This window comes from Streptosporangium sp. NPDC053982, assembly GCF_055585205.1.
Genome location: NZ_JBVJKQ010000013.1, coordinates 1 through 113,314, shown reverse-complemented (window position 1 = coordinate 113,314; position 113,314 = coordinate 1). Strand labels below are relative to the sequence as shown.

The following is a 113,314-nucleotide window of genomic DNA, read 5'->3' as shown; positions in this document are numbered from 1 at the left end:
CTCTTCTCCAACTCCCTCGCCCCGGTGATCACCGCCACCTCGCTGCGCATCCTCGACATGATCAGCGGTGACAGCGACGCCCGGGACCGGCTGCGCGCCAACACGACGCGGTTCCGCACGAAGATGACCGAGGCGGGCTTCGACATCCTGCCCGGCGACCACCCCATCGTCCCGGTGATGATCGGCGACGCCTCCGAGGCCGCGGCGATGGCCGAACGGCTGCTGGAGCGGGGCATCTACGTGATCGGGTTCTCCTATCCGGTGGTGCCGCAGGGCCAGGCCCGCATCAGGGTCCAGCTCTCGGCGTCCCACTCGGCCGAGGACGTGGACCGCGCGGTCGAGGCGTTCGTCGCCGCCCGCGGCTGACCTGCGGCCGGCCCGTTTCCGCGCCCCGGCCCGTTTCCGCGCCCCGGTTCGGGAACGGGCTTCAGGCCGGAGCCGTGGGCAGGCCGTGACCGGCGTTCCGGAACGGCGAAGGACGGCCGGCCAGGGGAAACGGCCGATCACGTGCCGAGATAGGCCAGGACCGCCGCGACCCGCCGGTGGATGTCGGGGCTGTTCTCCAGCCCCAGCTTCATGAAGATCGAGTTGACGTTCTTCTCGACGGCGGAGACCGACAGGTGGAGCGCGCGGGCGATGCCGCCGTTGGACCTGCCGTGGGCCATCCCGCGCAGCACGTCGCGCTCGCGCGGGGTCAGCTCCTCCCCCCGGTCGCCCCGCACGGCGCGGCGGGCCATCAGGGCCTCCACGACCTTGGGGTCGATGACCGAACCGCCGCCGGACACCGCCCGTACCGCGCCGAGCAGCTCCTCCAGGTCTCCGACGCGGTCCTTCAGCAGGTAGGCGAAGCCCTCAGCCCCGTGCTTGAACACTTCGAAGGCGTAGAGCGCGTCGGAGAACTGGGAGAGCACCACGACGCCGGTCGCCGGGTGGTCGGCGCGGATCCGATGGGCCGCGTCGATGCCCTCGAAACCCGGCCGGAACGGGCCGCCCGGCATGCGGATGTCGGTGATGACCACGTCCGGCCGGAGCCTGCGCACGGCGTCCAGCAGCTCCCCGGCGCTGCCCACGGCCCCGGCGACGGCCGCCTCCCCGGACGTCTCCAGCAGCCTCCGGACGCCCTCGCGGACCAGGTAGTGGTCGTCGGCGATGACGACGCGCGGCCGCTTCGGCGTTCCCGGCATCGTCGGCGGAGACTCAGTCATGGACCGGCACCCAGGCTCTCACCGTCGTCCCCTCCCCCTTCGCGCTCGCCACGTCGAGACCGCCGCCGAGCGCGGCCAGCCGGTCGGCGAGGGCCATCAGCCCGCGCCGGGCGACCGCCCCGGGGTCGAAACCCGCTCCGTCGTCGGAGACCGTGACTCCCAGCCGTCCGCCGGACAGCGTCAACCGTACGTCCACGGAGGAGGCCCGCGCGTGCTTGAGCGCGTTGGCGAGCGCCTCGCTCACGGTGAAGTACAGCGCGCCCTCGACCTCGTCGGGAAAGCGTCTCGCCCGCGACTCCGGGTCGGCACGCACTTTCGAGGCCACCGGCAGGCGCGAGCAGCGCTCCTCCAGCGCCTCGGCCAGCCCGCCCTGGCTGAGCACCGACGGGTGGATGCCCGCCGCCAGCTCCCGCAGGTCGTCGAGGGTCTGCCTGGCCTGGTCACGCAGGAGCGTCATCGTCTCGGTGTCCGCCCCGGTGGCCCTGGCCAGCTCCAGTCCGGCGATGAGCGCGACGATCTCCTGCTGCACGCCGTCGTGGATGTTGCGCTCGATCCGCCGCCGCTCGGCCTCCTGCGCGTTGACCAGCCGGGCGGCCAGCCCCGCGCTCTGGATCGCCAGCCCGACCGGTACGGCCAGCGCACGCAGCAGCCGCCGGTCGTCGCGGGTGAGACCGCCGTCCCGGGGCCCGCAGGCGATGCACCCCTGCCCGGCGGGGACGGTCAGCTCCGGCTCGCCCTTCTCCTCACCCGCCACGACCCGGGTGCCGTCGGCGAGCGTGACGGCCGCCCACCGGACGTCCAGGCCGGCCCGCACCGCCTCGGCCAGCCGCCCGAGCAGCTCGCCCGGCTCCGCCTCCTCCAGATCGGGAGCCAGCTCGGAGAGCAGCTCGTCCACCGTGGGCCGCAGGTCGAAGACGAGGAAGAAGCGCGATCCGCGGACGCCCACCCGGATGTCGAGCAGGTTGTGCCGGAAGACGGCCACCCCGATCGCGGCGGGCAGCGCGCTCAGCATGGGCATGAAGGGGATCCAGGCCGCCGCCGGTGACCCCGTGAGGAGGAAGAACGCCGCTATCGGGAACCCGCCGAGGGTGACGGCGAGCGCGGCGGTCATCCAGCCGAGCCGGCGGCGCTCGGGTCCGGAGGCGCGGCGGGTGCGCGCCACGAGCGAGCCCAGCACCACCAGCGCCGTGCCGAAGACGACGAGCTGTCCCAGCCCGGCCAGGCCCGCCATGACCAGCGCGGCGGGCCCGGTGAGGGCGAGCGGGTTGTCGTGTGGCAGGAGGGGGGAGGCGTCGTCGGGGAACAGCAGTACCCCCAGCCAGTGCACGGTGATCGCCGCTCCGGCGATCCAGCCCCCCACGCGCCAGCGTCGCGAGGGAAGCCTTCCGTCCGGGTAGAACAGCGGGACGAAAACCCAGGAGAGCCCATAGAAAGGGGCGAAGACCGAAGCCATCAGGGCGGCGAGAACGAGCAGCGGCACAGGCCATCCCGCGTCCGCGGTGACGAGGAGCCCGGCCCCCAGATTGCCCACGCCCAGGCAGTCCGCGGTGGCCAGGAGCAGCCAGCCGTAGAGGTTGCCCGGCCGCCGGTGGGCGACGAGCCAGCCCAGCGCGGGCAGCGGCAGCGCCAGCACGTTGAACGTCAGCTGGTTGAACGGTGCTCCGCCCGCCAGCACCGTGCCGACCGCGCTGCCGAGGATCGCCACCGCCGCCATGGACGCGGCGAGGACTCGGGACGAGGTCGGGGGAAGCACAGAAGGCAGTGTGGTCCCCCCGGGCGACCTGCGTCTATGAGGTTGACCGCACATCCGCCGGGGGACGGCCGCACCCCGGAAGGCGGCGGCTCGCCGGATACCCCGCCCGCCGCGCTCTTCCTAGCGTGGAGAACCCGGCCGCCACCGCCGAAGTGGCGGTGGACCACGGCCTTTGAAGCAGCCCGTCAAGGAGACCCCGCCGAACAGGCACAAGCCGAGAAGGCCCCGCCGAGCAGACACAGGACGACGAAGGAGATATCCATGAACCTCCGCCCCCGAACGACCGGCGCACCGGCCCTGGCCGCCATCGCCGTGGCCGTTCCCCTGGCCCTCGGCGGAACGCTCCCGGCCGCCGCGGACATCATGAACCCCACCGCGGACACCGCACGGCCCGCCGCCGCACCGGTACGGCAGGCCACCACGGCCGTCGCACCGGTACGGCAGACCGCCGTGGAGGCCGCCCCCACCGCCTCCACGGAGGCCGCTCCCACCCCCACCGCCACCACCGCCCCCGAGATCCCCGATACTCCGGCCGGGCGGCAGCTCCGCTGGTTCCTGGACGCCACCGGGCGAGTGCCGCTCAGCGCAGACGAGATCGGGCAGCACCTGAGCGCCGACTTCCTCAAGCAGGTGACCGCCGACGGCTTCAACCAGTTCCTCAAGGGCCTGGCCGGCATCCGGCTCGACGAACTGACCCGGACCGACCCGGGCTTCCTGGCCGGCACGGCCACCGTCGCCGGGCAGAAGACCGACGTCCAGCTCACCGTGGACGCCTCAGGGAAGATCGACGGCCTGCTGGTGAAGCCGTCGCTCCCGCCCGCCCCCAAGAGCTGGTCCGAGCTCGACGCCAGGCTCCGCGAGCTCGCCCCCCGGACCGGTTTCCTCGCCGCCGAGATCGACCGGCGGGGCCGGTGCGAGACCGTCCACGGCGTCGGCGCGGACACCGCCCGCCCGCTGGGGTCGGTCTTCAAGCTCTACGTGCTGGGAGCGGTGGCGGACCGGATCCACGCGGGCGGGCTCAGCTGGGAGACGAAGCTCACCGTCACGCCCGGGGTGAAGATCCCCGCCGCGGACGGTCTCGGGGCCCGGCCGGACGGCAGCACCGTCACGGTCCACGAGGCGGCCAAGCTGATGATCTCGATCAGCGACAACACCGCCGCCGATCTGCTGCTCAAGACGGTCGGCCGCAAGGCCGTGGAGAAGAAGGTCCGCCAGTGGTCCGGCCACGCCGAGCGGAACCTCCCCCTCATCACCACGCGCGAGCTGTTCCTGTTGAAGGGCGTCGACTACCCCCGGCACGCCCGCGCCTATCTCGCGCGTGACACGCAGGGGCGCCGTGCCTACCTCCGCGACGTCGTCGCCGGCCTGTCCCTGTCGCAGATCAAGGTCTGGGAGAAGCCCCGCGAGCTCGACACCATCGAGTGGTTCGGCTCCCCCCGCGACGTCTGCCGCGCCTACGCCGGGCTGCTCAAGCGGAGCGACAAGCGCCTCAGCGAGGTGCTCTCGGCCAACGACGCCGGGCTCGGCCTCGACCGCGCCACGTGGCCCGAGGTCTGGTACAAGGGCGGCTCCGAGGTCGGGGTCTTCGACATGACGTTCCTCGGGCGCACCGCCAAGGGGAAGGCGTACGTCGTCGCCACGCTGGCGAGCGACACCCGCGCCCCCCTCGACCAGGGCACCGTCGGCCCCGAGACCATCTCCCTCAGCAGAGGCGGCTTCAGCCTGGTCCGCTGATCGATCTGGTCCACTGGCCGGGCCGATCCACTGATCGGGCTGACCCGCTGATCGGGCTGACCCGCTGATCGGGCTGACCCGCTGATCGGGCCGGTCCACTGATCGGGCCGGTCCACTGATCGGGCCGGTCCGCCGAGCCCGCGCACCGGATGCCGCCCGGCCCGGCCGGCCGTACGGCGCCCCGCCGGTATGACCGGCGGGGCGCCGTTGTCCCGGCCGGGACATCACTGGCAGGATCTTCGCCATGCCGACGTTCTCCGCACATGACGGGACCGAACTCGCCTACCACGTGTTCGGGGAAGGCGTGCCGCTGATCTGCCTGCCGGGCGGCCCGATGCAGGACTCCGCCTACCTCGGTGAGCTCGGCGGCCTGTCGGCGCGCCGGCGGTTGATCATGGCGGATCCCCGGGGGACGGGCCGGTCCGCGGTGCCCGCGGACTCCGCCTCCTACCGTTGCGACCGGCTCGTCGACGACGTCGAAGCCCTGCGTGAGCACCTCGGCCTGGACCGGATCGACCTGCTCGGGCACTCGGCCGGCACGAACCTCGCGGTGCTGTACGCGGCCCGGCATCCGGAACGCGTCGGCAGGCTCGTTCTGGTCACCCCGAGCCTCCACGCCGTCGGCATCACGGTCACCGGGGAGTCCAGGCTCAAGGCCGCACGGCTCCATGAGGGCGAATCATGGTTCCCGGCGGCCTACGCCGCCTTCGAGTCGATCGTGGCGGGCAACGCCGCCGACGACGACTGGAAGGCCATCGACCCCTTCTTCTACGGCCGGTGGGACGCGGCGGCGCGGGCCCACCAGGCCGCTCAGGACGACCGCCGGAACGGAGAGGCAGCGGCCGTCTTCGCCTCCGAGGGCGCTTTCGATCCGCCCGCCACCCGCGCGGCACTCGGGGCGTTCGGCGCGCCGGTGCTGCTGCTCGCCGGAGAGGCCGACCCGAACACGCCCCCGGACATCGTGACGGAGTACGCCGGGCTGTTCCCGGACGCCGAGCTCGTCGTCCAGCCGGACGCGGGCCACTTCCCGTGGCTCGACGACGCCGGCCGGTTCGTGGCGACGGTCGCGTCGTTCCTGGCGTGACCTTCCCTCCACCCAGGGCCTCCCGCCCCGAACCTCTCACTCCCGGCCCTCTCGCCCCTCGCCCCGACCCCTTCGTCCCTTGCTCCTCGCCCCGGAGCTCCTCGCCCCGAAGGGCCCCGGCCCGGGTTCCTCGCACGCGGACGACCTTGGAGAACGGACGGCGCCCCGGCCGCCTGGAGCACGTCCCGGCCACGGGGCGGCCTCGGTGAGAATGGGCGGGTGATAGACACCCGGCGGCTCCGGACCCTGCGCGCCGTGGCCGACCACCGTACGGTCACCGCCGCCGCGGCGGCCCTGCACCTGACGCCGTCCGCGGTCTCCCAGCAGCTCGTCGCCCTGGAGCACGAGGTGGGGCACCGGTTGCTGGAGCGCGACGGCCGGGGCGTGCGGCTGACCGCCGTCGGCCGCATCCTGCTCGGCCACACCAACGAGGTGCTCGCCCAGCTGGAGCGCGCCGAGGCCGACATCGCCGCCTACACCACCGGTACGGCGGGCGAGGTGAAGGCGGCCTCCTTCGCCACCGCGATCGGTCTCGTCGTGGCTCCGGCGGTGGGCGCGCTGCGGAGCAAGGAGCCGGGCATCCAGGTCCGCGTCCTCGACGCCGAGGGCGACCAGAGCCTCACCATGGTCCTGGACGGCGCGGTGGACGTCGCCGTGGCCGTCGAGTACCGCGGGGCCCCGGCCGAGGACGACCGCCGGCTGTCGCGCATCCCGCTCTACTCGGAGCCGTTCGACGTGGTGCTGCCCGGCGACCACCGTCTCGCCCACGGATCCGGGGAGTGGGGGGATCCCGGCGAGGCCGGTGCGGCGGGGCGGGAGGTGGCCATGGCCGACCTGGCCGGGGAGACGTGGATCGGCCCCTATCCCGGCAACCCCTGCCACGACGTGATCGCGCTGGCCTGCGAGCACGCCGGGTTCACCCCGGAGTTCGCCCACTCCTCCGACGACTTCGACGCGGTGATCGCCCTGGCGGCGGCCGGGGCGGGCGTGGCGATGGTGCCGCGCCTGGCGTTGCGCACGGCCGACCTGTCCGGCGTGGTGGTCCGCCCGGTCGCGGGCCCGGAGCGCCGGGTCTTCGCCGCGGTACGGCGCGGCGCCGAGCGGCACCCCCTGCTGGTCCCCCTGCTGGACGCCCTCACCGACGCCGCGACGGCCCTGCGCCGGATCCCGCACCGGTGAAAGGACCGGGTCCGGAAGAGCAGGATCCCGCACCGGCGAAAGGGCCGGCTCTGGGAGAGCCGGATCCGGGAGGCCGGGTCCCGTCCGGCCGTTCCCCGGGGGATCGCCCTCGTCTCCCATGGGACCCGTCCGCGCTCCGGCTCAGGAGAGCGAAGTGAGACCGCCGGTTCCGGTCAGGCGGGCAGGGCGCGAAGGAAGTCGCCGAGGATCTCGTTGAAGGCGTCCGGGCGTTCCATGTTGGGGTAGTGCGCGGTGCCGTCGACGGTGGCCTCGCGGCCGTCGGCGACGGTGCGCGCGAGACGGCCGGCCATGCCGATGTGGTCGCTCGAATCGAGGTCGCCGCTGACGGCCAGCACCGGGACGGCGATCTTCGCCGTCCGCGCCCAGGTGTCGGTCACGGGCACCTGCCAGTCGGGCTCGGCGCCGGTGTGCTTGGCGACGGTCCGCATGGTCATCTCCCGCAGCCGTCGTACGACGTCCGGGTCGACGTCGTCGAGGGTGCGGTGCGGACCGGCCGCGAACAGCGTGAATGCCTCGACCCAGCCGCGGACGTCACCGGCGGTCATGGCGCGGGCCTGCTCGGCCTGGACGCTCTCGATCCAGGGGTCGCGGAACTCCGGTTCGCTGGTCCCGGCGCCGCTGACGACCAGGGCGCGCACCAGTTCGGGGTGTTCCAGCGCGGTGTCGACCGCGACGGCCCCGCCCATCGACACCCCGACGAGGACGGCGGGACCGGTGTCGAGACGGCGCAGCAGCGCGGCTAGGTCGTCGGTGTGGCGGAACGGCCCGGCCGCGTTCGAGGACCCGCCGTGGCCGCGGGCGTCCGGTGCGATCACCCGGTGGTTCTTCGCGAGAACCGGAAGCTGGTCATCCCACATGTCGCTGTTCAGGAAGCCGCCGTGCAGCAGCACCACCGGCCGCCCCGCTCCGGCCTCGCGGTAGGAGAGACGGCCCTCGCCGTCCGCGAACGAGAATGTGTCGGAAGTAACGGTCATGACAACCAAGGTGCCATCTTTGCAGTGATATGACAACTAAGGTGTCATCATGGTGTGGTGACCGATACCGAACGCCCTCTCGGGCCCGACGACCTCGCCCACCGGCTCACCGAGGTGTTCGACCTCGTCGGACCCCTGTACCGGCGCGCGCAGCGCAAGGTGGAGGAGGGCGTGCCGATCGAAGGGCTGTCCGTCGGGGTGCGCGCCGTACTGAACCTGCTCCACCGGAACGGGCCCATGACCGTTCCGCAGATGGGCCGCGCGCAGGCGCTGAGCCGGCAGTTCGTACAGCGCATGGTCAACGACGCCGCGGCGCTGCGACTGGTCGAGAGCATCCCGAACCCCGCCCACCAGCGGTCCTCGCTGATCCGGCTGACGGACGACGGCGGGGCCGTCATCACCGCGGTGATGACGCGCGAGTACGCCCTGCTGGGCCAGGTCGGCGGGGGCCTGACCGACGCCGACGTGACGGGCTGCGTGCGGGTCCTCACGGCGATGCTCGCCTACCTCGACAACGTCGACGTGGACTGACCCGCGCGTCACCGCGACCGTACGGGATCGTCCGGGGACGGCGGGACGGGGGCACCGCGGCCGGGGAGACCCTCCGGGCGAGCCGTACGTCCGTACATGCGTACGGCCCGGCCGTGCGTACACACGGCCGGGCCGTACACGGCGCGGAAACATGATGATCCCGCAGGGACGGCGTATACCTCAATACCCGAAACCCACAAAAAGTGAAGTCCCCTAACGGACGGCCAGGGCGACCTCCATCCCCACGCTCTCCCCCTGCTCCATCAGCCCGATCTGGCGCAGGCGGGTCAGCCCCGCGAATTCGCCGATGCTCATCATGCGACCAGTGTGGAACCTCCCCCAGGGGCGGGTTCCAGCCGCACTCGACGGTCTTCTCCCGCGGCCCGGATGGCGACCCGGGCAGGTGTGGCGATGACTCGGCGACCCGCCCATCCCCCGAAAGCGTGGAGCATGATCGCCTGTACGATCATGAATCGTAACAATCTCCCCATCCTTCACAGGCGTTACGGGGTTCTGTGGGGACGGTGTTGCTCAGTGAAAGGAAGGGCATGAACATTCGGACCAAGTTCGCGGCAGTGGCGGGGGCCGCGATGGTTTCCACCTGCCTGGTGGCCGGCGCCACGCCGGCGAGCGCGGCCGGCCCCTGCGGTGGCGGCTACTACCAGATCGACGTGTATAGCATCAGTAACCTCGCGGGCAAGACGGTCGGCCGCACTCATCTCTACTACTCCAGGTCCACCAAGAAGAACTGCGCCGTCACCTACGCCACGCCCGCCAAGCGCGGCTACAAGGCCGTGAAACTCCGCCGCTCGGGCACCTTGAAGTGGACCGTCGACGCGGGGACCTTCAACGAGTACGCGGGCCCGGTCTACGTCTCCGCTCCGGGCAAGTGCATCGACATCGAAGGAAAGATCGGCGGCAACGGCGCCACGTACTACCGCAGGCACTGCGGCTGAGCCGTTCCAGGGCCGGTAAGGAGTACGGATCCTCACCTGACCTGAAGGTTCCGGATCCACAGGACGGCTCCGCGTAGACGGAGGCCGGCGAGGTGGCCGTCGGGGTCTTTTGCCGAAGCACCCCGGCGGCCAGGAGCTCAGGCGCTCTGGCGGGCCTCGGCGTTGCTGGTGCGGATCTGCTGGATGCGCTGCTTGGTCAGGCCGAGCAGCTCGCCGATGTCGGCGTCGGACAACCCGAGGCTCGACAGGTGCTCGACGCGCGCCCTGGCGGTCCGGCTGTAGTCCTCGGCGATCGCGGCGGCCCGGCGCTGCAGCTCGGCGAAGGCGCTGAGATCCTCCCCGGTCAGGCCGGGCAGCGTGTAGTGGAAGACGGGCGCCGGCGGCTCGGCGCGGTCGCCGAACAGGAACGGCAGCCCCTCGGCGACGTCGGCGTGCAGCTCCTTCAGCGAGCGGGCGGACATGCCGCCGGCGACGCCGTCCACGGCGGCGAGCCACAGCGTGCCGTTCTTGGTGACGTGAACGTCAACGCTGTCGTCGGCCATCAGTCCTCCAGCCAGTCGTCACCGAACAGGGCGGCGAGCCCGCGTTCGAGGGCTGCCACGAGTTCGGGTGTCTCACCCGGGTAGAGCGGGACGATCGCGCGCGCCACGACGCGCCCGGCCGGGTCCCACAACAGCAGGAAGCGCTGCCGCCTGCTCGTCTCGGCCCAGTCGCAGCGCAGCCCGTGGATACGCGCGAGGACCACGAGCCGGTCACGGATGGCCGCGTAGTCGTCTCGTTCTACCACACGCGACAGACTATATCCCTTGTTTCACACCGACAATGCCCCTTGTCGCCGCCTTCAGGCATGGCGTGTCGCGTTTCTCGCCGTGCCTCCGTACGGAAGTACGGCGAAGCCCCCGGCGGGGCGCTCCCACGGGGGACGGAGAGCACGGGGCGGCACGGGTGCCGGGGTTCGCGGGGGACGAACCGGGCACCGCGGCGTTCCCGCCGGGGGCGGTCGAAGGGTCCCCGGGCCGCACCGGGAACGGCGCGTCATCTCACCCGGGCGAGCGGGGTGAGGCGGACGCCTTGGAGAACACGTCGTCCTCCGGGGAGGGATCGGCCGGGATCTCGCACCACACCGTCCGGCCGGGTCGTCCGGGATGAGAGTGGAAGCCCCAGCACCCGCCCGAGATCAGATTCACGATCGCCAGTCCCCGGCCGCCCTCCACGAGGGCGGAGATCGGGTCGGCGCGGACGCGGGGATCGCCGACGGCCAGGCCCGCGTCCGCCACCTCGACGCGGAGCCGGTCACCGCGCACCGACAGCCGGAGCAGCAGCGGCGGCTCGGCGGCGTCCCCACCGTGACATCCGCACCGTCCGGGACAGGTGCGGCATCCGGCGACGCCGTGGCGGGCGTGCCGGACGGCGTTGGTCACCAGCTCCGAGACGGCCAGCCGTACGGGTTCGTAGGCGGGGTGGCCGTCCCCGAGCCAGGCGCGCACCTCGGCGCGGGCGCGTGAGGCGGACTCGGGGCCGCCCGGCAGACGTGACTCCCGTAACGTGTCCGGCTTCATTGGCCCGCCTTTCCCGATCCGATCCGGCTGGATTCCCGTTTCCTTCTCGACGTTTCGCGCGAGGTGCCGTCGCGAAATCCGCGCCACGACGGCGCGGCCCTCATACGGTCGCAAAGAAACGCGCGCCGGGAACGACGAACGGCCTCCACCCTTTGTCCACAGACCTGTGAACCCCCTGGCAGGACCGGGAAAGAATGGCGACAATCAGGCCCATCCATCGCCGTTCACCGGGAGGAGCCGGAAATGATTCCCCCTCTGGAGCCCGACCCGTCCATATCCTCGCGCATACAATTCGGGACGGAATTACGCAAATTCCGGCTTACTGCAGGGTTCACCCAGAAGAAGCTCGGCGAAGCGGTCCACCTGTCGGACAGTCAGGTCAGCATGATCGAGAACGGCCACCGGGCGCCGACCCTGGACCTGGCGCAGCGGGTGGACGAGGTCCTGGGGCTCGGGACCGCCCTCACCGGCCTGCTCGATCGGCTGAACCGCGCGGCGGCCCAGTTGCCTCGCTGGTTCCGCCCATGGCTCGACTTCGAACGCGAGGCAGAGGCCCTGCGAATGTGGGAGCCGCTGATGGTCCCCGGCCTTCTCCAGACCGAGGGCTACGCGCGAGCCATCCTCAGCCGCAGCCCCGGCGTCGGCCCCGAGCAGGCAGAGGAAAACGTCACAGCCCGGATGGATCGACAGGCCATTCTTCGACGGCCAACGCCTCCGATGCTCTGGATCGTCTTGGAGGAGAGCGTCCTCCATCGACCTATCGCAGGATCGGAGATCATGAGGGCGCAGTTCGAGCACCTTCTCCACTCGGCGGATAATCCCCATATTTCTCTTCAGATACTTCCCTACCGAGCATGCAGCGTCCTCGGTCTCATGGGTGGTTTCGTCATCGCCGAAATGCCACGGAATGCTCCCTCTGTTGCCTACATCGACTCGCAGAGCACTGAAGACCGAGTAACCGATCGATCAGAAGAGGTGAAAGGTCTAGCATTTAGGTACGAAATGATCCGAACGGACGCCCTGCCACGACACGAGTCACTCTCAATGATCAAGGAGACGGTGCAGAGATGGACCACGTGACCTGCGAACCCTCCAACGTCCGGTGGCGCAAGTCCTCCCTCTCGGGCGACGACGGCAGCAACTGCGTCGAGATCGCCACCCTGGCCGGCGGACGCCGCGCCGTACGCGACAGCAAGGACCGCACCGGCCCCACCCTCACCCTCACCCCAGCCCAGTGGACCGCCTTCGCCGACGCCCTCAGAACCGACGCCCTGGGCTGAACGACGGCCGCGCGGACTCCCCGAATGCGGGGACTGAAAAGCCGGTGGGCCCCGGAAAGCGCGAGGGCCCAGGCCGAGGGCCCTCGCGGTGGGAAGGTCAGGCGGTCACGGGCAGCGCGGTCAGCCGCCAGGTGCCCGGGTCGGGGGCTCGCAGCCCGGCCGGCGGCGCGGCCGACGTCAGGCCGGGGAAGCGGCGCAGCAGGGCGGTGAGCGCGGCCTCGGTCTGCACGCGGGCCAGCGACGCCCCGACGCAGAAGTGCGGCCCGTGGGAGAAGCCCAGGTGGCTCGCCGTACCGGGGGTGCCGGGGACCCGGGTGACGTCGAGCCGGTCCGGGTCGGCGAACACGCGCGGGTCGCGGTTGGCGGCGGCGACCGCGACGGTGACGGGCTCCCCCTTGCCGATCGGCACGCCGTACAGCTCGGTGTCCTCCCGGGCGTGGCGGGGGATCGTCAGCAGCGTCGGGCCGCACCAGCGGATCAGCTCCTCGACGGCGCGCGGCGTGAGCGCCGGGTCCTCGCGCAGCGCGGCGAGCTGCTCCGGATGGTCCAGGAGGGCCGCCACGGCGTTGGTGATGAGGTTGGTCGGCGTCTGACCGGACAGCACGAGCTGCCAGACCAGCATGACCAGCTCGATCTCGCTGAGCCGGTCGCCGTCCTCGTCCCGGACGCGGACGAGGTCGGAGAGCAGGTCGTCGCCGGGCTCCTCGCGCCGCCGCGCCACCGCCGCCTCGGCGCCCCGCATGATGGCCGGGATCGCCGCGGCGAACGCCTGTCCCGCGCCGGAGGCGATGGTCGCGCCGTACTCGCGCCAGCTCGGGCGGTCGGCCTCGGGAATGCCGACCAGCTCGCAGATGACGTCCATCGGCAGCGGGCGGGCGAAGTGCCACAGCAGGTCCACCGAGCCGTCCTCGGCGTGGGCGGGAAGCTCGTCGAGCAGGCCCTCGACGATCCGCTCGATCCGGGGCCGGAACGCGGCGGCGCGGCGCGCGGTGAACGCGGGCGCCACCAGCCGCCGCAGCCGCACGTGCTCCCGCCCCTCCGTCTCACTCATCGTCCGCATGTACGGCAGGCAGTCGGCGGGCACGTCGGGCCGCATGAAGCTGCTCTCGGTGATCTCGAACCGCGGGTCGGCGAGCAGCGCGCGGGCGTCCTCGTGCCGGGTGACGGCCCACATCGGCATGCCGGGGATGAGCAGCCGCGCCAGCGGTGAGCGCTCCCGGGCGTCGCCGTACGCGGTGAAGGGATCGCGGATCACCTCGGGATCGGTGAGATCGATCTCGGGGACGCCGTTCATGTCGGGGCCGGAGTCGGCCATCGCACTCTCCAGTTCAGATTTCTTCAACATTCAGATGATGAAGGTATCCGGATTCGACGCGCACGGCAAGGACGGAGGGGGACGGGGCATGAGGGACGGCTCGCCGGAGCCGGATCCTACGAATCAGCGGTGAAGGGACCGCCGGGGCCGCGGTAGGGCAGGGTGCGGCTGTAGACGATGTTGGTGGTGGTGCTGCCGAACGCCGTCAGCTCGTTGACGACCTGCTCCAGGTGGGGCATGGACGTCGCGGCGACCTTCAGCACGTAGCAGTCCTCGCCCGTGGTGCGCAGGCACTCCAGGATCTCCGGGCGCTCCCCGAACAACCGGCGCAGCGGCTCGTGCCGGTTGCCGGGATACTTCAGGCGCACCACGGCGAGCACCGGGAAGCCCGCCTTCTCCAGATCGACCTCGGCCCGGTAGCCGGTGATGACGCCCATCGACTCCAGCCGCCTGACCCGCTCGGTCGTCGCCGAGGCGCTGAGGCTCACCCGCCGCGCCAGCTCGGTGAGCGGAACCCGGCCGTCCCGCTGGAGCTCGGCGAGGATCGCCCAGTCGGTCTGGTCAAGATTCTCGGCCATTCGCCAAAAATACCGTCACATCCCCGGCGAATCCCCCGTCATGCCGGGAGGACTCCCTTCCGGACGAACCGCCTGGACAACTAGCCTCGAACAGGTGGAAATAGGAGTCAATGTCCCGAATTTCGGGCCGGGCACCGACCCGGACACGCTGCGCCGCTGGGCACGGACGGTGGAAGGGCTGGGCTTCGACCTGCTGATGGTCTCCGACCATGTCGCGGTGACCCCGGATGTCGCCGAGCAGTACCCGGCCCCCTTCTACGAGCCGTTCACCACGCTCTCCTGGCTGGCCGGCGTCACCGACGGGATCCGGCTCGGCACCACGGTGCTGATCGTTCCCTACCGGCACCCGCTGCTCGTCGCCCGGATGGCCGCCAACCTCAACCGGCTCAGCGGGGGACGGCTGGTCCTCGGGGTGGCGGCCGGCTGGGCGCGCCAGGAGTTCGAGGCGCTCGGCGTGCCGTTCGAGCGGCGCGGGAAGCTCACCGACGACCATCTGCGGGCGATCCGCGCCGCCTGGGAGGACGACGACGACTACCGCGCCGGGCACATACCGTTCTGGGTCGGCGGGCACAGCGCCGCCGCGATGCGCCGCGCCGTACGGCTCGGCGACGCCTGGCACCCGCTGCGGTTCACCCTTCCCTGGCTGACCGAGGCGGTGCACCGGCTGAAGGCCGTCGCCGCCGAGGAGGGACGGCCCGCGCCCGCGTTGGTCCCCCGCATGGTCCTCCGGCTCACCGAGGCGCCGGTCACCGGGCCGGACCGGCTCGCCGGCGAGGGGACGATCGACCAGATCACCGAGGACCTGGAGCGGCTGCGCCTGCTCGGCGCCGGGACCGTCGTACTGGACCCGTTCGGCGGCGACCCCGCCGAGACCCTCCACCCCGAGGTGGCATGGCGGGCGCTCGCGGCCGTCGCCGACCTGCGGCGGACGCTCACGACGGAGAACACCATCACACACACGGGAACGGAGTGATCATGACGGGTGACGACGAGCGGCTGCTCCGCAGGGCCGTCGAGCTGGCCGCCGAGGCCAGGGCGGGCGGGAACCCGCCGTTCGGATCGCTGCTGGCGGGGCCGGGCGGCGAGATCCTCGTGGAGGAGCGCAACACGAGCCTCACCGACGCCGACATCACCGCCCACCCCGAGCTGAAGCTGGCCAGGTGGGCGGCCCGGGAGCTGGACCGGGCCGTCGCGGCCGCCACCACCATGTACACCAGCTGCCGGCCGTGCGGCATGTGCGCGGGCGCCATCGAGCGGTCCGGCCTGGGCCGCGTCGTCTACGCGCTCTCCCCCGAGCAGCTCGCGAGCCTCAAGTCACCCGACGCCGTGCCGGTCGTCTTCTCCTTCTCCGAGGAGGGCTCGGCCCTGTTCGACGAGGCCCGCGTCCCGGTGGAGGGCTACTACTGAGGGCTGGGCCTGACCGTCCGGGTCGTCCCCCGGGGAGGTCGACGCCGTGACGGCTTCCGAGCTCCACTGACCGCCGCCGAGCCGGAGCGCCCGGCCGGCGCGCGATCAGAGCAGCCGGCCCGCGGCCTTCAGGTCGTCGAAGATGAGCTGGTCCACCGGGGAGACGCGGTCGCGGTCGGCGTATGACAGCCAGGCGACCTCCTCGATCTCGGCCGCCGCGGCGAGGGTGCCGCGGTAGTCACCGGTGTAGCAGGTCATGCGGACCACCGTCCCCTCCGGGTGGCCATGCGCCTGGGCCTCGTAGACGCCGAGGAGTGCGACGGTCCCGGGGAGGACCGCCACGGTGAGCTCCTCGGTGACCTCGCGGGCCAGGGTCTGCGCGTCGCTCTCCCCGGCCTCACGCTTGCCGCCGGGGAAGTAGTAGGCGTCCTTGCCCCGGGAGCGCGTGCTGAGGACCCTGCCGCCCTCCAGCCTGATCCAGGCCACCTTGTCGATGAGCACCGGCATCGCGGCGTCCCCGTTCCTCGTGGTTTCCGACCTTCGCCAGAGCCTATCCGGAGCGCCTCGCCGTCGACTCCCGAGCAGGCTCCTCACCCCCGACGGGGAAGGCTCCGTTTCCGGACCCCGTCAGACCCACGATCCGATCAGCCGCCGTCGACGATGCGGTGACCCGCCCCCACCGTAACCACGAATGCGGCACCCCCCTCTTGCCCATTTCATCATTTCTCGCTTTTCATCATGGGCAGTAGCAACCATCGGAGAAAGGAGCGCGTCAGGCGACTCGGGCAATGGAGGGCGGGAAACCCATATTTTCTCAGGGATCCCCTATTCAGGCCGCACCGAGCCCATAAGATCCGGGCGTGCCCTCGACATCCCCCCAGAATCAGGATTTCACCGGAGCCGCTCGCCGCCACTACGCGGACGCCGTATATCTGCACGACGACGGCCGGTTGCCCAACGCCGACCATCACTACGGCTTCGCGGTGGAATGCGCACTGAAGAGCGTTCTGCTGACGTTCCTGAACGCGACGCTGGCAGGCAACGGCAAGCCGTCGACGTCCGGGCCTGAAGGCACGAACCAGTACGGGCACCTCCCGGGGTTGTGGGCCGACGTCAGGATCCTCCTTCGAGGACGGTCCGGAAGCGCCCTGATGACCGCGCTCAATGCGGCCGAACCCTTCGGAACCTGGGATGTCACCCACCGTTACCATGGAAACCCGCCACTGAGCGCCACCATAATGAGCGAACGTAAAACAGCGGCCCATCTCATCCTCGCTCTCCATGAGCAGGCGCTCATCAACGGAGTCCTTCAGTGAGTGTTTCTTCCAATATCGTCCGTTTTGATGATGCGCGCCCACCAGCTCTCGAAATCGCCCAGGAGGTGGCGGAAGAGGGCGTCGACTGCGTGGTGGTGCGAGACATTCTCGGACGGCTGTCCCTGGTTCTCGACGACCGGCAGCGGGAATTACCGGCCGACACCGTCACCCGGTGGCGGGAGGAGCTGGCCGGACGCCTCGGGCGATACGCCGCCCCGGAGCCGGTGCTGCTGGCCCGCGAGCTCTTCGCGGCGGAAGCCGTCTTCGGCTCCCCCCATGCGGTCGACGAACCCGGATGGGAGAGCGCTCCGGGTCGAGGGCGCATCCTCGCACTCGACAACACCGTGGTGGGCGAGGACTGGGCCCATGTCACCGTCTCACCGGCCAGGACGTCCGCCACCGGAGCCACGCGCACCGTGCTCTACGGGTTCAAAGGTGGCGTCGGCCGGTCCACGGCCACGTTCATGCTCGGAAAACACCTGGCGGACCGGGGACACTGCGTCCTCGTCGTCGACCTCGACCTGGAATCACCGGGCTCGGGTCCCCTTCTCCTGGGCGAGGACGCCACGCCGCAGTACGGCCTGATCGACCATCTCGTCGAATCCGCCCTGGACAACGCCGAAGGGCTGGACCTGGTGGCACGGGCGTCCGTCCCCAGCCTCGGCAACGGCGAGCTGTGGGTCGCCCCGGCACGGGGGCGGGGGCGGGAAGGCGTCCCGTACGCATACGTCGGCAAGCTCAACCGTGTCTACGCCGACGTTCCGGGTATCGCGCCCTCCACCTTCGCCGACCGACTGGAGGCGGCGGTCGCCGCCTGCGAGTCGGCCGTCGCCGAACGGAGCCGCCGACCCGACATCGTCCTGCTCGACAGCCGGGCCGGCATCCACGACATCGCCGCCATCGCCATCTCGCGGCTGTGCGACCTCGCCCTGCTCTTCGGTTCCGACAGCGGTCAGACGTGGCACGGCTACCGCGACCTGTTCACCGCGTGGCGCGCCTCCGGTCAGGGGGCCGCGATCCGCGAGAAACTACGGATGGTCGCCTCGATGGTTCCGGACGAGCATCGTTCCGACTACCTGGCATCGTTCCGCGAGCATTCCTGGACCTGTTTCTCCGTGCTCTACGACGACCTGACGGCCGACGACCTGACGGGTTTCAATCCGAGCCCCGACGACGTCTCCGCTCCGCACTCTCCCATTCCCATACTCTTCACCCAGGAGCTCGTCGGCCTCGACGGGGCGACGAGCCCGGGGTGGAGCGACCGGAGGTTTGTACAGGCCGCATACGGAGAGTTCCTGGACACCGCCGCCCGTCTCATCGTCGAAGGGGTGTGATGACGATCGCCCTCGATGTGGAGGATCTCCGTACCCTGCTCCATGACGCGCTGCCCGGCGCGCAGGACGCCGACACCATCGAGCCGACGGTGAACACGCTCTTCACTCCGGACAGTCATCGTCTCGCGCTGGATGTGGACGCCACGGTCGTCAAGGGCGGGCGCGGGGTGGGCAAGACGTTCTGGTTCCGCTCGTTGCTCGACGACCGGCTGCGGACGGTGGCGGCCAACGAATACCGCATCGGCCGGCTCACCCGTATGACCGTCCGTTCCGGTTACGGCGCTGACAACGCCCCCCGAAGCTATCCAGGCTCAGCGGAGCTGCGCAGCCTCGTGGACGGTGGTGCGACTCCCCTGGATCTGTGGAACACGGTTCTGCTCGTCGCACTGGGAACACCGGAGATCAGCGAAATGCCCACCTGGAAGGACCGTATCCAATGGGTACGCGACCATCCCGGTGAGCGGGACAGGGCCATCGCCGAAGCCGACCGGCGAGGCAGGGACGCGGGCACAGCGCAGCTGATCCTCTTCGACGCTCTTGAGCACCTCCACCGCGATCGCCGTCAGGCCGACCAACTCGTCGCCGGAATCCTGCAACTCGCCCTGGAAACCCGGCTCAGCACCCGCACCGTCCGCTTCAAGATATTCATTCGGCCGGACATGCTGGACGGGGCGCTGCTCTCCTTCCCCGACGCATCGAAACTCGTCTCCAACGCGGCGAGTCTCAGGTGGTCGCCTCCCAACCTGTACGGGTTGCTCTTCCACCATCTCGGCAATCACCCGTCGCCGCCGGCCGAACGATTCCGCGAAGCTGTACCGGGGTGGACCGAGCCCACGCCCGGCCGCCATCTTCCTCCACCGTCCCTTCTCGGTGACGAGACGCGGCAGGCGGAGCTGTTCGCGGAGATCGCCGGACCGTACATGGGCGCCAACTTCCGCAAGGGGCACACCTACACCTGGCTGCCCAACCATCTGATGGACGGGGCCGAGCAGGTCAGTCCACGCAGTTTTCTCAGTGCCCTGGCCAAGGCGGCGGAGGAGACGACCGCGCAGTACGCCACGCACCGGTACCCCATCCACTACGAGGGCATCCGACGGGGCGTGCAGGCGGCCTCCACCACCCGGGTGGGGGAGATCAGGGAAGACCTGCCCTGGGTGCAGGCCGTCATCGCCCCCCTCGCCGGTCAGCAGGTACCGATCGACGAGAGCACCGTGATCGACCTGTGGACCGAGCACCGTCTCACCGAGGTGTTGCAGCGGCAGGTCACCCGTTTCGTCGAGGACGAGAAGGTCCGGACCGGCCCGCGTTCTCCCGACCGTTATCCGGAGCTCGTTCAGGAGCTCATCGAGTTGGGCGTGATGCGACGCCGCAAGGATGGCCGCATCGACCTCCCGGACGTCTATCGCGTCGCGTTCTCCATCGGCCGCCGGGGCGGGGTGCCACGGGTCAGATCATGACTGCCGGTACTGCCCGGCGGCACCTGAAACGGCGGTGGACTCCGGGCGGCCGTTGACGGGCGGGCGTACGGCGGGTCAGTCGCGGGTGGGTTTGCGCTGCTCCCAGCGGTCCATCATGAGCAGGATCTCGTCGTGGCAGAAGGCGAAGAAGTCGCGCATCTCGGCCATGCCGTGCCCCGGACGGCTGTCGGTGCCGCCGACCGCGGCTATGCCCTCGTCGACGGTGTCGGCGATGAGCTGAAGCCGGTTCATCTTGCTCATCGTCGCCTCCCACCAGCTCTTGCCGCTCAGGAGGTACAGGTCGCGCCGGGAGCCCGGGACCGGCTCCCGGCGGAGGAGATCCATGTCCACGAGGTAGCGCACGGCGCCCGAGATGGCGCCGGAGCTGGCGCCGAGCCGTTCGGCGAGGTCGGCGGCGCTGAGCGCGTCCTCCTCGGCGGTCATCACGGTGAGCAGCACGCGGGCCGCCATCGGCGGGACGCCCATGGCGGCCAGCATCCGGCCCATCCGCTCCACGAACCGGCGTACGGCCTCCTCGTCGCGCATCTCTCCCCCTCCGGTTCTCTCCGGCATTCTCCAGCGTCAAGGACCCGGGCAGGTACTTTCATTTTTCTCTGAAGGCTCTGTACATTCTAAAGTATGAGTAACGTCATCTCGGTGTCCGGCGTCACGAAGCGATTCGGCCGGACCCGCGCGCTGGACGGCCTGGACCTGGAGGTCCGGGCCGGTGAGGTGCACGGCTTCCTCGGCCCGAACGGCGCCGGGAAGTCGACCACGATCCGCGTCCTGCTCGGCCTGCTGCGCGCCGACTCGGGCACGGTCCGCCTGCTGGGCGGCGACCCCTGGAAGGACGCCGTCGAGCTCCACCGCCGTCTGGCCTACGTACCCGGCGACGTCACGCTGTGGCCCAACCTGTCCGGCGGCGAGGTCATCGACCTGCTCGGCCGGCTGCGCGGCGGTCTCGACCGGGCCCGTAAGAAGGAGCTGATCGAGCGGTTCGACCTCGACCCGCGCAAGAAGGGACGGGCCTACTCCAAGGGCAACCGGCAGAAGGTCGCCCTCGTCGCCGCGCTCGCCTCCGACGCGGAGCTGCTGCTGCTGGACGAGCCGACCTCCGGGCTCGACCCGCTGATGGAGGCGGTCTTCACCGACTGCGTCACCGAGGCGCGGGAGCGGGGCCGTACGGTGCTGCTGTCCAGCCACATCCTCGCCGAGGTCGAGAAGCTGTGCGACCGGGTGAGCATCATCCGCGACGGCCGCACCGTCGAGACCGGCACACTGGCCGAGCTGCGCCACTTGACCCGCACGTCGATCACCGCCGAGCTGGCCGCCCCGCCCGACGGGCTGCGCGACGCGCCCGGCGTCCACGACCTGCGGGCCGACGGCGACCGGGTGGCCTTCGAGGTCGACAACGACCGGCTGGACGACGCGCTGCGGCGGCTGTCGGCCGTCGGCGTGCGCTCGCTCACCAGCCGGCCCCCGACCCTGGAGGAGCTGTTCCTGCGCCACTACCGGGACGAGCGCGCCGGTACGGCGAGCGGGGACGCCCGTACGGCCGACGGCGGCGCCCGGCGGGCGGACGGGGACGCCCAGGCGGGCGGAGACTCCCGGCAGCCGGACGGAGACGCCCGGACGATGAGCGGAGACGCGCGATGACCGGCGCCGGCTCGCTCGCCCGGCTCGTGCTGCGCCGGGACCGGCTGATCATGCCGCTGTGGGTGCTGGTGCTCGCCGTGCTGCCGATCACCCAGACCACCGGCATCGCCGAGCTCTACCCCACCGAGCAGGGGCTGCGGCGGTTCGCCGCCTCCTTCGGAGCCAACCCGGCGCTGGAGGCGCTCTACGGCCCGGTCACGCACTGGAACGCCGCTGCGATGGGCGTGTGGCGGGCGGGGTTCACCCCCGTGTTGCTGGCCCTGGCGAGCCTGCTCACCGTGATCCGGCACACCCGGGTGGAGGAGGAGACCGGCCGCCGCGAGCTGATCGGCTCGACCGTGGTCGGCAGGAACGCGGGGCTCACCGCGGCCCTGGCCGTGACCGTGGCGGCGAACCTGGCGGTGGCGCTGATCCTCGTGGTCTCCTTCGCCGGGCAGGGGTACGGCCTGGCCGGCGCGTCGGCCCTCGGCCTGGGCTACGCCGTGGTGGGCACGGTGGTCGCCGCCGTGGGCGCGGTCGCCGCACAGCTCACCGAGAGCGCGGGCGGGGCCAGGGCGATCGCGCTCTCGGCACTCGGCGGCGCGTACCTGCTGCGGATGGCGGGCGACTCGACCGGCGCCTCGTGGCTGTCCTGGCTGTCGCCGATCGCCTGGGGGCAGCGGATGCGTCCCTTCGCCGGCGAGGTCTGGTGGCCGGCGGTCCTGGCGGTCGCGGTGGCCGCGCTGCTGTCGGCCGTCGCCTACGCCCTGGCCGGGCGCAGGGACGTCGCGGTGGGCGTACTGCCGCCGCGCCTCGGCCCGGCGGAGGCCGCCCCCGGATTCGGGTCGCCGCTCGCGCTGGCCTGGCGGCTGCACCGGGGGGCGCTGCTCGGCTGGAGCGTGGGCTTCGCCCTCTTCGGCGCGGTGGTCGGCGGGGCGGCGGAGGGCGCCGCCGACGCGATGGCCGGGAACGCGCAGCTGATGGAGATGATGGCCAGGCTGGGCGGCGGGTCGAACGTCTCAGACGTCTTCATCGCGAGCGTGGTGAGCATCTTCGGCATCGCGGTGTCGGGCTACGCCGTGCAGGCGGCGCTGCGGTCACGCGGGGAGGAGACCCTCGGCCGCGCCGAGCCGGTACTGAGCGGCGCGGTGAGCAGGATCGGCTGGATGGCGAGCCACCTGGTGTTCGCGCTGCTCGGCCCGGCCGTGGTGCTGGCGGTCATGGGGCTCGCGGTCGGCGCCGCCTACGGGGCGAGCAGCGGCGACCTCGCCGGGCAGCTGCCCAGGGTGACGGGCGCTGCGCTCTCCCAGCTCCCGGCGGTGTGGGCGCTGGCCGCGCTCGCGGCGGCGCTGTCCGGCCTGCTGCCGCGCCTGACCGCGCTGGCATGGGCGGCCCTCGCGCTGTTCCTGCTGCTCGGCCAGGTCGGCGCGCTGCTGAACCTGCCGCCCGCGGCGCTGGACCTCTCGCCGTTCAGCCACCTGCCCAAGCTCCCCGGCGGGGAGGTGACGGCGACGCCGCTGCTCGCGCTGACCGCGATCGCCGCCGCACTCGTGGCCGCCGGCCTCTACGGCTTCCGTCACCGCGACGTCGGCTGACGCCGTCCGGGGCCGGGCGGGTCCCGCCGTACGGTCCGCGAGGCGTACCGCGGGGCACGCGGGCCGCGCGGAAGGGGTTCACCGGCGGGCGGAAAGGATCCACCGGCAGGCGGAAGGGGCTCGCCGGCGGGCGGAAGGGGTTTCGGCAGGTGGGAGGCGGTGAGGAACGAGGGAGGAGCCGTCCGTCCCCGGTGGGGGCCCGCGAGGGGGCGGACCGGCTCCGCCGGGGATGAGCGCCGCGCACGGGGGCAGGGTCCTTCCAGGCATCCGCCCGCACCGCAGAAGTCCGGGCACCCGCCCGCACCGCCGAGGTCCGGGCGGCCGGTCCGCACCGCCGGGGTACGGGCGCCCGTCCGCACCAGCGAGGTCCGGACGGCCGTCCGCACCGCCGGAGTACGGGCACCCGCCCGCACCGCCGTGGTACGGGCGCCCGTCCGCACCGCCGAAGGAGGACCGCATGGCCGACACCGCCATCATCGACGTCGACGGCACCCTGGTCGACACCAACTACCAGCACGCGCTCGCGTGGTACCGGGCCTTCATCCGCTATGACGTGGTGTTGCCGGTGTGGCGCATCCACCGGCACATCGGCATGGGAGGCGACCAGATCGTGGCCGCCCTCGCCGGGGACGAGGTCGAGCGGGAGCACGGCGACGCGCTGCGGGAGGCGTGGACCGAGGAGTTCGACAAGATGATCGACGAGGTGCGGCCCTTCGAGGGCGCGACCGAGCTGCTGGCCGAGCTGGGCCGGCGCGGGTTCGCCGTGGTCCTGGCCTCCTCCGGCAAGCCGCAGCACGTGGAGCGCTTCCTCGACCTCATCGACGGCCGCGAGCACTGCAAGGCGTGGACCACTTCCGAGGACGTCGAGAAGACCAAGCCCGCGCCCGACCTGATGAAGGTGGCGCTCGCCAAGGCCGAGGGCGCGTCCGGTGTGGCGGTCGGCGACTCCACCTGGGACTTCCTCGCCGCGGGCAAGCTGGACCTGCCCGGCGTCGCGGTCCGCACCGGCGGGTTCTCACCCGAGGAGCTGCGCGAGGCCGGCGCCGCCCACGTCTTCGAGTCGATCCCCGACCTGATCGAGGGGCTCGACCGGACGCCGTTCCGGAAGGCCACCTGACGACTCCGGCCCCCGCCCGGAGGCGGGGGCTTCCCGGAGGTTTCCGATGAACTGGTATCCACTGCGTCTCAGCAGCCCGATCCGCGACCACGTCTTCGGTGGCCGGGCCATCGCCGAGCGGCTGGGCCGTACCGGCCTTCCCGACGGGCCCGTCGCAGAGACGTGGGAGGTGAGCGACCTGGAGGGTGACAGCGCGGTGGTGAGCAACGGCCCCCTGGCCGGCTGCACGCTGCGGGAGCTCGTCGAGGACCGACCGGGCGAGCTGGTGTGCCGCGGCTGGAGCGGGCCGCACTTCCCGGTGCTCACGAAGTTCGTCGACGCCACCGGCATGCTGCCGGTGCACCTGCACGCCGACGACGCGACCGCGCGGCGGCTGCAGGCCCAGCCACACGGCAGGACCGAGGCGTGGCACGTCCTGGACGCCGTCCCCGGCGCCACCGCCCTGGTCGGCGTCAAGGAGGGCGTGGGCCGGGACGAGCTGCGCGCGGCCCTCCTGGAGCAGGACTTCGACGCGGTGATGCGGCGGCTCCCGGTGCGGCCGGGCGAGACGGTGTACGTGCCCGGCGGGACGCTGCACGGCTTCGGTCCCGGCACCCTCGTCTACGAGATCGAGCAGACCTCCGACATCCAGCAGCACGCCATGCCCTGGCGCATGGAGGACGGCTCCGCCCTGGAGACCGACGAATGGCACGCCGGCATCGAACGGCTGCTGGAGGAGTGGCGGCCGGAGCCGCGGCCCGACTTCCAGCCGGGTCTGCGCGTCCCCGCGGGCGAGGACGTCGAGCGGGTGATCTGCTGCGCCGGGCCGTACTTCGCCCTGGAACGCTGGCGGGTGGCGGCCGGCGTGACACCGGCGTGCCGGTTCGACACCGCGCTCGTGGTGAGCAACGTCGGCGCCCCGGTGGCGGTCGAGGCCGGCGGATGGTGCGAGGTCCTCGGACCGGCGCGGACGCTGCTGCTGCCCGCCGCCCTCGGCCTGGTACGGGTCACCGGGCCGGCCGACCTGCTGGTCGGCTACCTGCCGAACCTGGAGCGCGACATCCGCGCCCCACTGACCGCGAGCGGCTACGGGCCGCAGGTCATCGCCTCACTCGGGGAGGGCCTGGCGGCCTGAGCCGGTCCGGCGGTCCTGCTCCACCTGGTCCTGCACCACCTGGTCCTGCTCCGTAGCGCCCTGCTCCGTCGCGCCCTGTTCCCCCTGGTCCTGCTCCGGACCGTCCGTCAGGGTCCGCAGCTGTTCGGCGGTGGCGCCCAGCGACTCGGCCCGCGGCACCAGCGCGGCGATCTCGGAGCCCCGGCCCGACTCCCGGAGGAGCTCCGCGTAGGAGAACACGGCGCTCAGCCAGCCGGCGGCGATGCTCTCCCTGAGGTACTCCTCCGCGAGCCCGGTGTTCCCCCGTTCCCGCTCGATGAGGGCGAGATCCTCGTACGCGCCGTCGGAGCCGGCCTCGATCGCCCTCAGGTAGTGGTCGGCCGCCTCGTCGGTACGGCCCTCGCGATCGAGGAACACCGCGTAGTAGTACAGGGCGCCCTCCTCATCGTTGTCGACGGCGGCCCGGAAGTCGGCCTCGGCGGCGGCCCGCTCCTCGATGGCGCCGTGGTCGGCCAGGAACTGGGCTCTCTTGACGAGGGCGCCAGGGACGCCCGCCTGGACGGCGCGGTCGAAATGGGTACGCGCTTCGTCGAAGCGTCCCAGCTGTTCCTCGGCGACGGCGAGGTGCAGCATCGCCGACGATCCGGGCTCGCTCCCGGCCTCCAGCCCCTGCCGCAGCCAGTCGATCGCCGCCTCCGGGTCTCCCCGGTCCAGCTCCATCCCCCCGAGGTTGCCGAACGCCAGGGTGTCCCCCTCGTCGGCCGCCCTCCGGAGCAACCGCTCGGCCTCCTCCTGGCGGTCATCGTCCTCCGAGAGGAAGACCCCGTAGTCGTTGACCGCACCGGGCTCGTCCCGCTCGACCGCCTTCCGGTACCACTCCTCCGCCCTGGGGCGATCTCCCACGGCGTCGGCCCAGATGGTCGCCGCCCGCAGCACGCTCCCCGGGATCCCCTGGCCGGCGGCCGTCTCCATGAGGCGGGCCGCCTCCTCGGGACGTCCGACGGCGACCAGGGTGTCGGAGAGCCAGCCATAGGCGTCGGTGTCCCCGTCGGCCAGGGCCACGCGCAGCACCCGTTCCGCCGCCGGGTGGTCGTCCTCAAGGAACAGCATCCGGCCGTACCGCACCGCCGCTCCGGGCACTCGCTCCCGAACGGCCTGCTCGTACAGTTCCGCCGCCTCCTCGTGCAGGCCGAGCGCGGCCAGCCGGTTGGCCCGGTCGAGCCTCTCGTCGGCACTCATCAGGCACTTCCTCCCCGGGGTACGTCAACCGTCGACGACGACGCCGTCAACTCTTCTTGCGCTTGTTGGGATTCGGCGGGATGTTCCGGCGGCCCCCGTGGCTCGCGGCGTTCTCGTGCTTGTCCTTCGTGGACTTGCTCTTGCCCCCCGACTCGTGGGGCTTCCTGCCCGCCTGGTTGAGCGGGTTCTTGCCGTCCTTGCCGTCCTTGCCGCCGGAGGAACCGCCCCCACCGGAGGAACCGCCCCCGCCCTTCTTCCTCCCGAAGAGCATCATGCCCGGCGGCTCGTCGGCCCGGCCGGCGGCCCGTGGGAAGGGGGACCGTCCCATCGGCACCCGGGGGCCGCCGGCCCCGGCCAGCACCGGCCCGCCACCGCCTCCGGGACCACGCAACTTCTCGATGACCTGCCGGAGCGGCTGGGTGACCCGGCGGCTGACCGCCGGGGCCAGCACCCGGCCGGCGCCTTCGGTGGTCTCGCGCAGGATCCGGCCCGTCGCGTGACGGGTGGCGTACATCGTCGCGGCCGCCGCGCCGACGCCGAACGCTCCGCCCGCCAGCATCTGGGCCCGCATCATGACGATGGCCCTTACGGCCTGTGTGGCCACCGCCACCTTCGTGGCCGTCACCACCATCGCGGTACCGTCGAGCACCGCCGGAGCGAACCGGGCGGCGCCTGCGGCGGTGCTCAGATGCCCTCCGTCGCCGCCGCTCTCCTGCCAGAGACCCGCCAGCTCGGTCGCCGAGTCTCCCCGGTAGTGGTCCTGCGTCCGCCGTACCTTCCCGTCGGCCGCCTCGCCCGCCGGCTGGGCGCCCGCGAGCACGGTGCGCCAGGCGTCCGCGTCCTTCCTGATCTCGTCCTCATCGACGTTCGGCCACGGTGCGAAGATCGACACGATTCCCGCGACCTCGGGCGGGAGCGTCACGCCCATGACGTGTCGCCCAACGTGCCGATCTCCCTCGTCCGGTCGGTCTCCGTCGTCGCGCTGTTGGCCGCCACGGCCCGCAGGCCGTCGCCGACCCCGGTGATCACGTTGGAAAGGCCGGTCAAGGCTTCGACCGCCGCCGCGGAGCAGTCGGCGTACACGCCGGTGAGCGGCCCGAGCAGACCGTCGTCACCCCAGGACCCGCCGCCCACGCCGCGGTCCCGCAGCCGCTGCACCGCGGCGTCGTACTCTTCCCCGTGAGTTCGTATCCGGGAGGCGTCCTGCCCTGTGGCATCAGGAGCGATCTCAAACCCGAAAGTCATGGCGGTGACCTTAACGCAAACCACCAGAAATTCGCGCAAAGTTCCCTATAGCTACTTAGCGCCGCCTTCATATCTACATATAGCTACATATAGCTGCCTAACGGCTTCTGAGTTCCGTCTAGACTGGCCGTCGCCCGCCCTCTGGTCACTTCCGGGAGTACGACATGCCGCCGACGCCAGCACCGGGAGACGATCTTCACTACCTGGACGAGGCGCTGCGCCACGCCCTCCAGGCGATGAGGACGTTGGAGGAGAGCGAGGAGAGGATCAGCGGTCTCGCCGAGGAGGGCGAGGCCGCCGACGGGCTGGTGAGGGCCGCCGCCGACGGGCGGGGCGGCATCCTGACGCTCCACCTCGACCCACGCGCACTGCGGCTCGGTCACGTCGCTCTCGGCCGGGAGGTGACGGCGGCGCTCCAGCAGGCCCAGCAGGCGGCGGGGCGGCGTTCGCAGGAGATCCTGGATGAGGTGCGGGCCCTCGCCGCGTCCATGCCGGAACCGCTGGACGAGACCTTCATCCGCGACCGGGTCGAGCAGGTGGCTCGCGAACTGTTCTGAGCGGCCGACGGCCGACGTGGATTCTTTCCCTGGGGGTGGAAGGTTGGACGACTTTCGCGTGGATCCGGGCAACATCCGTGACGAGGATCTCGATGAGGAGTTGAGACGCTCACAGCGGATGATGGCGTGGATCGAAGAGGCACAGAACGAGCTCGACGAGGTCGTGGGAACGGGCGAAGGCCCGTCCGGCCACGTCAGGGCGTCGGTCGGACCGGACGGGACGGTGCTGGAGGTCGTGTTCGACCCCCGCGCCCTGCGGCTGGACAGCCGGACACTGGCCGAGGAGGTGCTGGCCGCCGTCGGCGAGGCGCGGAGCGACGCCGAACGGCGGATCCACGAGCTGATGCGTGAAGGCCTGGACGGCTTCGACCCCGTACAGGCCCGGGCCCGGTTCGAACAGGTCATGGGCGGCCTCAGCCAGTAGGACGGCCCCGCGCCGCGACCGCGGACCGCGACGCGGGGAAGGCGGTCGTTTTCCCCTCTCCCACCCGGGCAACCAGCAGGGATGGACCATTCAGAAGCACCGGTGCTGGAGGCGCTCGCCGCCTACCACGCCGAGAAGCAACTGCCGTTCACCCCGCCGGGGCACAAGCAGGGGCGCGGCGCCGATCCGAGGGTCCGCGCCGTGCTGGGGGACGCCGTCTTCCACTCCGACGTCCTCTCCGTCAACGGCCTGGACGACCGCACCTCCTCCAAGGGGATCCTGCAGCGGGCCCAGGAGCTCCTGGCCGACGCCGTCGGCGCGGACCACACCTTCTTCTCCACCTGCGGCAGCTCCCTGTCGGTCAAGGCCGCCATGCTGGCGGTGGCCGGCCCGCACGAGAAGCTGATCCTCGGCAGGGACGCGCACAAGTCCATGGTGGCCGGGCTGATCCTGTCCGGCGTCCGGCCGGTCTGGGTGGACCCGAACTTCGACCCGGACCTGCACCTGGCCCACCCGCCGTCGGTCGAGGCGTTCACCGCGGCCTTCGACGAGCATCCCGACGCCAAGGGCGCGCTGGTGACCAGCCCGACGCCGTACGGCACCTGCGGCGACCTGGCCGGGCTCGCCCGGATGTGCCACGAGCGGGGCAGGCCCCTGCTGGTGGACGAGGCGTGGGGCGCGCACCTGCCCTTCCACCCCGACCTGCCGATCTGGGCGATGGACGCGGGCGCCGACGTCTGCGTCACCTCCGTCCACAAGATGGGGTCAGGGCTGGAACAGAGCTCCGTCTTCCACCTCCAGGGCGACCTCGTCGACCCGGAGGCGCTCAAGTCGCGCGCCGACCTGCTGAGCACCACCAGCCCGTCGGTGCTGGTCTACGCCGCCCTGGACGGCTGGCGGCGGCAGATGGCCGAGCAGGGCCGCGAGCTGTACGACCGCGCGCTGGCGCTGGCCGGGAGCCTGCGCGAGCGGATCGCCGGGATCAAGGGCATGCACGTCCACACCCGGGACGACTTCTGCGGGCCCGGCCGGGCGTCCGACATGGACCCGCTCCAGATCATCATCGACATCTCCGGGCTGGGCCCGAACGGCTATCACGCGTCCGACTGGCTCCGCGAGCACCACCGGCTCAACCTGCACCTTTCCGACCACCGCCGGATCAGCGTCCAGCTCACCCACGCCGACGACGAGCAGTCCGCCGCCAGGCTGCTCACCGGGCTGAGGGACCTGGCCGAGCACGCCGGCGAGCTGCCCCCGGGCCCGTCGATGGTCGTCCCCGACCCGCGGGAGCTGCGGCTGGAGCAGGTCATGCTGCCGCGGGACGCGTTCTTCGGCCGCGTCGAGCAGGCGCCGTGGCGGGAGGCCGCGGGCCGGGTATCGGCGGAGATGCTCACGCCGTACCCGCCGGGCATCCCCGCGGCGGTACCCGGTGAGCGGCTCACCGAGGCGATGCTGGACTACCTGCGCACCGGGGTGGACGCCGGGATGGTCGTGCCGGACGCGGCGGATCCGAAGGTCGGGAGCGTCCGCGTCGTCGCCGAGGGGTGACCGCCACCCTCCGGCGCCGGCGGTGTCGAACGGGCGGGACGTCCCGGCTGTTCGTCATTTCCTGCCTTTTCCAGGTTTTTTCACCCACGACGCGCTCTTTCGATCATTTACGCCTTGACCAGGGGAAGAGAAGCCTTTACAGCCCTTTGACATGACTGTACGTTGTCATCAAATCACCCTGTGCATTCAAGGAATGTAGGTGAGACCATGCCCGAAAACGGCAGCGAACGCCCTCCCGACCCACGGGTGGCGTTCGCGAGCGCGGCGGAGGCCAACGCCGGGGAGCGCAACGAGCGTCCCGGGACGGCCGACCGCGCCGTCATCACGGCGGCCGCCGACGAGCACCTCCCGCCCCTGGCCGAGCAGGCGCTGGACGACCGGCCGCTGACCCTGCGATTCACGGAACCGGAGGAGTAGGCCGTGGAGCTGCACTTCCGCAACCGCTACGTGTCCAGGGTGTGGGTCTCGATCATGTTCTACAGCCCCGTCACCTGCCGTGACTACGGTCAGTGGGGCACCCGTGGCTGGTGGGCCATCGACCCGGGCGGCGAGGCGTTCGTCCTCAACACCGACAACCGCTACGCCGCCTTCTACGCCGAAGCCGCCAACGGAGCCGTCTGGACCGGCCCCTACGGCCCGATGTACGTCTACCAGACCGCCTTCGACTCCTGCCTCAACATCGGCAGCACCGCCGCCAGGCTCGTCGGCACCCGCCTGGTCGACATGAACGGTTACTCCCGCTACTACGTGAACCTCGTCGCCTGACGAGGCCCCTCACCGGGCGCCGCCCCGGCACCGCCGGTCGGCATCGCGGTGAGGAAGCCCCCTTGAGCGCCTCCTGGGAGACGGCTCCGAGGTCCGTCCGGACCCCGGTCTCTTCCGCTGATCCGTCCCCCTCCGACCGGGAGGCGCTCACCCCGAAGCCACCCGCCGACGCCGGCTAGGGCTCGATGTTCTTGCGCAGCGCGGCGAAGTAGAACCCGATGGCGATGGCGCCCACCAGCGCCACCATCCCGACGGTGGTCCCCTCCGCGCCGAAGAGCGAGGTCAGCACGATCGCGACGGCGAAGACGAGGGGCACGCCGATATCGAGCCTTTTGCGGTTCACGATCCTCCTCCTGGGTTCCGCCCCGCGGCTTCACCGCCCGTCATGCCGGGCGGCGCCGTTCGGCGAGGCAGCATCAACCTAGCGCCCCGCACGCCGACCCGCGCACGGCCGCCGGTCCCGTGCCCCGGCGGGAGGCGCCCCTCCGATCCGCCGAGCGCCGGAGTCCCCGGCCGGCCGGTTCAGCGGGACGTGCCCCTGGCCACCGTGATCACCTCGGCGAACCGGCGGTAGCGGGTCAGCTCCTCCCCCACCGGGTCCAGCACGAACTCCCGGGCCACCTGCCCCACGCTCGCCCGCAGCGCCCGGGACGCCCGGCGCGCCCGGCGGCGCCCGCCCAGCCACGCGGCCACCCGGCAGAGCAGCGCGGTCACCAGCCCGAGGAGCACCCCGCCGAGCAGCAGCGCGGTGGGCCAGGGCAGCTCTCCGGCGGTCGGCATGTAGGGCCGGGGAAGCCGGAGATAGTCGAGGGCGATCAGGCCGAGCAGCCAGAGCGCCCCGGAGAGCGCCACCAGCAGCACCAGCCACTGCGCCAGCCCCGCCGCCTTCCACCACGCGGGCCGTCCCGACGCGCCGAGCGAGGTGGTCGCCACGGCGCGGTCGAGGCCGTCCTCCAGCTCGTCCGCGCGCGACCGGGCGGCCTGCCGTACGGCCGCCGCCCACGGCTCGGGCAGTCCCTCCGAGGCGGTTCCGGCGGCCTCACGGACGGCGGTGTCCATCCGCGAGCGCTGCACGGCGGACGTGACCGGGATGGACGTACGGCCCACGGGCCCACCACCCTCTCCCGGCGTGGCCCCGGCCTCCCGGGTCGAGGACGGGACGGAAGTGCCGAGGCGGAGGCGGCGCAGCGGGTCGGGCCGCAGCCGGCGGATCCAGCGGGTCGGCGGCCAGCCGGTCGCGGCGACGGAACGGTGCCGGTGGGACTTGGCCACCGCGGCGACCACCGTCGGGACCCCCGCCGCCTGCGACAACGCGCCGGTCAGCGGCCCCGCGAGGTCGTCCAGGGGGACCTCCGGCGGCGGGGCGACCTCGACCTGACCGACGGCCGAGGCGCCGGCGTCGCGCACCACCCCGAAGGCCGGGCCCGCGCCGCCCCCTCCGGGACGCGTCGTCGCGCCGGGGCCGGGCGTCCCGTCCCGGGCCGCCGAACCGGGCCCGGACGTCTCCTTCCCAGCCGTCGCGCCGGATCCGGACCTCCTCTCGCGGGCCGCCGCGCCGGGGCCGGGCGCGGAGCCGCCGTAGGGAGCCCCGCCGGCCATGACGGACTCCCCGTCGTGGAGACCGGCGCCGCTGGAGGCCAGGGCGAGCGCGTCCGAGGCCGTGCCGACGTCGGCGGCCAGACGGGCGGCCCACGAGCGCCGGCTCGCGACGCGCGAGACGAGCAGGGAACGCAGCTCGTCCACGCCCTCCCCGGTGCGCGCCGAGACCGCGACCAGCGGCACCCCGGTCAGGCCGTCGTCGTCGAGGAGCCGCCGCAGGTCCTTCAGGCAGCGTTCCACGGCGGCCGGGGACAGGCGGTCGATCTGGTTGAGGACGACCACCGTGACGTCGCGGTGGCGGGACAGCGGGCGCAGGTAGCGGTCGTGCACGGCGGCGTCGGCGTACTTCTGCGGGTCCAGCACCCACACCAGCAGGTCGACCAGCTCGACCAGCCGGTCCACCTCCAACCGGTGCGCCGCCTCGATCGAGTCGTGATCGGGCAGGTCGAGCAGGACCAGCCCGGGGACCTCCCCGCTCGCCCAGCCGCCGGTGACGGCGTCACCGGTGGCCCCGGCGTCCACCTCGTGGCGGCGGGGGATCTCCAGCCAGTCGAGCAGCGGCCCCGCGCCCGCCCCCTCCCACAGGGCCGCCTGCGCGGCCGAGGTGGTCGGCCGGGTGACCCCGACCGTGGCGAGCGTCGTACCGGACAGCAGGTTGAACAGCGAGGACTTGCCGCTTCCGGTGGCGCCGGCCAGCGCGACCGCGGTGTGGTCGACCGACAGGCTGCGCCGTACCCCGGCGCGGGCGACCACCGAGCGGGCCCCGGCGACCGCGACGGGGGCCAGCCGTCCGTCGGCGAGGTCGGCCGCCTCGGCCAGCGCGTCCAGCCGGTCGTCCAGGGAGACCGTGGTCCTGCGTCGCAGCAGCTTCACGCCTCACGCCCCTCGGTGCCGCCTCTCGGAACGGCGTCCGCGTCGCCCCGCGGCACGCCGTCCAGGCCGTTCACCCCTCCGGCGGCTCCGCCGGGCGGCAGCGCGCCCCGGCCCTCGGAGGCCGCCGGGATCTCACGCCGGTGCTCCCGTACGGCCCGCGCCGCGGCCCGCAACGCCCCGGCGGTGTCCTCCGGCGGCCGCACGGCGTCGAGGAGCTCGGTGAACCGGGTGGCCTCGGCGCCGAGCAGGGAGGCGACGCGGGCCCGCAGGTCGGACCGGGCCTTGACGGTGAGGGTCCGCACCGCCTGGTCACCGAAGACCGCCTCCAGCAGTTTCTGGCTCAGCACACTGGTCCCCCCGGCGATGCCGACCTCGATCCCGGTCAGGCCACCGGTGGAGGCGAACACCGCGAGCATCAGCAGCAGGCCCGCGCCGTTGAGGCCGTAGGAGGTGACGCGGGCGGCGGTCCGCCGGTCGGCGCCCTCCTCGCGGACCAGGCCGAGGACGTACTCCTGCCAGCCCCGGACGGCCGCCTCGGAGCGGACGGACAGGTCGGCGGAGGCCCGGCCCAGACGCCCGGCCGCCACGACCCCGGTCTCCTCCAGCAGGGCGCGCCCCGACGGGTGCGACGACCACGAGTCCAGCGCGCGTTCGGCGGCGTCGTCGGCCGCCGCCCTGATCAGCGCCTCCACCCCGCTCTCCAGGGCGACGCGCAGCTCGCTGTCGGTCGCGGGCCGCCCGGTGAACAGCGCCACCAGACGGTCGCGGAACCGGCCCACCCGGCTCTCCAGGGAGCGCATCAGGTCGCCGGTGCCGACGAAGTCCTGCCAGCGGGCCAGCACCTCCCCGCGCAGCAGGGAGCCGTCCAGCATGCCCTGGTCGAAGGCGGCCAGCCCACCGGCGTAGGCGGCGCCCGTCATCGAGCGGAGGTCCTCGGCCGCGGCGCGCTGGCGGTCCACCGCGTCGGCGAGGGCGGGAACCCGTACGGCGAGGCTGTCCAGGGCGCCGGACAGCGTCTGGCGGACCACGTCCGCGCGGGCCTTGGAGTCGGCGGCGATGCCGGTCAGCCAGTCGGCGATCGGCTGGACCGCCTGACGCGGCAGGCGCGCGTTGTCCTCGGGCAGGACCAGCTCCGGCACCTCGAACAGGCGTGTCCCGCCCAGGCCGTTGGCCTCCAGCAGCCGCCCGAGGTCACGCTCGACCACGCCGATCGCCTCGGACGGGACCCGCGACAGGATGACGGCCAGGGCCGTGCTCCGCTCCCGGGCCGACCGCAGGAACCCCCACGGCACCTCGTCGGCGTAGCGGGAGGCCGTGGTGGTGAACAGCCACAGGTCGGCGGCGGCGAGGAGCTGGGCGGCCAGCTCGCGGTTGGCGGCGACGACCGAGTCGATGTCCGGCGCGTCGAGCAGGGCCAGTCCGGGCGGCAGGCCGGCGACGGTGACCACCCGCAGCGTGCCGGGCTCCCCGGAGCCGCCGCCGGTGACGCGGGGCAGGCCCGGCAGGACGTGCTGCTCGGTGAACCACGCCTCGTCGGCGGGGCTGGTGACCAGGGTGGGCGCCAGCGTGGTGGGGCGCAGGACCCCGGGCGTCGTGACGTCGGCGCCGACGATCGAGTTCACCAGGGTCGACTTGCCCGCCCCGGTGGAGCCCCCGACGACGGCCAGCAGCGGGGCGTCGATCGCGCTCAGGCGCGGGATCAGATAGTCGTCGAGCTGACCGGCCAGCTCCCGCAGCGCCCTGCGGTCCGCCTCGACGCCGCCGGTCTCCAGGGGGAGCGGGTCAGGATCGAGGCGCCCCCGCAGCTCCCGCAGCGCCTCCAGCAGACCGCCGTTCCCGTTCATAGGAGCGGTCCTTCCCGAAAGGGAACGGCCTAGACGTCCGACGTGATCGGTTCCGCGCGGGGATCTCGCGCACGGACCCCGCGCATGGAAAAGGGCCCCGCCGTCCGACCGGATCACGGGGGCGAATCCGGTAGGCGACGGGGCCCGGTCCCCGGTGCCCGAGGGCGGACCGGAACGGCCTCGCCTCCCCCGCAGCTGGAGGCGAGCCCTGATCCGCCGTGGTCACGGGGGGATCTGGGGTGACGCGGTGACCATTGGAGCAGCCGAACCTCAAGGACAGATGAGGCGAACCTGAGTGTTCGCTTAAAGTTCAATCATCGCGGGGAGGGCGCAGGACGTAGCCGACGCCCCTCAGGGTGTGGATGAGCCGGGGCTCGTTCACGTCCACCTTCCGGCGGAGGTAGGAGACGTAGGACTCCACGACCCCGGCGTCGCCGCCGAAGTCGTAGTTCCAGACGTGGTCGAGGATCTGCGCCTTCGACAGCACCCGCCCGGTGTTGACCATGAAGTAGTGCAGCAGCTTGAACTCGGTGGGCGACAGCCGTACGGGCTCGCCGGACACCCAGACCTGGTGGGCCTCCTCGTCCAGCTCCAGCGTGCCGACCCGCAGCCGGGCGGGGATGTCGAGGTCTCCCCGGGTACGGCGCAGCACGGCCCGGATCCGCGCCACGACCTCCTCCAGGCTGAACGGCTTCGTCACGTAGTCGTCGGCCACCCGCAGGCCCGCGACCTTGTCGTCGGTCGCGTCCCGGGCGGTCAGGAAGAGCACCGGCGTCTGGCCGCTCACGTCCCGCAGCCGCCCCGCGACCGAGAAGCCGTCCATGTCGGGCAGCATCACGTCCAGCACGACGAGATCGGGCCGGGTCCGCTCGGCGAAGTGCACCGCCTCCCGCCCGTCCGCGGCGGTGATCACCTCGAACCCGGATCTGCGCAGGCTGGCCGAGAGCAGCTCACGGATGTTCGGCTCGTCGTCCACGACGAGCAATCTGGCCTCGGCTCTGTCCAGCACGGTCACGAGGCTCGCTCACCGCCCTGGAACGCAGCTCAGCCCAGGCTGAACATTTGCTGAGAAAACGATTTCAGCATACGGACGCCGTCCCCGCCGGAGACCGGATCCGCTTCCGGCGGACGGCCCGTACCGGGAGCGGACCCGGTCATGGGGCACCGCTCTCGCGGGGGTGGCATGGACCCGCCGCCCGTCAGCCCCGGCCGCCGCCCTCGCTGATCGCGGTGGCGGTGATCGAGCCGTCCCCGGCCTTCTCCCCCTGGACGACCACCGTGCCGCCGGGTTCCAGGTCGGCGACCTTCCCCTTCTTCGAGACCCGCACGGTCGTGTCGTCGCCTGTTTTGACCGTGATGACGGAGCCGTCCCTGGTCCGGACGTAGACCTTCGTGCCCTCCACCCGCTGCACGGTGCCGACGGCCGCCCCGCCGAACCCGCCCCGGCCGCCGAAGTCGCCGCCCGGTCCGGTCCGGCCGTTCCGCGCGCCCTGCCCGTTCTGATCGCCCTGACCGTCCTGAGTACCCTGAGCGCCCTGGCCCTCCTGGCCGCCCTGACCGTTCCGGCCGTTCCCGAAGCCCTGGCCGTTCCCGAAGCCGCCGCCGGAACCGCCGGGGCCCTGCCGTACGGCGGAGCTCGACGCGGCGGGACCGCCGAACGCCTTGTGCGCCTGGATGCCCAGGATGACCCCGGCGACGAGCACCACCCCCGCGCCCAGCACGAGCGTGAGCCTGGACGGGCCGTGCCGCGGCGGACCCGCCGGCTCCGTCTCCGGGTCGTCCCCGAAGGGAGAGGTGTCGAGCACCTCCCCCGCGTGGGCGGCGCCGTCCGGCGCGTCGTCCGGTCCCGCGCCCTCGTGTCTTCCCCTGGGCCCCATCTGTCTCTCCTCAGCCTTCGATGCGCGCGGCGCGCGCCGTACCGGGTCACTCGTGGCGCAGGGCCTGGATGGGGCGGAGCTTGGCCGCCCGGTTGGCCGGGTAGCCGCCGAAGAACAGCCCGATGCCCACCGAGACGCCGAGGGCCAGCGCGATCGAGGACGGCACGACCACGGGCTGGATGCCCGCGACCGCGAATCGGCTGCCGGCCAGCGCGACCAGCACGCCCGCCAGGCCGCCCGCCAGGCTCAGCACCGTCGCCTCCATCAGGAACTGGCCGAGGATCGCGCTCCTGGGCGCCCCGATGGCCTTCCTGATGCCGATCTCCCTCGTCCGCTCGGTCACGGTGACCAGCATGATGTTGGTGATGCCGATGCCGCCGACCAGCAGGGAGATCGCGGCGACCGCGCCGAGCAGCGCGGTGAAGACGCCGATGGTCGAGCTGACCGTCTCCTGCAGGGCGGCCTGGTTCAGGATGCGGTAGTCGGCGACGCCGCCGGGGGCGATGCCGTGCCGCTGGTCGAGGACGGCCGTCACCTCGTCCTGGGCCGCGTCCGTCGTCTCGGCGCCGGTGGCCTGCACGATGATCGACCCGAGCGGGCCGAACCCGGTCAGGCTCTGCTGTACGGCCGGCAGCGGCACGATCGCGACGTCGTCGGCGTCCTGCATCCCCGACGAGCCCAGCTCCCTGAGCACCCCGACCACCGTGAACGGCACCCCGGAGACGGTGACCTGCCGCCCGACCGGGTCGGCGTCGCCGAACAGCTCGCCGGCCACGGTCCGCCCGACCACCATGACCTTCCGGGCGGCCAGCACGTCGTCGTTGACGAAGTACGACCCCTTCTCGACCACCTTGTCGGTCGCCTCGAAGTAGCTGGGGTAGGTGCCCACGAGCTGGGAGATCGTGTGGCTCGTCCCCCCGTACACCGCGGCGGTCCCGTTCGCGGTCACCACAGGCGACACGCTCCGGACCGACGGGACCTGCGCGCGGTCGGTCAGCGCCCGCGCGTCGTCCAGCGTGAGCTGCCTGGCCTGGGTGCGCGGCCCGCCGCCCCCGCCCCCGCGCCCGCCGGCGAACCCGCCGGGCCCGCCGCCCGCGAAGGACGCGGAGACGGTGAGCGTGTTCGACCCCAGCCGCTGGATGTTCTGCTGGACGGACCGGGAGGCGCCCTCGCCGAAGGCGACCAGCAGGATCACCGCGGCGACCCCGATGAGGATGCCGAGTGTGGTCAGGAAGCTGCGCAGCTTGTTGGCCGCCAGCCCGCGCAGCGCGAACCGGAGGATCTCGAACCGGCTCACGCGGGTACCTCCGGCGTGCGGGCCCGGGGCGGGGCGCCCTCGACGGGCGCCTGCCGGCGGTCGTCGACGATCCGGCCGTCCACCAGGCGGACCACCCGTTTGGCGTGCCCGGCCACGTCGTCCTCGTGGGTGATGATCACGATCGTCCGGCCGGAGTCGTTCAGCTCGTCGAAGATCTCCAGGACGTCGCGGGTGGAGGCGGTGTCGAGGTTGCCCGTCGGCTCGTCGGCGAGCAGCAGGGACGGCGCGGTGACCAGCGCCCGCGCGACGGCGACGCGCTGCTGCTGGCCACCGGACAGCTCGTTCGGCTCGTGCCGGACGCGGTCGGCCAGGCCGACCCGCTCAAGGGCCGCCAGGGCGCGGGCCCGCCGCTCGGCCGCGCCGACCCCGCCGTACGCCATGGGCAGCTCGACGTTGGCGAGCGCGCTCATCCGGGGGATCAGGTTGAACGACTGGAAGACGAAGCCGATCCTCCGGTTGCGCAGCACGGCGAGGCGGCGCTCGTCCAGCGATCCGACGTCGGTGCCCTCGATGAGGTAACGGCCCGAGGACGGCACGTCCAGGCAGCCCAGGATGTTCATCAGCGTGGACTTGCCGGAACCGGACGCGCCCATGATGGCCACGTAGTCGCCGCGTTCGACGGTGAGGGACACCCCGCGCAGGGCGTGGACCCGGGCGTCGCCCTCGCCGTACACCTTCGACAGGTCGCGGACCGACAGGACGGGGACGCTCACCGGCCACCGCCCCCGCCGCCGCCGCCGATCCGGCCCAGGCGGCCGTTGCCGCCTCCGCCGCCGAGGCCGGGGAGGCCGCCCTGCTGGGAGGTGCCGGTGGCGGCCGGGCGGACGACCTGGTCTCCCGCGGCGAGACCGGAGGTGATCTCGGTGAGCGTGAGGCCCTTGACACCGACCTCGACCGGGGTCGTCACCCGCCGGCCGTCCCGCAGGACCGTCACCGTGCTGCGGCCGCCGGCCGTGGAGACGACCGAGGAGGGGACCGCGAGGACGTCCTCGGCCCGGCCGACGGTCACCTCGACGGTCGCCGTCTGGCCGAGCCGTACCTCTTCCGGCGCCTTGGAGAAGGAGATCGTCACCGGGTACTGCACCACGTTGTCGCTGGTCGTGGCGGTCGGCTGGATCTGGGTGACCTCGCCGCTCGCGGTGACGCCGGGCAGCGCGTCGAACCGGATCGCGGCCCGCTGCCCGACCTTGAGCCTGGTGACATCGGACTCGGTGAAGTTCCCGACGAGCTGGAGTCTCCCGGTGTCGGCGAGCTCGATGAACCCGCCCGACCTGGCGGCGGAGCCGTTCGACGCGCCGTTCCCCGACGCGCCGTTCCCCGACGCGCCGTTCCCCGACGCGCCCGAGCCGGACCCCGAACCCGACCCGGAGGCCGAGGCCGATCCCGAGCCGGAGGCCGAGCCGCCGACGGTGCCGTTGACCGCGGTGACCGTGCCCGCGAACGGGGCCTTGATGACCGTGCCCGCCACGGTCCGCTGCGCTTCCCGGTAGGCGTTCCTCGCGGTGACGTACCGGGCGTAGGAGGCGGCGGTGGAGGTGTCGTCGTCGGCGGAGTCGAGCGCGGCGGCCGCCGCGTCAAGGCTCTCCCGGGCGGCGGTGTCGTCCAGGCGGGCGAGGATCCGCCCCGCACGCACCTTGTCGCCGGGGGCGACGTAGATCTTCTCCACCGTGCCGCCCGTGCCGAACCCCAGGGAGCGCGACCGGGCACTCGTCACCGCTCCCGAGGCCGTCACGGAGGCGACGACCGTGGCCCGGGTCACCGCCACGGTCCGCACCGCGGCCCCGTCGGCCCCGTCGGCCCCGTCGGCTCCGGCGGCCTCCGCGGAGGAGGGCTCCCCGCTCAGGGAGGAGTAGGCGATCCCCGCGCCGCCCAGCAACAGGACGGCGAGCGTCCCGTTGACGATCAGCGCTCGGCGCTTGGTCGACAGCTTCACAGGGCGGTACCCTGACGTACCTTCCTGAGGCGTAGCCCCCAAGATCGCTGAAGGTTTCCTGGGGACCCGCGGGATTCCGGCGGAGATACGCAGGAAACCCTCAGGTGTTCCTGAGGAGAGAGCGGATCGGGCACGCCACAATGGTCCGCCATGAGACCGACTGATCTCCCGAAACCGGTACGGACGGGGGGACTCGCCCTGGCCGCCCTCGTCCTGGCGGGCGCGGGCGTGCTCTACGCGCTCGACGACGGCTCCGCCCCGGCTCCCCGGGTGGAACTCGCCGCCGCCCGGCGGGGGACGGTGACGGCCGAGGTGTCCGCGGCGGGCCGGACGACGGACGGCCACACCCGCGAGCTGGCCTTCGGCGCGTCCGGCAGGGTCACGAAGGTCTACGTCAAGGCCGGCGACAAGGTGGACAGGGGCGACGTCCTCGCCCGGATCGACTCGGCGGCCGCCCGCGAGCACTACGACGCGGCGAAGGCGCAGCTCGCGGCGGCCCAGGAGACGCTGGACGACGCCGAGACCGCGTCGGCCGCCCCGACCGCTTCGCCGAGGGCCACCCGGCAGGCCGCGCAGCCGCAGCAACCGCGGCAGCGGGGCCGGGAACAGGTCCCCGCGACCTCCGGCCCCACCTGCACCCCCACCTCTCCGGCCGGTGGAATCGCGCCGGCCGCGTACTTCCTCGCGCCCGCGCGAGTCCCCTCGTCCGCCCGGGGCCCGGAGCGGACGCCCGCCCCCACACCCACGCCCACGGTCACCCCGACGGCCGTCCCGACGCCGTCGCCCACCGGCGGCACCGTCGGCCCGGAGCCCGCACCGACGGTGACGGTCACGGTGACGGCGGCCCCGACGGTCACCGTGACCGCCACGGTGACCGCCACGGCCACGGTCACCGCCGCGCCGGGCGGGGACCACCCGCCGGCCACCACCGGGCCCACGCGTCCCGGGACGGAGCCCACCGCCGGGCCGAGCGGGCACCCGACCGCCGGACCGAGCAGGCATCCCAGCGCCGCCCCCACCTCGACCGCGCGCCGCGGGGCGAGCCCCACCCCGACCGTCGACCGTACCCCCGGGACGCGCACCGCCCCGGCCTGCCGGGATCAGGGCTCCGGCCACGACCGGACGGCCACCGGCACCGGAGACGGCACCGGCACCGCGACCCGTACCGGAGCCGAAACCGGCGCCCGGAACGGCACCGGAAGCGACACCGGCGCCACGACCGGGGACGGCGGCGGGCGGCAGGCGCTCAGCGTGGAGCAGGCCCAGGCCGAGGTGAAGCGGGCGGAGGCCGGCCTCACCGAGGCCCGCGAGGAGCTGGACGGCGTGCGGATCGTCGCCCCCGCGGACGGGACCGTCCTGGCCGTGGCCGGCTCCGTCGGCGACGACGCGGACGCCGATGCGTTCGTCACCCTCGGCGACCTCGACGAGCTCCAGGTGGAGGCGCTGTTCACCGAGTCCGACATCGGCCGGCTGAAGCTCGGGCAGCGGGCCAGGGTCGCCCTCGCCACCCGGGAGGGCGAGGAGCACACCGGTACGGTGACCCGCATCGACCCCACGGCCACCGCCAGCGGGCAGCTCGTGCGGTACGGGGTCACGGTGGCGTTCGACGAGCCCCCGGCCGGGCTCCTGGTCGGCCAGACCGCCACCGTCCGGGTGACGGTCGCCGAGGCCGAGCAGACGCTCTACCTCCCGGCCCAGGCCGTACGGTCCCGGCCGGGCGGCGTCTCGGTGGTCACCGTCCAGGGCGGCGTCGAGCGCGTCGTCGAGACCGGGGTCCGCGGCGACCGGTACGTCGAGATCGTCTCGGGCCTGGCGGAGAACGACCGGGTGGTGCTCCCCGGCGGCACGGCCACCGGCGGTTTCCCCGACAGCGGCTGGCCCGAGGGGATGTGAGCCCGTGCGCTCGCGGGGTCTGCGCCGGACCCCGCGACCGCACGGCCCGCCTCGGGAGGCCGGTTCCGTGACCCGGGTCGTGGAACCCCCGACGTGAACCACGCGGACCACGCGATTCCCTGGCTCCGGGACGGGTCAGTCGGTCTCGGCGGCGAGCGGGAGGACGACCCGGAAGGTCGCCCCCTCGTCCGGGGCGGACTCCACCGCGACCCGGCCGCCGTGAGCCTCGACCATGGCGGCCACGATCGCCAGGCCCAGCCCGCTGCCGCCGCCCTCGGGCGTGCGGCGGCCTCGGGCCGAGTCGACGCGGTAGAACCGCTCGAAGACGCGTTCGCGCTGCTCGGCGTTGAGCCCCGGCCCCTTGTCGGCCACCTCGATGACGGCCGCGCCGTCGTCGGCGCGCAGCCTCACCTCGATCGGGGTGCCGTCGGGCGTGTGGGTGAGCGCGTTCGTCATCAGGTTGCCCACGACCTGGCGGAGCCGTACCTCGTCGCCCGAGACGATGAGCGCGGAGCCGTCCACGGTGAGCGTGACGGAGCGGCTGGGGGCCAGGATCCGGGCGTCGTGGACGGCGTCGGCCGCGATGGCGAGCAGGTCCACCGGGCGCGTCGCCATCGGGCGCTGCTGGTCCATCCGGGCGAGCATCAGCAGGTCGTCCACGAGCAGGCCCATCCGGACCGCCTCGGACTCCATCCGGCGCATCAGCGGCGCGACGTCGACGTCCGGGGCCTGCCGGTAGAACTCGGCGAACCCCCGGATCGAGGTCAGCGGGGTGCGCAGCTCGTGCGAGGCGTCCGCGACGAACCGGCGCATGCGCTCCTCGGAGCTGCGGGCCGCGGCCTCCGACTCCGACCTGGCCCGGAAGGCGGTCTCGATCTGGGTGAGCATGCCGTTCAGCGACTGGCCGAGACGCCCGACCTCGGTACGGGGGTCGGCGTCGGCGACGCGGCGGCTCAGGTCTCCGGCGGCGATGGCCTGGGCGGTGGCCTCGATCTCCTCCAGCGGGCGCAGGCTCCGCCGGATGACCATCACGCCCGCCCCGGCGAGCACCAGCATCAGCCCGCCGCCGCCCAGCACCTCCACCAGCGCGAGCTGGCCGACGATCTGGCGGACCTCGGACATGTCCACGGCCACGACCAGGCTCCCGCCGTCCGGCAGGGGGGTCTGCCTGACCCGCCACTCCCCGCTGGTGAACGACCCCGGCCGGTGCCACACCGGCACGTGGGGGCCGGGTTTGTCCTCCACCTCGGAGCCGGTGAACGGCAGGAGGACCGCACCGTTCCGGTCGCGGATCTCCACCCTGGTGTCGGCCGAGAGCGGCTTGCCGGCCAGCAGCGTGTTGCCCCGCTGCACGCGGCGCAGGGCGGTCTCGGTGGTCAGGGCGATCTGGTTGTCCACCCGGTCGATCAGGTAGCCGTGCATGATCGAGACGCTGCCGATCCCGATGAGGGTGAGCGCGATGACCAGCAGGACCAGGATGATCGCGATCAGCCTCACCCGCAGCGGGGTGCCCTTGAAGATCACGACCCGCGGGGCGCCCCTGAGGGCCCCGGCCCGCGACGGCACGCCCTGGCCGGTCATGTGCCGGGCGGGAGGCGCAGCACGTAACCGACGCCGCGCAGGGTGTGGATCAGCCGGGGATCGATGTTGTCGATCTTGCGGCGGAGCACGGAGACGTAGGACTCGACGATCCCGACGTCGCCCCGGAAGTCGTAGTCCCACACGTGGTCGAGGATCTGCGCCTTCGACAGCACCCGCCCTGCGTTGGCCATGAAGTAGCGCAGGAGCTTGAACTCCGTCGGCGACAGCGCCACCGCCCTGCCGTCGCGCCACACCTCGTGGCTCTCCTCGTCGAGCTCGATGTCGGCGAAGGTCAGCCGGGGCGGCCGGGCGAGCACGTCTCCGGACCCGGTACGGCGGAGCACGGCCCGGATCCGGGCCACGACCTCCTCCAGGCTGAACGGCTTCGTCACGTAGTCGTCGCCGCCCAGCGTCAGCCCCTTGATCTTGTCCTCCACGGCGTCGCGCGCCGTGAGGAAGAGCACGGGGGTGTCGGTGCCGCCGCCGCGCAGCCGCCGCACGACGTCGAACCCGTCCATGTCCGGCAGCATCACGTCGAGCACGATGAGGTCCGGGCGGTGGCGCTGCGCCGAGGCGACGGCGTCGGTCCCGTTGCCCGCGGTGTTCACGCCGAACCCGGCGAACCGCAGGCTGGCGGCCAGCAGTTCGAGGATGTTGGGCTCGTCCTCGACGACCAGGAGTCGAGCCTCGGGGGAGTCGGTCACGGCGGTTATCTTCACTCCCCCAGATGAAAGCGCGGTTAAAAGGACGACGTCGAGATTAGCCCCACAATATGCCCGGCGATTGCCAGACTGGACGTCGCCGCAGGTGAAGGGGCGTTCCTGACCAGCGCCACCCGGTCGTGGACGTCGACGGAGAAGTCGTCCAGAAGGGCGCCGTCCCTGCCCACGGCCTGCGCCCGGACGCCGCCCTCGACCCGGACGAGGTCGCCGGCGCCGATGGCGGGCACGTAGCGGCGGGCGGCGGCCAGGAAGGCCCCCCTGGACAGCGAGCCCAGCACCTCCCGCACCCCGGTACGCCAGTGCCGTACGGCCAGCCGCCGGGTGCCCCGCCAGGCCAGGATCCGGCGCAGGTCGCCCGGATCGACGTCGCGCCAGGAGTAGCCCTCCAGTGCCAGGGCCATGACCGCGTTGGGGCCGACCAGGACCTCGCCGTCGATCCGGCGGGTCAGATGGACGCCGAGAAACGGGTAGCGGGGGTCGGGGACCGGATAGATCAACCCTCGGACCAGGTCCTTCGCCGCGCCGGCCAGCGCGTAGTACTCCCCGCGGAAGGGGACGATCCGTACGTCGCCGGGTGCTCCGGCCATCCGGGCGACGGCGTCGGTGCCGAGCCCGGCGCAGACGATCAGCCGGTCGAAGCGGAGCCTCCGCTCACCGGCCAGCACGTCCACCCCGCCCGAGGTCTGCCGCAGCGCGCGGACCGGGTGCGACAGGAGCACCGAGCCGCCCAGCTCCTCGACGTCGCGGGCCAGGCGACGGGCCACGGCGGGGAAGTCGGCGATCGCGGTGTGCGGGGAGTGCACGGCGGCCACCCCGACGGCGTCCGGCTCGACCTCGCGCAGCGCCAGGGCGTCCAGTTCGGCGATGCCGGGCACGCCGTTGGCGCGGGCGCGCTCGGCGATGTCCCGCAGCCCCGGACGCTCGGCGGCGGTGGAGGCGATGACGAGCTTGCCGACCTCGTCGTAGGGGATGCGGTGCTCGGCGCAGTACTCCCTGAGCATGGCCGCGCCCTCGCGGCACAGCCGCGCCTTGAGCGAGCCGGGCCGGTAGTAGATCCCCGCGTGCACGACGCCGCTGTTGTGCCCGGTCTGGTGGGCCGCGACGCGGTCCTCCTTGTCGAGGACGGTGACCGTGGTGTCACCGGCCAGGGCCACCTGCCGGGCCACCGCCAGGCCGACGATCCCCGCGCCGACGACCCCGACGTTCCCGCGCGGGCGGGTGCCGCCGGACGCACCGGCCTCCAGAAAGCGCATGCCCGCACGCTAACGGCAACACTCCGCCGCGGTGAAGCCCCTTCCAACGATCGTCACCTTTTGCCCACATGTCAGGTGAAAGCCGGGACCACCCGCCGGAACCACCCCGTCGAAGCCCCCGCCGAGACCTCGCGCCGGGACGACCCGGAGGATCCCACCCTCAGGGGCCGCGCCGGACCACTCGGGAACCCCCGCCCGCGGAGGCCGCGCGCCGCCCGCGCTCGGCCTCGTCAGCGAGTGTCAGCGCATCCTGCCGACGGCCGCCCGCAGGCGGCGCACGTCCCTCAGCCGTGCCTCGTAGGTCGCGCCGAGCGCGACCAGCAGCGACCCGCCCGCCGCCATCGGCACCCACCGCGGCACGGCCACGACGGCCAGCGCGATCCACGGGGCCAGCTCGTGCAGGACGACGACGGCCAGCGTGAGGCCGCCGAGCAGGGCCGGCGCCTGGAGCCGCCACCGGGCCCCGGCCAGCAGCACGGCCATCGAGACCAGACCGAGCAGCAGCGGCCGGACCCAGCCCCCGCCCTGGAGCACCGCGAACGCGCTGGGCAGCAGGCCGGTGGCGAGCCCGGCCCCGTAGGCGCTCCACGAGGAGGTCCTCGCCCCGCGCGCCCGCCACCGGCCGAAGATCACCAGCACCAGCGCGAACGGGACCGTGTACGCCTCGATCACCGACACGTCCCAGGCGAGCAGCCGCAGCCAGGAGGCCGCGAGCAGGAGGCCGGTCCCCGCGTACCCGGCCTGACGCCGGTCGGGGCGCAGCGCCGTACCGGCCATCAGCACGCCGGCGACCGCGCAGGCCAGCGCCATCACCGGCAGGTCGGCGCCGGAACCGCCGGCCCCGGCGTCCGCGGCCACGCCGGGGACCGAACCCGCGACGGCGAGGAGCAGGCCCGCGGCGGCGAGGACGTACCCCGCCGTCTCCGCCCCGATCGCGAACGCCGACCGCCGCAGACGTCCCGCCACGACCGCCGCCACACAGGCGACGGCCTGCACACCGAACGCCGCGTACCGTACCGGCCACTCCGCCGCCAGGCCGGCGGCCAGCGCCTCGCCGCCCAGAAGCAGCGCCGCCGCACCCGCCGCACCGGCCCGTACGGCCGGCGTCCGGCCGCCCGCCGCGACCGCCGCCCCGATCACCGCCAGCACCGGAAGCACGATGAGCGTGGCGGGTCTCGTCGCGAGTGCCCAGGAGACCGCCGTCGACCCCGCCCACAACGCCCCGGCCACACCGGCCGCTTCGGCGGCACCGGTCGTTCCAGCCGCATCGGCTGCATCGGCCGTCCCTGCGGCACGGGCCGCTCCGGTGGTGGAGGCCGTCCCGCCGGCACGGCCGCGCGCGACCGCCCACGCCGCCGGGACGACGCCCGCGACCAGCAGCGCCACCTCCGCCCCGTACGGCGGTACGGCCGACGCCGCCAGCGCCGCCGGCACCACCGGCCCGGCGGCCGAGGCCGCCGCGATCGCCCCGGCGCGCCCCGCGGCCCGGCCGCCGAGCACCGCCAGGGCGATCACCGTGAGGACCGCCAGGACGACGAGGGACGGGTGCTGCCGGACGTGCTCCACCGGCGGCGCCCACGGCCGGGCGAGCGGGTGGTAGAGCCCGTGGATCCCGGCGGCGAGCGCGGGGACCGCGACGAGCCCGGCCAGGAGCCCGGCGGAGACCGCGGCGGCCGAGCGGATCCGCACACCCCCGCGGACCGGCGCGTCCGTCGCGCCGCGGATCCGCGCGCTCACCGGGCCCGGCCCGCTCGCCGTGCCATGGATCCACGCGGCCACCGGACCCGGCGCACCCGCCGCTCCGCGGATCCGGGCGGCCACCGGGCCCGGCGTGTACAGCGCGACAGCCGCGACGACCAGCGCCGCGGCCACCTGGGAGACGGCCTGCCACTCCCCCGGGAGCAGCGTCCAGAGGGGCGCGGCCAGGCCGGCGGACGCCGCGAGCGCCGACGCGGCCGCGAGGGCCGTACGCGCCGGAGCCCCCGGCCGTACGGCGACGGCCACCCCGATCACGGCCAGCGCGACCAGCAGCGCCCCGTCGACGAGGCCGGCGGCCACGGCGCCCGGAACCGCGCCGGTGGCCGGAGCCGCGAAGGCGGCGTGGAGAACCCCGCAGAGCACGGCCGATATCCAGGCCAGGCCGAAGCAGACGGACGCGGTCACCCACGCCCACCGCCCGCCCGCGTCCCGCTCGGATCCGCGTGCCCGGCGGGTGAGGAGCCCGATGAGGGCCGCGTCGAGGGCGACCGTGGCCGCGAGGGCCGCCGTGCTGTGGACGTCCACCCCGCGGGCGAACAGCAGCGGGAGCGGAAGCTGGGCGAGAACGATCGCCACCGGCAGCGGCAGCCTCAGCGGCAGCAGCCGCGAGTACCCCGCCATGGCGAACGCGACCACCGCGGACACCAGGGCCGCGTAGTGGCGGCCGTCGAGGTCTCCGGCTCCCGCCAGACCGACCCGCCGGGCCGCGTAGCCGTCCAGGAGGAGAAGTGCGGCGCCCAGCATCGCGACGGTCTCCGCCGTCGTGGCGAGCGACCTCCGCACCAGGAGCCTCGGCGTGGCGAGGGCCAGCACGGTGACCCCGGCGAGGATCGCCGCCCGCCCGCCGATGCCGATGCGTCCCCAGTTCACCGCGGTGAAGACGACGGCCGCGACGACGAGGAGCAGGCCGCCGAGCGTGAGGAGGAGATTCTGCACGGCCCGGGGCGAGAGGTCCCGGCGCGGTACGGCGGGACCGCCGGGCGCCCCCGCGGGCAGGGGCCCGGAACCGGCCCCCGCCGCCCATCGCGGACCCCGGGCGTTCCCGGCGCCCTCTCCGGCATCCGGGACGCCACCGCCGTCCCACGGGCCGTCTCCGTCCCGTCGGGCCTCGTCACCCCGCGGGTCACCGCCGTCCCCGGAGTCGCCGGTCGCTCGCCGTGCACCCGCCGTTCCCGGCCCGGCGGACGGGGCGCGTTCGGCCCTGAGCCGGGCGAGCAGTCTGCCGCGCCGTTCCAGCAGCTCGGCCTCCTTGCCCCGCAGGTCCGCGAGGGCCCGGTCCACGTGCCACAGCCGGGTCGCCACCGGCCCTCGCAACGGCAACGCGCAACGGGGACAGCGGTCGTACGTCGCGTCGATGGGCGCGTCGCACTCCGGGCAGCCCATTCCCAGCGGGAGCCGCGCACCTGGGGGCGGAGTTCGGTCTGGCATGGCGTCGAGGATGGCAGGCGCCGATTGCCGTTCGGTTGCGGAAGGCGCTCATCCCCGTCCCGTCCCCGGACGGGACGCCTCACCCCCGATGACCCACCCGGCAGCCCGGTCCGACGGCCGGCGCCACCGCCGGACGAGACGACTCGCCCCCGATGAGCGCCGGATCCCGGGCCGGGTCCCCGGTCCGCCCTACCTGGCGCGGCGGGCGATGAAGGTGATGACGCCGGTGGCCCCCGCCGCGACGGCCAGCCAGAGCGCCACCGCCCGGGTCGGCACCCCCGCGTCGGCGTCGGCGGCCCGTGCCTCACCCCGGGCGTCCCGCCCCGCGTCGGCGGCCGTCGTGGCCCGGCCGTCCGCCTTCCCCGTCGGGGTCGGCGTGGCCTTCGCCCGCGCCGCGTCGATCTCACGGAGGACCCGTTCGGGCAGCGGGACGCGGTAGACGGGGCTGCCGACCCCCTCGCTCCCGGTCAGCAGCGCCCTGCCGTCGGGCGTGTAGGCGATGGACTCCGCCTGCTCCAGCGGCGGCATCGACACTCGGGAGATCTCCTCGCCCGGCGCCCGGTAGACGGTGGCGGAGAAGTAGGTGCGGATGACGAAGCTCGACCCGTCAGGGGCGTAGGCGGCGTCGGTGGCCATGATGGGGGCGGAGCCGACCCTGCGGAGCACGTTGATCCGGTCGGTGCGCAGCCGCTTCGGCGCCGCGTAGACGCCGCCGGCGAACTGCTTGGTCACGACGTAGAGCCGCCCGGTCCGGGGGTGGACCATGACGCCCTCGGCGTTGTGCTTGCCGTCCTCGTAGCGGAACCGGTAGCGCACGGCGGGCAGGGTGGCGTCACGCATCGCGGCGGGCTCGTCCACCCGGTAGACGGAGACGTCCGGCCACGCCCCGTCGAAGTTGTCGCCGATGTCGGCGAACCAGAGCACCCCACGCCCGGTCCCCGGATCCTTGGACGCCGCCATCCCCTCCCAGTCGCGGGCCGACGCCCCCCGGAGGGTGAACGTCGCGCGGGTACGGCCGGCGGGCCCGACGGCGTAGAAGACCGGACCGGCCGAGCTGTCGTTGTGGGTGTAGTAGACGTCCGGATGCGTCGGCGAGACCGCCAGCCCGCTCGACTCGGTGATCCGCCGGTCCTTGAAGGTGAACAGCGGCCTCCCCTCGTCGTCGTCTCGCGCCGCCGTCCGCACCCGCGCCTGGGCTTGGACCCGCACCTGGGACACCACCGTCTGGGACCGCTTCGCCGTCCCCTCGCGGACCTGCGCCCGCGTCTGGGACGCCACCGCCCCGGACCGCTCCGGCTCCGCCCCACGGACCTGCGCTTCGGCACGCGGCCCGGTGAACGCCACCGCCCCGGCCAGCGCGACCGCCCCGACCGGCGCGAGCGCACGGATCACGATCTCCCCCGCCTTACTCCCCATCCCGCCATAATGCCCTGCGATCGGCCCGCGAAAGCGGCCGTCCCCTCGCCGGGGCGGACCGCGAGCCGGCGGGTCAGCCCCGCGCCGCCGCCCGCCCCGGTACGGCCGGTTGTCCCACCAGCGCGCTGTAGCGGAGGAAGCCCGTCCCCTGCGCGGCCACGAGCAGCAGGTTCGCCGCGATCCTGGCCGCCCAGAGGCCGGTCAGGCCCGCCGTCGCCGCCACGGGAAAGGCGGCCAGGGCGAGCAGGCCGTACAGGATCGCGAAGTAGGTCAGGCTGGCCGAGGACCGTCTGAGCGCGGTGAGTCCGAACCCGGTCACCGCCTGGCAGGCGTCCGCCATCGCCGCCAGGATCATCAGCGGCAGCAGCCCGAGCACCCGGTCCGCCACCGCGGCGTCGCCGGTGAACAGCCCGACCAGCCCGTCCCCGGCCACCGCGGGGACCGCCGCGCCCGCCGACGCCCCGGCGAGCGCGATCATCAGGGCCGCCCGGACGGCGCGGCGCGCCTCGCGCGGGTCTGCGGCGCGGGCGACCACCGGGACCGACGCCTGCGCCACCGAGATGGAGGCGACCATGACGAGTCCGATCAGGGAGTTGAGGACCGCGTGGACCGCCCCGTCGTCCGCGCCGAGCCGGGCCGCCGCGAACGCCACCACGCCCAGCACCGCGAACTTGACCAGTACGGTGCCCGCCAGCGGGAGGCCGACCCGGGCCATGTCGAGGATCTCCTTCGGCCGGGGCCGCCCCGGGCGCGTGGAGTGTCCCCGGAGCATCGGCAGGCGGCGCAGGCAGACGCCGGCGACGGCCGCGCCGACGCAGGCGGAGGCGACCTCGGCGATCCCCGCCCCTGTCAGGCCGAGCGGCGGGACCAGTGCGGCGGTCAGTGTGACGGCGACGGCCGTCGCCGACAGCCCCGACCAGAGCACCATCCGGCTCCGGCCGAGGGCGACGAGCGCCGAGTTCGCGCCGCCCGCCAGGGCCGTGACGAGGATCTGCAGCGCGGTCAGAGCCGGGTAGAGCCCGAGTTCGCCGACGACCTCGCCGGGAACGCCGCCGATCCGGGCGATCACGGGTACGCACGCCACGGCGAGCGCGCCCGTCACCCCGACGGCGATGGCCAGCCACCGGGCGTCGCGCATGATGGGAACCGCCGCGTCCGCGTCGTCGCGGACCGGCGCGAGGAACGGCATCAGGCCCCGCATGACCCCGGTCACCGCGGCGATCGCCGGGTTGGCGACCGCGCCGACCAGTGCGGCGGCGGCCAGCGTCGCGGTCGCGTGCCGGCCGAGGACCGAGACGGTCACCAGGGCGCCCGCCATGGAGGCGACCGAGGCGAGGTAGAGGGGGACGGCGGCGCCGAGGATCGTGCGGCAGGGGGTCATGAGACGGAGAATCCCGGGGAGCGTCGTCACGCTCCACCCGGGATCGGTGCCCATCCTATCGCGGAAGATCACTGGACGCCCGGGAATCCACCGCTCTCGCTCACCGGCCCCTGAACCGACAAATGATCTTAGAGGCATGCCCCTTAGAGTTATAGTTCTAAGAGGTATACCTCTAAGGAGCGCGCCAGTGATCGAGAAGCCCGAGTACATCTTCGCCCGGGACACCGAATGGGCCGCGCTGAGCCGTTTCGTGGAGAGCGAGGCGCCGAGCGCCCGGCTGGGCGTGGTGAGCGGGCGGCGCAGGCAGGGCAAGACCTTCCTCCTCAATGCCCTCGTCGAGGCCGTCGGCGGGTTCTATTTCGTGGCCAGCGAGGACACCGAGACGGAGGCACTCCGCCGGTTCGGCGAAGCCCTGGCCTTCCACGCGGGCGGCGGAGGGCGATACCAGTTCGACAACTGGGACCAGGCCATCGACCGCCTGTACGCGACGGTCCCCGACGGCCTCGTCGTCATCGACGAGTTCCCCTACCTGACCAAGGCCAGCCCGGTCCTTCCCTCGCTGATCCAGCGGGCCCTCGACCCGGGTGGCATCGCACGCCGGGCGAGGACGAAGATCCTGCTCTGCGGATCCGCGATGTCGGTGATGGGCGGCCTTCTCGCCGGTGACGCCCCGCTCAGGGGACGGGCCAGCCTCGAACTCGTCGTCAGCCCGATGGACTACCTCACCGCCGCGCGCTTCTGGGGATGCGGCTCCGACCATGAGCTGGCGGTGCTTCTCCACTCCGTCGTCGGCGGAACCCCCGCGTACCGGCACGAGTTCATCTACTCCGACGCGCCCTCGTCGCTCGCGGAGTTCGACGACTGGGTGGTCAGGACCGTGCTCAATCCCGCGGTCCCTCTCTTCCGTGAGGCCCGCTACCTCCTCGCGGAGGAGACCGAGATCCGTGATCCGGCCCTCTACCACGCCGTTCTGGGGGCCATCGCCGCCGGGCACACCACGCGCGGCGGCATCGCGGGATATCTCGGGCGCCCCTCAACCCACATCGGCCATCCCCTGACGGTGCTGGAGGACAGCCGCCTGATCCATCGGGAGCAGGACGCCTTCAGCTCGGGGAAGTTCACCTACCGGATCACCGAACCGCTGATCACCTTCTACGAGAGCGTGATGCGCCGCACCTGGAGCTTCCTTGAGCGCGGGCTGGCCAGGCAGGCGTGGGAGGTGTCCAGGAGCGGCTTCCTCTCGCAGGTCGTCGGTCCGCACTTCGAGGAGCTGTGCCGGGAGTTCACCATCGCCGACAGCCTGAACCTGTTCGGCGAGCTGCCGGGGCGGGTGTCCCCGGGGGTCGTCCCGGATCCCTCAAACAAGAGGTCGATCCAGGTCGACGTCGCCGCGGTCGCGCCGGGCGAAGCGGGTGCCCGCCCACGCGTCATCGCCCTGGGTGAGGCGAAATGGGGGAAGGTCATGGGGCTGCGCCACCTCGAACGGCTGCGCAGGGCCGGGGAGCTGCTGGCCGTCAAGGGGTACGACACCGAGGGCACGTCCCTGCTCTGCTACGGCGGAGCAGGATTCGACACCGACCTGAGCGCGGCGGCCGCCCGCGACGGCCGTATCGTTCTCGTCGATCTCCCCCGCCTGTACGGCGGGACGGCCGGGTAAGGCAGGAGTTCCGCGCGGCGGGCTCGCCTGGAGTGCGCTCCAGGTATTTAGGGTGAAGGTCATGGATTACACACAGCTTGGCCGTACCGGCCTGAAGGTCAGCCGCCTCTGTCTCGGCACGATGAACTTCGGCCCCGTGACCTCGGAGGACGACTCCTTCGCGATCATGGACCGCGCCCACGAGCTGGGGATCAACTTCTTCGACACCGCCAACGTCTACGGGTGGAAGAAGGGCGAGGGCATCACCGAGAACATCCTCGGGCGATGGTTCGCCAAGGGCGGCGGCCGCCGCGAGAAGACCGTCATCGCCACGAAGCTCTACGGCGACATGGGCGACTGGCCCAACGAGGGCCGCCTGTCGGCGCTCAACATCCGCCGGGCCGCAGAGGCGTCGCTGAAGCGCATGCAGACCGACCACATCGACCTCTACCAGGCCCACCACGTCGACCGGAACACCCCGTTCGACGAGTTCTGGGAGGCCATGGACATCCTCAAGCAGCAGGGCAAGATCCTGTACGTGGGGTCGTCCAACTTCGCCGGCTGGCACATCGCCAAGGCGCAGGAGACCGCCCGCCGCCGGGGCGGCCTCGGACTGGTCTCCGAGCAGTCGCACTACAACCTCATCGTCCGCGCCGCCGAGCTGGAGGTCATCCCGGCGTGTGAGGACTACGGCCTGGGCCTGATCCCGTGGAGCCCGCTGGCGGGCGGCCTGCTCGGCGGCATCCTGCGGAAGATCGACAAGGGTCGTTCGGCCTCCGAGCAGATCGCCAAGGAGCTGGAGAAGCACCGCGACAAGATCGAGCGGTACGAGGCGTTCTGCGACGAGCTCGGCGAGGACCCGGCCAACGTCGGCCTGGCCTGGCTGCTGCACCAGCGGGCCGTCACCGCGCCGATCATCGGCCCCCGCACGACCGAGCAGCTCGACGGGACCGTCAAGGCCCTGGAGATCACGCTGGACGACAAGGCGCTGGCCCGCCTGGACGAGATCTTCCCCGGGTTCAGGACGGCCCCCGAGGAGTACGCCTGGTAACGGGCGATCGGCGAAACGGCTCGCGGCTTCCCGCTCCGGTGGGGGGCCGCACGCCGTACGGCGGGGCGCGGGGACGACGCGGCGGAGCCGTACGGCGGAAGCTCGGGAGAGCCGGTGCGAGCCTCGCGCGACCGGACGAAGAGGGCCCGGGGAGTCCAGGAGACGGGGGCCCGGGAAGCCGTACGGCGGGGCCCGGGAGGTCTAGGAGACGAGGGCGCCGATCACCACGAGCAGCACGAGCAGTGCGAGCACCGTGGGCAGCAGCCAGCGACGGGGACGATCCACGCTCTGGAGCTTAGTCCCGCCCATCGGATGCGGGCGCCGTGAGGGGGTAGTCCCCGACCTTCTCGTAGCGGACCGTCGCCCCCAGGTGGCTCCGCACCAGGTGCACGGTGTCCGCCTCCCAGGAGGACCCGGCGAACGCGGCGAACGCGTCCACCAGGTCCTGGACGTCGACGCCGGACCTGGCCCTGGCCAGCGACAGATGCGGCCGGAGCCGCCGCCGGTCGGTCTGTTCGGCCCCGGCCCGCCGCGCCCCCGCCCCGAGCGAGTCCGCCAGGCGGACGAGCCGGAGCTCGGGGCCGCGCAGACCGGTCCAGAAGACCCGCGCCCGGCGGGCGGAGGGGAAGGCGCCCCCGCCCGCGAACGACAGCGTCATCGGCTCGTGGCGTGACGCGGCGCGCGCCAGCCGGACGTGCAGGCCGGGCAGGGCCGCCTCGGGGACCTCACCCAGGAACGACAGCGTGACGTGCCAGTTCGCGGTGTCCAGCCAGCGCAGCTCGGGCCAGGCCGCCCGGTGGGGCTCCAGGGCGCGGGCGAGCTCGTCAAGCACCCGCCGCGGCGGCAGTAGCCCGACGAACAGCCGCATGCGTCGTCCTCCTGCCGATCGCCCTGGTCAGCATTATCGCCGCGCCGACCCCGAGCATCGTGAGCACCCCTCCGATGACGACGCCCGTACGGGGGCCGCCGATCTCCGCGACCCAGCCGAGCAGCGGCGCGCCGATCGGGGCGCCGCCGGTGAAGACCAGCACGTAGATGCCCATCACCCGGCCGCGCATCTCCGGCGAGGCGGCGAGCTGGACGCTGGTGTTGGCGGCGGTGTTGACCGTGATCAGCGCGACCCCGGCGGGGATGAGGAAGAGCAGGTAGAGCGGGTACCAGAGGGCCAGGCCGCTGATGATCTGCGCCACGCCGAAGGACAGGGCGCCACCGATCAGCAGCTTGCGGCTGGGCCGTACCCGCCGGGCCGCGAGCAGCGCGCCGCCCAGCGCGCCGACCGCGAACATGCTGGAGGCCAGGCCGAAGGAGGACGCGCCCGCGCCGAAGACCTGCCGGGCCATCAGCGCGATCGACATCGAGAACGACTGGGTGAACAGTGACACGAAGGCGACCAGCAGTATCGGCAGCAGCAGCTCGGGGCGCGCCAGCACGTACCGCAGGCCCTCGCGGAGCTGGCCCTTGGCCCTGGGAACCGGGTGGGGAGCGGTCAGCTCCGAGGTCCGCATCATCGCCAGCCCGGCGAGGACCGCGCCGAACGACACCGCGTTGACCAGGAACATCGGGCCGGTGCCGCCGAGCGCGGAGATCAGCACGCCCGCGACGGCCGGGCCGACCACGCGGGCCAGGTTGAAGCTGGAGGCGTTCAGCGCGACGGCGTTGGACAGGTCCTTGCGGCCCACCATCTCCACGACGAACGACTGCCGGGTCGGCACCTCGACGCAGGAGATGAGGCCCAGCATGAAGGCCATCACGTAGACGTGCCAGACCTGCGCGCTGCCGGTCACCACGAGCACGCCCATGGTCAGCGCCAGCAGGCCCATGAGCGACTGGGCGGTGATCAGCAGCGGCCGCTTGGGGTAGCGGTCGGCGAGCATGCCGCCCCACAGCCCGAACAGCAGCAGCGGCAGGAACTGCAGCGCGGTGGTCAGGCCCAGGGCGAAGGCGCTGCCGTGCGCCAGGTCCAGCACCAGCAGGTCCTGCGCGGTGCGCTGCATCCACCCGCCGACGTTGGAGATCACGCCGCCGATGGCGAACAGCCGGTAGTTGTGGACGCGCAGCGACCGGAACATCCCGCCCCGCGCGTCGGAGGCGCCGGGAACGGCCTGGACGGTCCTGGTCTCGACGGCCTGCAGCTCATCGGCGGCCGCCGCCCGCGCGGTCCGGCGGCGGCGCGCGGCCGCCCGCCGGCCGGGCATCGCGCGCGTCACCCGTCGCGTGGCCCGCCGTACCGGCCCCTCCTGCGGTACGGCGCTCCCGGCGCCCTCCGGTACGGCGTGCGTTTCAGCGTTGTCCGGTAGGGCGTGCGCCTCGGCGTCCTGCGGGGCCGCCGAGGCGCGGGGTTCCTCGGGTTCGGCTAGATCCGGCTGAGCTTCTCCAGAATCGGAGCCGCCTGCCTCAGCACGGCCCTCTCCTCGGGTGTCAGCTCCTTCAGCTGCCGTGTCAGCCACGCCTCCTTGCGGCGGCGCTCCTCCTTCAGCAGCGCCGAGCCCGCCTCGGTCACGCTCAGCGTCACCTGGCGCCGGTCGGTCGGGTGCGGTGTGCGCGACACCAGCCCTCGCTCGTCCAGCACGGCGGTCACGCGGGTCATCGAGGGCGGTTGCACCTTCTCGAGCTCGGCCAATTCGCCGGGGGTTATCCCGGAATGCCGTTCCACCGCGGCGAGCGTCGCGAGCTGGGTGGGGGTCAGTGAGTGCCCCGCGGCCTGCCTGCGCAGGCGCCTGTTCAGTCGCGCCAGCGACACGCGCAGCGCCGAGGCCAGACCGGCGTCGCTGCGCAGACTCGCGCGTTGGTCCTTGCTTGGGTTCATTATCAAGACTCATTACCTTTGCTAACTATACACGGCGCTCCGGCATTCCCGGCGAGACGGGGTTCTCCCGCGTGTCACCGCTTCCCGGGAGGGACGGTGTCATCGCCTTCCGCGAGCGACGCCCGCCGCATGTTCGCAGGGTACGGCGAGCGCCCTCCTCCCCTCCGCCGGACCCCGCGGAACGGGTGTACCGGCCCGCTTCTGACATGCGGGTACGGACAGGGGCGGAGCCGTCCGGGTTCCGCCGCCGTCGGGTCGGCGGCCGGACGGCGCGGCGGGGAACGACCCGGGCGGTCACCGCCGGCCGGGAGTGTCCTCCGGCGGACCGTCGCCGGACGAGCCGGGGGCGATCAACCCGGTCTCGTAGGCCAGCACGACCGCCTGAACCCTGTCCCTGAGGCCGAGCTTGGACAGGATGCGCGCGACATGGGTCTTCACCGTCGCCGGGCTGAGACTCAGCCGGTCGGCGAGTTCGGCGTTGCTCAGCCCGGTGGCCAGCAGGCGCAGCACCTCCAGCTCCCGGGGCGTCAGCTCCGACAGGTCCCGGTGCACGGCCGTCCCGGCCTCGTCGCGGCGGGCGAACCGCTCGACCAGGCGGCGGGTGATCGTCGGCGCGAGCAGGGCGTCCCCCGCGCGCACCAGGCGCACCGCGGCCGCCAGGTGCTCGGGGGTGACGTCCTTGAGCAGGAAGCCGCTGGCCCCCGCGGCGAGTGCGGCGTAGACGTAGTGATCGAGGTCGTAGGTGGTCAGGATGAGGACGCGGGTCCCGTCCGCGCCTTCCGCCATGATCCGCCGGGTGGCTTCGATGCCGTCCATCCGCGGCATCCGGATGTCCATGAGCACGACGTCGGGCCGGGTGCGCCGGACGGCGGCGACCGCCTCCGCCCCGTCGGCCGCCTCGGCCGTCACCTCGATGCCGTCGGCGGTGAGGATCATCCCGAACCCGCTGCGCACCAGCGCCTGGTCGTCGGCGATGACCACGCGCACGGGCCCGCTCACGTGGTGGTCCACGGAACCCGCGCCCTGGTCCGGTAGCCGCCGTCGTCTCGCGGCCCGGCCTGCAGGGTGCCGCCGTAGAGGGCGAGCCGCTCCCGCAACCCGATCAGGCCCCGGCCCCGGCCGTCTCCGGCGCGTGCCGTCCGCCCGCCCCCGGTGTCGGTGACCTCGATCTCCAGCCAGTCGCCGCGGTGGCCGACGGTGACGTACGCCGTCGCACCGGCCGCGTGCTTGATCGTGTTGGTCAGCGCCTCCTGGACGACCCGGTAGGCGGCGAGGTCCACCCCGGGCGGCAACGGGCCGGGCGGCGGAGAGATCTCGGCCCCGACCGGCACCCCGGCCGCGCGGACCCGTTCGATCAACGAGTCGAGCCGGTCGAGTCCCGGTTGCGGTTCGAGCCCGTCGGCGCCGTCCGCCCGCTCGCTCCCGGGCCCGGCGAGCAGTCCCATGACGTGGCGCAGCTCGGCCATGGCGGCCCGGCCACCGGCTTCGACCGCCAGCATGGCCTCCTTCGACCGTTCCGGAGCCGTGTCCATCACCTTGCGTGCCGCTCCGGCCTGGATCACCATCACGTTCACATTGTGGGTGACGACGTCATGTAGTTCGCCGGCGATCCGGGAGCGCTCTTCCTGGACGGCCTCGCGCATCGCCTCCTCCTGCGCGTACCGCAGTTCGGTGAGCCGCCGCCGCCAGGATCGGGTGAGACCGGCGGCGACTCCGGCGCTCATCAGCACCACGAACGGCCCCAGCCAACCCGGCAGCGCCGGGAGGGAGTCCCGGAAGGCGACGCCCGCCAGCACGGCGGCGAGGACGAGGCCCCCGATGGCCGGCATCCGGTGGGGGCTGTGGGCCACGGCGCCGTAGGCGGCGACGGCGAACGTCAGCACGGTGATCCACGTCGCGTCGTCGTGGGTGGCCAGCGCCGCGGCCAACACCGTCCAGAAGGCGACCAGGGGGTAGAGCCTCCGCACCGCCAGCGGCAGGGCCGTCAGGACCACCAGGAGCGGGAGCGGGCCCCGGTCCTTCCGGTCCTCCGCGGGGACGGCGGGCCGCTCCGGGCGGTCAGGCGGGACCTCGCCGCTCGGCGGCGGAGGAGGAGGGGGCCGCAGTCGCAGGGGCTCCAGCAGGGAGGGCGGCCGCTCTCCGACGCGGTGGGCGTCGTCCACGGAGCCCGCCGTCGCGGCCACCGCGGCGACGGTCAGGACGATCGCGAGCAGCAGGTCGGCGAGGAGCGACCGGCGCGAGGGCCGGGCGGGTTTCCACGCGGGACGCGGCACATCCAGCCCGAACCGCCGCCGCCTCCATCGTTCACTCCGTATCACCGGTGAATTGTCCCGGTTGTACGGCGCGCCCCGCGTCCGTCCCGGTGACCGTTTCCGCCGCCGCCAGGAGTACATCGCGGGGATGACACGGCGGAGGGGTCCTCCCCGGGAGGGGCGCGATATCGCCATGGCAGCCGACGCGGACGGGCCCCGCCGAAGCCTAGGTTTTTGCCGCCACCAGTCGCCACCGGCCGCCATCAGGGGTCCCGTCGAGGCGATCCCGTCAGGAAGGACACTTCATGAGCCATGTGATGAACAGGAAGCGCACGATCGCCCGCGCCGCGGGACACGGTGGCGGCGAGCCTGGGCCGCCCCGCCGGATCCGTCGGGGCGCCACCACCGTCGCGGCCCTGCTCGCCTTCGTGGCCGTCCCCTCCTGCGCCTTCGCGTCCACTCCGGCCGGACCCGGTCCGGTCGTGCCCGCCGCCTCACAGGAGACGTCGTCCGGCTCCACCGGCGCGCCGGCCGCCCGGACCGGCGCGCTCCGCCTCCCCGAACCGACCGGACCCCACCCGGTCGGCACCACGTCCCTGCACCTCAGGGACGCCTCCCGCGCCGACCCCTGGGTCCCCGGAGTGAAGGCCAGGGAGCTCATGGTCTCCCTGTGGTATCCGGCGAAGTCCCGTGGAGGGAAGCGAGCGCCTTACATGACGGCGAAGGAGTCGGAGCTCATCCTGAAGGGCGAAGAGGTCACCGGCGTGCCGTACGACGCGTTGAGCAGGACGCGGACCAACGCCTTCAGCGGCGCCGAACCGGCCGGGCGTGAACACGGCCTGCCCCTGGTGGTGCTCTCCCCGGGCTTCACCGAACCCCGCAGCTCGCTCACCGCCCTGGCCGAGGAACTCGCGAGCAGGGGTTACGTGGTGGCCGGCGTCGAACACACCTACGAGAGCCTGGCCACGTCCTTCCCCGACGGCCGGATCACCACGTGTGTCGCGTGCGAGGCGACCAAGGGCCAGGACTTCTGGAACAAGGTGGCCCGGGGCCGGGCGGCCGACGTCTCCTTCGTGCTGGACGAGCTGACCGGCGCGCGCCCCGCGTGGAAGGGCACCTCACTGATCGCCCCGTCCCGGATCGGGATGGCCGGGCACTCGGCGGGCGGCGCGGGCGTCATCGCCGCCATGCTGAAGGACACCCGCGTGCGCGCCGGGATCGACATGGACGGCACGACCTTCGCCCCGATCCCGGACGGCGGGCTGCCGCGGCCGTTCCTCTTCCTGGGCACGAAGGCGGGGCACAGCCCGGGAGGCGGGGACACCACGTGGGAACGTGACTGGGCGCGTCTGACCGGGTGGAAGCGCTGGCTCGTGGTGAAGGGGGCGGAGCACTCCTCCTTCACCGACACCGGGCTGCTGGTGGAGCGACTCGGCATCCACCGCAATCCGGACCTGCCTGGAGAGCGGGCCGTCGAGATCACCCGCGACCACGTCCGGGCCTTCTTCGACCTGCACCTGCGCCACAGGCCCCAGTCGCTGTTCGACAGGCCGTCGAAACGCCACCCCGAGGTCGAACGGTGCGACGTCGAACGGAAGACCTGCGCCTAGACCACCGGCCCCGCCGCTCCGGAACGGCTCGAACGGCCGAGGGAGATCCTCCGCGGCGCGGGACACGACATCACCTCGGCCCCGCACCCGCACCCGCGACATGCTCTTGTGCGCCGGGCGAACACAAGTTGTATATAAATCCGACTCCTATTTTGTATGCTTGCAAGCATACAAAATAGGAGGCTGCAATGGAGAAGCCCTCTCGCCTGCTCTCTCGCGACTCCGAATGGTCGACGCTCACGGAGTTCGTCAGGCATCCCGACCCGCACCTGCGCCTGGGAGTGGTCTCGGGACGCCGCCGGGTCGGCAAGAGTTACCTCCTGCGCGCGCTGGCCGACGCGGTGGGCGGGCTCTACGTCTCCGCGGTCGCCGAAGAGGGCGCGCCGGCCGCGCGGCGGCGCTTCGCGGAGGACATCGCGCGGTACGCGGGCATCGGGCCGGATCTCCTGGGCGCCGACGCAAGCTGGGAGTCCCTCCTCGATTCGGCGATCAGCCTGACCGCGCGCCGGAGCGGCGTGTCCGGGCTCCTGGTCATCGACGAACTGCCCTACTGGATGGCGCACTCACCGGAGATCCCCGGCCTGCTCCAGCTTCTCTACGACCGCTCGCAGACCGGCCACGGCCACGAGGGCGGGAGGGTGATCCTGTGCGGATCGGCCATCTCCGTGATGAACGAGCTCATGTCCGGCACGAAGGCGCTGCGCGGGCGGGCCGCCGTCGACCTCCGCCTCCAGCCGTTCGACCTGACCACCACCGCACGGCACTGGGGGATCGACGATCCCGCGACCGCCCTGCGCCTGCACGCCGTACTCGGCGGGTCGCCCGGCTACCGCAACCTCTCTCCCGGGCCCGCCCCCCGGAACCTCCAGGAGTTCGACGCGTGGATTCCCGCCACGGTCCTCGACCCGGGTCAGGCTCTCTTCTCCCGCAGCGAGGCCGAGTACCTCCTGCGGGAGGACCCGCGGTTCACCGGCAACTCGCTCCACTACGCGATCATCAACGCGGTCGCCTCCGGAGCGACCAGCCCGGCGAAGATCGGCGGCATGCTGGAGCGGGATCGCACCTCCCTCGGCCGTCCGCTGGAGATGCTGACGAGTTCGGGCTACCTCAACCATTCGACGGACCCGCTCTGGGAGCGGCGTCCGGTGATCACCGTCGCGGACCCCATCATCCGCTTCCACAACCTGATCACCGTCCCGAAACGGGATCTCGTCGAAACGGGCGGTTCGGCGCGGGCGTGGCACGACTCACAGGCCACCTTCGTCTCCCGCGTTCTGGGCCCGCACTTCGAGGAGTGCGCCCGCGACTGGCTCCGCCGCCACACCGACCCCTCGTTCCGTGGAGGAACCGGCCTGGTCACCTCGACGGTGGTCAACGACAGGGGCGGCAGGGCCAAGCACGAGATCGACGTCATCGCCCTGGACAGAAGGGCCGGCCGTGCCGTGGTGGGCCTCATCGGGGAGGCCAAGGCCACCCTCGTACGGCGAGGCCCCGCCGACCTGGAACGACTCGAACGACTGAAGGAGGTCCTCCGCGGCGAGGGGCACGACGTCACCTCGGCCCTGCTGGCGATCTTCTCGCTGGAGGGGTTCCATCCCGGCCTCGTGGAGGCCGCCGGCCGTCGTGGCGATGTGCTCCTGGTCGACCTGCCCTCCCTCTTCGGGAGGACGGCTCCGCCTCTCGTACCCGGATGACCCGGGACCACCCGGGACCGCGGGCCGGACGACCCGGATCCGGGCGAAAGCCGGAGAGGCCGCCGTGGCGACCTGCGCCGTCGCCGCAGCGGCCTCTCCGGCGTGCTCCCCGGCCGGTGTCGTTCCTCAGCCGACGCCGAGGAGGGACTTGATCGGGCCGAGGGCGAAGTAGAGGACGAACAGCGCCGCGACCACCCACATCAGGGTGTGGACCTCGCGCGCCTTGCCCTTCGCCAGCTTGATCAGCACGAAGCTGACGAAGCCCGCGCCGATGCCGTTGGCGATGGAGTAGCTGAACGGCATGAGCACGATGGTGAGGAACGCCGGGATGGCGATCTCGTAGTCGGTGAAGTCGATCTCGCGGATCGCCGTCATCATCAGGAAGCCCACGACGACCAGCGCCGGGGCGGCGGCCTCGTGCGGGACGACCGCGACCAGCGGCGACACGAAGATCGCCAGCAGGAAGAGCACGCCGGTGACGACGCTGGCCAGACCGGTGCGCGCGCCCTCCCCGACGCCCGCCGCCGACTCGACGTAGGTGGTGTTGGACGAGACCGAGGCCGCGCCGCCGACCGCCGCGCCGATCGAGTCGACCAGGAGGATCTCCCTGGTCCGGGGCAGCGTGCCGTCCTCCTCGATCAGGCCCGCCTGCCCTCCGACGCCGACGATCGTTCCCATGGTGTCGAAGAAGTCGGTGATCAGCAGGGTGAAGACGAGCAGCAGCGCCACGATGACCGAGACGGAGCCGAACGCGCCGAACGGGTCGAACTCCCGGAACAGCACCAGCGGGTTCTCGAACCCGAAGACCTTCTCCGGCATCGCGGGCACGACGAGCCGCCAGCCGCCGGGGTTCGGCTGGTCGGGCGTGCCCGAGCCGCCGACCTTGGCGACGGCCTCCACGATGATCGCCAGAACGGTGGTCCCGACGATGCCGAGGAGGATGGCGCCCTTCACCTTGCGGGCCACGAGCATGACGAGCAGCAGCAGGCCGGCCACGAACACGAAGATCGGCCAGCTCGTCAGGTTGCCGCCGATGCCCAGCTCCAGCGGAACGGCCGGCGCCTTGCGGACGAAACCGGCGTCCACGAAGCCGATCAGCGCGATGAACAGGCCGATGCCGACACTGATCGCGGTCTTCAGCTGGGGCGGGATGGCGTTGAACACCGCCGTCCTGAACCCGGTCAGCACCAGCAGGGCGATGATCACGCCTTCGAGGAAGACCAGGCCCATGGCCGCCTCCCACGACATCTGCGAGGCGATGCCGTAGGTGACGAAGGCGTTCAGGCCGAGCCCGGCGGCCATCGCGAACGGGACCTTCCCGACGACGCCCATCAGGATGCACAGCACGCCGGCGACGAAGGCGGTCCCGGCGGCCACCAGGCCGGTGGGCGCGGAGGTCGCGTCGGCGATGAACTGGCCGTCGGCGTCCTTGGCGGTGGCGATGATCAGGGGGTTGAGCACCACGATGTAGGCCATCGTGAAGAAGGTCGCCAGGCCGCCCCGGACCTCTCGGCCGACCGACGAGTTGCGCTCGGAAATGCGAAAGAAACGGTCAAGACCGCTCAATTGGGTGGGTTTACTGTCAGTCACGGACGCAGGGTGACAGTGCGTGTCCGCCGCCGGAAGAGCCAGGCCGGGATGGTGATGTTTTCGCGACCGATTCGCGATCTCACGGGGCCAGGTTGCTGGCGGTGAGTCCCTGTCGCCTACGCTGGCTCCGTGAAGCAGTCTCGCCCCTCGGATCTCCAGCCGCTGAAGACCAACGACACGGCCACGATCCTCACGGGCATCGGCCTGTGGGCGGCCGCCCTCGTCGTGCTTCTGGTCGTCGGCACCGACGCCGAGCACCACTGGTGGATCTGGACCTGCGTCTCGGGCATCTGCGGCGGCGTCTTCGGCGTGTGGTTCATCCGGCGGCGCGACCGGCACCCCCCGGCCTCGGCCCCGGCTCCCGGCGAGGAGCCGGTCGAGCCCGCCACCGCGATCCCGCCGGTCTCCCCCACCTCGCCGCCCACCCCCTGACCGGCGGCCCGGCGAGGAGCCGGTCGGCCCGGCCAGGACGGTCTCCGGCTGAGGATCGCCCGACGGCTCCCCGTCCACGACGAAGGGGCGACCCCGGCTGAGGAGCGTCCGGTCCCTCTCCGTCCATGACGGGGGCGGCCCCGGCGACCGCCCCCGTCCGGAGCGCTAGTCCGTCGAGGCGGTCCAGCTGTCCAGGTCGGCCTCGGCCAGCAGCAGCGGCACGGCCGCCGGGTCGCGCAGCAGCGCCGCCACGGCCAGCCGGTCGCCCCACTGACCCGACGCCCAGGCCAGCCCCCGCGCCAGGCCCTCCGCACCCGAGGCGTGCACCGCGCCCTCGAAGAACCGCCAGGCCGCGGGGACGCCGTCCACCAGCAGCTTCTCGTGCTCCACGTACGTGGCGGGCGCGGTGGGCAGCAGCGACCGTACGGCGGGCGGCACCTCGCGCACCGCGCCCGACGAGGTCACCTCACCGGCCGCCTCCTCCCCCGCCAGCGGCAGGTCCAGCAGCTCCGACAGCGCCTCGGCGAGATCGAACGGGGCCAGCACCAGCGGGCGGCCCGCCACCAGCGGCAGCAGGTCCGGGGCCTCCACCACCACCGGCTCGGGCACCTCGGCCCCGGCGCCCCCGACGCGGTCGGACCCCGCGAGCAGCCGCCCGTTCTCGACGTCCACGACGACGATCTCACCGTCGAGGATCGCCCGCACCGCCGTCGGCGGCGCGACGCGGGCGGGCTCGACACCGGCGAGCGCCACCCACAGCGACCGCAGCTGCGCCCGGTCCACCTCGACCGAGGGGTCGCCCAGCAGGTCCAGCAGCTCGTCGGGGCCGCCGTGCGAGGCGAGCAGGTCGGCCAGGGTGGTCCGCACGCCGATCATGGCGAGCGCGGCCTCGTCCACCGCCGGGGACGCGTCGCCGTACAGGCCGAACAGCAGCGGGTCGGCGGCCGGCAGCCGCAGCTGCGTGGGACGCCGGCCGTCCAGGACCGGGCGGGTGGACAGCCACCACGCGGTGTAGGACGGCACCTCCACGACCTCGCCGGCCGCCAGGATCCGCAGCGGGTGCAGGACCGAGCGCAGCGGCGGGCGTGACAGCAGGGCCAGGGCCGACGGCCAGTCGGCGACGTACTCCAGGTCGCGGACGGCGGAGAACTCACGGGCGACCGGCGGCACGTCGAGGTCGGGCAGCAGGTCGAGCACCGCCTCCAGCCACTCCTCCTCGCGGTCGAGGTCGTGGTCGCACTCGTCCGGGTCGAGCATGACGTCGGCGTCGTTGACCACGGCGAAGCCGTCGAGCACGCCGGTCGCGGCCAGCACCCGGGGACCGTACCGCTCCACCAGGTCGGGCGCGGCCGTGCCGAAGTGGGTCTCGGCGTCGAGCAGCCCGGCCAGCGCGCCGTCGGCCAGGAGAAGCTCGCCCGCCGGGTACAGCTCGCCGTCGGAGCCGCGCAGCGCCAGCTCCGACAGCCACGGCGCGTCACCGGGGACCAGCCCGGCGGCGTCCACCAGCGCGAGCACCGCCTGCGCCACCGGCTCGGGGTCGGGGCCGTCCAGCGACTCCGCGACGGCCGAACGGGTCAGCGGGTCCTCAAGGACCGTCCTGGGCGTCGCCTCGGCGGCGCCCAGGCGCAGCAGCAGCGGGTGGGCGGCCTCCGGGTGGACCACTCGCAGGCCCAGCGGGCCCAGCACCGCCGGGTCCAGCGCCGAGCCGTCGCTCAGCAGCAGCGTGCCGCGCGGCCCCCGGACCAGGCGGCCGTCGGCCAGCGGCACCGGCAGCGCGCCGAGCGCCTCGGGGTCGTCGGCGGGCAGCACCTCGTACAGCGACCGCCACCACCCGGGGCCGAGGTCGGCGACGGCGTCCCCGGAGAGCATGTCCACCACGTCGGACAGCTGCACCCGCCGGACGCCGAGCGCGGAGATCGCGGGGTGCCGGGACGGCCACCCGGCCGGCAGCAGCCCGGGGACCATGCCGGCGATCTTCGTGAGCAGTTCGCCCGGCGCCGCCACCACCGACGCCTGCCGTCCCGCGACGACGATCTCCCCGGCGTCCCCGGCGGCCCCGCTGTCCCCGGTGGCTTCGCCCGGCCCGGCGGCGGCGTCGGCGGGGGGCGACAGCGCCGGGAGCAGCGGCAGGTCCGGAAGCCTGCGCAGGATGGCGCGGCGGATCCGCGCGTCGAGCTCGCCCCTGCCCATCAGTCCGGGGACGAGGTCGAGGAGGGCGGGCGTGCGGGGCAGCCCGGCCAGCAGGTCGAGGTAGGCGTCGGCGGCGCGCTCCACCAGGAAGTCGGTCAGCGGCCCCATGGCCACGTGCCGCCGGTCGGTCGCCATCGGGAAGGAGGCGATGAGCAGGACGGGCAGGTCGAGCGGCTCGTCGCTGGGCGTCGGCGCGTGCACCACCGGCCGGACCAGCTCGGGCAGCGGCCGCGGTTCACCCGACGCCTCGGCGACCGGTACGGCCCAGCGGACCAGCCAGTGGGGGCGGCTCCGCTCCTCGGTCGGCCGGTCGGCGAACAGCTCGGCGGCCTCCTCCGGGGTGAACCGCCCGGACACCGAGACCACCCGCCAGCCGCCCGGCAGGATCGTGCGCGTCTCGCCGTCGAGGTCGATCTCGATCGACTCCAGCGCGGGCAGCCCGAGCAGCAGCGCGGGACCGGCCTCCCGCAGCATCCGCCGTACGGCGTCCTCGGACGCGGCGTCGCGCAGCGGCAGCCGGACGAGCGTGTCGAACCCCGGCGGCACCTCCACCGGACCCGCCGGGAACGGCAGGCGCAGCAGCGGCACGTGCCCGCCGCGCTCGGCCAGCTCCGCGGCGAGCACCGGCTCGGCGGCCACCAGCGCGGCGGTCTGGGAACGGGACCAGCGGACCACCCCGGACCCGAGCGAGCCGATCACCGGCTCGTCGCTGACCGAGACCACGGCGGCGAAGCCGACGCCGAAGCGGCCCGCGGCGTCCTCCTCGCCGCGCTTGGCGGAGGCGCGCAGCGTCGACAGGCTCTCGATCCCGGCGGTGTCCACCGCCGCGCCGGTGTTGGCCGCCGACAGCACGCCCTCGCGCAGCGCCAGGCGCAGCCGCCCCGGCACGCTGGCGCGGACCGCGGCGTCGGCGGCGTTCTGGGCGAGCTCGACGATCAGCCGGTCGCGGTAGCCGCCGAGCGCGAAGTCCTCCTCGGCGTTGGCGTCCTCACGGAACCGCGCGGGCGAGGCCGTCCAGGCCGCGAGCACCGCGGAGCGCATCCGGTCGGTGCCGAAGGTGTCGGGGCCGAAAATGTCAGTCACAGCCATGAGTCCAAGGGTCGAAGAGGCTCCAATGGTCACGTCGCACGCCGGGCCGGCGGGCCGGTGAACGGCCCCGCCCGCGCCGGACGGCCCCGCGGGGACCGGGACGCGGCCCCGCGAGGGGCCGCGTCAGGAGTGGCCCAGCGGCTCGGCCGCGGCGTCGTCCACCGAACCGCCGCGGTCCGCCCCCGGCAGCTCCTCCGCGAGGTGCTCGGTGATGTCGTAGGCGAGTTCGTCGAGGATCGGCGCGGTCGGCTCGACCTGGGGCGGCGTCACGGCCGCCTCCGAGTGCGCGCCGCAGCCGTGGTCGGCGGCGACCACGCGGCCGTCGTCCGGGGCGAACTCGTTGGTGCAGACGCCGAACGTGCCGCCCAGCGCGCCGGCCAGCGGCCAGTAGAAACCGCAGGTGGAGCACTGGGCGGGCGCGGCGTGCGCGATCGGGGTGTGCGGCCCGGCCTCGCCCGCGTGCCAGCGCCGCACGGCACGGTCGCGGCCGACCGGGGACAGCACCCGGGCCCTGCCGAGGCCGTACTCGAAGAACATCTCGCGGTCGGTCTCCTCACCCGTGTCGGTGAAGCCGGGCGCGAGGCGGACGTCGTCGGCCGCGGTGGGCAGCAGGTCGCCCACGCCGAGGTCGCCGGGGAGCAGGCGCTCGCTCCACGGCACCCACTGCGGCGGCAGCAGCGCGCCCTCGCCGGGCACGAGCACGACCTCGCTGACCGTGACGTTGCGCGCCCGCGAGGCGCGGGCGACGGTCACCGCCCACCGCCAGCCGATGTAGGCGCGGTCGAGGCAGGCGAAGTAATGGGTGGCGACCCGCTCGCCGTCGCTCTCCACTCCGAGGTGCCCGCCCACCTCGCCGGGCGGGACGTTCTCCTCGACGGCGGAACGGGCCAGGTCCACGGCGGCGGCGCAGGCGGGGTCGAGAACCGGGGTGCGGGTCCTGGCGGGGCTCACGAGCTCGCTCCCGTCGGCCCCGCAACCGGACGGTCGCTGTGCTTGCTCGCTCGCTCGTTGCGCTGACTCACAGTTCATTCTCACCCATGTCCGGAGCGGACGGCACCGTCCTCCCCTGCACGGGAGGGACGGGCGGCGGCCATCGGACGACCTGGCCATCACCATTTTTCCAGGAACCGGTCCCGGGTGCGAAAAGGCGTCCCGGCCACGCCGGACGCGCGCCGCGGAACGGCCGGGCCGAGCAACGGACCGATCGTAGGGCGAGATCGATCGGGTAAGACTGGATGCGTGGGAAACGGGTGGAACCGGACGCGGCGGGTGGTGGGCGAGGCGTCCCGCCGGACCGGCCGGGCGGCGGCCGGGGCAGGGCGGGGCACCGTACGGGCGGGCCGGGGCGCGGGACGGGCGGCGGCGCGCGCCGGTCGCGGCACGGCCGGCGGGGTGCGCCGGACCGGCCGGGCCATGCGGCGGCTCACCCATGCCCAGGGGGCCGGCCGTACCGGGCTGGGGCCGCTCATCGAGCTGACCGCCGCGCAGAGCGCCGGCGACGCGCTGGTCACCGCCGCCCTGGCCGGGACGCTGTTCAAGCTCCCGGTCAACGAGGCCCGCGGCCAGGTCGCCCTCTACCTGCTGATCACGATGATCCCCTTCGTGGTGGTCGCGCCGTTCGTCGGCCCGGTCCTCGACCGCCTCCGCTCCGGCCGGCGCTTCGTGATGGCCGGCACGCTGTTCGGCCGGGGACTGCTGTGCTTCGCGATGGCGGCGGCGTTCGTCAGCGGCGACCCGTTCACCATCTTCCCGGCGGCGCTGGCCGTGCTGGTGCTGTCGAAGGCCTACAGCGTCTCCCGCGCCGCGATCATGCCGAACGTGCTGCCGGCCGACATCCCGCTGGTCACCGCGAACGCCAGGGTCGCGCTGTTCGCGCTGGTGGCGGCCGGGGTGGCGGTCCCGGTCGGCGCGGGCGTCAGCGCCTGGATCGGCGGCGACTGGATACTGCGCGGGGCGACGGTGGTCTTCCTGCTCCAGGGGGTGTGGGCCGTACGGCTCCCCCGCCACGTCGACTCCCCCGACCTGGAGGAGCTCCGGGAGGAGGGGGAGGAGCGGCCGCACCGCTGGCGCACCCTGCTGAACGTCGGCCCGGTGGTCACCGAGGCGATGCGGGCCAACATGGCCATCCGCGTCCAGTCCGGGTTCCTGCTGTTCTACCTGCTGTTCCTGGTGCAGGACGGCAAGCTGCCGGGCCAGACGCCCGCGGTGACCATCGGCCTGCTCGCGGTGGCCGCCGGGGCGGGCGGCCTCGCCGGCACGGCCGTGGCCTCCCGGATGCGCCGCCGCTCGCCTCAGGTCATCGTGCTGGCCACACTGGCGCTGGCGACCGTGGCGACGATCGTCCCCGCGGTCGTGTTCACGCTGTGGACGGCGGTGGCCGTCGCCCTGGTGGCCGCGTTCGCCCAGGGACTGGGCAAGCTGGCGCTCGACGCCATCGTGCAGCGCGAGATCGGCGAGGAGGTGCGCTCGTCCACCTTCGGCGTGGTGGAGGCGATCCTGCAGATCACCTGGGTGGCCGGCGGCCTGTTCGGGCTGCTGCTGTCGCTGTTCGCCGGCGGCCGTACCGGGCTCGCGGTGATGGCGGCGCTGCTGGGCGGCTCGTTCGGCTGGCTGGTGGCTCGGCGCCGGGGACGGACGATGGCGGTGGAGGAGCGGATCCAGGCCGCGCGATCCGCTCCCGGCGCCTCGACCGCTCCCGATTCCTCGGCCGTTTCCGTCGTCCCCGCCGCCGCGACGGCCGCCGGGGACGACGCGACCGACTCCGAGGGGCCCGCCGCCCCGCCCGCGCCGGGCGGCGATCCGCAGGGTCCCCCGTCCGGCGGTCCCGCGCCGGGCGGCCCGGTGCCCGGTGGAGCGACGCCCGGCGGTCCGGCGGGCGAGCCGTACGACGACTCCGCGGCGTCCGGCACGCGCCGGCTCCGGTGGACGCGGCGTGCCCCGAAGCCCGCCGGACCGGCCACCGCGATCGTGCGTCACGGGGACCACCCGGCGGACAAGAAGACGGACAAGCACACCAAGCCGCTGACCAACCCGCACGGCTGAGCCACCCGGCAGTCGGTCGTCGGGCCCCGCGACGGCACGGTCCCCTGCCGGTCGCGGGGGCCGTGCGGTCAGGCCGGGGCCGCCGGAACGCGGCCGGCGGTCAGCCGTCGGCGCGGTCAGGCCTCCAGGTCGTCGGCCACCGTACGGAGGATCGCGGCGATCTTCCTGCCGTGCGCGGGCTCGGGGTGCTTGCCCTTCTGGTACGCCGTGGAGACGTCGTCCAGCAGCTTGATCAGGTCTTCCACGATGACCACCATCTCGTCGGGCTTCTTGCGCTTGCCCTTCGGTTTGGCGGCCCTGGCGAGCGTCGGGGGCTGGTCGATCACGCGGACCGAGAGCGCCTGCTGGCCACGGCGCCCCTCGGCCACACCGAACTCGACCTTCTGCCCTGGCTTGAGGATGTCCACGCCACCGGGAAGCGCGGAGGAATGCACGAAGACCTCACCGCCGTCGTCGCGGGTGAGGAAGCCGAAACCCTTGTCGGCGTCGTACCACTTGACCTTGCCACTCGGCACAGGGGTGACCTCGTTCAGACTGTCGTGAAACGGAATGGATGTAGGTTATGCCCACAGGACGCCGGGAGCGACCGTCTATTTCCGCGGAATTACGCGACGACAGCGGCGTTTCGCCAACCGCCGAACCACTCCCCGAACTCGGTCAGATCCGCCAGGACCACATCGGCCCCGTGATCACGCAGATCCTCCGCCGGGTGGCCGCCGGTGGCCACCGCCACGCTGACCGCGCCGCCCGCCCTGGCCGCCTCGATGTCGGCCACGTGGTCCCCCACGTAGGCGGTCGCGCCGAAGTCGGCGAGGGCCGGGCCCTTGGCGGCTCCGAAGACCGACCCGGCGACCGCGTCCACCTCCAGGCCGAGGAACTCGACCGTCCGCGTCGCGTCGACGGTGTTCTTCCCGGTCACCACGATGACCCGGCCGCCGCCACGCCGTACGGCCTCGACGGCCTCGCGCGCGCCGGGCATGGTCACGGTGGCGGGCACGGCGATCGAGGGGTACAGCTCCCGGTAGAGGGCCACGGCCGGCGGGATCTCCTCCGGCGGCAGCCAGTTGGCCAGCTCCCACTCCAGCGGCGGCCCGAGCCTGGCCACCACGACGGCGCTGTCGATGAACACGCCGAGCCGCAGGGACAGCTCGTCGTAGACGGCGGCGATGCCGGCGCGCGTGTCGGCGAGCGTCAGGTCCAGGTCGAATCCCACCGACGTCATCGGACGCTCATCCGCTCAACACTCCTCGTCATCCGCCGGAGGGCTCACCCCGCACGCTCCCCGCAGTGTGCCAAATCCCGCGGGGGCGGGGGTAATCGCCACCGGTGAACGGTCCCGTTCCCCCGAGGGCGGGGTGATCGCCCCCGGGAACGGGCCGGGCGGCGGCCACCCTGTGGATCCCCGCGGATCCCTGGGCGGGTCGTCAGCCGGGAGAGCGCAGTTCGAACCAGATGACGGTGCCGAGAGAGTCGCGGTGAAAGCCCCAGCGGGAGGCGAGGGCGTCGACGAGGGCGAGGCCGCGTCCGCCGACGGCGTCGGGTGTGGGGTCGCGGGGGCAGGGGATGCGGGAGGAGCCGGGGTCCTGGACGGTGACCAGCACACCGCGCCCGACGAACGCGACGGTGACGAGGAACTCCCGCCGCCCGCCCTGCCTCGTTTCACTGGTCGGCCCGCCTTGCCTGCCCACCTCACCGTTCGGTCCGTTCGGTCCGTTCGGTCCGGCCGACCCGCCCGGCCTGCTCGTCTCGCCGCTCGGCCCACATACGTGCTCGACGGCGTTGGTCGCCAGTTCGCTGGTCAGCAGTACGGCGTCGTCGCGCAGCGGGTGGCCGTCGCCGAGCAGTCCGGCGACGAAGTCGCGGGCGTGCCTGACCTGGTCGCGACTGGCGGGGAAGCGGTGGGAGATCACCGGCAGGCCCGTCCCGGTCCGCCCGGGTCGCGGCGGCCACGCCGCTTCCACTCCCGGGCGTACGGTCTCAGTGGGGTGCGCGCCATCGGAGCCGTTCGCCGTTCCGGGACGCCGGGCGAGCACGCGGAGCAGCCTCGACAGCAACCGCGCCGCTCTCTCCGCCTCTCCGTCCGGCCGGGACTGTGGGGTCAGGCCCCTCGGTCCGTCGGCCCGGCGCTCCGGGCTCATACCGCCACTCCCTCGCGTCGTGCCCCGTGCCTGCCCCCGTACGGCGAGCCTCCGTGCGATGAGTTCCCGTACGGCGGGCGCGGTCCCGGTGGCGAGTCCCGCACGTATGCGTCCTGCGGGCGCGGCCCTCCTCGTCCGTACGGCGTGACGGCGGTCGCCGCCGGCCGCGCGTGCCGCCCCTGGCCCGCAGAGAAGCCCATAGCCGGTCTGCTCACCGGAGAGCCCGTGGGCGAGTGGAACAGCCTGGAGGAGCGGGCCGTGGTGGGCTTGATCGTGCCGGGGAAGGGACGGTCGCACAGGCCGAGTCGCCTGCGGGCGGCCATGCGGGCGCGAACCTGGGCGGGTGTGGGCTGCTCCCACAGATGTCCGGGGCGGTTGGGCAGGCCGTGGGTGTCGTGGGCGTAGGGCGGGTGGCCGCACCAGCGGCATCCGAGCGGGGTGGGTGGTTGTTCGGCATGCCAACGGACCCGGGTGATCCGCATGCCTCTACTAGGGTTGTGCACGGGTCGCACCTCCGACGTGCGATTCAAGGCTCTGCCAGGCGACGTCACTCGCCTGGCAGAGCGTCTTCATGGCGTCCATGGCCGAGCGGTAATGCCCGATGAGCCGAGTCCGATGTCGGCCATGTGGCGGCTCACCAGCTCTATGAGAATTCCGAAGGTGCGTTACGCAGGACCCATGCTCCATCACCCTCGGCAACCAATGCTCTTCAGATAGTGAGTTTTGGCCGCAGAATTTTCAAGCCCAAAATTACATTGCGATAATGGTCTGTTTTGTCTGCAACTTCCGCCACTTTCATTCATTGCGTAGAAGGAGAAGATAGGTGGTCGGTAGTCCCACAGTGAGAAGGCGACGCCTCAGCGCCGAACTCATCCGGCTCCGCGAGCAGGCCGGCCTCACACATGACGAGGTCGCCAGACGCCTGGAATGGTCGAGGGGCCGACTCACGCATATGGAACAGAACAAATGGGTGCTGCCCGACATCGGGAACATCCGTCTGCTGCTGGACCTCTACCGCGTCACCGACGTCGCCGTACGCGAAGCGATCCTGGATCTCGCCCGGCAGGCCCGCGAGCGGGGTTGGTGGACGAAGTACAAGGACGTGTTCGGCGGCAGCCTTCCCGGCTTCGAAGCCGAGGCCACCCAGATCCGCACCGTCGAGCTGGTCACGATCCCCGGCCTCCTGCAAACGGCCGACTACGCCACTGCGATCTTCCAGGCCGGCCAGGTGCTCGATCAGGAGTCCGTTCGCCGCCGCGTCGAAGCACGCCTGGCCCGGCAGACGATCCTCACCCGTGATGACCCACCTCAACTGTGGGCGGTGATCGACGAAGCGGCGCTGAGAAAGATGGTCGGCGGCCCGAAGGTCATGGCCGAACAGCTCAGTCATCTGGCCGACATGGCGGCGCGGTCCAACATCACCGTCCAGGTGATAACGGACTCGACCGGCGCGCACGCGGCGATGGGAAGCGGGTTCGTCATCCTGGACTTCGTGGGTGACCTGGACCCGTCGATCGTCTATCTGGAGACACCGACAGACAACCTTTTTCTGGAGAGACCAGAGGAGGTTCAGGCGTATACGCTCACTTTTGACCGTGTAATCGCGGCAGCCCTGACCGTTGAGCAGTCCGTCCGTTACATCGCCGAACTCGTTGATCTCCTAGGACAGGAGCAGGAGTGAGCATCGTGGACCAGGCTCTTCCCGGACTCGCCTGGCGCAAGAGCAGCCAGAGCGCTCAGCAGGACAACTGTGTGGAAGTGGCACGTCTGCCCGGCGGAGGCCACGCCGTACGGGACAGCAAGGATCCGGACGGACCGGTGCTGAGGTTCGGCGGAGACGGATGGCGGGCCTTCCTCGAAGGGGTCCGAGCGGGCGCTTTCGACCGTCCAGGTCACTGAATCGCTTCCTCAGCACCGGTCCCCGGCGTATCTGGAGGAGGACCGAGCCGGCCGCCGGCACCGGCGTCGGGAACGTCGGCGGCTTCCACGGTGCTCCCACCAGGGCCGCGCCGGCGAGACCGGTCCGGCGCCCGGTCCCGTCCCCGTGAGCACTTGAGCCTTTGTCGGGGACGCCTCCTACCATGGACGGAATGAGCACGGAGTTCACCGAATGGCTGCGCGGCCGGAGCGACGACCGGTTGCGGGCGCTCGTCGCCGCGCGTCCCGAGCTCATCACCCCCGTCCCGGCCCACATCGAGGGGCTGGCCGGGCGGGCGAGCAGCCCGTCGGCGGTCGCCCGGGTGCTCGACCGGCTCGACCGGTTCGCGCTCGCGGTCCTGGAGACGCTGGTCGTGCTCCCCGAGCCCGTCGGCTACGACGTCCTGCGCGGCCGGCTGGCCCAGGCGCTGCCCGGGGCAGCCGGGCGGCCGTTCCGGGCGGCGCTCCGGGAGACGGTCGAGCGGCTGCGGACCCTCGCCCTCATCTACGGCACCGACCGCGCCCTGGCCCCGGCGCCCGGCGTGCGGGAGGCCCTGGACGCCCCCGCGGGGCTCGGCCCTCCGGCCGCCGAGGCGTTCCGGCACCACTCCGCGGAGCGCCTGGCGGAGCTGATCCACGACGTCGGCGCACTCAACGGCGCCACCCCGGCTGCGGTCGGCGAGCGGGCCGGCGCGCGGGAGGCACTCGCCGCGCTGCTCGGTGACGACGCGACCGTCGGCCGCCTCCTCGGCGAGGTCTCACGGCAGGCCCGCGCCGCCCTCGACGAGCTGGCCTGGGGTCCGGCCAGCGGCCGGGTCCCCAACGCCCGCCGCGAGGTGCGGGCCGCCACCGCCCGGTCGCCGATCGACCAGCTCCTCTCCCGCGCGCTGCTGGCCGCCACCGGTGAGGAGACCGTCGTCCTGCCGCGCGAGGTGGGCCTGTTCCTGCGCGGCGGCCGGATCCACCGCGACCTCTCTCCGCTCCCGCCCGCGCTGGAGGGTCCCGCGCGCGACCCCGGGCTCGCCGACCGGACGGCGGCGGGGCAGGCGTTCGCGTTCACCCGCTCGGTGGAGGAGCTGTGCGAGCACTGGAGCGCGGACCCGCCGGGCGTGCTGCGCGGGGGCGGCCTCGCCGTACGCGACCTGAAGCGGTGCGCGGCCCTGCTCGACCTGCCCGAGTGGGCGGCGGGCCTGGTCGTCGAGGTGACGCACGCCGCCGGGCTGGTGGCCGCGAGCGGCTCGGTCGACGGCGAGTGGCTGCCCACCCCCGCCTACGACGCCTGGCGGGTGAAGGGCACCGAGGACCGCTGGGTGGCGCTGGCCACGATGTGGCTGACCATGGACCGGGTGCCGGGCATGATCGGCGACCGCGACGAGCGTGACCGGCTGCTCAACGCCCTCCATCCCGACCTGCGCACCTCCGTGGCCTCCGAGGTCCGCACCACCACGCTGGGCGTACTGGCCGTCGCGGGTCCCGGGGTGGCGCCGACGCTCGCGTCGGTGCGTGAGCGCCTGACCTGGGAGCAGCCCCGTCGCCGCGGCGAGCGGCGCGACCGGCTGGTGGAGTTCACCCTCCGCGAGGCCGAGCAGCTCGGGGTCACCGGTCTCGGCGTGCTCGCCGGCCACGGCCGGGCGCTGCTCCCCGGCGTCCTCGACCACCGGGATCCCGCGGAGCCCGGCGGCCCCGGCGACCCCCGCGGGTCCGGCGAGCCCGGTGGCGTCCGTACGGGCACCGCGGGCGAGCTGCTGCTCCCGCTGCTGCCCGAGCCGCTCGACCACGTGCTCCTGCAGGCCGACCTGACCGCCGTCGCCCCCGGCCCGCTCACCGGCGAGCTGAGGCGGTGGCTGGCGCTGGCCGCCGACGTGGAGTCCACCGGCGGCGCGACCGTCTACCGGTTCGGCGAGGGGTCGCTCCGGCGGGCGCTGGACGCCGGTCAGGGCGCCGACGAGATCCTCGCCATGCTGGAGCGCCACTCGACCACGCCGGTGCCGCAGCCGCTGACCTACCTCGTCACCGACGTGGCCCGCCGCCACGGCCGGATGCGCGTCGGCACGGCGAGCGCCTACGTCCGCTGCGACGACCCCTCGCTGCTGGACGAGGTGATGGCCGACCGGCGCTCGCTGCCGCTGCGGCTGCGCCGCCTGGCCCCCACGGTGATCGCCTCCAAGGCGTCCCGGCAGACGCTCCTCGACGCGTTGCGCGCGATGGGGTACGCCCCGGCGGCCGAGTCGCTGGAGGGCGACGTCATCATCACCCGGCTCGACGTCCGGCGGACCGAGGGCCAGCCCTCCGTCCGCCCGCCGGTCACGTTCACCGGCCTGGAGGCCGACGTGGTCGCGGCGGCGGTCCGGGCCGTGCGGGCCGGGGACGCGGCCCACCGCTCGCGCCGCGCCCCGGTGAGCCCGCCGGAGGGCCGGCCGCCCCGCTCACCCTCGACCGCCACCGTCGACGCGCTGCGTGAGGCCATCCGGCAGGGCTCCCAGGTCTGGATCGGTTATCTCGACTCCCAGGGAAACGCCACGAGCCGGATCCTGGAGCCCGCCCGGATGGAGGGTGGTTACCTCACCGCCTACGACGAGACCAGGGCGGCGGTGCACCGTTTCGCCCTGCATCGCATCACCGGCATCGCGGGCGTCGAATGACGCGCGCGCCGTTCCGCTGTGGCCGGGAACCCGGCCTCATATCGTGATATCTGTTGAAACTGGTCTGCCCAACCGAAGTGAGAGATCCACAGTGAGCAGCGGTCACCCCGAAGGCCCCAACCACAACCCGGACGACTGGAAGAGCCCGTACGGCTCCGGTCCCGGCCAGACCCCCGGATACGGCCCGTCCGGCGACCACGGCCAGGCCCCCGGACACGGTCAGTCCCACGACTACGGCCAGGCCCCCGGATACGGCACGCCGCCGGGCGGCCAGGGGTACGGCGGCCAGTACCCCCCGCCGGGCCAGCCGTACGGCCAGGGGTACGGCGAGCAGGGGTACGGCGGCCAGGGGTACGGCGACCCCTCCTCCTACGGGCAGTCCGCCCCGGGGTACGGCCACGGCGGCTACGGCGGTTACGGCTACGGCCCCGCGCCGCAGGGCGGCAACGACGGCGTGCGGACCCACGCGATCGTCGCGCTGGTGATCAGCATCATCCTCGCCCTGAGCTGCTACGTCAGCCTGGGCGGCATCGCCGGAGCCATCCTGTCCGGCATCGCGCTGAGCAAGGTCGAGCGTGAGCCGCAGTCCGCCAGGAACCTCCTCAAGTGGACCTGGATCAGCATCGGCATCAACGTCGGCCTCCTCATCCTGGGCGTCGGCGGAGTGATCATCGCCGGGATGAACGGCGCCTTCGACTGACCGTCGGCCCCGTCAGCACCCAGGCCCCGCTCGGGATCCAGGCCCCGCTCAGGGCTCAGGCTCCGCTCGGGCCGCCGGCCCCGGTCGGGGGCTCGGGTCGGGTCGGGGGCGCGGGTCACGGCTCGGGTCAGGGCTCGGGCTCCGGTCGGGGACTTATCGGGTGCCCGTATCCGTTGAACATCGGGGAGCCGCACACGGAGAGCGGGACGACACCGCCATCCGGGCCGGCCACACGGACACCCGCCGCGGCGGATTCATGACGGATCCGCGGCGGATCCACGACGCGGGCCCGGAACACGCCAGCCGCCCTTCCGCCGATGCGAGCATGGGTTCGCCGGCCGCGCAACGAGGGAGAAGCCTTGACCGACGGACCACTCATCGTGCAATCGGACAAAACCCTGCTGCTGGAGGTCGAGCACGAGCGGGCCGACGAGTGCCGCAAGGCGATCGCGCCGTTCGCCGAGCTCGAACGCGCCCCCGAGCACGTGCACACCTACCGGGTGACCCCGCTGGCGCTGTGGAACGCGCGGGCCGCCGGGCACGACGCCGAGCAGGTGATCGACGCGCTGATCGGCTACAGCCGCTACCCCGTCCCGCACGCGCTGCTGGTGGACGTGGCCGAGACCATGTCGCGCTACGGCAGGCTGCGCCTGGAGAAGCACCCGGTCCACGGGCTGGTGCTGACCAGCACCGACCGCGCCGTGCTGGAGGAGGTGCTGCGCTCCCGGAAGATCCAGCCACTGCTGGGCGAGCGGCTGGGCGACGACGTCGTGGCGGTCCACCCCAGCGAACGCGGCAACATCAAGCAGCATCTCCTCAAGCTGGGCTGGCCGGCCGAGGACCTCGCCGGGTACGTCGACGGAGAGCGTCACCCGATCAGCCTGGCCGAGGACGGCTGGACCCTGCGCGGCTACCAGCGTGAGGCCGCCGAGGCGTTCTGGCACGGCGGGTCGGGCGTGGTGGTGCTCCCCTGCGGCGCGGGCAAGACGATCGTGGGTGCGGCGGCGATGGCGCAGGCCCAGGCGACGACGCTGATCCTGGTGACGAACACGGTCTCGGCGCACCAGTGGAAGCAGGAGCTGATCCGGCGGACCTCGCTGACCGAGGACGAGATCGGCGAGTACACCGGCACGAAGAAGGAGATCCGGCCGGTCACCATCGCCACCTACCAGGTGATGACCACCCGCAGGCAGGGCGTCTACCGCCACCTGGAGCTGTTCGACGCCCGCGACTGGGGTCTGATCGTCTACGACGAGGTGCACCTGCTGCCCGCGCCGATCTTCCGGATGACCGCCGACCTGCAGGCCCGGCGGCGGGTCGGCCTGACCGCGACGCTCGTGCGGGAGGACGGCCGGGAGGGCGACGTGTTCTCCCTGATCGGTCCCAAGCGCTACGACGCGCCGTGGAAGGAGATGGAGAACCAGGGATGGATCGCCCCGGCCGACTGCGTCGAGGTGCGGGTGACGCTGAGCGAGTCGGAGCGGCTCGCGTACGCGATGGCCGAGGCCGAGGAGCGCTACCGGTTCTGCGCGACCACGCCGGCGAAGCTGCGGGTCTCCGAGGCGCTGGTCCGGCGGCATCCGGATGAGCAGGTGCTGGTCATCGGCCAGTACATCGACCAGCTCGACGAGCTGGGCGAGCACCTGGGCGCCCCGGTGATCAAGGGTGAGACGAAGGTCAAGGAGCGGGAGCGGCTCTTCCAGGCGTTCCGCGACCGGGAGATCCAGGTCCTGGTGGTGTCGAAGGTCGCGAACTTCTCCATCGACCTCCCGGAGGCCGCGGTGGCCATCCAGGTGTCGGGCACCTTCGGCTCGCGCCAGGAGGAGGCCCAGCGGCTGGGCCGGGTGCTGCGTCCCAAGTCGGACGGGGGCGGCGCCCGCTTCTACTCGGTGGTCAGCCGGGACACCGTCGACCAGGACTTCGCCGCCCACCGTCAGCGGTTCCTGGCCGAGCAGGGATACGCCTACCAGATCATCGACGCTGACGACGTGCTCGCCGGCGAGTGACACCGCCAGGCGAGCACGCCCTCACATGTACCGGTCCATCGACCGGTCAGGTCCACGAGATACCGCGAGTCTTCGGCAACCACACCACCCCCTCGACAAGGCCGCCGGTGGCCATTGGCGACATACCCCCATGATCTGCGGGAGTCACCAGATTTGCTCCCCTTTTTTGCGATTTTCGAGTAGTGTGACGGAGGGTGCAAAAGGGATTACCGAGGGAATTGGAACGTTCCTCTGGACACCCCCCATGCGGTCCTCCGTCCCGCCGGTCCGTACGGAGGCTGGGATTCCGGCTCCGACGATCGGCACGACCGTCGCGATACCCACCGCGCCGGGTCCCAGTCGCGCGTTAATCGCTTTGAGACGTCCGGAACCCGGGGCTAAGCTGTTCGGTTCGCTGCCTGACCACCTCCGTTGACCGCATGGGAGGCGTTTCCGTATGCCCGCGCACCAGTTGGCCCCCGACATAGCCGACGGCCCCGACGACCCCGGCCGATCCGGCCGATCCGGCCGATCCGGCCGATCCGGCCACCCCGACGAGTCCGGCCCCGGAGCCGGCGCCGACGGCGCGGACGCCGCGACGGTCCTCGACGCCGAGCGCCGCCACCTGGCCGTCTCCCGGGCGGCGCTGCGCGCGATGCGCGAGCACGCCCAGTCCCTGTCCTCCGACGCCGCCGGCGACTGGGTCTCCCAGCAGGTCCTCCAGGCGCTGCTGGACCAGCGCGTCGCGGCGCTGGCCGACCACTCGGGCACCCCCCTGTTCTTCGGCCGCCTCGACCGCACCGGCGGCGACGACCTCCCCGGCACCGTCTACGTGGGGCGCCGGCACGTCCACGACGAGCGCAGCCGTCCCCTGGTGATCGACTGGCGGGCTCCGGTCTCGCGGGCGTTCTACCAGGCCACTCCGGCCGACCCGATGGGCGTGGAACTGCGCCGCCGGTTCGGCTACCACGGCGGTGACCTGACCGCCTACGAGGACGAGCCGCTCACCGGGGGCGGCACGCTCATGGAGAGCAGGATCCTCACCGAGGAGATCGAGCGTCCCCGCTCCGGCCCGATGCGCGACATCGTCGCGACCATCCAGCCCGACCAGGACGAGATCGTCCGGTCCGACCTGGGCGGCACGGTGTGCGTCCAGGGGGCGCCGGGCACCGGGAAGACCGCCGTCGGCCTGCACCGTGCCGCGTACCTGCTGTTCACCCACCGGGAGAAGCTCGCCAGGTCCGGCGTGATGATCGTCGGGCCCAACCGCGCCTTCCTCGCCTACATCTCCTCGGTGCTGCCCGCGCTGGGCGAGGTCAAGGTCGACCAGACCACCGTCGCGGGGATCCTCGGCGAGTACGCCGCACCGGAGGACCCGGCCGTCGGGACGATCAAGGGCGACGCACGGATGGCGCCGGTGCTGCGCCGCGCCCTGTGGGCGCACGTCGTCAAGCCGGCCGAGGGACTGCTGTTCACCAAGGGCGTCAACCGCTACCGGGTCGCCGACCACGAGGTCCGCGAGATCGTCGCCTCGCTGCGCGGCACCACCCGCTACGGCCCCGGCCGCGCGGCCCTCGCCCAGCGGCTGGCCCACACGGTGCTGGTCCGGATGGAGCAGCGCGGCGAGTCCCCCGACGACCGGGTGCAGGACGCCGTGGCCCGCTCCAAGCCGGTCAAGCAGCTCGTGGACGCCGTGTGGCCCAAGCTGACCCCGCAGCAGGTGCTCCACCGGCTGTTCAGCGACCCCGATTTCCTGGCCGCCGCCGCGAAGGACGATCTCACCGCCGACGAGCAGGCCCTGCTGCTGTGGGCCAAGCCGGCCAAGTCGTACCGGTCGGCGAAGTGGTCGGCGGCCGACGGCGCGCTGATGGACGAGCTGGCCGACCTGATCGAGCGGACGCCCGTCCTGGGGCACCTGGTGGTGGACGAGGCCCAGGACCTGTCGGCGATGCAGCTGCGGGCGCTCGGGCGGCGGTGCCGTACCGGGTCGGCCACCGTACTCGGCGACCTGGCGCAGGGCACCACCCCCTGGTCGGCCCGCTCGTGGACGGAGGTCCTCACGCACCTGGGCTTCGAGAGCGGCGCCGTCACCGAGCTGACCCTCGGTTTCCGCGTGCCGCGCGAGGTCCTCGACTACGCCGCCCGGCTGCTGCCCGACGTCGCCCCCGGCCTGGCCGCGCCCCGTTCGCTGCGGCCCGGCGCGGGCTCCCTGACGGTACGGCGGGTGCCCGACCTCGCCGCGTCCCTGCCGGAGGCGGTGCGGGAGGTCCTGGCGCGGGAGGGGTCGATCGGCGTGATCGTCCCGGACGCCTCGGTCGCGGCCGCGTCGGCGTCACTGGCCGGCCTGGACCACCGGGTGCTGGGCCCCGACTCCGTCGAGGAGCACCGCCTGCTGGTGGTGCCGGCGTCCCTGGCCAAGGGCCTGGAGTACGACCACGTGATCGTGACCGAGCCGGCCGACATCGTGGACGCCGAGCCGCGCGGCCTGGCCCGTCTCTACGTGGTCCTCACCCGCGCGGTCACCTCTCTGACCGTCCTGCACGCCCGCGACCTGCCCGCCCGGCTGCGCTGACGCCGCCCGCCCTCCGCGACCGGGTGGCGTACGGCGTCGGCCCGGCCGTGACACGGCCCGCGAAAGGCGCGCGGAAGGCGCGCGGAAGGGTCGCGGGAAAGCAGAGAAGCGGAAAGGCGGCCCCGGGGATCCGGGGCCGCCTTTCTCGTTCGCGTGGGGCGATGGACTAGAAGTCCATGTCGCCGCCGCCCGGCATCGCGGGAGCGGCCGGGGTCTTCTCCGGCTTCTCGGCGATGACGGCCTCGGTGGTGAGGAACAGCGCCGCGATGGACGCCGCGTTCTGCAGCGCGGAACGCGTCACCTTGGCCGGGTCGAGGATGCCCGCCTCGAACATGTTGACGTACTCGCCGGTGGCGGCGTTCAGGCCCTCACCCGGGGTGAGGTTGCGCACCTTCTCCACCACGACGCCGCCCTCGAGGCCGGCGTTGACGGCGATCTGCTTCAGCGGCTCCTCCAGGGCCTTGCGGACGATCGCGGCACCGGTGGCCTCGTCGCCGGTCAGCTCCAGCTTGTCGAACGCCTTGGCGCCCGCCTGCAGCAGCGCCACGCCACCGCCGGGGACGATGCCCTCCTCGACGGCCGCCTTCGCGTTGCGGACGGCGTCCTCGATGCGGTGCTTGCGCTCCTTGAGCTCGACCTCGGTCGCCGCGCCGGCCTTGATGACGGCCACGCCGCCGGCCAGCTTGGCGAGACGCTCCTGGAGCTTCTCGCGGTCGTAGTCGGAGTCGGTGTTCTCGATCTCGGCGCGGATCTGGTTGACCCGGCCGGCGATCTGCTCGGCGTCGCCGGCGCCGTCGACGATGGTGGTCTCGTCCTTGGTGACGATGACCTGGCGGGCCCGGCCGAGCTGGTCGAGCGTGGTGGACTCCAGCTTGAGGCCGATGTCCTCGCTGATGACCTGGGCGCCGGTCAGGATGGCGATGTCGCCCAGCATGGCCTTGCGGCGGTCGCCGAAGCCGGGGGCCTTGACGGCCACCGAGCGGAACAGACCGCGGATCTTGTTGACGACCAGGGTCGCCAGGGCCTCGGCCTCGACGTCCTCGGAGATCAGCAGCAGCGGCTTGCCGGACTGCACGACCTTGTCGAGGACGGGAAGGAGGTCCTTGTTCGCGGAGATCTTCGAGTTGACGACGAGGATGTACGGGTCGTCGAGGACGGCCTCCATACGCTCCGGGTCGGTGACGAAGTAGGGCGAGATGTAGCCCTTGTCGAAGCGCATGCCCTCGGTGAGCTCAAGCTCCAGGCCGAAGGTGTTGCTCTCCTCGACGGTGATGACGCCTTCCTTGCCGACCTTGTCCATCGCCTCGGCGATCATCTCGCCGATCTGCGGGTCGCCCGCGGAGATGGAGGCCGTGGAGGCGATCTGCGCCTTCGTCTCCACGTCCTTGGCGAGCTTGAGCAGTTCCTCGGAGACACGCTCGACGGAGGCCTCGATGCCCTTCTTCAGGCCCATCGGGTTGGCGCCGGCGGCCACGTTGCGGAGACCCTCGCGAACCAGGGCCTGCGCGAGGACGGTGGCGGTGGTGGTGCCGTCACCGGCGACGTCGTCGGTCTTCTTGGCGACTTCCTTGACGAGCTCGGCCCCGATCTTCTCCCACGGGTCCTCGAGCTCGATCTCCTTGGCGATGGACACACCGTCGTTGGTGATCGTGGGGGCGCCCCACTTCTTCTCCAGGACGACGTTGCGGCCCTTCGGGCCCAGGGTCACCTTGACGGCGTCCGCGAGCTGGTTCATACCACGCTCGAGACCGCGCCGGGCGTCCTCGTCAAACGCGATCATCTTGGCTGCCATACGGCTAGACCTCCCGAACACAGGGTGGCTTGCACCGGATCGAGCCGACGCCCGCGACGGCATTCGGATCCGCGACTCCGTTCGGCGGATCCCATCGTCCCGATCCAGGGTTGGCACTCGCCCTCGGTGAGTGCCAACAAACTATTTAGCACTCTACCCTGTCGAGTGCAAGCGACGTCGCGTTGACCTGCCCGGGAGGTGACGGCCTCCCGCGACGACCCGTTACGGCGGACGCCCCGCACGGTCTCGCCCCCGGCCACCGCCCCGCGCGACCGGATCCCGGCCGCCGTGTCCCGGCGGATTCGGGCCTCCGGCACGGAGAGACCCCGGTACGGCGAGGGCCCGGCCCTCCGAGGGGACACGGTGGACCGGGCCGGCGCGCCGAGGGCCCGCGTGGACTGCGCTGCCACGGGGGTCCGTCCGGCGCGCCCCTTTTGCGCGTCCGGGGGGACGGCTGCCTCAGACGGCCCTCACGGACTCCGCCTGCGGGCCTTTCTGCCCCTGGGTGATCTCGAACTCGACCCGCTGGCCCTGTTCGAGTGCGCGATAGCCGTCCATCATGATCGCGGAGTAATGGACGAACACATCCTTACCACCGTCTACCGCGATGAAGCCGTAGCCCTTGTCCGCGTTGAACCATTTGACGGTGCCTTGCGCCACTTCCGACTCCTCTTACTGGACTTGAGGACATCGCCCATTCCTCTCGCGACGTCCTCAATCTCCGAGGCGGACACATCGCCTGCGTCGATCGTTCTCGACCATACCTGTGGTACGCCGTAGGGCAACAGAGTCAACCAGCAAACTGCCGCTTTACGTACGAATGCAGCACGAGAACATAGTTTTGCCATCGGGCCCGCTGATCAAATATTGCATTATTTCAACAAGCGCCGATATGGACATCCTCCCGAAAGCGCGACACCCGCCCCGGCCAGGCCGGAGCGGGCGTCGGCGGGCGCCGTACGGGACGGCGGCCCGGAGCGCGGGGACGACGGGGTCAGCCCCCGGCGACCGCCGGGATGATGGAGATCTGGACGCCGGACGGCGTCGCGGTGTCCAGGTTGTCGGCGAAGCGGACGTCCTCATCGCCGACATAGACGTTGACGAACCTGCGAATCTTGCCGGAGTCGTCGAGAATCCGGGCGCCGATCCCGGGGAAGTCGGCGTCGAGTTTCCGCAGCACCTCGCGGAGGGTCTCACCCTCGGCGTTCACCTCGGCCGCACCACCGGTGTACGTCCGGAGAATTGTCGGAATCCGTACAGAGACACTCATTATTAAGCACCTTTCCGGTGATTTCAGGCGATGACCGAGCGGAATTCGTCAAGCGAGGGGCGGATGACCGCGGTGGGACGGGCCTCGCCCGCCACCGCGTCGAGGGTCTTCAGGCCGTCACCGGTGTTGAGCACCACGGTCTCGGCGTCGGGGTCGAGCCGCCCCTCGGCGGCCAGCTTGCGCAGCACGCCGACCGTGACGCCGCCCGCGGTCTCGGCGAAGATGCCCTCGGTCCTGGCCAGCAGCCTGATCGCGGCGACGATCTCGGCGTCCGTGACGTCCTCCACCGCGCCGCCGGTGCGCCGGGCGATGTCCAGCACGTAGGGGCCGTCGGCCGGGTTGCCGATGGCCAGCGACTTGGCGATCGTGTCCGGCCGTACCGGGCGGATCACATCGTGACCCGCCTTGTAGGCGGCCGAGACCGGCGAGCAGCCCTCGGCCTGCGCGGCGAAGATCCGATAGGGCTTCTCCTCGACGAGCCCGAGCGCGATCAGCTCCTTGAACCCCTTGTCGATCTTCGTGAGTTGGGAGCCGGACGCCACCGGGACGACGATCTGGTCGGGGAGTCGCCAGCCGAGCTGCTCGGCGATCTCGTACGCCAGGGTCTTGGAGCCCTCGGCGTAGTACGGGCGCAGGTTGACGTTGACGAAGCCCCACCGCTCACCCAGCTCGTCGCCGATGAGCTCCGAGCAGAACCGGTTGACGTCGTCGTAGGTGCCCTCGATGCCGACGAGCTTCCCGCCGTACACCGAGGCCATGACGATCTTGGCCTGCTCCAGGTCGGCGGGGATGAACACGCAGGCGTCCAACCCGGCGCGGGCGGCGGCCGAGGTCACCGCGCCGGCGAGGTTGCCGGTGGAGGAGCACGACAGGGTGTGGAAGCCGAAGTTGCGGGCCGCCTCGACGGCGATGGCCACCACGCGGTCCTTGAACGAGTGCGTCGGGTTGCCCGAGTCGTCCTTCACGTGCAGCGAGCGCAGGCCCAGCTCGCGGGCGAGGTTGCCCGCGTCGACCAGCCTGGTCCAGCCGGGCTCCGTGTTGGGCCGGGCGGCGACGTTCTCCGGGACGGGCAGCAGCGCGCGGTAGCGCCAGATGTTCGCCGGGCCGGCGGCGATCTGCTCGCGCGTGACGCGCCCGAAGTCGTAGGCGATCTCCAGGGGGCCGAAACACTCGATACAGGCGAAGCTCGGGCCGAGGTCGTAGCGGGTGCCGCACTCCCGGCAGGAGAGGGCCACGGCGGGGCCGAAGCGGCCGTCGGGCGCGGTGCCGGCGGAGACGGGGGCGGAGGTGGGGATCCGTGTTTCTGCGAGCGCCATGAAGCGAGGCCTTTCCCTCATCTTCGTCCGCGACCACCCTGGCCACGGACCGGAATTGGCACCTGTCCCGGCCGACCCCGCCATGTCGCGAGTTTGAACCGGGAGGGTTGCCGGGGCTTCGCAGGGCCGGTCCCTCCACCCCTCTGGATGAGCAATATGAAGTTGTGGACCCGATGAACGGGTCTCTCGCACTTTACCCCGGCCGCCGGGCGTTCTGACCAGATGTCTCACTGTGCGAGACGACGCGTGTCATTCCCCGGACGACGGACGGTGAAAAGGCCCGTCACGGGTGACGGTACCCCAGGAGGAAGGGCCCGCCGCCCGCCACGGCGACCACCCGGTAGCGGTAGTAGCCGGGCGTGCCCTCATAGGTGATCGTCTCGAAGGGGTACGGGCTGACCGAGGAGGCGACGGTCCGCCAGCCGGAGCCGGCCGCCCACTTCTCCAGGTACAGGTCGACGTCGGTGCCGTCGTTGGAGTTCACGCAGCCGTAGTGGGTCCCGGCGGTCCTCGACCGGTAGTAGCCGCTCCTCGCCCGGTTCCGGGGGTTCACGGGCCGGTAGGCGGCCTGCCCCTCCTTCAGGATGCTCTGGGCGGAGGCGGGATAGCCGGTGCAGGTGCCCGTGGTCGGCCGCAGGGTGCCGTCGACGGTCAGCAGGGTCAGGCCGTACGTCGAGAGGATCTTTGCGACCGGCTGGAAGTAGCTGAACCCGGAGCCCGGGAAACAGGAGCCGGAGCCGCCGGAGAGCACCCCCTGGGCCTGGTCCACCGAGACGAACGGGCCGCCGGAGTCGCCCCGGTCGGCGCAGACGCTGGTGCGGGTCAGCCCGAAGACGTTCCCCTGCGGATAGGAGACGCTGACGTCGCGCTGCAGGATGAGACCGCAGTACCAGTCGGAGGTGGAGCCGGACCGGCACACCGACGCCCCCTCGATGGCCGGCCGGTCCCCGGCGATGGGCAGGACGCCGCCGTCGGCGTTGCCCACCGTAGGCTTGGGCGTCCAGTCGTCGTTGACCTGGATCCAGGAGAAGTCGCTCGACGGGAACACCGACCCCCGGAAGACGCCCTGGGGCACCCGGTTGTAGCCGTTGGTCTTCTCTCCCACCTTGCCGCAGTGGCCGGCGCTGACGAAGCCGCCCGCGCCGCCGTGGAGCACGGAGAAGCCGACCGTGCAGCGCAGAGAGACCCCGACGTAGAAGGGGCTGCCCCCCACCAGGTCGTAGAGCGGCCGGGGACGCTCGGTGGACGGCACCACCACGATCGTCCTGCCGTCCACGCCGATGTCCCTGATGACGGCCTCGGTCTGCACCGGCTCCTCGGACAGCACGACGACCTTGTTGTTCCGCACGTCGACGTAGCGCACGCTCCCCCCGCCCGTCGGGCGGGCGGGCAGCGCGGCGTCGAGCTTGTCCTTGACCGCGCCGAGTTCGACCAGCGAGTGCTCGACGACCTCGGCATGAGCGCCCTGGGCGACGATTTTGGGGATGTCGTCGGGGTCGGTGGTGGCCACCACGAGGTTCTGCGCGACGGTTCCCTGGAACCACGAGCCGCCGAAGCGGTCGCCGAGCGCCACCCGCAGTCTCGCCTCGACCGGAGCCAGGCGGATCTCGTTGAGCAGCCGGGCCTGGGCCTGCTCGGCGCTGAGGCCGAGGTCGCGCTGGAGGGCCTGGAGCATGCCCGGCGGCGGCGCGTTGTACGGCAGGCCCGCCCGCCCGGCCTGCCGCGCCCGCCCTCCGCGCTCCGTGGAGTCGTGCCGAGACCGGACCGCGGCGGGGCGCACGCGGGCTCCGCGGCCGGGCCGCGCCGCGGGGAGACCCGCGAGGGCTCCGCGCTCGGGCCGCGCCGCCGGGAACCGTACGACCGGGGCGTCCCGGACGGCGGCCAGGGGCTCGGGCTCCGCCCGGACCGCCGAGGGCGTGACGGCGGCGAGCACGGCGGCGGAGAAGAGGGCACATCCGGCGGCTACGGCGCGACCGTGGAACATACGACCTCCCGGGGGTCCGTCCTTCAGGGCAGGTCGTGCTGGTAGCCCAGCGTGTAGCCGCCGGAGCCGCTCGCGGCGGTCACCCGGTAGCGGTAGCGGCCGGCCGGTCCCTGGTAGCGGAGCGTCTCGTCGGGGTTCGGACCGGTCTCACTCGCCACGGTGACCCAGCTCCGGCCGTTCCACCTCTGCAGGTAGAGGTCGAAGTCGCTGCCGTCGGGGCCGTCCAGGCACGCCAGATGGACCTCGGTCGCCGTCGTCCGGTAGTAGCCGCCGCTCGGCAGGTAGGCGGAGCGGCCCAGGGCGAGCGTCCCCGGGGTCGTGGTCCGGTAGCACGGGCAGGCGCACTCCGGTTCCGGCTGGGCGAGCCCGCCGGCCGCCGGCTCCCCGCCGGACCGCGTGGACGGCGCGGCGCCTCCGTGACAGCCGCGTACGGCCTCAGCGGTCTCCGGGGCGCTCGGGGTTCCCGAAGCGGTCGGGGTCTCCGGAGCTGCCGTGACGCCCGGAGCCGGGGTTCCGGGAGCCGGGGCGCCCGGGGTGTCCGGGGTTCCCGGCGTCACCGGGACCGCCGGCGGAAGCGGGGCGGTGTTCGTGTAGCCCAGCGTGTAGGGGCCGGAACCGGTGCGGGCGTTCACCCGGTAGCGGTAGCGGCCGGCCGCGCCGAGATAGGAGATCGACTTGTCGGCGGCCGGACCGGTGTCGCTCGCCACGACGACCCAGCTCCGGCCGTTCCACCTCTGCAGGTAGAGGTCGAAGTCGCTGCCCGCCGGGCCCTCCAGGCAGCCGGTGTGCAGCCTGTAGGCCGTGGTCCGGTAGTAGCTTCCGCTCGGCTGGTAGGCGAGACCGCCCACGCTGAGCGTCCCGGCCACCCGCCGCGGGTAGCAGGGGCAGGCGCAGCCGGTCTCCGGCGGGACGGGCTCGTCGACCACCAGGCTCACGCCGTAGGCGGAGAGGATCTCGGTGACCGGCTGGAAGACCGTCTCGCCTCCCGCGGTGCAGTTGCCGTTGCCGCCCGACAGGACCCCCTGGGCCTGGTCGACGGAGACGAACGGCCCGCCGGAGTCGCCCGGCTCGGCGCAGGCGTCGGTGAGGGTGAGCTGCGAGACCGTCTGGGTCTCGTCGTAGACGACGGTGACGTCGCGCTGCCGTACGGTGCCGCAGTGCCAGCCGGTCGTCGAGCCGGACCGGCAGACCGACGCGCCCTCGATCGCCTCCCGGGAGCCGGTGACGCCGATCGTGCCGCCGGTGCTGACCACGTCCGGGGTGGGCCGCCAGTTCGTGTTCACCGTGATCCAGGAGTGGTCGTCGCCGGGGAAGCTGGAGCCCTCGAAGACGCCCTGGGCGACGTTGTTGTACCCGGTGGTGACGCTGCCCGCGTCGCCGCAGTGTCCCGCGCTGACGAAGCCGTTCTGGGCGCCCTTCGTGGCGGAGAAGCCGACCGAGCAGCGCCACGCGCTGTCGATGCGGTAGGCGTCGCCGCCCCGGAGGTCGTACAGGGGCCGGAACCGCCTGGCCGAGGCCTCCACCCGCACCGCCTCCTGGCTCACGCCGGTGAGCCCGACGAGGTTGCGGGTCTGCTCCGGCACGGTCGTACGGATGACCACCTGGTTGGTGCGGACATCGACGTACCTGGCGAAACCGCCCGCCTCTCCCGCGGCGGCCAGATCCTTGTCGAGCTCGTCCTTGACCGCGGTGAGCCGGGCCAGCGACCGGGCGACGATCTTGGGCTGGGCGCCCGCGGTGGTGATCAGGGGAGCCGCGGCGAGGTCGGTGGTGGCCACGATCAGCACCTGCGCGACCCTCCCCTCCAGCCAGGAGCCGCCGAAACCCGCCCCGAGCTCCCGGCGGAGCCGGGCCTCGATCGGCGCGTACCGGATCTCGTTGTCCAGCCGGGCCTGGGCCTCCTGTGCCGTGAGGCCGAGGTCGCGCTGGAGCGCCTCGATCATGCCGTGCGGCGGTTTCCGGACGCTCCGGGCGCTCGAAGCGCCCCCGGAGCTCAGGGGGTTCCGGAGTTCCTGCGCCTTACCGACATCCTGGGCCGCGGAGAACGCCGGGGCCACGGGGGTCGTCACGACGAGGGCGACGGCCGCGAGGACGCACCCCACGGCGACTGGACGTCTGCGAAGCATGGATCTCTCCCCTGGCGCTGACGGACACGGCGCGAGGGGAGACCGGCGCGCACCACGGCCGATCACCGGGTACGGGCGGCACCACTCTAATCCGCCCATCAGGCGAAAGGCCGGGAAAGCCGGACGACACGCGGGGACGCCTCCGAGCGGAGACCCGGAAGCCGGACGACACGCGGTCGCATCCGCGGAACGACGCCTCAGAAGCCGGGCGAGACGTGAGCGCGGGAGCGTTCCCGGGGCCGCCGGGTTTCGGGTGACCGGGCGGCGGGTGTGTCCCGGAGCGGGGCCTCAGAAGCCGTAGGCGTCGCCCAGGGCTCCCTGGACGTACTTGCGCGCCTGGTGGATGCGCGATTTGGCGGTGCCGAGCGGGATGCCGAGCTGCTCGGCCACCTCGCTGTAGTCGAGCTGACAGATGTCGCGCAGCACCAGCGCCTGGGCGAGGTCGGGCTTCTCCGCCTCCAGCGCCTCCATCGCGTCCAGCAGGTCGAGCCGTGAGCCGGCGATCACACTCACCCGGGCGACGTCGGGCCGCTGCATCGGCAGTTCGTCGGAGCTCTGCTCGGCCGAGCGCCGCTTCAGCGAGCGGTAGGTGGTGCGGGCGCAGTTGGCGGTGATGATGTGCAGCCACGTGCTGAACCGGGCGCGTCCCTCGAACCGGCCGATGTTCCGCGCCACCGCCAGCAGGGTGTCCTGGCACGCCTCCTCGGCGTCCTGCCGGTAGGGGAGGATCCGTCCGCAGTGCCGGAGGATGTCGGGCTCGATCCGTTTCAGCAGCTCGCCGAGCGCGCGGTGATCACCTCGGGCGGCCAGCCGGGCCAGTTCCTCGGTCGTCTCGTCCAGCGCCATCACGAAGCTCCTGATCGGCGGTCACGGTCGATCCATCCTAAGCTCCGGCCGCCCTTCCCTTGGCGTCGCCTTGACCGTTCACCCTCATCCGGCGGCCTCCGGCGCCCCGGCGGATGAGGCGGGAGCGATCCCCCCGGTAACCCGTACAGGTGGAAGACCAGGGCATTCTGCCCCAGGTCCGGCTAACCTTTTCAGTCCAGGCAAGCGCGTCCCTCAGCCGAAGGGATCCCGATGAGCGGCCCCATCCTGCTGGCCTCCAACCGCGGCCCCGTCTCCTTCACCCTCGCCGACGACGGCTCCCTCACCATGCGCCGGGGCGGAGGGGGCCTGGTGTCGGGCCTGTCGGAGGTGTCGCGGGACATCGACCTGCTGTGGATCTGCGCCGCGCTGTCCGACGGCGACCGCGGCGCCGTACGGCTGGCGCCCGGCGGCCGGCTCGACCACACGGGTTTCGACACCGGGGCGGTGCGGATGCTCGACATCCCCCCGGCGACCTTCCACCGCGCCTACAACACGGTGGCGAACTCCACACTGTGGTTCGTCCACCACCTGCTCTACGACACGCCCAACCGGCCGCAGTTCGACGCGAGGTTCCGCCGCGACTGGGAGTCCTACCAGGCGTACAACGAGGCGTTCGCGACGGCGCTGGGCGAGGAGGCGCCGCACGAGGCGCGGGTGATGGTCCAGGACTACCACCTGTCCCTGGTCCCGGCCATGCTGCGCGGCGAGCGGCCCGACCTGCGGGTGGCGCACTTCTCGCACACCCCCTGGGCCCCGCCGGAGTACTTCTCCCTGCTCCCCGACGACCTTCGGGTCGAGCTGCTCGAAGGCATCCTCGGCGCCGACCGGGCCGGTTTCCTCACCAGCCGGTGGGCTGGGGCCTTCATGGACTGCTGCGAGGCGGTGCTCGACGCCCGGGTGGACCGCGTGCACCGCACCGTCACCCACGGCGGCCGGACCACCCGGATCGGCGTGCACCCGCTGGGGGTGGACGGCGAGGCGCTGTGGGCGCGGGCCTCGGAGCCCGACGTCGAGTCGCACATGGCGGCCCTCCGCGACCAGGTGGGCGACCGCAAGCTGATCGTGCGGATCGACCGGACGGAGCTGTCCAAGAACATCGTGCGGGGCCTGTCGGCCTACCGGGAGTTCCTGGCGGATCATCCGGAGTGGCACGGCAGGGTGGTGCACCTGGCGTTCGCCTACCCCTCCCGCCACGACCTGCCCGAGTACCGCGAGTACACCGCCGCGGTGCAGCGCTGCGCCCAGGAGATCGAGGACGAGTACGCCACCGAGGACTGGAGCCCGCTGATCCTCAACGTCAACGACGACTACCCGCGTTCGCTGGCCGCCTACCGGCTGGCCGACGTGATGCTGGTCAACCCGATCCGCGACGGCATGAACCTGGTGGCCAAGGAGGGGCCGCTGCTGTCGCCGGGCAGCGCGCTGATCCTGTCGCGTGAGGCGGGCGCCGCCTCCGAGCTGGGCGAGAACGCGCTGCTGGTCAACCCCTTCGACGTGTCGGCCACGGCGACCGCCATCCACCGGAGCCTGGTCATGCCGGAGGCCGACCGCGTCCGCAGGGGCGCGCGGCTGACGGCGGCGGCCACGGCGCTGCCCCCGCGCCGCTGGTTCACCGACCAGCTCGCTTCCCTGGGCTGACCGCCGGGCCCCGCGCCTGGCGACCTGCCCGCCGCGGCCGGCGCGCCGTGCTCCGCCGCTCCGCCGTCCCTCGACCTCCGCCGTCCCTCGACCTCCGCCGTCCCTCGACCGGCGCCGCGCCGCGGGCCCGCCCGTGCCCGGTTCAGGCCCGGTCCGCGTCCCCGGATTCGATCGTGTCGGCGATCGAGGCGAACAGCTTCATCACCCCGTCGGGCCCGTCCACCACGATGTCGGCCTCCACCTCCAGCTCGGCCGACCCGCTGAACACCGTCACGCCGGGCAGGCCCGACGTCCGTACGGCCTCGAACGCCGCGATGTCGCCGAGGTCGTCGCCGGCGAACAGCACCGAGCGCGCGCCGCGCTCGCGCAGGAACGCGCCGAGCGCCATCCCCTTGTCCATTCCCGGCGGCCGCAGCTCCAGCACGAACTTGCCGGGCTCCACCGCCAGCCCGGTCTCGACGGCCAGCTCGGCGACCGGGTCGCGCAGCGCGGCGAGAACGCCCTGGGGGTCGTGGGCCCGCCGGGTGTGCACGGCCAGCGCCCGCTCCTTGTCCTCGACCACGACCCCGTCGAACGGCTCGACCAGCCGGGGCAGGCCCGCCCGCGCCCGGTCCAGGCCGGGGTGCGGCGGCGGCGAGGTGACCGTTCCCGCCTCCCAGCGTTCGAGGCCGTAGTGGCCGAGCACGACGACCCCGGGTATCCCGGCCAGGGAGCCGTACTCCACGGCGGTGGCCGCCGGGCGCCCGGTGACGATCGCCACGGCGCCGACCAGACGGCCGAGCCTGGTCAGTACGGCGACGCCGTCCGGGTGGATCCTGGCGTCGGCGGGGTCGGGCACGATCGGGGCGAGCGTGCCGTCGAAGTCGACCCCGATCACCGCCCCGGCGGGGTCGGCCGTGATCGCGCGCAGTCCGTCAGGGAGGTCAGTGGTCATGCTCGCTCGCTCCGTCGTCGGCCCGGCCGTCTCGCCGGATCACCGTGTCTCACCGCGTCTCATGTGGATCACCGCGTCTCGTGCGGATCACCGGCTCGCCGTCGTCTCCCGGCTCACCGGCGTCCGCCGGGGTGCCCGCTCGCTGTGCCGTACCCCTCCATTTGATGATTTATCCGAAATGGGGGCTATCACCGGGCTCGCCGGGCGGAGCGTCGCGTGGGGCGTCGGACGGAGAGGAGGCGCCGGGCGGGGCCGACGGGCCGGAGCGGCGGACGTCCCGGTCACGACGGCGCGTCTCACGGAGCCGGCGCAGACGCTTGACGAGCATCGGGTCCTGGGCCAGCGCCTCCGGCCGGTCGACCAGCTCGCCGAGCAGCTGGTAGTAACGGGTGGCCGAGACGCCGAAGGTCTGCCGGATGGCCTGCTCCTTCGCGCCGGGACGGCGCCACCACCGGCGCTCGAAGGCCAGCAGCTCCCGCTCCCGCCCGGTGAGTCCACGGGCGTCCGGCTCGCGTCCGGCGCCTTCGCCGTCGCCGGGGACCGGTGCGCCGTCCATCGCCCTCCTCCTCGGTCGGGCACCCGGCGACCACGCCGAGTGCGCGCCCGGAAGTCAGGATAGTCCGGAATTTCTGCCTGTTCACGGCGAAGGCCCCGACGTACAGTCACCAGGTGTGACCTCAGTCATCACCATTCTCACGGACTACGGCCTGCAGGACGGCTACGTCGCCTCCTGCCACGGCGTGATCGTCGGCATATCGCCGGAGGCGCGGATCATCGACGTGTGCCACCAGGTCCCGACGGGGGACGTACGGCGTGCGGCGGCGATCCTGGCGCAGACGGTCCCCCACATGCCGCCCGCCGTCCACATCGCCGTGGTGGATCCCGGGGGCGGGGCCCGGCGCGCCGTGGCGGTCGAGGCGGGCGACCACGTGTTCCTGGGGCCGGACAACGGGGTGCTGTCGTGGGCGGTCCAGGCGAACGGCGGCGCGCGGGCGGCCTACGAGCTCACCAACGAGGAGTTCTTCCACCGGCCCGTCTCACCGACCTTCCACGGCCGCGACGTCTTCGCGCCCGTCGCGGCGTTCCTGACGGTCGGGCACAGGCCGTCCGAGGTGGGGCCGCCGATCCCGCTCGACCGGCTGGTCTCGCTGCCCGCGCCGACCTCGCGACTGCACGAGGGCGCGGTGGAGGGCGAGGTGCTGTCGGTGGACGGCCACGGCAACACCCAGCTCTCGGTCACCGGGGGCGACCTGGCCACGCTGGGCGCGCGTCCCGGGAGCACGCTGGTGGTCTGGCTGGGCAGGCGGCACGTCACCGTGCCGTTCCGTGAGACGTTCGCCGCCGTCGCGCCGGGCGAGCTGGTCGCCTTCACCGACTCGGCGGGGCTGCTGTCGCTGGCGGTCCACGCGGGCGACGCCTCGCAGCGGCTCGGCCTGCCCCCCGGCGCCCACGTGCGCCTGTCGGTCCACACCTGACCCGCGCCACACCCCGCGGCCCGGGGCCGTGTCGGTTCACCCCTGATCCGCGCCGCCCCCGCGGCCCGGGGCCGTGTCGGTTCACCCCTGATCCGCGCCGCCCCCGCGGTCCGGGGCCGTCTCCGGTTCCGGCCGCCGGGGGCCCCGGGCGCGGGGGTCGCGGCGGTCGCGGCCGCGCGGTGCCAGGCGGGCTTTATCTCACTGTCTGCCCGCCTATGGTGCTGCGATCATTGCCGCCGCCTGACCTTCTCGGCACCGCCCGTAGACGCGCCGCTGGATAGTCTCACTCTCGCTACTTCGCGTGGTCACGCGCATACGCGGAGTTCCAAGGCCAATCACTGGCGCGATTTCCTTTCGGGGGGAACACAAATGATTCGTCGTCTTCTCGTCACCTCGGCGTGTGTCGGCCTCGCCGTCCTCGCCCCGGCCGTCGCCGCCTCGGCGTCCACGGCCAAGACGGCCAACTGCTGCGGGGGCAGCGCCTTCATCCCGACCAGCACCGTCACCTACGGCCAGGTCGTCACCTCGACCCCGGTCGCCATCGCCAGCGGCGCCAACTGCTTCGGCGGCGGCGTCATCGGCGGCGGCAGCTGCTTCGGCGGCGGCTGGGGCGTCGGCGGCAGCTGCTGGGGCGGCGGCTGGGCCGGCGGCGGCTGGGGCGGCGCCGGCTGGGGCGGCGGGCTCGTCCCCGGTGGCGGCGGCTTCCTCGGCGGCGGCAACAACATCAACACCCTCAGCCCCGGCACCGGCGTCGTGGGCAACGGCACGGGCATCGGCGGCCTCGTCGGCGTCGGCAACCTGGGCATCGGCATCCTCTAAGGAGCGGTGCCGCCGGCCGGTCCCGCGCACTGCGGCGGGCGCCGGCCGGCTTCTCCGAGTACCGGAAAGGGGCGGTGCCCCGCACGTCACCGTGCGGGGCACCGCCCTCGGCCGTTTTCCGGCATGGGGCCGTACACGACCGCCGGACCGTACGGCCGGCGCGTCACGCGACGGCCCGCCGTACGGGCCGTACGGGCCGTGCGGCCGGAGAGAACCCCTACACGTGCACCACGTCGTGGGTCTCGGCGAAGTGGCAGGCGCTGGCGTGCCCGGTACCGGGCCTGATCTGCAGCAGCGGCTCCTGCTGGGCGCAGATGTCCTGCGCCTTCCAGCACCGGGTGCGGAACCGGCAGCCCGACGGCGGGCTGGCCGGGGACGGCGGGTCGCCCTGCAGCACGATCCGCTCGCGCCGTTCCCGCCCGTCGGGGTCGGGCACCGGCACCGCCGACAGCAGCGCCTGGGTGTACGGGTGCGCGGGCCGGTCGTAGATCTCCACGTCGGTGCCGATCTCCACCATCTTGCCCAGGTACATCACGCCGACCCGGTCGGAGATGTGGCGGACCACCGACAGGTCGTGGGCGATGAAGACGTAGGCGAGGCCGAAGTCCCGCTGCAGCCGCTCCAGCAGGTTGACGACCTGCGCCTGGATCGACACGTCGAGCGCGGACACCGGCTCGTCGCAGACGATGATCTCCGGCTGGAGCGCCAGGCCGCGGGCGATGCCGATGCGCTGGCGCTGCCCGCCGGAGAACTGGTGCGGGTAGCGGTTGACGTGCTCGGGGTTGAGCCCCACGACCTCCAGCAGCTCCTGCACCTTGCGGCGGCGGTCGCCCTTGGGCGCGACCTCGGAGTGGATCTCGTACGGCTCGCCGATGATGTCGCCCACGGTCATCCGGGGGTTCAGCGAGGTGTACGGGTCCTGCATCACCATCTGGATGTTGCGGCGGACCCTCTTGAGCTCGGCCCCCTTCGCGTTCGCGATCTCCCGGCCGTTGATCCTCACCGAGCCGGAGGTCGGCCGCTCCAGCGCCATCAGCACCTTGGCCAGCGTGGACTTGCCACAGCCGGACTCGCCGACGATGCCGAGCGTCTCGCCGCGGCGCAGGTCGAAGGAGACCCCGTCGACGGCCTTGATCGCGCCGACCTGCTTCCTCAGCAGGACGCCCTGGTGCAGCGGGAAGTGCTTGACCAGGTCGCGGACCTCCAGGATCGGCTCACCTTCGGCTGTCATCGAGGACCTCCCTCCAGTAGTGGCACGCGCTGCCCCGGGTCGGCCCGATCTCGTACAGCGGTGGCGCGTCGGTGACGCAGTCGTCCTGACGGTAGGGGCACCGGGGGTGGAAGGCGCAGCCCCGCGGCATGTCCAGCAGGTTCGGCGGCATGCCCTTGATGGCGTACAGCTCCTGGCCCTTGAGGTCCACCCTGGGGATGGAGTCCAGCAGGCCCTTGGTGTACGGGTGGGCGGGCGCGCGGTAGATGTCGTGCACCAGGGCGTTCTCCACGATCCGCCCGCCGTACATGACCGCGATCTTGTCGGCCACGTCCGCCACGACGCCGAGGTCGTGGGTGATGAGGATCAGGCCCATGTTGCTCTCGCGCTGGAGTTCGGCGAGCAGCTCCATGATCTGGGCCTGCACCGTCACGTCGAGCGCCGTGGTGGGCTCGTCGGCGATCAGCACCTCCGGGTCGAGCGCGATCGACATCGCGATCATGATGCGCTGGCGCATGCCGCCGGAGAACTGGTGCGGGTAGTCGTTCACCCGCTGCCGGGCCGCGGGGATGCGGACCCGGTCCATCAGCTCGATCGCCTTCTTCGTGGCGTCGCGGCGGGACATGCCGCGGTGGACCCGGAACATCTCGCTGATCTGCCAGCCCACGGTGAACACCGGGTTCAGCGCGGAGAGCGCGTCCTGGAAGATCATCGAGATGCGCTGGCCGCGGACCTGCGCCCTCTGGTCCTCCGGCAGCCGCAGCAGGTCGGTGCCGCGGAAGCGGATCTCACCGCGGGGGATGCGGGCCGGCGGCATGTCGAGGATGCCCATGACGGCCTGCGCGGTCACCGACTTGCCGGAGCCGGACTCGCCGAGCACGGCGAGGGTCTCGCCGGGGCTCAGCGAGTAGCTGACCCCGTTGACCGCCTTGACGACGCCGTGGCGGGTGGCGAACTCCACGTGCAGGTCGTCGACGGCGAGCAGCGGTTCGTCACCCGGGGCCGTCCGCGCCGGCAGCACCGGCGTCGAGGTCTTCTTCACAGCGGGTCCCCCTTACCGCAGCTTCGGGTCGAGGGCGTCGCGCACGGCGTCGCCCAGCATGATGAAGGCCAGCACGGTCAGGCTCAGGAACAGCGCCGGGAACAGCAGCGGAGCCGGAGCCTCCAGGAACCGCTCCCGGGCGTCGGAGATCATCAGACCCCAGGAGATGTCCGGGGAGCGGAGGCCGACGCCGAGGAACGACAGGCCCGCCTCGGCCGCGATGAACGTGCCCAGGTTGATCGTGGAGACCACGATCACCGGCGCGACGGCGTTCGGCAGGATGTGCCGGAACATGATCCGGGGGGCCGAGGCGCCGAGCGCCCGCGCGGCGACGACGTAGTCCTGGCTCTTGGCGGTGATCACCGCGGCCCGCATGATGCGGAACGTCATCGGCCACGTCAGCACGGCCAGCGCCAGCATGACGGTCCAGACGTTGCCGGTACGGAAGACCGCGAGGATGAGCAGCGCGCCGAGGATCGACGGGATCGCGAAGAAGATCTCGGTGATCCGGGAGAACAGGGTGTCCACCGCGCCGCCCTTGAACCCGGCGAACAGACCGAGCAGGCCGCCGACGACCGCGGTGACGACCGTGGTGCTCAGACCGACCACGACCGAGTTGCGGGCGCCGTAGAGGGTGCGCGCGTAGACGTCGCAACCGAGGTTGTCGGTGCCGAAGAAGTGGGCGCCGCTCATCGGCTGCCGCGCCTTGCCGAGGTCGCAGCTGGCGGCGTCGAACGGGTTCACCGAGGTGAAGAGCCCGGGGAACGCCGCGATGAGCAGGATGACCGCGATGAGGACGGCCGAGCCGATGAAGAGGGGGCGGCGGCGCAGGTCGTGCCAGGCGTCGCTCCACAGGCTCGCCGCCTTGGGCGCCTTGGCGGCCCCGCCGTGCCTGGCGGTCCCGCCTCCGTGCTTGCGGCGCCGGGTGTCCGGCGCGATCGTGTCACTCATAGCGGATCCTCGGGTCGAGCACGGCGTACAGCAGGTCGACGACCAGGTTGGCCAGGATGTAGACCAGCACCAGCACGGTCACGATCCCGACGACCACGGACTGCTCGCGCAGGTAGACGGAGCTGAACAGCTGCTGGCCGATGCCGGGCAGATTGAAGATCGTCTCGGTGATCACCGCGCCGCCCATCAGCGTGCCGAGGTCGGCGCCGAGGAAGGTGATCAGCGGGATCAGGGCGTTGCGCAGCGCGTGCCGGCCGACGACCCGGCGGCGGGGCAGACCCTTGGCCACCGCGGTGCGGATGTAGTCGGCGCGCAGCGTCTCGGCCAGGCTGGTCCTGGTGAGCCGGGTGAGGTAGGCGATCGACACCCCGGCGAGCACGAAGCCGGGCAGCAGATAGCTGCGCCAGCCCTCCGTCACGCCCGCGATGGGGAACAGGTCGATCCCGGCCGTCTTGAGCTTCACGCCCAGCAGCAACTGCAGGACGAAGCCGGTGACCAGCGTGGGGACGGAGATCAGCACCAGCGTCGCGGCGAGGATCGCCGAGTCGGCGGGCCGGCCGCGGCGCAGCGCCGCGAGCAGGCCGAGGCCGATGCCGATGACCGCCTCCAGGACCAGCGCGGTCACCGCCAGGTTGATGGTCACCTGGAACTTCCCGGCCATGAGGTCCGTCACCGGCACGCCGGCGAAGGTCTTGCCGAAATCGCCGCTGAACAGTCCCGTGAGGTAGTACCAGTACTGCACGATGAACGGGTCGTTCAGGTGGTACTGCTCGCGCAGGATGGCGACGATGTTGGGGTCCATCCGCTTCTCGCCCGCCAGCGCCGCGATGGGGTCGCCGGGCAGCGCGAAGACGATGGCGTAGATGAGCAGGGTGGCGCCCAGCAGGACGGGTATCGCCTGGATCAGGCGCCTGAGGATGTAGCGGCCCATTCAAGCCTCCCTTGTGCCCCGCCGCGGCCCTCCCCGGCCGGCACCCGGGGGTGGTCGGTGCCGGAAGAGGAGGGTCCGCGGCCGTGAGGCGGTTCGTGCGGCCGGGCGCGGCGCCCGGCCCGTGGGGCGTCGGTCAGGCGACCTTCTCGACCTCGGTCCAGACGACCTGGTTGAGGAGGTTGGTCTTGACGCCCTTGACGTGCTGGGAGAAGGCCGCGTTGGTCCGGTAGAAGTACACCGGGATGTACGGCAGATCCTTGATCAGGATGTCGTCGGCCTGCTGGTAGTACTTCAGGCCCTCCTCCTGGGTCGCGGCGGCGTCGCCCTTGGCCAGCAGCTCGTCGAACTGCTTGTTGGACCAGCCGGCGTAGTTGGAGCCGGTCTTGATCGCGACGGTGGAGAAGACCGGGGTCAGGTAGTTCTCCGCGGACGGGTAGTCGATCGCCCAGCCCATGCGGAACATGCCGGTGTAGCTCTTCTTGTCCAGGTCGTCGAGGATCGAGGCGAACTTCTCGAACGGCTTGACCGTGACCTGCACGCCGAGGTTGGCGCGGAGGCTGTTGGCGACGGCCTCGATCCACTCCTTGTGCGGGCCGTCGGTGTTGTAGCCCAGCTCCAGCGTCTTCGGACCGCCCGCGGCCGCGTACTGCTCCTTGGCCTTGGCCGGGTCGTAGGTGCAGGCCGCGCAGGCGCCCTGGCGGTAGCCCTCCAGCAGCGGGTTGATGAAGTCGTCGGCGGGGGCGCGGGTGCCGGAGAAGACGGTCTCGGCGATCGTCTTGCGGTCGATGGCCATGGAGATGGCCTCGCGCACCTTGATGTTCGAGTAGATCTTGTTGTACTGCAGCGGGAAGCCGATGTAGCCGACGCCGGCGTCGGCGGTGTCGATGTAGCGCTCGCCCAGCTCGGTCTTGGCCCGGGAGATGGCCGACGGGGGCAGCGAGTCGTGGACGTCCAGGTTTCCGGCGACCAGGTCGTTGAACGCGGTCTCCGGGCTCGTGTAGAGCTTGAACTGGAGCTTGTCGAACTTCGGCTTCTCACCCGGGAACTTGTCGTAGCGGGTGAGGTCGATCGTCTGGTCGGTGCCCTTGTTGTAGGGCTTGTCGAGCTTGAAGTAGCCCTGGCCGATCGGCTGCTTGGCGTACGCGTCGGTGATCTTGCCGTCGGAGCCGAAGGCCGCCTTGGGCAGCGGGTAGAACGCGGTGTAGCCGAGCATCGTCTTGAACTGCGAGAACGGCTTGGAGAGCGTCACCTTGAAGGTGCTCTCGTCGACGGCCTTGAGGCCCTTCATCCCCTTGGCGGAGACGGTCTTGCCCTCGCCCGGGTTCAGGTCGGCCCAGCCCTCGACGCGGCTGAAGAAGCCGTTGGCGCCCTGCGCGTTGTCCTGGTTCGCCGCGTAGTTCCAGGCGTCCACGTAGTTCTGGGCGATCAGCGGCTCACCGTTGTGCCAGGTGTAGCCCGGCTTGAGCTTGATCGTCCAGACCTTGTTGTCGGTGGACTCGATCGACTCGGCGACGTCGTTGACGACCTGCTTGTTGTCGTCGTAGTCGACGAGCGGGGCGAAGATCGCGGCCAGGACCTCCGAGCCCTCGGACTCGGTGGTGTCGCCGGGGTAGAAGAGCTTCTGCGGCTCACCCAGCTCCATGCGCACGGGCTGGTCGCCGCCGGCGGCCGATCCCCCGCCGGTGGAGGACTGGCTGCCGCACGCGGCGAGCCCGAGCGCGAGCAGCGCGGTGCCAGCGATGATCCGTGCGCCGTTAGTAACGCGCATTGTAGGTTTTTCCTCCCTTTACAGGCGGACGTCGCCGATTAACTGCCGAAGACCGGGGCACAACGGAAGAGGATCTTGTGGTCCTCGGATCCCCGTCACCCTGGGCAACGTGCTGACGCCCCACCAGTCAGACGCGACTATCCCGTACCGCTCCACACCGGGTCGCCCCTGTGATGTTGCAGTTGGGTCACGCTTATGCCGGTTCAACGCCATAAGTCTGCCAGCACCGTCCCCACAACCTCCCATCGAGGCATTAACCCGACATAGAGGCACATGTGGTACGTGAACGACCAGGCTAAAATACCGGCGCACCGGCAGTGCTCGCACCCGTTGCCCCTCTGCTGACCTTGAGCTGGGCTAACGTTGGGCGGGGCGAGGGGGACCCGGGGTCCATCGGCAAACCACACGAATCGCCGTGGAACCTCTTTCCCGGAGATCCCGTCCAATGTGTGCGGCGGGACCCCCGCCGCAGGCACTTCAACCACTCGCATCCAATAGAGTCCTTGCCATGAGCCAGCCGGAATCCGCGATCGCGGACGCCCAGGCGGGCGGCCCGAAGAACGGCACCTCCGCCACGGGGCAGGAGCCGCTGGCCAAGCTCGCCGAGCGTTACGGACTTCGGCGTGCCATCGCACGCCCCAGTCTGCCCGTCTACCTGCGCCAGTTGTGGGAACGACGGCACTTCGTCATGACGTACGCCACCGCGCGGAACGTCTCGAAGTACAGCAACTCAGCCCTGGGCCAGCTGTGGCAGGTCCTCACGCCGCTGCTCAACGCCGCGATCTACTACGTGATGTTCGGCCTCATCCTCGGGGCCAAGGGCGGCATCGTGAACTACCCGGCGTTCCTCATCACCGGGATGTTCGTCTTCACCTACACCCAGCGCTCGGTGAGCAGCGGCGCCAAGGCGATCTCCGGCAACCTGTCGCTGATCCGCGCCCTGCACTTCCCCCGCGCCGCGCTCCCGCTCGCCTACACCATCCAGGAGTTCCAGCAGCTCCTGATCTCCATGGGCGTGCTGGTCGCGCTGATGTTCGTCCTCGGCGAGATGCCCACGTGGCTCTGGCTCCTCGTCCCGGTCGCCCTGGCGCTGCAGACCATGTTCAACATCGGCGCGAGCCTGGTCCTGGCCCGCGTCGGCGCCTCGGCCCGCGACCTGAACCAGCTGCTGCCCTTCATCATGCGCACCTGGCTGTACGCCTCCGGGGTGTTCTTCTCCATCCAGGACCGGGTCGTGAACGCCGCGCACCTGCCCCAGTGGGTCGCCGACGTCATGTACTTCAACCCGGCCGCCGCCTACATGGAGCTCATGCGCGACCTGCTCATGCAAACGCACGAGCTTCGCCCCTACATCTGGCAGGTCTGCGTATTCTGGGGAGTGTTCGCCCTGATCGGTGGCTTCTGGTACTTCTGGCGAGCCGAGGAGAAGTACGGCCGTGGCTGAGTTGACCGAGGAGCTGTCGCACGTGAAGGCCGAGGAGCCCGGCGTCCCCAGCACGGACGTCAGGGTGCACCCTGACCCCGAACCCGCGGGCAAGGGCGAGGAGCCCGTCCCCACGGTCATCGTGGACGATCTGCACATCATCTACCGCGTGTACGGCGCGGCCACCGACAACGAGAAGGGCAACGCCGCCAACGCCCTCATGCGCCTCGTCAAGCGCCAGGGACGGCCCCAGATGAAGGAGGTGCACGCCGTACGCGGCGTGTCCTTCGTGGCCCACCACGGCGACGCCATCGGCATCGTCGGCCGCAACGGCTCCGGCAAGTCCACGCTGCTGCGCGCCATCGCCGGCCTGCTGCCGCCGCACTCCGGCGCCGTCTACACCGACGGCCAGCCGTCCCTGCTCGGCGTCAACGCCGCGCTGATGCGCGAGCTCACCGGCGAGCGCAACATCGTGCTCGGCTGCTACGCCATGGGGATGAACCCCGCGCAGGTCAAGGAGAAGTACGACGACATCGTCGACTTCTCCGGCATCGGGGAGTTCGTGCAGTTCCCCATGTCCACCTACTCCTCGGGCATGGGCGCCCGCCTGCGTTTCGCCATCGCCTCGGCCAAGTCCCACGACGTGCTGCTCATCGACGAGGCCCTGGCCACCGGCGACCGCGACTTCAAGCGCAAGAGCCAGGAGCGCATCAAGAAGATGCGCGACGAGGCCGGCACGGTCTTCCTCGTCGCCCACAACCTCGATGTGATCGAGGAGACCTGCAACAGGGTCATCTGGCTGCACAAGGGAAAGATCAAGATGGACGGCGACCCGAAGGCGGTCCTCGCCGCCTACAACGCCTGACCCCGGGCAGGATGGGGAGGTCAGAAAGACCGTCCCACCGGAGGTGAACCTGTGTCCTCGCGGCCACCGATCCCCTACGACTTCCTGCCCCAGGTCCCCGCGCTGACCGTCGAGAGCGACGACGTCCGCGACGGCGAGACCATGTCCCGGACCCATGTGTTCGACGACTGGGGCTTCACCGGAGAGAACCTCTCCCCGCACCTGCGCTGGTCCGGCGCCCCCGAGGGCACGCTGAGCTACGCCGTCACCTGCTACGACCCCGACGCCCCCACCGGCAGCGGGTTCTGGCACTGGCTGCTGTTCGACATCCCCGCCGACGTGACGGAGCTTCCGAGGGGCGCCGGGAGCGCCGACGGCGGATTCGGCACCCACGGCCGCAACGACTACAGCGCCAACGCCTACGGCGGCGCCGCCCCGCCGCCCGGCTGGCCGCACCGCTACGTCCTCGCGGTGCACGCCCTCGACGTGGACAAGCTCGACCTGGGCCCCGACACCCCGCCGGCCGTGGTCGGGTTCAACATCACCGCCCACACCCTGGCCCGCGGCTACATCGCGCCGGTCTACGAGAGCTGACCACCGCGCCGCCGCCCCGGTCCTGCCCCGGGCGGACCGGCGCCCGCAGGACGGCCGCCCACCCGGACGCGTCCCGGCGCACCGGGTTCCCCGGCCCCGCCGCGTCCGGCGCGCCGGGCGGGCCGCCGCGTCTCCGGCGCGCCCGTCCCGATCCGCTGACACGAGGATCAGTGGTCCGCTATGATTCGAACGTTGGTTCGATCATTGGAAGCCGTCATGGAGTGGGGGAGCGCGTTGCGAGAGCTGTCGACCGCGATCGACCACCTGGCCGTCGAGGACCCATCCGAGATTCCCCGCCTCCAGCTGACCGAGCAGCTCATCGAGCTGCACTGGCAGATGGCGCGGCTCCAGGCCCAGATCGCCCGCCGCACCGCCGTACGGGCGCCGGGGGCCTGAGCGGAGCGGGTCCGCGCACACCCGGGCGATCCGCGGGCCCGAAGCACCCGGGAGACCAGCGCGAGGTCCCCGGCACCGGGAAGGGCGGCGCCCCGGGGCGCCTCACGCCCACCGGGAGGGCGCACGTGGCCGGACTTCGGCGGCCGGTCACGGCGCGCGGCACGATGGAGAGGGGGCGGCCGATGCACATCGGCCGCCCCCTCTCCTCGTCACGGCCCCCGGCCCCCGGCGGGCGCCGGGGGCCGGGGCCGCTCCGAGCCCCGTCCCGGACCCCGTCCCGCGAAGCGATCCGCGGGGCGGAGACCCGGTCCGTCCGGTGGCGCCCCGCCCGTTCGCGGGAGCGCCACCCGGCCGCCGTCAGCGGCCCATGACCACCAGCGGCATGCCGCCCATCGGCATCCCGCCCATCTGCGCGCCCATCGGGATGCCGCCCATGGGCATGCCACCCATCGGCATTCCGCCCATGGGCATTCCGCCCATCGGCATGCCCATGGACGGCATGCCCGTCTCGGTGCCGCCGTTGAGACCGAGCGACCCGATCGGCTGGCCGAGCAGGTTGAGGTTGTCGAGCTGCAGACCGAGGATGCCCAGCAGGTTGTCGTTCCCGCCGATACCGCTGTTCGTCGCCGCCTGGGCGGGGGCGCACACCGTCGCCGCGATACCGAACGCCGCGACGGCCACGGCCGTCTTGATGACCTTCTTCATGGTTGCCTTCCCAGCTTCTCTTCGGCCCGCTTGACTCCCGGACTCTTTTCGGGAAGCGGGCTTTCGGACCCTGTGTCGCCGGCGGGCGCGAGGTGAAGGGTGCGCGGAGAACGCGCCGGCCGGGAACCGCTCGGCATTTGTATCCCAGGCCGGACGGCGCGAGATCGGCCTTTGGCCAGCTGATTACCCTCCTGGCCCGTGCCGTCCCGTCCCCGGGTGCACACTTGACCGGCCACGGCGGATACGGGGCCTCCACGCCACGACCTTCACTCCCGCCGGACGGCGCACCGGAACCCCGAACCGGATGCGGCCCGCCTTCCCCGGCGTCCTTCCGGCTCCGGACAGCACGGCCCCTCCCCCGGCACCTCTCCCGCTCCGGACCGCACGGCCCCTTCCCCGGCGTCCCGGCTCCGGACCGCGCCCCCACGCGGCTCGCCGTTCCCTACGCTCCGTACGACTTGACGTCCTCCTCCGGAAAACACCGGATTCACCTATCGCGATATATCTTGTCCGCATACAATCGGCGTATGACCTCCCTCGACCCCGCCACCCGCGTGGCCGGTCTCGTCCCGCACGGGTCCGACCCCGCGCTGCGCGCCTCCGACGCCGACCGCGACCATGTGGCGAGCGTGCTGAGCGAAGCCCTCGCCTCCGGCAGGCTCACCAGCGTCGAACACGCCGACCGCCTGGAGGCGACCTACAACGCCGTGACCGTGGGCGAACTCGTCCCGATCACCCGCGACCTGCCCGACATCACCTCGGCCGGCACCGGCGCCGCTCCCGTCCGGCAGGAGGTCGGCGCGGTCTTCAGCAAGGTGATCCGCGGCGGGCGCTGGATCGCCGGGCGCCACACGGCGCTGAACGCCACCTTCGGCGCCCTGATCGTCGACCTGTCCGACGCCGTCCTCCCCGGCCGGGAGATCACCCTTGAGGTCGACTGCCGCTTCAGCAAGATGATCGTCAGGGTCCCCGAGAACTCCCACGTCATCGACGAGGTCGGCGCGCTGTTCTCCAAGCGCAGCATCTCCGGCGGCGTCGGCGCCGAGGACGGACCCGTCATCAGGGTCGTCGGCAACGTCACCTTCGGGAAGATCATCGTCTCGCGGGAGACGACCGACTGGAACCTTCCCTCCAGGCACTGAGACCCGCCCCTCCCGAAGCCCTCCCGCCCCCGGGAGCCTTCCTCCGGACCCCGGAACGCTTTCGAGCCCCGAACCTCTGCGTCCCCGGGAGGCATCTGCGTCCCAGGAGGCTTTCGAACCCCGGCCGCTTCCCCGGACGCTTTCGAACTCCGGACGCTTTCGAGCCTCGGACGCTTTCGGGCCCTGGACGCTTTCGGGCCCTGGACGCTTTCGGGCACCGGGTGGAAAGGACCGCATCCGGGGGCTCCGGCCCCCCGGGAGACCGAGCCCGCGGCCACCCCGCCTACGATGCGGACATCCACTTTCCCGCACGAGGTGACCGCTTGCCTGACACCGACGCCTCCGGCGTCCCGCCCATCGCCCTGGACGCCATGGGCGGCGACCACGCTCCCGACGAGATCGTCGCGGGAGCCGTGCGGGCCGTACGGGAACACGGGGTGCCCGTCCTCCTCGTGGGCGCGCCCCGCCCTCTCCACGAGGCGCTCGCCCGGCACGACGCGCTCACCGAGATCCCCATCGTGCGGGCCGAGGAGGCCCTCGCCATGGACGAGGGCGCCCTGGCGAGCCTTCGCCGCCCGCGCTCCAGCATCGCCGTCGCCTGCCACCTCGTACGGCGGGGCGACGCCTGCGCCGTGGTCTCCGCCGGATCCACCGCCGGGGTGGTCGCCACCGGCAAGCTACGGCTCCGCAGCCAGCCCGGAGTGCTCCGTCCGGCCATCGCGGTCGCCCTGCCGACCAGGCCCGTCCCCACCATCCTGCTGGACGCCGGGGCGAACGCCGAGGTCAAACCCGAGATGCTGGTGCAGTTCGCTCATCTCGGAGCCGCCTACGCGCAGGCATGCCTCGACATCCCCGACCCCACGATCGGCCTGCTCACCATCGGCAGCGAGCCGGAGAAGGGCAACAAGCTCGTCCGGCGGGCCCACGAACTGCTGTCCGCCGTGCCGGGCCTCAACTTCGCCGGCAACATCGAGGGACACGACCTGCTCACCGGAGCCGTCGACGTCATCGTCGCCGACGGCTTCACCGGCAACGTGGCTCTCAAGACCATGGAGGGCAGCGTCCGTTACGCCTTCTCGGAGCTGGGGGCCACACTGCGGGAGAGCCACGCGGCCCGGCTGGGTGGCCTGCTGCAGCGCAGACGCCTCAGGGAGCTTCACCGGCGGCTCGACCCGGAGGTCCACGGCGGGGCCGTACTGCTCGGCCTGAACGGCACCGTGGTCATCGCACACGGGGCTTCCCGGGCCGGCGGCGTCAGCGCCGCGTGCGTCCTGGCGGCCGAGCTGGCCCGGCGGGGCGTGGTGGCGCGGGTGGGAGAACGCCTGGCCCACTCCCGGTCGCACCGCCTCTGGGGACGATCGTCCCCGCCGGCCTCCCCGGCCGCGACCCCGCCGCCGCCTCCGCCGGACCCCGGCGACGGCCCCCCGGAATGAGACCGCCGCATGGGCGGGACGGCCACGTCGGTGAGACCGTCGTACGGGCAGGACCGCCACGCCCGGCGAGACCCCGCACGGGCAGGGCCCGCGTCCGGCGCGACCCCGGAACGAGGCCGCGCGGCCCTCTCGCACCCCTGCCCGCCACCGTTTTCAAGATCATGTCATCGGTCGATATATAGCGGGTTCAACGCAGGCCAACCGATACCCTTGATGTATGACCGACCCGCAGCTCGTGCTCACCGAGCGCGTCCAGCAGGCGCTGGCCGCCGCCTTCGGCGCTGAGTACGCCACCGCAGACCCGCTGATCCGTCCTTCGCAGTTCGCCGACTACCAGGCGAACGTCGCGATGAGCCTGAGCAAGCGACTGCGACGGGCCCCGCGCGAGGTCGCCCAGGAGATCGCCGACCGCCTCTCCGGCGCGAGCGGGGAGGGCGAGCCCTTCCCCGGCACCGTCGAGGTCAGCGGCCCCGGCTTCCTGAACATCACCCTCTCCGACGACTGGATCACCGGTCAGGTCACCGGCCTGCTGGCCGACCCGCGGGCCGGCGTCCCCGAGACCGCGTCGCCGCAGACCGTCGTGGTCGACTACTCCGCGCCCAACGCGGCCAAGGAGATGCACGTCGGCCACCTGCGCACCACCATCGTCGGCGACGCGCTCGTCCGCGTCCACGAGCACCTCGGCAACCGGGTCGTCCGGCAGAACCACCTGGGCGACTGGGGCACCCCGTTCGGCATGCTCATCGAGCACCTCCTCGACATCGGCGAGGACGCCGCCGTGGCGCAGCTGGAGGCCGGAGAGGGCAACGCCTACTACCAGACCGCCCGCGCGAAGTTCGACGGCGACCCCGAGTTCAACCGGCGCGCCCGCGCCCGCGTGGTCACCCTCCAGGCCGAGGAGCCGGAGACCATGCGCCTGTGGCGCATCTTCATGGACGCCACGGTCCGCTACTTCAACAAGGTCTACACCCAGCTCGGCGTGACGCTGACCGACGCCGACATCGCCGGCGAGAGCATGTACAACCCCATGCTCGCCCAGGTCTGCGACGAGCTGCAGGAACGCGGCATCGCCGTGATCAGCGACGGCGCGCTCTGCGTCTTCCCGCCCGGCTTCACCGGCCGCGAGGGCCAGCCTCTCCCGTTCATGATCCGCAAGAGCGACGGCGGGTACGGCTACGCCACCACCGACATGGCGACGATCCGCTACCGCGTCCAGGACCTCAAGGTCGACCGCATCCTCTATGTGATCGGCGCGACCCAGGCCCTGCACATGTCGATGCTGTTCGCCTCCGCCCGGATGGCCGGCTGGCTGCCCGACCACGTCGACGCCGAGCACGTCCAGATCGGCAGCGTGCTGGGCAGCGACGGCAAGATGTTCAAGACCCGCAGCGGCGAGTCCATCAAGCTGCTCGACCTGCTCACCGAGGCCGAGACCAGGGCCGCCGCGGTGATCGCCGAACGCGACTACGACGAGGCGACCCGCGCGGAGATCGCGCGCGCCGTCGGCATGGGCGCGGTCAAGTACGCGGACCTGTCGGTCAGCCACGACAGCGAGTACGTCTTCGACTTCGACCGCATGCTCGCCCTTACCGGCAACACCGGCCCCTACCTGCAGTACGCCACCGCCCGGATCCGCTCCATCTTCCGCAGGGGCGAGGTCGATCCGGCGGAGGCGACCGGCCCGATCGTCCTCGGCCACCCGGCCGAGCGAGCCCTCGCCCTCCAGCTCCTCGGGTTCGGCCCGGCCGTGCTGGAGATGGCCGAGGGGTCGGTCCCGCACAAGCTCGCCGCCTACCTCTTCGAGACCGCGAGCGCCCTCACCACGTTCTACGAGCACTGCCCCGTACTCAAGGAGGGCGTCGAGCCTGCCACCCGCGCCTCGCGCCTGGCCCTGCTCGCGCTGACCCTGCGCGTCCTGGAGACCGGCCTGGGCCTGCTCGGCATCCCGGTGCCCGAGCGCATGTGAGATCATCGACCGAATGATCGCCTTGATTCAGCAAATCGAGGCGATCATCCGGCAAAGTTGGATTCGGCGCGCCTCCCGACGGGGATGACCGGATCGCACTACGCTGGCGCGGTCAGTCGGTCACGATTTCGGGGAGTTCTCTGCCTTGAGCACGGACCTGACCGCGAGCCCCCGCATCGGAACGGAGCCGCACCGCTACGCCGAGGCGCTCCTTTCGGGCCTGACCGCCGGTGACGGCGCCGGCCTCCCGATGCCACCGGAGACCGCGGACGCGCCCGAGCACTGGCTGGGGCCCGCCGTCCAGGCTCTCGACATGATCCTGCGGGGCGAGGACGCCCTCGAACCTCTCGGCCGCGCCGCCCAGCTCGACGGCCGACAGACCGCGCTCTTCCTCTGCCTCGCCCTGGCCGTCGCCGGGCAGGGCGAGCAGATCCACGCCTCCTGGCTCGGCATCGCCTTCGGTGAACTGTCGCTGGACCGGCCGGTCACCCACGGCCAGCGCGCGCTCTGGCTCGCAGCCGCCCGCGGCGCGTACGGCCCCGCCGGCAAGATCTTCGTGCTCCGCAGACTCGACGCGGTGGCCATCCCCGCGCACGCCGAGCCCGAACGCTGGCTGAGCGCGCTGACCCCGCACGAGCCCGCGATGGTGGTACCGCCCTCGCTGGTCGACTTCCCCCAGCTCGCCGAGCTTCCAGAGCTGGCCGAACCGGTGCAGGCCGCCGCCCAGCTCGCCCGCCTCCGTGGCCGGTGCACCGAGATCACCTCCGCCCGGCAGAACGGCTCCGGCCGCACACCGGCCGTCCCCGAGACGAGGCCCACGGAGGCCGAGAAAGAGCTCCTCGGCGCCCTACGCCACCTCATCGGCTCCGCCGAACCCGAGACACCGCCCGGCCGGCTCACCGACCACCTCCTCACCGACCTGCGGCCCGGCTCCGACCTGCACCTCGCGGGCATCGCCCTGCACGTGGCCGCGCCCATCGTGCGGTCCGCCGCGGAGACCCTCGTCACGGCCACCCAGGCCGAGCCGCCGGAATCGGTCACCATGCCGATCCTGGGACACCACGTGGTCCTCCGGCCGGAGGGCCCGGACCCCGAGTCGCTGGCCGCGGCCGAGGAGCGGATCTCCGTCGAGGGTGTGCCGAACCGCGGCCGCCCCTGGATGGGTTACGCGCTCCTCGTCTTCGGCGTCGCCGTACTGGCGGCGGCGTTCGCCACCTCGGCGACGCTCCCCCTCGCGGGCCTGGCGCTGGCCCTGTTCGCGGCGGGAGGCTATGGGCTCTGGCACCGGCGCAGGCGCGAGCGGGCCGACGCCGAGTACGTCACCGCGCAGCTCTCCGAGCTGAGGGAGCTGGCGGAAGGCGCCGTATGGGCGCTGCACGAGTACGCCCGGGAGAACGAGAAGCGCGTCCATGACGCGGCGGCGGACCTCGCCGAACTGATCCGCCTGCTCCGCAGGGGACCACGCGCCCGCTAGTAGTGCTTTGTTAGGTCAGGCTGTTGTGGCTGGTCGGGTCGTCCGGGTGATGGTTCGATGCGGGCGTGACCCCCGAACAGCTCGTTCATAT

The 113,314-nt window shown here is 72.6% G+C and carries 98 protein-coding genes, 1 pseudogene and 1 riboswitch (1 of these 100 cut by a window edge); of the genes and pseudogenes, 46 read left to right on the top strand and 53 right to left on the bottom strand.

The features are described 5' to 3' along the window. Positions 1-366 carry the final stretch of a glycine C-acetyltransferase gene (locus tag ACZ6W9_RS24380; RefSeq protein WP_389957955.1) on the top strand. It extends 807 nt beyond the left edge of the window, so only the last 366 of its 1,173 coding nucleotides appear in the window; its start codon lies off the left edge, out of view; its stop codon occupies positions 364-366. A gap of 137 nt (positions 367-503) precedes the next feature. Here ACZ6W9_RS24380 and ACZ6W9_RS24375 read toward each other — a convergent pair whose 3' ends face one another. Next, positions 504-1,205, bottom strand: coding sequence for a response regulator transcription factor (locus ACZ6W9_RS24375; RefSeq protein ID WP_389957691.1), 702 nt, complete (start codon positions 1,203-1,205; stop codon positions 504-506). Beyond that, entirely contained in the window at positions 1,198-2,958 is a 1,761-nt protein-coding gene (locus ACZ6W9_RS24370) for a sensor histidine kinase (RefSeq protein WP_470119773.1), read from the bottom strand. The genes ACZ6W9_RS24375 and ACZ6W9_RS24370 overlap by 8 nt, the downstream gene beginning before the upstream one ends. 261 nt (positions 2,959-3,219) lie before the next feature. Here ACZ6W9_RS24370 and ACZ6W9_RS24365 point away from each other — a divergent pair, with 261 nt between their 5' ends. From ACZ6W9_RS24365 to ACZ6W9_RS24355, 3 genes are all read left to right on the top strand, one after another. Then, positions 3,220-4,692 (top strand): serine hydrolase, encoded by a 1,473-nt coding sequence (locus tag ACZ6W9_RS24365; RefSeq protein WP_389957697.1) that lies wholly within the window; start codon positions 3,220-3,222, stop codon positions 4,690-4,692. A 244-nt stretch (positions 4,693-4,936) separates the two neighbouring features. After that, the gene (locus ACZ6W9_RS24360) at positions 4,937-5,776 is read left to right on the top strand and encodes an alpha/beta fold hydrolase (RefSeq protein WP_389957700.1); all 840 of its coding nucleotides are present in this window, start codon (positions 4,937-4,939) and stop codon (positions 5,774-5,776) included. 219 nt (positions 5,777-5,995) lie between these two features. Next, complete coding sequence (locus ACZ6W9_RS24355) at positions 5,996-6,955, top strand: LysR family transcriptional regulator (protein WP_389957703.1); 960 nt, start codon at positions 5,996-5,998, stop codon at positions 6,953-6,955. A gap of 173 nt (positions 6,956-7,128) precedes the next feature. Here ACZ6W9_RS24355 and ACZ6W9_RS24350 read toward each other — a convergent pair whose 3' ends face one another. Beyond that, positions 7,129-7,950, bottom strand: coding sequence for an alpha/beta fold hydrolase (locus ACZ6W9_RS24350; protein WP_389957706.1), 822 nt, complete (start codon positions 7,948-7,950; stop codon positions 7,129-7,131). Between the two features lie 57 nt (positions 7,951-8,007). Here ACZ6W9_RS24350 and ACZ6W9_RS24345 point away from each other — a divergent pair, with 57 nt between their 5' ends. After that, positions 8,008-8,481 (top strand): MarR family winged helix-turn-helix transcriptional regulator, encoded by a 474-nt coding sequence (locus tag ACZ6W9_RS24345; RefSeq protein ID WP_389957709.1) that lies wholly within the window; start codon positions 8,008-8,010, stop codon positions 8,479-8,481. Between the two features lie 548 nt (positions 8,482-9,029). Further along, positions 9,030-9,437: a spore-associated protein A gene (locus tag ACZ6W9_RS24340; RefSeq protein WP_389957712.1), complete on the top strand. Its 408-nt coding sequence runs from the start codon at positions 9,030-9,032 to the stop codon at positions 9,435-9,437. 137 nt (positions 9,438-9,574) lie between these two features. Here ACZ6W9_RS24340 and ACZ6W9_RS24335 read toward each other — a convergent pair whose 3' ends face one another. The 3 genes from ACZ6W9_RS24335 to ACZ6W9_RS24325 all read right to left on the bottom strand — a co-directional run bounded on the left by ACZ6W9_RS24335 (position 9,575) and on the right by ACZ6W9_RS24325 (position 10,996). After that, positions 9,575-9,979, bottom strand: a complete 405-nt coding sequence (locus ACZ6W9_RS24335; protein WP_189246205.1) for a hypothetical protein — start codon at positions 9,977-9,979, stop codon at positions 9,575-9,577. Then, positions 9,979-10,224, bottom strand: coding sequence for a hypothetical protein (locus ACZ6W9_RS24330; RefSeq protein WP_389957715.1), 246 nt, complete (start codon positions 10,222-10,224; stop codon positions 9,979-9,981). The genes ACZ6W9_RS24335 and ACZ6W9_RS24330 overlap by 1 nt, the downstream gene beginning before the upstream one ends. 253 nt (positions 10,225-10,477) lie before the next feature. After that, on the bottom strand, positions 10,478-10,996 hold the full coding sequence (locus ACZ6W9_RS24325) for an ATP-binding protein (RefSeq protein ID WP_389957718.1): 519 nt from the start codon (positions 10,994-10,996) through the stop codon (positions 10,478-10,480). A 243-nt stretch (positions 10,997-11,239) separates the two neighbouring features. On the opposite strand from ACZ6W9_RS24325, the gene ACZ6W9_RS24320 reads away from it, so the two are divergent. Together ACZ6W9_RS24320 and ACZ6W9_RS24315 are read left to right on the top strand one after the other, a co-directional pair. Beyond that, a complete protein-coding gene (locus ACZ6W9_RS24320) occupies positions 11,240-12,076 on the top strand; it encodes a helix-turn-helix domain-containing protein (RefSeq protein WP_470119768.1) in 837 nt (278 codons plus the stop codon). Then, positions 12,064-12,276, top strand: coding sequence for a DUF397 domain-containing protein (locus tag ACZ6W9_RS24315; RefSeq protein WP_389957724.1), 213 nt, complete (start codon positions 12,064-12,066; stop codon positions 12,274-12,276). The genes ACZ6W9_RS24320 and ACZ6W9_RS24315 overlap by 13 nt, the downstream gene beginning before the upstream one ends. A gap of 97 nt (positions 12,277-12,373) precedes the next feature. Here ACZ6W9_RS24315 and ACZ6W9_RS24310 read toward each other — a convergent pair whose 3' ends face one another. Further along, positions 12,374-13,621 carry a cytochrome P450 family protein gene (locus ACZ6W9_RS24310; RefSeq protein WP_470119766.1) on the bottom strand — a complete coding sequence of 416 codons (1,248 nt, stop codon included), beginning with the start codon at positions 13,619-13,621 and terminating at the stop codon, positions 12,374-12,376. 86 nt (positions 13,622-13,707) lie between these two features. Continuing rightward, positions 13,708-14,169, bottom strand: coding sequence for an Lrp/AsnC family transcriptional regulator (locus ACZ6W9_RS24305; RefSeq protein WP_389957730.1), 462 nt, complete (start codon positions 14,167-14,169; stop codon positions 13,708-13,710). A gap of 94 nt (positions 14,170-14,263) precedes the next feature. On the opposite strand from ACZ6W9_RS24305, the gene ACZ6W9_RS24300 reads away from it, so the two are divergent. Beyond that, the gene (locus ACZ6W9_RS24300) at positions 14,264-15,142 is read left to right on the top strand and encodes an LLM class flavin-dependent oxidoreductase (RefSeq protein ID WP_389957733.1); all 879 of its coding nucleotides are present in this window, start codon (positions 14,264-14,266) and stop codon (positions 15,140-15,142) included. 2 nt (positions 15,143-15,144) lie between these two features. Beyond that, entirely contained in the window at positions 15,145-15,576 is a 432-nt protein-coding gene (locus ACZ6W9_RS24295) for a nucleoside deaminase (protein ID WP_470119764.1), read from the top strand. A 105-nt stretch (positions 15,577-15,681) separates the two neighbouring features. Here the strand turns inward: ACZ6W9_RS24295 and ACZ6W9_RS24290 are convergent, their stop codons facing one another. Further along, on the bottom strand, positions 15,682-16,083 hold the full coding sequence (locus tag ACZ6W9_RS24290; RefSeq protein WP_389957738.1) for an NUDIX hydrolase: 402 nt from the start codon (positions 16,081-16,083) through the stop codon (positions 15,682-15,684). Positions 16,084-16,436: 353 nt separating this feature from the next. Between ACZ6W9_RS24290 and ACZ6W9_RS24285 the strand changes: the two genes are divergently transcribed. From ACZ6W9_RS24285 to ACZ6W9_RS24275, 3 genes are all read left to right on the top strand, one after another. After that, a complete protein-coding gene (locus ACZ6W9_RS24285; protein ID WP_470119762.1) occupies positions 16,437-16,892 on the top strand; it encodes a hypothetical protein in 456 nt (151 codons plus the stop codon). A 65-nt stretch (positions 16,893-16,957) separates the two neighbouring features. Beyond that, a complete protein-coding gene (locus ACZ6W9_RS24280; protein ID WP_470119760.1) occupies positions 16,958-18,226 on the top strand; it encodes a KGGVGR-motif variant AAA ATPase in 1,269 nt (422 codons plus the stop codon). Then, complete coding sequence (locus tag ACZ6W9_RS24275) at positions 18,226-19,683, top strand: hypothetical protein (RefSeq protein ID WP_389957746.1); 1,458 nt, start codon at positions 18,226-18,228, stop codon at positions 19,681-19,683. Before ACZ6W9_RS24280 ends, ACZ6W9_RS24275 begins: the two co-directional genes overlap by 1 nt. Positions 19,684-19,758: 75 nt before the next feature. On the opposite strand, the gene ACZ6W9_RS24270 is transcribed toward ACZ6W9_RS24275, so the two are convergent. Continuing rightward, complete coding sequence (locus tag ACZ6W9_RS24270; RefSeq protein ID WP_389957749.1) at positions 19,759-20,229, bottom strand: GbsR/MarR family transcriptional regulator; 471 nt, start codon at positions 20,227-20,229, stop codon at positions 19,759-19,761. A 93-nt stretch (positions 20,230-20,322) separates the two neighbouring features. Here ACZ6W9_RS24270 and ACZ6W9_RS24265 point away from each other — a divergent pair, with 93 nt between their 5' ends. The 4 genes from ACZ6W9_RS24265 (at position 20,323) to ACZ6W9_RS24250 (ending at position 25,144) form a co-directional block, all read left to right on the top strand. Then, on the top strand, positions 20,323-21,339 hold the full coding sequence (locus ACZ6W9_RS24265; RefSeq protein WP_389957752.1) for an ABC transporter ATP-binding protein: 1,017 nt from the start codon (positions 20,323-20,325) through the stop codon (positions 21,337-21,339). Then, positions 21,336-22,913: an ABC transporter permease gene (locus tag ACZ6W9_RS24260; RefSeq protein ID WP_470119757.1), complete on the top strand. Its 1,578-nt coding sequence runs from the start codon at positions 21,336-21,338 to the stop codon at positions 22,911-22,913. The genes ACZ6W9_RS24265 and ACZ6W9_RS24260 overlap by 4 nt, the downstream gene beginning before the upstream one ends. 457 nt (positions 22,914-23,370) lie before the next feature. After that, a complete protein-coding gene (locus ACZ6W9_RS24255) occupies positions 23,371-24,030 on the top strand; it encodes an HAD family hydrolase (RefSeq protein WP_389957757.1) in 660 nt (219 codons plus the stop codon). A gap of 46 nt (positions 24,031-24,076) precedes the next feature. Beyond that, positions 24,077-25,144, top strand: coding sequence for a type I phosphomannose isomerase catalytic subunit (locus ACZ6W9_RS24250; RefSeq protein WP_389957760.1), 1,068 nt, complete (start codon positions 24,077-24,079; stop codon positions 25,142-25,144). On the opposite strand, the gene ACZ6W9_RS24245 is transcribed toward ACZ6W9_RS24250, so the two are convergent. The 3 genes from ACZ6W9_RS24245 to ACZ6W9_RS24235 are packed head-to-tail and all read right to left on the bottom strand — an operon-like array spanning position 25,118 to position 27,607. Next, on the bottom strand, positions 25,118-26,362 hold the full coding sequence (locus ACZ6W9_RS24245) for a tetratricopeptide repeat protein (RefSeq protein ID WP_389957763.1): 1,245 nt from the start codon (positions 26,360-26,362) through the stop codon (positions 25,118-25,120). The genes ACZ6W9_RS24250 and ACZ6W9_RS24245 overlap by 27 nt on opposite strands. Positions 26,363-26,408: 46 nt before the next feature. Further along, positions 26,409-27,290, bottom strand: coding sequence for a WXG100-like domain-containing protein (locus ACZ6W9_RS24240; protein WP_389957766.1), 882 nt, complete (start codon positions 27,288-27,290; stop codon positions 26,409-26,411). Beyond that, on the bottom strand, positions 27,281-27,607 hold the full coding sequence (locus ACZ6W9_RS24235; RefSeq protein ID WP_389957769.1) for a hypothetical protein: 327 nt from the start codon (positions 27,605-27,607) through the stop codon (positions 27,281-27,283). Before ACZ6W9_RS24235 ends, ACZ6W9_RS24240 begins: the two co-directional genes overlap by 10 nt. Before the next feature lie 164 nt (positions 27,608-27,771). Between ACZ6W9_RS24235 and ACZ6W9_RS24230 the strand changes: the two genes are divergently transcribed. The 5 genes from ACZ6W9_RS24230 to ACZ6W9_RS24210 all read left to right on the top strand — a co-directional run bounded on the left by ACZ6W9_RS24230 (position 27,772) and on the right by ACZ6W9_RS24210 (position 30,901). Continuing rightward, positions 27,772-28,164, top strand: a complete 393-nt coding sequence (locus ACZ6W9_RS24230; RefSeq protein ID WP_389957772.1) for a YbaB/EbfC family nucleoid-associated protein — start codon at positions 27,772-27,774, stop codon at positions 28,162-28,164. Positions 28,165-28,207: 43 nt separating this feature from the next. Continuing rightward, positions 28,208-28,588, top strand: coding sequence for a YbaB/EbfC family nucleoid-associated protein (locus tag ACZ6W9_RS24225; protein ID WP_389957774.1), 381 nt, complete (start codon positions 28,208-28,210; stop codon positions 28,586-28,588). An 81-nt stretch (positions 28,589-28,669) separates the two neighbouring features. After that, on the top strand, positions 28,670-30,136 hold the full coding sequence (locus ACZ6W9_RS24220; protein ID WP_470119752.1) for an aminotransferase class I/II-fold pyridoxal phosphate-dependent enzyme: 1,467 nt from the start codon (positions 28,670-28,672) through the stop codon (positions 30,134-30,136). Between the two features lie 207 nt (positions 30,137-30,343). Next, on the top strand, positions 30,344-30,553 hold the full coding sequence (locus tag ACZ6W9_RS24215) for a hypothetical protein (RefSeq protein WP_362931380.1): 210 nt from the start codon (positions 30,344-30,346) through the stop codon (positions 30,551-30,553). A gap of 3 nt (positions 30,554-30,556) precedes the next feature. Then, complete coding sequence (locus ACZ6W9_RS24210) at positions 30,557-30,901, top strand: DUF1036 domain-containing protein (protein ID WP_362931378.1); 345 nt, start codon at positions 30,557-30,559, stop codon at positions 30,899-30,901. A 175-nt stretch (positions 30,902-31,076) separates the two neighbouring features. Here ACZ6W9_RS24210 and ACZ6W9_RS24205 read toward each other — a convergent pair whose 3' ends face one another. The 8 genes from ACZ6W9_RS24205 to ACZ6W9_RS24170 form a co-directional block, all read right to left on the bottom strand. Then, a complete protein-coding gene (locus tag ACZ6W9_RS24205; protein ID WP_179826102.1) occupies positions 31,077-31,244 on the bottom strand; it encodes a hypothetical protein in 168 nt (55 codons plus the stop codon). A gap of 179 nt (positions 31,245-31,423) precedes the next feature. Beyond that, positions 31,424-33,373: a GTPase family protein gene (locus ACZ6W9_RS24200; RefSeq protein ID WP_470119749.1), complete on the bottom strand. Its 1,950-nt coding sequence runs from the start codon at positions 33,371-33,373 to the stop codon at positions 31,424-31,426. Further along, a complete protein-coding gene (locus ACZ6W9_RS24195) occupies positions 33,370-35,217 on the bottom strand; it encodes an ABC transporter (protein ID WP_470119747.1) in 1,848 nt (615 codons plus the stop codon). The genes ACZ6W9_RS24200 and ACZ6W9_RS24195 overlap by 4 nt, the downstream gene beginning before the upstream one ends. Positions 35,218-35,527: 310 nt before the next feature. Then, positions 35,528-36,232, bottom strand: coding sequence for a response regulator transcription factor (locus ACZ6W9_RS24190; RefSeq protein ID WP_389957788.1), 705 nt, complete (start codon positions 36,230-36,232; stop codon positions 35,528-35,530). A gap of 184 nt (positions 36,233-36,416) precedes the next feature. Beyond that, a complete protein-coding gene (locus ACZ6W9_RS24185; RefSeq protein ID WP_470119745.1) occupies positions 36,417-37,094 on the bottom strand; it encodes a hypothetical protein in 678 nt (225 codons plus the stop codon). 46 nt (positions 37,095-37,140) lie between these two features. Next, the gene (locus ACZ6W9_RS24180; RefSeq protein ID WP_389957793.1) at positions 37,141-38,391 is read right to left on the bottom strand and encodes an ABC transporter permease; all 1,251 of its coding nucleotides are present in this window, start codon (positions 38,389-38,391) and stop codon (positions 37,141-37,143) included. Next, positions 38,388-39,125: an ABC transporter ATP-binding protein gene (locus tag ACZ6W9_RS24175; protein ID WP_389957796.1), complete on the bottom strand. Its 738-nt coding sequence runs from the start codon at positions 39,123-39,125 to the stop codon at positions 38,388-38,390. The genes ACZ6W9_RS24180 and ACZ6W9_RS24175 overlap by 4 nt, the downstream gene beginning before the upstream one ends. Further along, on the bottom strand, positions 39,122-40,345 hold the full coding sequence (locus ACZ6W9_RS24170; RefSeq protein WP_470119742.1) for an efflux RND transporter periplasmic adaptor subunit: 1,224 nt from the start codon (positions 40,343-40,345) through the stop codon (positions 39,122-39,124). The genes ACZ6W9_RS24175 and ACZ6W9_RS24170 overlap by 4 nt, the downstream gene beginning before the upstream one ends. Positions 40,346-40,495: 150 nt before the next feature. Between ACZ6W9_RS24170 and ACZ6W9_RS24165 the strand changes: the two genes are divergently transcribed. After that, positions 40,496-42,238 carry an efflux RND transporter periplasmic adaptor subunit gene (locus ACZ6W9_RS24165; protein ID WP_389957802.1) on the top strand — a complete coding sequence of 581 codons (1,743 nt, stop codon included), beginning with the start codon at positions 40,496-40,498 and terminating at the stop codon, positions 42,236-42,238. 135 nt (positions 42,239-42,373) lie between these two features. On the opposite strand, the gene ACZ6W9_RS24160 is transcribed toward ACZ6W9_RS24165, so the two are convergent. The 6 genes from ACZ6W9_RS24160 to ACZ6W9_RS24135 form a co-directional block, all read right to left on the bottom strand. Then, positions 42,374-43,819 (bottom strand): sensor histidine kinase, encoded by a 1,446-nt coding sequence (locus ACZ6W9_RS24160; protein WP_389957805.1) that lies wholly within the window; start codon positions 43,817-43,819, stop codon positions 42,374-42,376. Beyond that, entirely contained in the window at positions 43,816-44,523 is a 708-nt protein-coding gene (locus tag ACZ6W9_RS24155) for a response regulator transcription factor (RefSeq protein ID WP_389957808.1), read from the bottom strand. The genes ACZ6W9_RS24160 and ACZ6W9_RS24155 overlap by 4 nt, the downstream gene beginning before the upstream one ends. Before the next feature lie 35 nt (positions 44,524-44,558). Continuing rightward, positions 44,559-45,794: an L-2-hydroxyglutarate oxidase gene (lhgO, locus tag ACZ6W9_RS24150; RefSeq protein ID WP_470119739.1), complete on the bottom strand. Its 1,236-nt coding sequence runs from the start codon at positions 45,792-45,794 to the stop codon at positions 44,559-44,561. A gap of 240 nt (positions 45,795-46,034) precedes the next feature. Further along, complete coding sequence (locus ACZ6W9_RS24145) at positions 46,035-48,980, bottom strand: SCO7613 C-terminal domain-containing membrane protein (RefSeq protein WP_470119737.1); 2,946 nt, start codon at positions 48,978-48,980, stop codon at positions 46,035-46,037. A 189-nt stretch (positions 48,981-49,169) separates the two neighbouring features. Beyond that, a complete protein-coding gene (locus tag ACZ6W9_RS24140; RefSeq protein WP_389957816.1) occupies positions 49,170-50,396 on the bottom strand; it encodes a hypothetical protein in 1,227 nt (408 codons plus the stop codon). 73 nt (positions 50,397-50,469) lie between these two features. Then, the gene (locus ACZ6W9_RS24135; protein ID WP_389957819.1) at positions 50,470-51,777 is read right to left on the bottom strand and encodes an MATE family efflux transporter; all 1,308 of its coding nucleotides are present in this window, start codon (positions 51,775-51,777) and stop codon (positions 50,470-50,472) included. 187 nt (positions 51,778-51,964) lie between these two features. Here ACZ6W9_RS24135 and ACZ6W9_RS24130 point away from each other — a divergent pair, with 187 nt between their 5' ends. Together ACZ6W9_RS24130 and ACZ6W9_RS24125 are read left to right on the top strand one after the other, a co-directional pair. Then, on the top strand, positions 51,965-53,434 hold the full coding sequence (locus ACZ6W9_RS24130) for an ATP-binding protein (RefSeq protein ID WP_389957822.1): 1,470 nt from the start codon (positions 51,965-51,967) through the stop codon (positions 53,432-53,434). Between the two features lie 61 nt (positions 53,435-53,495). Next, positions 53,496-54,464: an aldo/keto reductase gene (locus ACZ6W9_RS24125; protein WP_389957825.1), complete on the top strand. Its 969-nt coding sequence runs from the start codon at positions 53,496-53,498 to the stop codon at positions 54,462-54,464. Positions 54,465-54,759: 295 nt separating this feature from the next. On the opposite strand, the gene thpR is transcribed toward ACZ6W9_RS24125, so the two are convergent. The 5 genes from thpR to ACZ6W9_RS24100 all read right to left on the bottom strand — a co-directional run bounded on the left by thpR (position 54,760) and on the right by ACZ6W9_RS24100 (position 59,588). Further along, positions 54,760-55,332, bottom strand: a complete 573-nt coding sequence (gene thpR / locus ACZ6W9_RS24120) for an RNA 2',3'-cyclic phosphodiesterase (RefSeq protein WP_389957828.1) — start codon at positions 55,330-55,332, stop codon at positions 54,760-54,762. After that, positions 55,289-56,533, bottom strand: a complete 1,245-nt coding sequence (locus tag ACZ6W9_RS24115) for an MFS transporter (RefSeq protein WP_389957958.1) — start codon at positions 56,531-56,533, stop codon at positions 55,289-55,291. Before ACZ6W9_RS24115 ends, thpR begins: the two co-directional genes overlap by 44 nt. Before the next feature lie 284 nt (positions 56,534-56,817). Then, entirely contained in the window at positions 56,818-57,270 is a 453-nt protein-coding gene (locus tag ACZ6W9_RS24110) for a MarR family winged helix-turn-helix transcriptional regulator (protein ID WP_389957830.1), read from the bottom strand. 294 nt (positions 57,271-57,564) lie between these two features. Continuing rightward, positions 57,565-58,269 (bottom strand): response regulator, encoded by a 705-nt coding sequence (locus ACZ6W9_RS24105; RefSeq protein WP_470119734.1) that lies wholly within the window; start codon positions 58,267-58,269, stop codon positions 57,565-57,567. Beyond that, complete coding sequence (locus tag ACZ6W9_RS24100) at positions 58,266-59,588, bottom strand: sensor histidine kinase (RefSeq protein ID WP_470119732.1); 1,323 nt, start codon at positions 59,586-59,588, stop codon at positions 58,266-58,268. The genes ACZ6W9_RS24105 and ACZ6W9_RS24100 overlap by 4 nt, the downstream gene beginning before the upstream one ends. A 239-nt stretch (positions 59,589-59,827) precedes the next feature. Here ACZ6W9_RS24100 and ACZ6W9_RS24095 point away from each other — a divergent pair, with 239 nt between their 5' ends. Then, entirely contained in the window at positions 59,828-61,132 is a 1,305-nt protein-coding gene (locus tag ACZ6W9_RS24095) for an alpha/beta hydrolase family protein (RefSeq protein ID WP_470119730.1), read from the top strand. A gap of 188 nt (positions 61,133-61,320) precedes the next feature. Continuing rightward, on the top strand, positions 61,321-62,826 hold the full coding sequence (locus ACZ6W9_RS24090; RefSeq protein ID WP_389957837.1) for an ATP-binding protein: 1,506 nt from the start codon (positions 61,321-61,323) through the stop codon (positions 62,824-62,826). 126 nt (positions 62,827-62,952) lie between these two features. Here ACZ6W9_RS24090 and ACZ6W9_RS24085 read toward each other — a convergent pair whose 3' ends face one another. Further along, positions 62,953-64,416 carry an NCS2 family permease gene (locus ACZ6W9_RS24085; RefSeq protein ID WP_362931326.1) on the bottom strand — a complete coding sequence of 488 codons (1,464 nt, stop codon included), beginning with the start codon at positions 64,414-64,416 and terminating at the stop codon, positions 62,953-62,955. Between the two features lie 129 nt (positions 64,417-64,545). Between ACZ6W9_RS24085 and ACZ6W9_RS24080 the strand changes: the two genes are divergently transcribed. Next, complete coding sequence (locus ACZ6W9_RS24080) at positions 64,546-64,848, top strand: DUF2530 domain-containing protein (protein ID WP_389957839.1); 303 nt, start codon at positions 64,546-64,548, stop codon at positions 64,846-64,848. Positions 64,849-65,013: 165 nt separating this feature from the next. On the opposite strand, the gene ACZ6W9_RS24075 is transcribed toward ACZ6W9_RS24080, so the two are convergent. Both ACZ6W9_RS24075 and ACZ6W9_RS24070 read right to left on the bottom strand, forming a co-directional pair. After that, positions 65,014-68,127, bottom strand: a complete 3,114-nt coding sequence (locus ACZ6W9_RS24075) for a sacsin N-terminal ATP-binding-like domain-containing protein (protein ID WP_470119727.1) — start codon at positions 68,125-68,127, stop codon at positions 65,014-65,016. A gap of 123 nt (positions 68,128-68,250) precedes the next feature. Next, positions 68,251-69,078 carry a DUF3027 domain-containing protein gene (locus ACZ6W9_RS24070; protein ID WP_389957844.1) on the bottom strand — a complete coding sequence of 276 codons (828 nt, stop codon included), beginning with the start codon at positions 69,076-69,078 and terminating at the stop codon, positions 68,251-68,253. Positions 69,079-69,366: 288 nt separating this feature from the next. On the opposite strand from ACZ6W9_RS24070, the gene ACZ6W9_RS24065 reads away from it, so the two are divergent. Then, the gene (locus ACZ6W9_RS24065) at positions 69,367-71,169 is read left to right on the top strand and encodes an MFS transporter (protein ID WP_389957846.1); all 1,803 of its coding nucleotides are present in this window, start codon (positions 69,367-69,369) and stop codon (positions 71,167-71,169) included. Between the two features lie 116 nt (positions 71,170-71,285). Here the strand turns inward: ACZ6W9_RS24065 and ACZ6W9_RS24060 are convergent, their stop codons facing one another. From ACZ6W9_RS24060 to ACZ6W9_RS24050, 3 genes are all read right to left on the bottom strand, one after another. Next, positions 71,286-71,684: a cold-shock protein gene (locus ACZ6W9_RS24060; protein WP_389957848.1), complete on the bottom strand. Its 399-nt coding sequence runs from the start codon at positions 71,682-71,684 to the stop codon at positions 71,286-71,288. A gap of 89 nt (positions 71,685-71,773) precedes the next feature. Further along, positions 71,774-72,391: an HAD family hydrolase gene (locus ACZ6W9_RS24055; RefSeq protein WP_362931316.1), complete on the bottom strand. Its 618-nt coding sequence runs from the start codon at positions 72,389-72,391 to the stop codon at positions 71,774-71,776. A gap of 202 nt (positions 72,392-72,593) precedes the next feature. Beyond that, on the bottom strand, positions 72,594-73,130 hold the full coding sequence (locus tag ACZ6W9_RS24050) for an ATP-binding protein (RefSeq protein WP_389957851.1): 537 nt from the start codon (positions 73,128-73,130) through the stop codon (positions 72,594-72,596). Between the two features lie 1,000 nt (positions 73,131-74,130). Here ACZ6W9_RS24050 and ACZ6W9_RS24045 point away from each other — a divergent pair. The 6 genes from ACZ6W9_RS24045 to ACZ6W9_RS24020 all read left to right on the top strand — a co-directional run bounded on the left by ACZ6W9_RS24045 (position 74,131) and on the right by ACZ6W9_RS24020 (position 83,123). Continuing rightward, positions 74,131-74,988 (top strand): helix-turn-helix domain-containing protein, encoded by an 858-nt coding sequence (locus ACZ6W9_RS24045; RefSeq protein WP_470119724.1) that lies wholly within the window; start codon positions 74,131-74,133, stop codon positions 74,986-74,988. Beyond that, the gene (locus tag ACZ6W9_RS24040) at positions 74,985-75,206 is read left to right on the top strand and encodes a DUF397 domain-containing protein (RefSeq protein WP_389957854.1); all 222 of its coding nucleotides are present in this window, start codon (positions 74,985-74,987) and stop codon (positions 75,204-75,206) included. Before ACZ6W9_RS24045 ends, ACZ6W9_RS24040 begins: the two co-directional genes overlap by 4 nt. Before the next feature lie 191 nt (positions 75,207-75,397). Beyond that, positions 75,398-77,866, top strand: a complete 2,469-nt coding sequence (locus tag ACZ6W9_RS24035) for a helicase-associated domain-containing protein (protein WP_470119722.1) — start codon at positions 75,398-75,400, stop codon at positions 77,864-77,866. Between the two features lie 91 nt (positions 77,867-77,957). Further along, positions 77,958-78,566, top strand: coding sequence for an MgtC/SapB family protein (locus ACZ6W9_RS24030; RefSeq protein WP_389957860.1), 609 nt, complete (start codon positions 77,958-77,960; stop codon positions 78,564-78,566). Between the two features lie 317 nt (positions 78,567-78,883). Next, positions 78,884-80,572, top strand: a complete 1,689-nt coding sequence (locus tag ACZ6W9_RS24025; RefSeq protein ID WP_389957862.1) for a DNA repair helicase XPB — start codon at positions 78,884-78,886, stop codon at positions 80,570-80,572. A gap of 436 nt (positions 80,573-81,008) precedes the next feature. Then, a complete protein-coding gene (locus tag ACZ6W9_RS24020; protein ID WP_470119719.1) occupies positions 81,009-83,123 on the top strand; it encodes a HelD family protein in 2,115 nt (704 codons plus the stop codon). 166 nt (positions 83,124-83,289) lie between these two features. On the opposite strand, the gene groL is transcribed toward ACZ6W9_RS24020, so the two are convergent. The 7 genes from groL to ACZ6W9_RS23985 all read right to left on the bottom strand — a co-directional run bounded on the left by groL (position 83,290) and on the right by ACZ6W9_RS23985 (position 92,457). Next, positions 83,290-84,915 (bottom strand): chaperonin GroEL, encoded by a 1,626-nt coding sequence (gene groL, locus ACZ6W9_RS24015; protein WP_362931299.1) that lies wholly within the window; start codon positions 84,913-84,915, stop codon positions 83,290-83,292. A 459-nt stretch (positions 84,916-85,374) separates the two neighbouring features. Then, positions 85,375-85,575: a cold-shock protein gene (locus ACZ6W9_RS24010; protein ID WP_012895270.1), complete on the bottom strand. Its 201-nt coding sequence runs from the start codon at positions 85,573-85,575 to the stop codon at positions 85,375-85,377. A 334-nt stretch (positions 85,576-85,909) separates the two neighbouring features. Then, positions 85,910-86,185, bottom strand: coding sequence for a MoaD/ThiS family protein (locus ACZ6W9_RS24005; RefSeq protein WP_362931297.1), 276 nt, complete (start codon positions 86,183-86,185; stop codon positions 85,910-85,912). 23 nt (positions 86,186-86,208) lie between these two features. Beyond that, positions 86,209-87,501: a threonine synthase gene (gene thrC / locus ACZ6W9_RS24000; protein WP_389957868.1), complete on the bottom strand. Its 1,293-nt coding sequence runs from the start codon at positions 87,499-87,501 to the stop codon at positions 86,209-86,211. A 14-nt stretch (positions 87,502-87,515) separates the two neighbouring features. Continuing rightward, positions 87,516-87,655, bottom strand: a riboswitch (SAM riboswitch). A gap of 129 nt (positions 87,656-87,784) precedes the next feature. Beyond that, on the bottom strand, positions 87,785-89,485 hold the full coding sequence (locus ACZ6W9_RS23995; RefSeq protein ID WP_470119716.1) for a S1 family peptidase: 1,701 nt from the start codon (positions 89,483-89,485) through the stop codon (positions 87,785-87,787). A gap of 23 nt (positions 89,486-89,508) precedes the next feature. Next, entirely contained in the window at positions 89,509-91,611 is a 2,103-nt protein-coding gene (locus tag ACZ6W9_RS23990) for a trypsin-like serine protease (protein ID WP_470119715.1), read from the bottom strand. A gap of 288 nt (positions 91,612-91,899) precedes the next feature. Further along, complete coding sequence (locus ACZ6W9_RS23985) at positions 91,900-92,457, bottom strand: RNA polymerase sigma factor (protein ID WP_362931289.1); 558 nt, start codon at positions 92,455-92,457, stop codon at positions 91,900-91,902. A gap of 231 nt (positions 92,458-92,688) precedes the next feature. Here ACZ6W9_RS23985 and ACZ6W9_RS23980 point away from each other — a divergent pair, with 231 nt between their 5' ends. Continuing rightward, the gene (locus tag ACZ6W9_RS23980) at positions 92,689-94,116 is read left to right on the top strand and encodes an alpha,alpha-trehalose-phosphate synthase (UDP-forming) (protein ID WP_389957876.1); all 1,428 of its coding nucleotides are present in this window, start codon (positions 92,689-92,691) and stop codon (positions 94,114-94,116) included. A gap of 142 nt (positions 94,117-94,258) precedes the next feature. Here the strand turns inward: ACZ6W9_RS23980 and otsB are convergent, their stop codons facing one another. Together otsB and ACZ6W9_RS23970 are read right to left on the bottom strand one after the other, a co-directional pair. Continuing rightward, positions 94,259-95,050, bottom strand: a complete 792-nt coding sequence (gene otsB, locus ACZ6W9_RS23975; protein ID WP_389957879.1) for a trehalose-phosphatase — start codon at positions 95,048-95,050, stop codon at positions 94,259-94,261. 259 nt (positions 95,051-95,309) lie between these two features. Beyond that, a pseudogene (locus ACZ6W9_RS23970) lies at positions 95,310-95,606 on the bottom strand (DUF3263 domain-containing protein); the annotation flags it as partial. A gap of 115 nt (positions 95,607-95,721) precedes the next feature. Between ACZ6W9_RS23970 and ACZ6W9_RS23965 the strand changes: the two are divergent. Beyond that, positions 95,722-96,525: an SAM hydrolase/SAM-dependent halogenase family protein gene (locus tag ACZ6W9_RS23965; RefSeq protein WP_389957882.1), complete on the top strand. Its 804-nt coding sequence runs from the start codon at positions 95,722-95,724 to the stop codon at positions 96,523-96,525. A gap of 369 nt (positions 96,526-96,894) precedes the next feature. After that, positions 96,895-97,344 (top strand): hypothetical protein, encoded by a 450-nt coding sequence (locus ACZ6W9_RS23960; protein WP_389957884.1) that lies wholly within the window; start codon positions 96,895-96,897, stop codon positions 97,342-97,344. A 217-nt stretch (positions 97,345-97,561) separates the two neighbouring features. Here the strand turns inward: ACZ6W9_RS23960 and ACZ6W9_RS23955 are convergent, their stop codons facing one another. The 5 genes from ACZ6W9_RS23955 to ACZ6W9_RS23935 all read right to left on the bottom strand — a co-directional run bounded on the left by ACZ6W9_RS23955 (position 97,562) and on the right by ACZ6W9_RS23935 (position 103,246). Beyond that, complete coding sequence (locus ACZ6W9_RS23955) at positions 97,562-98,575, bottom strand: ABC transporter ATP-binding protein (RefSeq protein ID WP_389957887.1); 1,014 nt, start codon at positions 98,573-98,575, stop codon at positions 97,562-97,564. Beyond that, entirely contained in the window at positions 98,559-99,596 is a 1,038-nt protein-coding gene (locus ACZ6W9_RS23950; RefSeq protein WP_389957889.1) for an ABC transporter ATP-binding protein, read from the bottom strand. Before ACZ6W9_RS23950 ends, ACZ6W9_RS23955 begins: the two co-directional genes overlap by 17 nt. Before the next feature lie 12 nt (positions 99,597-99,608). Beyond that, the gene (locus ACZ6W9_RS23945) at positions 99,609-100,547 is read right to left on the bottom strand and encodes an ABC transporter permease (protein ID WP_470119712.1); all 939 of its coding nucleotides are present in this window, start codon (positions 100,545-100,547) and stop codon (positions 99,609-99,611) included. Then, a complete protein-coding gene (locus ACZ6W9_RS23940) occupies positions 100,540-101,478 on the bottom strand; it encodes an ABC transporter permease (protein ID WP_389957893.1) in 939 nt (312 codons plus the stop codon). Before ACZ6W9_RS23940 ends, ACZ6W9_RS23945 begins: the two co-directional genes overlap by 8 nt. Before the next feature lie 133 nt (positions 101,479-101,611). Continuing rightward, on the bottom strand, positions 101,612-103,246 hold the full coding sequence (locus ACZ6W9_RS23935) for a peptide ABC transporter substrate-binding protein (protein WP_389957896.1): 1,635 nt from the start codon (positions 103,244-103,246) through the stop codon (positions 101,612-101,614). 508 nt (positions 103,247-103,754) lie between these two features. Between ACZ6W9_RS23935 and ACZ6W9_RS23930 the strand changes: the two genes are divergently transcribed. From ACZ6W9_RS23930 to ACZ6W9_RS23915, 4 genes are all read left to right on the top strand, one after another. Continuing rightward, positions 103,755-104,690 carry an ABC transporter permease gene (locus tag ACZ6W9_RS23930; protein WP_362931268.1) on the top strand — a complete coding sequence of 312 codons (936 nt, stop codon included), beginning with the start codon at positions 103,755-103,757 and terminating at the stop codon, positions 104,688-104,690. Beyond that, positions 104,683-105,534 carry an ABC transporter ATP-binding protein gene (locus tag ACZ6W9_RS23925; protein ID WP_362931266.1) on the top strand — a complete coding sequence of 284 codons (852 nt, stop codon included), beginning with the start codon at positions 104,683-104,685 and terminating at the stop codon, positions 105,532-105,534. The genes ACZ6W9_RS23930 and ACZ6W9_RS23925 overlap by 8 nt, the downstream gene beginning before the upstream one ends. 51 nt (positions 105,535-105,585) lie before the next feature. After that, positions 105,586-106,107, top strand: a complete 522-nt coding sequence (locus ACZ6W9_RS23920; protein WP_362931264.1) for a YbhB/YbcL family Raf kinase inhibitor-like protein — start codon at positions 105,586-105,588, stop codon at positions 106,105-106,107. A gap of 192 nt (positions 106,108-106,299) precedes the next feature. Next, positions 106,300-106,503 (top strand): hypothetical protein, encoded by a 204-nt coding sequence (locus ACZ6W9_RS23915; protein WP_362931262.1) that lies wholly within the window; start codon positions 106,300-106,302, stop codon positions 106,501-106,503. Positions 106,504-106,860: 357 nt separating this feature from the next. Here the strand turns inward: ACZ6W9_RS23915 and ACZ6W9_RS23910 are convergent, their stop codons facing one another. Then, positions 106,861-107,208, bottom strand: a complete 348-nt coding sequence (locus tag ACZ6W9_RS23910) for a hypothetical protein (RefSeq protein WP_389957902.1) — start codon at positions 107,206-107,208, stop codon at positions 106,861-106,863. A gap of 527 nt (positions 107,209-107,735) precedes the next feature. On the opposite strand from ACZ6W9_RS23910, the gene ACZ6W9_RS23905 reads away from it, so the two are divergent. From ACZ6W9_RS23905 to ACZ6W9_RS23890, 4 genes are all read left to right on the top strand, one after another. Then, complete coding sequence (locus tag ACZ6W9_RS23905; RefSeq protein WP_389957905.1) at positions 107,736-108,350, top strand: DUF1707 SHOCT-like domain-containing protein; 615 nt, start codon at positions 107,736-107,738, stop codon at positions 108,348-108,350. A 371-nt stretch (positions 108,351-108,721) separates the two neighbouring features. Continuing rightward, a complete protein-coding gene (gene plsX, locus ACZ6W9_RS23900; protein ID WP_470119977.1) occupies positions 108,722-109,783 on the top strand; it encodes a phosphate acyltransferase PlsX in 1,062 nt (353 codons plus the stop codon). Positions 109,784-110,000: 217 nt separating this feature from the next. Further along, positions 110,001-111,749 carry an arginine--tRNA ligase gene (argS, locus tag ACZ6W9_RS23895; RefSeq protein ID WP_389957909.1) on the top strand — a complete coding sequence of 583 codons (1,749 nt, stop codon included), beginning with the start codon at positions 110,001-110,003 and terminating at the stop codon, positions 111,747-111,749. A gap of 145 nt (positions 111,750-111,894) precedes the next feature. Then, on the top strand, positions 111,895-113,223 hold the full coding sequence (locus ACZ6W9_RS23890) for a hypothetical protein (RefSeq protein WP_389957911.1): 1,329 nt from the start codon (positions 111,895-111,897) through the stop codon (positions 113,221-113,223). Positions 113,224-113,314 lie beyond the last annotated feature (91 nt).

Excerpts from the sequence above, each read along its gene's own strand:
- ACZ6W9_RS24135 (WP_389957819.1), bottom strand. The coding sequence starts at position 51,777 with ATGACCCCCTGCCGCACGATCCTCGGCGCCGCCGTCCCCCTCTACCTC.
- ACZ6W9_RS23930 (WP_362931268.1), top strand. The coding sequence starts at position 103,755 with ATGAGCCAGCCGGAATCCGCGATCGCGGACGCCCAGGCGGGCGGCCCG.
- ACZ6W9_RS24195 (WP_470119747.1), bottom strand. The coding sequence starts at position 35,217 with ATGAACGGGAACGGCGGTCTGCTGGAGGCGCTGCGGGAGCTGCGGGGG.
- ACZ6W9_RS24215 (WP_362931380.1), top strand. The coding sequence starts at position 30,344 with ATGCCCGAAAACGGCAGCGAACGCCCTCCCGACCCACGGGTGGCGTTC.
- ACZ6W9_RS24110 (WP_389957830.1), bottom strand. The coding sequence starts at position 57,270 with ATGAACCCAAGCAAGGACCAACGCGCGAGTCTGCGCAGCGACGCCGGT.
- ACZ6W9_RS23910 (WP_389957902.1), bottom strand. The coding sequence starts at position 107,208 with ATGAAGAAGGTCATCAAGACGGCCGTGGCCGTCGCGGCGTTCGGTATC.
- ACZ6W9_RS24185 (WP_470119745.1), bottom strand. The coding sequence starts at position 37,094 with ATGGGGCCCAGGGGAAGACACGAGGGCGCGGGACCGGACGACGCGCCG.
- ACZ6W9_RS24095 (WP_470119730.1), top strand. The coding sequence starts at position 59,828 with ATGAGCCATGTGATGAACAGGAAGCGCACGATCGCCCGCGCCGCGGGA.
- ACZ6W9_RS23985 (WP_362931289.1), bottom strand. The coding sequence starts at position 92,457 with ATGGCGCTGGACGAGACGACCGAGGAACTGGCCCGGCTGGCCGCCCGA.
- plsX (WP_470119977.1), top strand. The coding sequence starts at position 108,722 with ATGGGCGGCGACCACGCTCCCGACGAGATCGTCGCGGGAGCCGTGCGG.
- otsB (WP_389957879.1), bottom strand. The coding sequence starts at position 95,050 with ATGACCACTGACCTCCCTGACGGACTGCGCGCGATCACGGCCGACCCC.
- ACZ6W9_RS23955 (WP_389957887.1), bottom strand. The coding sequence starts at position 98,575 with ATGACAGCCGAAGGTGAGCCGATCCTGGAGGTCCGCGACCTGGTCAAG.
- ACZ6W9_RS24375 (WP_389957691.1), bottom strand. The coding sequence starts at position 1,205 with ATGACTGAGTCTCCGCCGACGATGCCGGGAACGCCGAAGCGGCCGCGC.
- ACZ6W9_RS23945 (WP_470119712.1), bottom strand. The coding sequence starts at position 100,547 with ATGAGTGACACGATCGCGCCGGACACCCGGCGCCGCAAGCACGGAGGC.
- ACZ6W9_RS24230 (WP_389957772.1), top strand. The coding sequence starts at position 27,772 with ATGCCGCCGACGCCAGCACCGGGAGACGATCTTCACTACCTGGACGAG.
- ACZ6W9_RS24265 (WP_389957752.1), top strand. The coding sequence starts at position 20,323 with ATGAGTAACGTCATCTCGGTGTCCGGCGTCACGAAGCGATTCGGCCGG.
- ACZ6W9_RS24090 (WP_389957837.1), top strand. The coding sequence starts at position 61,321 with ATGGAGAAGCCCTCTCGCCTGCTCTCTCGCGACTCCGAATGGTCGACG.
- ACZ6W9_RS23980 (WP_389957876.1), top strand. The coding sequence starts at position 92,689 with ATGAGCGGCCCCATCCTGCTGGCCTCCAACCGCGGCCCCGTCTCCTTC.
- ACZ6W9_RS24125 (WP_389957825.1), top strand. The coding sequence starts at position 53,496 with ATGGATTACACACAGCTTGGCCGTACCGGCCTGAAGGTCAGCCGCCTC.
- ACZ6W9_RS24350 (WP_389957706.1), bottom strand. The coding sequence starts at position 7,950 with ATGACCGTTACTTCCGACACATTCTCGTTCGCGGACGGCGAGGGCCGT.
- ACZ6W9_RS24055 (WP_362931316.1), bottom strand. The coding sequence starts at position 72,391 with ATGACGTCGGTGGGATTCGACCTGGACCTGACGCTCGCCGACACGCGC.
- ACZ6W9_RS24025 (WP_389957862.1), top strand. The coding sequence starts at position 78,884 with ATGCGAGCATGGGTTCGCCGGCCGCGCAACGAGGGAGAAGCCTTGACC.
- ACZ6W9_RS24305 (WP_389957730.1), bottom strand. The coding sequence starts at position 14,169 with ATGGCCGAGAATCTTGACCAGACCGACTGGGCGATCCTCGCCGAGCTC.
- ACZ6W9_RS24140 (WP_389957816.1), bottom strand. The coding sequence starts at position 50,396 with ATGGGGAGTAAGGCGGGGGAGATCGTGATCCGTGCGCTCGCGCCGGTC.
- ACZ6W9_RS24035 (WP_470119722.1), top strand. The coding sequence starts at position 75,398 with ATGAGCACGGAGTTCACCGAATGGCTGCGCGGCCGGAGCGACGACCGG.
- ACZ6W9_RS24295 (WP_470119764.1), top strand. The coding sequence starts at position 15,145 with ATGACGGGTGACGACGAGCGGCTGCTCCGCAGGGCCGTCGAGCTGGCC.
- ACZ6W9_RS24235 (WP_389957769.1), bottom strand. The coding sequence starts at position 27,607 with ATGACTTTCGGGTTTGAGATCGCTCCTGATGCCACAGGGCAGGACGCC.
- ACZ6W9_RS24220 (WP_470119752.1), top strand. The coding sequence starts at position 28,670 with ATGGACCATTCAGAAGCACCGGTGCTGGAGGCGCTCGCCGCCTACCAC.
- ACZ6W9_RS24245 (WP_389957763.1), bottom strand. The coding sequence starts at position 26,362 with ATGAGTGCCGACGAGAGGCTCGACCGGGCCAACCGGCTGGCCGCGCTC.
- ACZ6W9_RS24310 (WP_470119766.1), bottom strand. The coding sequence starts at position 13,621 with ATGTTGAAGAAATCTGAACTGGAGAGTGCGATGGCCGACTCCGGCCCC.
- thpR (WP_389957828.1), bottom strand. The coding sequence starts at position 55,332 with ATGCGGCTGTTCGTCGGGCTACTGCCGCCGCGGCGGGTGCTTGACGAG.
- ACZ6W9_RS23990 (WP_470119715.1), bottom strand. The coding sequence starts at position 91,611 with ATGCTTCGCAGACGTCCAGTCGCCGTGGGGTGCGTCCTCGCGGCCGTC.
- ACZ6W9_RS24315 (WP_389957724.1), top strand. The coding sequence starts at position 12,064 with ATGGACCACGTGACCTGCGAACCCTCCAACGTCCGGTGGCGCAAGTCC.
- ACZ6W9_RS24240 (WP_389957766.1), bottom strand. The coding sequence starts at position 27,290 with ATGGGCGTGACGCTCCCGCCCGAGGTCGCGGGAATCGTGTCGATCTTC.
- ACZ6W9_RS24160 (WP_389957805.1), bottom strand. The coding sequence starts at position 43,819 with ATGACCGGCCAGGGCGTGCCGTCGCGGGCCGGGGCCCTCAGGGGCGCC.
- ACZ6W9_RS24320 (WP_470119768.1), top strand. The coding sequence starts at position 11,240 with ATGATTCCCCCTCTGGAGCCCGACCCGTCCATATCCTCGCGCATACAA.
- ACZ6W9_RS24020 (WP_470119719.1), top strand. The coding sequence starts at position 81,009 with ATGCCCGCGCACCAGTTGGCCCCCGACATAGCCGACGGCCCCGACGAC.
- ACZ6W9_RS24260 (WP_470119757.1), top strand. The coding sequence starts at position 21,336 with ATGACCGGCGCCGGCTCGCTCGCCCGGCTCGTGCTGCGCCGGGACCGG.
- ACZ6W9_RS24335 (WP_189246205.1), bottom strand. The coding sequence starts at position 9,979 with ATGGCCGACGACAGCGTTGACGTTCACGTCACCAAGAACGGCACGCTG.
- ACZ6W9_RS23960 (WP_389957884.1), top strand. The coding sequence starts at position 96,895 with ATGATTCGTCGTCTTCTCGTCACCTCGGCGTGTGTCGGCCTCGCCGTC.
- ACZ6W9_RS24325 (WP_389957718.1), bottom strand. The coding sequence starts at position 10,996 with ATGAAGCCGGACACGTTACGGGAGTCACGTCTGCCGGGCGGCCCCGAG.
- ACZ6W9_RS24250 (WP_389957760.1), top strand. The coding sequence starts at position 24,077 with ATGAACTGGTATCCACTGCGTCTCAGCAGCCCGATCCGCGACCACGTC.
- ACZ6W9_RS24075 (WP_470119727.1), bottom strand. The coding sequence starts at position 68,127 with ATGGCTGTGACTGACATTTTCGGCCCCGACACCTTCGGCACCGACCGG.
- ACZ6W9_RS24290 (WP_389957738.1), bottom strand. The coding sequence starts at position 16,083 with ATGCCGGTGCTCATCGACAAGGTGGCCTGGATCAGGCTGGAGGGCGGC.
- thrC (WP_389957868.1), bottom strand. The coding sequence starts at position 87,501 with ATGGCGCTCGCAGAAACACGGATCCCCACCTCCGCCCCCGTCTCCGCC.
- ACZ6W9_RS23995 (WP_470119716.1), bottom strand. The coding sequence starts at position 89,485 with ATGTTCCACGGTCGCGCCGTAGCCGCCGGATGTGCCCTCTTCTCCGCC.
- ACZ6W9_RS24115 (WP_389957958.1), bottom strand. The coding sequence starts at position 56,533 with ATGTTCCGGTCGCTGCGCGTCCACAACTACCGGCTGTTCGCCATCGGC.
- ACZ6W9_RS24340 (WP_389957712.1), top strand. The coding sequence starts at position 9,030 with ATGAACATTCGGACCAAGTTCGCGGCAGTGGCGGGGGCCGCGATGGTT.
- ACZ6W9_RS23905 (WP_389957905.1), top strand. The coding sequence starts at position 107,736 with ATGACCTCCCTCGACCCCGCCACCCGCGTGGCCGGTCTCGTCCCGCAC.
- ACZ6W9_RS24275 (WP_389957746.1), top strand. The coding sequence starts at position 18,226 with ATGACGATCGCCCTCGATGTGGAGGATCTCCGTACCCTGCTCCATGAC.
- argS (WP_389957909.1), top strand. The coding sequence starts at position 110,001 with ATGACCGACCCGCAGCTCGTGCTCACCGAGCGCGTCCAGCAGGCGCTG.
- ACZ6W9_RS24255 (WP_389957757.1), top strand. The coding sequence starts at position 23,371 with ATGGCCGACACCGCCATCATCGACGTCGACGGCACCCTGGTCGACACC.
- ACZ6W9_RS23935 (WP_389957896.1), bottom strand. The coding sequence starts at position 103,246 with ATGCGCGTTACTAACGGCGCACGGATCATCGCTGGCACCGCGCTGCTC.
- ACZ6W9_RS23940 (WP_389957893.1), bottom strand. The coding sequence starts at position 101,478 with ATGGGCCGCTACATCCTCAGGCGCCTGATCCAGGCGATACCCGTCCTG.
- ACZ6W9_RS24145 (WP_470119737.1), bottom strand. The coding sequence starts at position 48,980 with ATGCCAGACCGAACTCCGCCCCCAGGTGCGCGGCTCCCGCTGGGAATG.
- groL (WP_362931299.1), bottom strand. The coding sequence starts at position 84,915 with ATGGCAGCCAAGATGATCGCGTTTGACGAGGACGCCCGGCGCGGTCTC.
- ACZ6W9_RS24270 (WP_389957749.1), bottom strand. The coding sequence starts at position 20,229 with ATGCGCGACGAGGAGGCCGTACGCCGGTTCGTGGAGCGGATGGGCCGG.
- ACZ6W9_RS24005 (WP_362931297.1), bottom strand. The coding sequence starts at position 86,185 with ATGAGTGTCTCTGTACGGATTCCGACAATTCTCCGGACGTACACCGGT.
- ACZ6W9_RS24365 (WP_389957697.1), top strand. The coding sequence starts at position 3,220 with ATGAACCTCCGCCCCCGAACGACCGGCGCACCGGCCCTGGCCGCCATC.
- ACZ6W9_RS24360 (WP_389957700.1), top strand. The coding sequence starts at position 4,937 with ATGCCGACGTTCTCCGCACATGACGGGACCGAACTCGCCTACCACGTG.
- ACZ6W9_RS24165 (WP_389957802.1), top strand. The coding sequence starts at position 40,496 with ATGAGACCGACTGATCTCCCGAAACCGGTACGGACGGGGGGACTCGCC.
- lhgO (WP_470119739.1), bottom strand. The coding sequence starts at position 45,794 with ATGCGCTTTCTGGAGGCCGGTGCGTCCGGCGGCACCCGCCCGCGCGGG.